General features: G+C 70.2%; 78 protein-coding genes and 1 pseudogene (2 of these 79 running past the window's edge). 42 read left to right on the forward strand and 37 right to left on the reverse strand.

All coding sequences use genetic code 11. The annotated features are described in order from the left end of the window. Positions 1-1020 carry the 3' portion of a sigma 54-interacting transcriptional regulator gene (locus WMF45_RS23195; protein ID WP_437719028.1) on the forward strand. 351 nt of this gene lie to the left of the window's left edge, so the window shows 1020 of its 1371 coding nt (coding positions 352-1371); the start codon falls outside the window, past its left edge; the stop codon is at positions 1018-1020. A gap of 29 nt (positions 1021-1049) precedes the next feature. Here WMF45_RS23195 and WMF45_RS23200 read toward each other — a convergent pair whose 3' ends face one another. After that, complete coding sequence (locus WMF45_RS23200) at positions 1050-3587, reverse strand: peroxidase family protein (RefSeq protein ID WP_437719029.1); 2538 nt, start codon at positions 3585-3587, stop codon at positions 1050-1052. A gap of 134 nt (positions 3588-3721) precedes the next feature. Beyond that, positions 3722-5098 carry a hypothetical protein gene (locus tag WMF45_RS23205; protein ID WP_437719030.1) on the reverse strand — a complete coding sequence of 459 codons (1377 nt, stop codon included), beginning with the start codon at positions 5096-5098 and terminating at the stop codon, positions 3722-3724. Positions 5099-5354: 256 nt separating this feature from the next. On the opposite strand from WMF45_RS23205, the gene WMF45_RS23210 reads away from it, so the two are divergent. Then, entirely contained in the window at positions 5355-6608 is a 1254-nt protein-coding gene (locus WMF45_RS23210; protein WP_437719031.1) for a GNAT family N-acetyltransferase, read from the forward strand. Positions 6609-6707: 99 nt separating this feature from the next. On the opposite strand, the gene WMF45_RS23215 is transcribed toward WMF45_RS23210, so the two are convergent. After that, positions 6708-7604, reverse strand: a complete 897-nt coding sequence (locus WMF45_RS23215) for a LysR family transcriptional regulator (protein ID WP_437719032.1) — start codon at positions 7602-7604, stop codon at positions 6708-6710. Between the two features lie 290 nt (positions 7605-7894). Between WMF45_RS23215 and WMF45_RS23220 the strand changes: the two genes are divergently transcribed. The 3 genes from WMF45_RS23220 (at position 7895) to WMF45_RS23230 (ending at position 11180) form a co-directional block, all read left to right on the forward strand. Beyond that, on the forward strand, positions 7895-9148 hold the full coding sequence (locus tag WMF45_RS23220) for an acyl-CoA dehydrogenase family protein (protein ID WP_437719033.1): 1254 nt from the start codon (positions 7895-7897) through the stop codon (positions 9146-9148). 369 nt (positions 9149-9517) lie between these two features. Beyond that, positions 9518-10096: a superoxide dismutase gene (locus tag WMF45_RS23225; RefSeq protein WP_437719034.1), complete on the forward strand. Its 579-nt coding sequence runs from the start codon at positions 9518-9520 to the stop codon at positions 10094-10096. Positions 10097-10367: 271 nt separating this feature from the next. After that, a complete protein-coding gene (locus WMF45_RS23230) occupies positions 10368-11180 on the forward strand; it encodes a phytanoyl-CoA dioxygenase family protein (RefSeq protein ID WP_437719035.1) in 813 nt (270 codons plus the stop codon). A gap of 34 nt (positions 11181-11214) precedes the next feature. On the opposite strand, the gene WMF45_RS23235 is transcribed toward WMF45_RS23230, so the two are convergent. From WMF45_RS23235 to WMF45_RS23250, 4 genes are all read right to left on the reverse strand, one after another. Further along, entirely contained in the window at positions 11215-11712 is a 498-nt protein-coding gene (locus tag WMF45_RS23235) for an SRPBCC family protein (protein WP_437719036.1), read from the reverse strand. Continuing rightward, positions 11709-12074: an ArsR/SmtB family transcription factor gene (locus WMF45_RS23240; RefSeq protein WP_437719037.1), complete on the reverse strand. Its 366-nt coding sequence runs from the start codon at positions 12072-12074 to the stop codon at positions 11709-11711. Before WMF45_RS23240 ends, WMF45_RS23235 begins: the two co-directional genes overlap by 4 nt. Before the next feature lie 171 nt (positions 12075-12245). Beyond that, positions 12246-12950, reverse strand: a complete 705-nt coding sequence (locus WMF45_RS23245) for a hypothetical protein (RefSeq protein ID WP_437719038.1) — start codon at positions 12948-12950, stop codon at positions 12246-12248. 56 nt (positions 12951-13006) lie between these two features. After that, positions 13007-13807 carry a C-type lectin domain-containing protein gene (locus tag WMF45_RS23250; RefSeq protein WP_437719039.1) on the reverse strand — a complete coding sequence of 267 codons (801 nt, stop codon included), beginning with the start codon at positions 13805-13807 and terminating at the stop codon, positions 13007-13009. A 530-nt stretch (positions 13808-14337) separates the two neighbouring features. Here WMF45_RS23250 and WMF45_RS23255 point away from each other — a divergent pair. Together WMF45_RS23255 and WMF45_RS23260 are read left to right on the forward strand one after the other, a co-directional pair. Next, positions 14338-15003 (forward strand): dihydrofolate reductase family protein, encoded by a 666-nt coding sequence (locus WMF45_RS23255; RefSeq protein ID WP_437719040.1) that lies wholly within the window; start codon positions 14338-14340, stop codon positions 15001-15003. Positions 15004-15090: 87 nt separating this feature from the next. Next, positions 15091-15888, forward strand: a complete 798-nt coding sequence (locus tag WMF45_RS23260) for a hypothetical protein (RefSeq protein ID WP_437719041.1) — start codon at positions 15091-15093, stop codon at positions 15886-15888. A gap of 55 nt (positions 15889-15943) precedes the next feature. Here WMF45_RS23260 and WMF45_RS23265 read toward each other — a convergent pair whose 3' ends face one another. The 3 genes from WMF45_RS23265 to WMF45_RS23275 form a co-directional block, all read right to left on the reverse strand. Then, positions 15944-17323 (reverse strand): serine/threonine-protein kinase, encoded by a 1380-nt coding sequence (locus tag WMF45_RS23265; protein WP_437719042.1) that lies wholly within the window; start codon positions 17321-17323, stop codon positions 15944-15946. A gap of 116 nt (positions 17324-17439) precedes the next feature. Beyond that, entirely contained in the window at positions 17440-18765 is a 1326-nt protein-coding gene (locus WMF45_RS23270) for a hypothetical protein (RefSeq protein WP_437719043.1), read from the reverse strand. Positions 18766-18989: 224 nt separating this feature from the next. Beyond that, positions 18990-23078, reverse strand: coding sequence for a protein kinase domain-containing protein (locus tag WMF45_RS23275; protein WP_437719044.1), 4089 nt, complete (start codon positions 23076-23078; stop codon positions 18990-18992). A 209-nt stretch (positions 23079-23287) separates the two neighbouring features. Between WMF45_RS23275 and rph the strand changes: the two genes are divergently transcribed. Together rph and WMF45_RS23285 are read left to right on the forward strand one after the other, a co-directional pair. Then, a complete protein-coding gene (gene rph, locus WMF45_RS23280; protein WP_437719045.1) occupies positions 23288-25897 on the forward strand; it encodes a rifamycin-inactivating phosphotransferase in 2610 nt (869 codons plus the stop codon). Between the two features lie 351 nt (positions 25898-26248). Further along, complete coding sequence (locus WMF45_RS23285) at positions 26249-27322, forward strand: alpha/beta hydrolase (RefSeq protein WP_437719046.1); 1074 nt, start codon at positions 26249-26251, stop codon at positions 27320-27322. 458 nt (positions 27323-27780) lie between these two features. On the opposite strand, the gene WMF45_RS23290 is transcribed toward WMF45_RS23285, so the two are convergent. The 3 genes from WMF45_RS23290 to WMF45_RS23300 are packed head-to-tail and all read right to left on the reverse strand — an operon-like array spanning position 27781 to position 31098. Further along, positions 27781-28581, reverse strand: coding sequence for a hypothetical protein (locus tag WMF45_RS23290; RefSeq protein ID WP_437719047.1), 801 nt, complete (start codon positions 28579-28581; stop codon positions 27781-27783). Then, the gene (locus tag WMF45_RS23295; RefSeq protein ID WP_437719048.1) at positions 28581-29546 is read right to left on the reverse strand and encodes a hypothetical protein; all 966 of its coding nucleotides are present in this window, start codon (positions 29544-29546) and stop codon (positions 28581-28583) included. Before WMF45_RS23295 ends, WMF45_RS23290 begins: the two co-directional genes overlap by 1 nt. A gap of 25 nt (positions 29547-29571) precedes the next feature. After that, complete coding sequence (locus WMF45_RS23300) at positions 29572-31098, reverse strand: protein kinase domain-containing protein (protein WP_437719049.1); 1527 nt, start codon at positions 31096-31098, stop codon at positions 29572-29574. A 372-nt stretch (positions 31099-31470) separates the two neighbouring features. Between WMF45_RS23300 and WMF45_RS23305 the strand changes: the two genes are divergently transcribed. The 12 genes and pseudogenes from WMF45_RS23305 to WMF45_RS23360 all read left to right on the forward strand — a co-directional run bounded on the left by WMF45_RS23305 (position 31471) and on the right by WMF45_RS23360 (position 50159). Further along, on the forward strand, positions 31471-32778 hold the full coding sequence (locus tag WMF45_RS23305) for an extracellular catalytic domain type 1 short-chain-length polyhydroxyalkanoate depolymerase (protein ID WP_437719050.1): 1308 nt from the start codon (positions 31471-31473) through the stop codon (positions 32776-32778). 322 nt (positions 32779-33100) lie between these two features. Then, on the forward strand, positions 33101-33814 hold the full coding sequence (locus WMF45_RS23310; protein ID WP_437719051.1) for a hypothetical protein: 714 nt from the start codon (positions 33101-33103) through the stop codon (positions 33812-33814). A 10-nt stretch (positions 33815-33824) separates the two neighbouring features. After that, positions 33825-36035, forward strand: coding sequence for a type VI secretion system Vgr family protein (locus WMF45_RS23315; protein ID WP_437719052.1), 2211 nt, complete (start codon positions 33825-33827; stop codon positions 36033-36035). Positions 36036-36061: 26 nt separating this feature from the next. Further along, positions 36062-36349, forward strand: a pseudogene (locus WMF45_RS23320) (PAAR domain-containing protein); the annotation flags it as partial. 106 nt (positions 36350-36455) lie between these two features. Continuing rightward, entirely contained in the window at positions 36456-37364 is a 909-nt protein-coding gene (locus WMF45_RS23325; RefSeq protein WP_437719053.1) for a DUF4123 domain-containing protein, read from the forward strand. After that, positions 37361-38149, forward strand: coding sequence for a hypothetical protein (locus tag WMF45_RS23330; protein ID WP_437719054.1), 789 nt, complete (start codon positions 37361-37363; stop codon positions 38147-38149). The genes WMF45_RS23325 and WMF45_RS23330 overlap by 4 nt, the downstream gene beginning before the upstream one ends. A 916-nt stretch (positions 38150-39065) precedes the next feature. Then, the gene (locus WMF45_RS23335; protein WP_437719055.1) at positions 39066-39758 is read left to right on the forward strand and encodes a hypothetical protein; all 693 of its coding nucleotides are present in this window, start codon (positions 39066-39068) and stop codon (positions 39756-39758) included. 39 nt (positions 39759-39797) lie between these two features. Beyond that, on the forward strand, positions 39798-44762 hold the full coding sequence (locus WMF45_RS23340; protein WP_437719056.1) for a type VI secretion system Vgr family protein: 4965 nt from the start codon (positions 39798-39800) through the stop codon (positions 44760-44762). 20 nt (positions 44763-44782) lie between these two features. Continuing rightward, positions 44783-45673, forward strand: a complete 891-nt coding sequence (locus tag WMF45_RS23345; RefSeq protein WP_437719057.1) for a hypothetical protein — start codon at positions 44783-44785, stop codon at positions 45671-45673. A gap of 224 nt (positions 45674-45897) precedes the next feature. After that, a complete protein-coding gene (locus WMF45_RS23350; protein ID WP_437719058.1) occupies positions 45898-46725 on the forward strand; it encodes a hypothetical protein in 828 nt (275 codons plus the stop codon). Between the two features lie 186 nt (positions 46726-46911). Further along, positions 46912-49338: a DUF2169 family type VI secretion system accessory protein gene (locus WMF45_RS23355; RefSeq protein WP_437719059.1), complete on the forward strand. Its 2427-nt coding sequence runs from the start codon at positions 46912-46914 to the stop codon at positions 49336-49338. Positions 49339-49361: 23 nt separating this feature from the next. Continuing rightward, the gene (locus WMF45_RS23360; protein WP_437719060.1) at positions 49362-50159 is read left to right on the forward strand and encodes a hypothetical protein; all 798 of its coding nucleotides are present in this window, start codon (positions 49362-49364) and stop codon (positions 50157-50159) included. A gap of 474 nt (positions 50160-50633) precedes the next feature. Here the strand turns inward: WMF45_RS23360 and WMF45_RS23365 are convergent, their stop codons facing one another. Then, complete coding sequence (locus WMF45_RS23365; RefSeq protein WP_437719061.1) at positions 50634-51101, reverse strand: hypothetical protein; 468 nt, start codon at positions 51099-51101, stop codon at positions 50634-50636. Between WMF45_RS23365 and WMF45_RS23370 the strand changes: the two genes are divergently transcribed. Then, the gene (locus WMF45_RS23370) at positions 51100-51864 is read left to right on the forward strand and encodes a CAP domain-containing protein (RefSeq protein WP_437719062.1); all 765 of its coding nucleotides are present in this window, start codon (positions 51100-51102) and stop codon (positions 51862-51864) included. The two genes, WMF45_RS23365 and WMF45_RS23370, sit on opposite strands and share 2 nt — an antisense overlap. 35 nt (positions 51865-51899) lie before the next feature. Here WMF45_RS23370 and WMF45_RS23375 read toward each other — a convergent pair whose 3' ends face one another. After that, on the reverse strand, positions 51900-52460 hold the full coding sequence (locus WMF45_RS23375; RefSeq protein WP_437719063.1) for a hypothetical protein: 561 nt from the start codon (positions 52458-52460) through the stop codon (positions 51900-51902). Between the two features lie 309 nt (positions 52461-52769). Here WMF45_RS23375 and WMF45_RS23380 point away from each other — a divergent pair, with 309 nt between their 5' ends. Then, a complete protein-coding gene (locus WMF45_RS23380) occupies positions 52770-53789 on the forward strand; it encodes a lactonase family protein (RefSeq protein WP_437719064.1) in 1020 nt (339 codons plus the stop codon). Positions 53790-54042: 253 nt separating this feature from the next. Beyond that, positions 54043-54597 (forward strand): hypothetical protein, encoded by a 555-nt coding sequence (locus tag WMF45_RS23385; protein WP_437719065.1) that lies wholly within the window; start codon positions 54043-54045, stop codon positions 54595-54597. A 50-nt stretch (positions 54598-54647) separates the two neighbouring features. Here the strand turns inward: WMF45_RS23385 and WMF45_RS23390 are convergent, their stop codons facing one another. Both WMF45_RS23390 and WMF45_RS23395 read right to left on the reverse strand, forming a co-directional pair. Further along, on the reverse strand, positions 54648-58730 hold the full coding sequence (locus tag WMF45_RS23390; RefSeq protein WP_437719066.1) for a chemotaxis protein CheB: 4083 nt from the start codon (positions 58728-58730) through the stop codon (positions 54648-54650). Positions 58731-58916: 186 nt separating this feature from the next. Then, positions 58917-60104: a lysylphosphatidylglycerol synthase domain-containing protein gene (locus WMF45_RS23395; RefSeq protein WP_437719067.1), complete on the reverse strand. Its 1188-nt coding sequence runs from the start codon at positions 60102-60104 to the stop codon at positions 58917-58919. Positions 60105-60419: 315 nt separating this feature from the next. Here WMF45_RS23395 and WMF45_RS23400 point away from each other — a divergent pair, with 315 nt between their 5' ends. Continuing rightward, positions 60420-61712, forward strand: a complete 1293-nt coding sequence (locus WMF45_RS23400) for a PAS domain S-box protein (RefSeq protein WP_437719068.1) — start codon at positions 60420-60422, stop codon at positions 61710-61712. A gap of 59 nt (positions 61713-61771) precedes the next feature. On the opposite strand, the gene WMF45_RS23405 is transcribed toward WMF45_RS23400, so the two are convergent. Further along, positions 61772-62308, reverse strand: coding sequence for a hypothetical protein (locus WMF45_RS23405; RefSeq protein ID WP_437719069.1), 537 nt, complete (start codon positions 62306-62308; stop codon positions 61772-61774). Between the two features lie 129 nt (positions 62309-62437). Between WMF45_RS23405 and WMF45_RS23410 the strand changes: the two genes are divergently transcribed. The 3 genes from WMF45_RS23410 to tnpC (WMF45_RS23420) all read left to right on the forward strand — a co-directional run bounded on the left by WMF45_RS23410 (position 62438) and on the right by tnpC (WMF45_RS23420) (position 65491). Next, positions 62438-62851 (forward strand): helix-turn-helix domain-containing protein, encoded by a 414-nt coding sequence (locus WMF45_RS23410; RefSeq protein WP_129572567.1) that lies wholly within the window; start codon positions 62438-62440, stop codon positions 62849-62851. Then, positions 62848-63192, forward strand: a complete 345-nt coding sequence (tnpB, locus tag WMF45_RS23415) for an IS66 family insertion sequence element accessory protein TnpB (protein WP_165373740.1) — start codon at positions 62848-62850, stop codon at positions 63190-63192. The genes WMF45_RS23410 and tnpB (WMF45_RS23415) overlap by 4 nt, the downstream gene beginning before the upstream one ends. Positions 63193-63448: 256 nt before the next feature. Next, complete coding sequence (tnpC, locus tag WMF45_RS23420; protein WP_437709634.1) at positions 63449-65491, forward strand: IS66 family transposase; 2043 nt, start codon at positions 63449-63451, stop codon at positions 65489-65491. 881 nt (positions 65492-66372) lie between these two features. On the opposite strand, the gene tnpC (WMF45_RS23425) is transcribed toward tnpC (WMF45_RS23420), so the two are convergent. From tnpC (WMF45_RS23425) to tnpA (WMF45_RS23450), 6 genes are all read right to left on the reverse strand, one after another. Beyond that, a complete protein-coding gene (tnpC, locus tag WMF45_RS23425; RefSeq protein WP_437709625.1) occupies positions 66373-68055 on the reverse strand; it encodes an IS66 family transposase in 1683 nt (560 codons plus the stop codon). A 42-nt stretch (positions 68056-68097) separates the two neighbouring features. Next, positions 68098-68469, reverse strand: coding sequence for an IS66 family insertion sequence element accessory protein TnpB (gene tnpB, locus WMF45_RS23430; RefSeq protein ID WP_437709627.1), 372 nt, complete (start codon positions 68467-68469; stop codon positions 68098-68100). A gap of 447 nt (positions 68470-68916) precedes the next feature. Then, positions 68917-70599: an IS66 family transposase gene (gene tnpC / locus WMF45_RS23435; RefSeq protein WP_437709625.1), complete on the reverse strand. Its 1683-nt coding sequence runs from the start codon at positions 70597-70599 to the stop codon at positions 68917-68919. 42 nt (positions 70600-70641) lie between these two features. Then, the gene (tnpB, locus tag WMF45_RS23440; RefSeq protein ID WP_437709627.1) at positions 70642-71013 is read right to left on the reverse strand and encodes an IS66 family insertion sequence element accessory protein TnpB; all 372 of its coding nucleotides are present in this window, start codon (positions 71011-71013) and stop codon (positions 70642-70644) included. Continuing rightward, the gene (gene tnpA, locus WMF45_RS23445) at positions 71010-71351 is read right to left on the reverse strand and encodes an IS66 family insertion sequence element accessory protein TnpA (protein ID WP_437709629.1); all 342 of its coding nucleotides are present in this window, start codon (positions 71349-71351) and stop codon (positions 71010-71012) included. The genes tnpB (WMF45_RS23440) and tnpA (WMF45_RS23445) overlap by 4 nt, the downstream gene beginning before the upstream one ends. Continuing rightward, a complete protein-coding gene (gene tnpA, locus WMF45_RS23450; protein ID WP_437719570.1) occupies positions 71315-71680 on the reverse strand; it encodes an IS66 family insertion sequence element accessory protein TnpA in 366 nt (121 codons plus the stop codon). Before tnpA (WMF45_RS23450) ends, tnpA (WMF45_RS23445) begins: the two co-directional genes overlap by 37 nt. A 49-nt stretch (positions 71681-71729) precedes the next feature. On the opposite strand from tnpA (WMF45_RS23450), the gene WMF45_RS23455 reads away from it, so the two are divergent. Beyond that, positions 71730-72329 (forward strand): hypothetical protein, encoded by a 600-nt coding sequence (locus tag WMF45_RS23455; RefSeq protein ID WP_437719070.1) that lies wholly within the window; start codon positions 71730-71732, stop codon positions 72327-72329. On the opposite strand, the gene WMF45_RS23460 is transcribed toward WMF45_RS23455, so the two are convergent. The 6 genes from WMF45_RS23460 to WMF45_RS23485 form a co-directional block, all read right to left on the reverse strand. Next, positions 72326-73144 (reverse strand): HugZ family protein, encoded by an 819-nt coding sequence (locus WMF45_RS23460; protein ID WP_437719071.1) that lies wholly within the window; start codon positions 73142-73144, stop codon positions 72326-72328. The genes WMF45_RS23455 and WMF45_RS23460 overlap by 4 nt on opposite strands. A gap of 582 nt (positions 73145-73726) precedes the next feature. Continuing rightward, entirely contained in the window at positions 73727-75403 is a 1677-nt protein-coding gene (locus WMF45_RS23465) for a DUF262 domain-containing protein (protein WP_437719072.1), read from the reverse strand. A gap of 14 nt (positions 75404-75417) precedes the next feature. Further along, a complete protein-coding gene (locus WMF45_RS23470) occupies positions 75418-76377 on the reverse strand; it encodes a hypothetical protein (RefSeq protein WP_437719073.1) in 960 nt (319 codons plus the stop codon). Next, the gene (locus tag WMF45_RS23475) at positions 76374-77675 is read right to left on the reverse strand and encodes an AAA family ATPase (protein ID WP_437719074.1); all 1302 of its coding nucleotides are present in this window, start codon (positions 77673-77675) and stop codon (positions 76374-76376) included. Before WMF45_RS23475 ends, WMF45_RS23470 begins: the two co-directional genes overlap by 4 nt. Before the next feature lie 264 nt (positions 77676-77939). Next, positions 77940-79769, reverse strand: coding sequence for a radical SAM protein (locus WMF45_RS23480; protein ID WP_437719075.1), 1830 nt, complete (start codon positions 79767-79769; stop codon positions 77940-77942). A 26-nt stretch (positions 79770-79795) separates the two neighbouring features. Next, positions 79796-81079, reverse strand: a complete 1284-nt coding sequence (locus WMF45_RS23485) for a glycoside hydrolase family 1 protein (protein ID WP_437719076.1) — start codon at positions 81077-81079, stop codon at positions 79796-79798. Here WMF45_RS23485 and WMF45_RS23490 point away from each other — a divergent pair. Together WMF45_RS23490 and WMF45_RS23495 are read left to right on the forward strand one after the other, a co-directional pair. Beyond that, on the forward strand, positions 81078-81902 hold the full coding sequence (locus WMF45_RS23490) for a tetratricopeptide repeat protein (protein WP_437719077.1): 825 nt from the start codon (positions 81078-81080) through the stop codon (positions 81900-81902). The genes WMF45_RS23485 and WMF45_RS23490 overlap by 2 nt on opposite strands. Before the next feature lie 417 nt (positions 81903-82319). Continuing rightward, positions 82320-83570, forward strand: coding sequence for a zinc-dependent alcohol dehydrogenase (locus WMF45_RS23495; RefSeq protein WP_437719078.1), 1251 nt, complete (start codon positions 82320-82322; stop codon positions 83568-83570). A gap of 41 nt (positions 83571-83611) precedes the next feature. Here WMF45_RS23495 and WMF45_RS23500 read toward each other — a convergent pair whose 3' ends face one another. Both WMF45_RS23500 and WMF45_RS23505 read right to left on the reverse strand, forming a co-directional pair. Beyond that, complete coding sequence (locus tag WMF45_RS23500) at positions 83612-84511, reverse strand: STAS domain-containing protein (protein WP_437719079.1); 900 nt, start codon at positions 84509-84511, stop codon at positions 83612-83614. Between the two features lie 28 nt (positions 84512-84539). Then, positions 84540-85049 carry a hypothetical protein gene (locus tag WMF45_RS23505; protein ID WP_437719080.1) on the reverse strand — a complete coding sequence of 170 codons (510 nt, stop codon included), beginning with the start codon at positions 85047-85049 and terminating at the stop codon, positions 84540-84542. A 507-nt stretch (positions 85050-85556) separates the two neighbouring features. On the opposite strand from WMF45_RS23505, the gene WMF45_RS23510 reads away from it, so the two are divergent. Next, positions 85557-86609, forward strand: coding sequence for a cation diffusion facilitator family transporter (locus tag WMF45_RS23510; RefSeq protein WP_437719081.1), 1053 nt, complete (start codon positions 85557-85559; stop codon positions 86607-86609). Between the two features lie 19 nt (positions 86610-86628). On the opposite strand, the gene WMF45_RS23515 is transcribed toward WMF45_RS23510, so the two are convergent. From WMF45_RS23515 to WMF45_RS23525, 3 genes are all read right to left on the reverse strand, one after another. After that, positions 86629-92394 carry a sensor histidine kinase gene (locus WMF45_RS23515; protein ID WP_437719082.1) on the reverse strand — a complete coding sequence of 1922 codons (5766 nt, stop codon included), beginning with the start codon at positions 92392-92394 and terminating at the stop codon, positions 86629-86631. Between the two features lie 12 nt (positions 92395-92406). Beyond that, a complete protein-coding gene (locus WMF45_RS23520) occupies positions 92407-94293 on the reverse strand; it encodes a phosphoenolpyruvate carboxykinase (GTP) (RefSeq protein ID WP_437719571.1) in 1887 nt (628 codons plus the stop codon). A gap of 357 nt (positions 94294-94650) precedes the next feature. Then, positions 94651-94830 carry a hypothetical protein gene (locus tag WMF45_RS23525; protein ID WP_437719083.1) on the reverse strand — a complete coding sequence of 60 codons (180 nt, stop codon included), beginning with the start codon at positions 94828-94830 and terminating at the stop codon, positions 94651-94653. A gap of 150 nt (positions 94831-94980) precedes the next feature. Here WMF45_RS23525 and WMF45_RS23530 point away from each other — a divergent pair, with 150 nt between their 5' ends. Then, positions 94981-97716, forward strand: a complete 2736-nt coding sequence (locus WMF45_RS23530) for a protein kinase domain-containing protein (protein WP_437719084.1) — start codon at positions 94981-94983, stop codon at positions 97714-97716. Between the two features lie 155 nt (positions 97717-97871). Here the strand turns inward: WMF45_RS23530 and WMF45_RS23535 are convergent, their stop codons facing one another. After that, positions 97872-99842 carry a DUF6345 domain-containing protein gene (locus WMF45_RS23535; RefSeq protein WP_437719085.1) on the reverse strand — a complete coding sequence of 657 codons (1971 nt, stop codon included), beginning with the start codon at positions 99840-99842 and terminating at the stop codon, positions 97872-97874. Between the two features lie 220 nt (positions 99843-100062). On the opposite strand from WMF45_RS23535, the gene WMF45_RS23540 reads away from it, so the two are divergent. The 8 genes from WMF45_RS23540 (at position 100063) to WMF45_RS23575 (ending at position 112778) form a co-directional block, all read left to right on the forward strand. Next, entirely contained in the window at positions 100063-101175 is a 1113-nt protein-coding gene (locus WMF45_RS23540) for a polyprenyl synthetase family protein (RefSeq protein ID WP_437719086.1), read from the forward strand. After that, positions 101172-102215 (forward strand): mevalonate kinase, encoded by a 1044-nt coding sequence (mvk, locus tag WMF45_RS23545; RefSeq protein WP_437719087.1) that lies wholly within the window; start codon positions 101172-101174, stop codon positions 102213-102215. The genes WMF45_RS23540 and mvk overlap by 4 nt, the downstream gene beginning before the upstream one ends. Then, positions 102212-103225 (forward strand): diphosphomevalonate decarboxylase, encoded by a 1014-nt coding sequence (gene mvaD / locus WMF45_RS23550; RefSeq protein ID WP_437719088.1) that lies wholly within the window; start codon positions 102212-102214, stop codon positions 103223-103225. Before mvk ends, mvaD begins: the two co-directional genes overlap by 4 nt. Continuing rightward, positions 103222-104223 (forward strand): hypothetical protein, encoded by a 1002-nt coding sequence (locus WMF45_RS23555; protein ID WP_437719089.1) that lies wholly within the window; start codon positions 103222-103224, stop codon positions 104221-104223. The genes mvaD and WMF45_RS23555 overlap by 4 nt, the downstream gene beginning before the upstream one ends. A gap of 520 nt (positions 104224-104743) precedes the next feature. Next, complete coding sequence (locus WMF45_RS23560; protein ID WP_437719090.1) at positions 104744-105631, forward strand: hypothetical protein; 888 nt, start codon at positions 104744-104746, stop codon at positions 105629-105631. A gap of 127 nt (positions 105632-105758) precedes the next feature. Then, entirely contained in the window at positions 105759-109673 is a 3915-nt protein-coding gene (locus tag WMF45_RS23565) for an RHS repeat-associated core domain-containing protein (protein ID WP_437719091.1), read from the forward strand. A 293-nt stretch (positions 109674-109966) separates the two neighbouring features. Continuing rightward, the gene (locus tag WMF45_RS23570; protein ID WP_437719092.1) at positions 109967-111709 is read left to right on the forward strand and encodes a hypothetical protein; all 1743 of its coding nucleotides are present in this window, start codon (positions 109967-109969) and stop codon (positions 111707-111709) included. A gap of 301 nt (positions 111710-112010) precedes the next feature. Further along, positions 112011-112778 (forward strand): phosphoenolpyruvate--protein phosphotransferase, encoded by a 768-nt coding sequence (locus tag WMF45_RS23575; protein ID WP_437719093.1) that lies wholly within the window; start codon positions 112011-112013, stop codon positions 112776-112778. Between the two features lie 88 nt (positions 112779-112866). Here WMF45_RS23575 and WMF45_RS23580 read toward each other — a convergent pair whose 3' ends face one another. Next, a complete protein-coding gene (locus WMF45_RS23580) occupies positions 112867-113955 on the reverse strand; it encodes a hypothetical protein (protein WP_437719094.1) in 1089 nt (362 codons plus the stop codon). A 236-nt stretch (positions 113956-114191) separates the two neighbouring features. On the opposite strand from WMF45_RS23580, the gene WMF45_RS23585 reads away from it, so the two are divergent. Next, on the forward strand, positions 114192-115343 hold the 5' portion of the coding sequence (locus WMF45_RS23585; RefSeq protein WP_437719095.1) for a PAAR-like domain-containing protein. It continues 3000 nt past the right edge of the window; the window shows 1152 of its 4152 coding nt (coding positions 1-1152); it begins with the start codon at positions 114192-114194; the stop codon falls past the right edge of the window.

Here is a 115343-nt window from a genome sequence, read left to right on the forward strand (position 1 = left end):
GGGAAGACGGTCGCCCGCTTCGAGTTCGGCACGGAGCACAACCGCCTGCCGCTCTGGGAGGAGGAGCGGTTCGGCGCGCTCTCGGGCGCGTCGGCGGCGATGCGGGCGGTGTTCGCGCTCCTCTCGCGGTCCGCCGAGCGCGACGTCACCGTGCTGCTCGAGGGCGAGACCGGCACCGGAAAGAGCCAGGCGGCCCGCTCGATCCACGAGCGGAGCGCGCGGCGGGACAGGCCGTTCGTGGTCGTCGACTGCGGCGCGATCCATGGGAACCTCATCGAGAGCGAGCTCTTCGGCCACGCGAAGGGCGCGTTCACCGGCGCGGGCGAGCAGCGGATCGGCGCCTTCGAGGAGGCGTCGGGCGGGACCATCTTCCTCGACGAGATCGGCGAGCTGCCGCTCGACCTCCAGCCGAAGCTCCTGCGGGCGCTCGAGGCGCGCGAGATCCGCCGCCTCGGGACGAACACGCCGAGGTCGGTCGACGTGCGCGTCATCGCGGCCACGCACCGGGACCTGCGCGCCGAGGTGAACGCGGGCCGCTTCCGCGCCGATCTCTATTTCCGGATCGCGGTCGTGCGGATCCCGATGCCGCCCCTCCGGCAGCGCCCCGAGGACATCCCGGCGCTGCTCGACGATCTCCTCGCCTCGCTCCACGCGACGCCGGACGAGGCGGCGACGCTGCGGGACCCGAGGGTGATCGCCCGCATGACGCGCGCCGCGTGGCCGGGCAACGTGCGCGAGCTCAGGAACTACGTCGAGCAGTACCTCGTGTTCCGCGCGCCGCCGCCCGTGAGCGAGCTCGCGCCGGTGAGCGCGCCCCCGCCGGTCGACGCGAGCGTGCCGTACGCCGAGGCGCGCGACCGGGTCCTCTCGGACTTCGAGCGCCGCTACTTCGAGGCGCTGCTCCGCGCCCACGACGGCAAGGTCTCGCGGGCCGCGGCCGCGGCGGGGCTGGATCGGCGGTACCTGTACCGCCTGCTCCACCGGCACGGGCTGGGGCCGGAGCGCGAGCCGGAGGGGTAGCGCCGCGCCGCGGCTCCTGCGCGTCCGCGTCAGCGCGGCGTCAACGCGTCGACGGAGGTCCAGGGCGCGAACGCATTGTCGTGGTGGCGCAGGAGCGGACCGAGCGCGGGATGGTGGCGGAGCAGGATGGTCTTCATCGTGTTCTCGTTGATCCAATCCAGCCCGGCTTGCGAGTAGACGTCGGCGTTGAACTCGCTGGCCAAGAACCGGTCGCTCTTCAGCCGCCGCGACGCCATCAGGATGAAGATCCGGAACGCGGTATCGCTGAAGCCGAAGCCGCGCGGCGGCGTCTCGGAGTACAGGCCGACCATCAGATCCAGATGCTCGACGTTGTCCTTTCCGCCCGTCGTGCCGTAGACCTCCCGCAGCTCCTCGGCCAACCCTGGGTGCAGCGGGTTCTTCAGATCATCGAAGGACGTGATGGCCGGCAGGTGCATGAGCCTCCGGAACTGGTTGTACCGCGGCACCCCACGCTCGCGATCGCGCAAGATATCGACCGACGCCAGGTCGATGACCTCGCCGTCGTACCTCGTCAGGGTCCGCAGGAACCTCGGATAATTATGGAGCGTGATCGCCCCCGGGTGCGAGGTGCCGAACGAGTAGAGCATGTCCTCGATCGTCACGCCGTCCTTCGCCAGCATCTGGAGCAACCGCTCCGGTCCGACCATGCCCTCGGGGAACGAGTAGGATTTGATCGGCCGCCCGGTCCTGTGGGACCGCACCGTGATCTCGTCGGGCACGAGCGTGTGCATCCGATAGACCGCGACGAACTCCTCGGTGAGACAGTAGTCGGCGCCGTGGTGGTCGACGTCCGAGCCCGGGATGCCGCCGAACACCTCGTTCTCGCTGATGCGGCCAAGCAACTTCCGCACGCGCTCGGTCTGGAGTCCCCACCAGTTCGCGTTCATGCTGATGCGGAGCGCCGGGTGACCCAGGATCGCCGGTGTCCACTCGACCGTATGGATCTTCGCCATCAGGGCGATGTTGGTCATCCGGGCGACGGTGAAGATGCGGTCACCGTCCCACTCCGGATACGCGCTGCGCAGCCGATCGCAGATGGCGTTGTGCTCGCGCGCGAACAGCGTGTGCATCAAGCTCAGCCCGACCCACCAGTTGTCCGACAGCCCGGTGAGCGCCTCGTCGGGGCGCGTCGCGGGGCCGAGCGGCAGGCGGCCCTCGATGAGGAAGAGCTTGCCGTCCTCCACGGGCTCTCCCGTGCGCTGGTCGGTGCGGATCTGCCGCATGATCTCCGGATCATTGCTGTAGATCTGCGACGCGTCCCACCAGTGGGAGCCGGCGTTGGCGTAGGTGGGCGGCGCCGGAGCGCGCCCCTCGGCTCTTGCCTCGCGCGCCTCGCGCTCGTAGTCGCGGGTCGGGTCGGGCCGGGTGCGCCGGACGCGCATCGGGCACTGGTGCCACTTGTCCCCCTTCGGCAGCGGGACATCGTGCTCGTCGCCGCGAGGCGGCTCTCCGTGGTTGAACCAGTCGTGCGTCTGGAACTGGATCCACGCCGCCGCCAGCAGGTTGAGCGTCGGCGCCGGGATGAACTCGCGCCGGGCGAGCAGCCTCAGGCTGATCTCGCGCGGGCTCGGGCTCATCAGCTGGGCGGCGTCGGGGTAGGCGTGCGCGAGGGGTACGTTCCGCCCGAAGCGCGCCCCCGGATGGCTGTGGGTGAAGCGGATGTCGTCGTGGGACGCGTCGTCTGCATAGCTCGAGCGTCCCATCGTCGGCTTCTCGAGATCGTTGTGAGATCCGGTGTTCGAGCGCTCGAGGACGTACGCCGGCGTGAAGGGCTCGAGCGGCGCGAGGCCCTCCTTCCGCGTCACAGGGATGTGCGAGGTGTTGTGGAGGTTGCCCCTGCGCAGCACCTCGCGGAGGGCTCCCAGGTTCAGGACAGCGAGCCACGTCGGGAGCCGATGCCACGGGACGACGCGGTTGATGGCCTGGAACGTCGCGACGTAAACCCTGTCGACGAAGGAGTTCCGATCGAACTCGCGGAGGGCGATGCGCGCGGCGATGCTCGTCAGCGTCGTGATCACAAGGAGGATCCCGAGCGCCCGGACGAGCCCCTGCCCCTGGGGGATCGCCGCGACGACCCACGCCGCGAACAGGGCCACGTTGAGCGTCGCGCGCTGCACGTGGATGGTCCGCGACGTGCTCGTCGCCGTCCAGGCGATGAGCACGTCCGCGCCCCACCAGAGCGTCAAGGCGAGATCGAGCCAGGGCGCGCTCACGAGGTCGGGGCGCCGGAACACCTCCGCGACGTCGCCTCCCATCATCCCCGCAATCGCCCAGTAGATATGCGCAAGGTGCGCGGCATACGCGAGCGTCCAGAGCGCCCTCCAGGCGCCCGAGGGGGCCATCCGACGCTGGAGGACGAACAGGGGGAGCGCCGGGATGAGCAGGATCAGCGTCAAGGCAGCCAGGTAAAACACCCGGTAGTGATCCAGACCGCTCACGGGCGGAGGTCCGACCTGCTTTGCGGCGTAGGCCGCCGCCGCCATGGCGACGCCGACGAGCCCGGCGCCCACGGCGATGGTCGACGCGAAACGTAATGCTCTGTTCATGACGCTCCCTCCCTGCCTTTGCTGCTCGGTCCTGCGGCCGAGCGGATCATCGCGAGATCGGGGGGAATCTCGACTGGATGCGCTTCTGTGACCGCCGCGCGCCGCCGTCCAGCGGGGGCGCCGGCGCTAAGGTCTCATAGGTCTTTGCGGTGGCCGTGCCATGAGGTCATATGGCTTGCCTGCGTCTCCGAGTAGCCGTCGCGGAAGTTCTCATCGTAGTAATCCAGGTCCAGGTGATGGGCCTGGAGCCAGATGCCGGGAACGTAGATCGCGTCGACGTGGGCCGGGAATCGGCCATGGGTCCTCACGACGTACCTGCAGATATCCTTCGTGCACGCGACCACATCCGCGGCGTAGTGAGGCACCTCGGCGATGTAGCGATCTCCGCGCTGCTCCTTGAAGATCTTCCGGAAGAACTCGCTGTCCGTGTAGGCGCCGCGCGACGCGTCGAACTTCGCGGCGACAACGGCATCCACGGCGTCCGCCATGTCGGTGTAGTACGGCGGGGACATGCACCGGATGAGCGGGACGCCGTCCTTCTCCAGCCCTACCGGGTGCGCCCGGAGCTTCGGTATGAACGTGTGCCACCTGATCATGTCCAGCACGTACCGCTGGAGGACGCCGCGCGGGGGGGTGTACCACCGGAACGCGAGGCCTCGGTTCTTGTCGGTCATGTGGGGATTGCCGAGGAGGTACGGCGGCGCGACGGAGGCGTGGATCCAGCCGCCGAGCCCCATCGCCTGAAGCGCCAGCATCAGGTTCTGCAGGAGCAGCTCGGCCTCCACGTGGGTGCGCATGGTCCCGAGCGCGCCGAGCGGCAGCGGGATCTTCGGGTTGAGGAAGCCCTTCAGGACCCATCGCGTCACGCCCGCCGGCATGTAGAAGTTCCTGTCGTCGACGAGGGTCGGGCGCTGGCCTTGCTCCTCGGTCAAGAGGTACATCAGCGCGTTGATGTACTGCGTGGTCATGTCGACGACCGGCACGAGGAGGGTGCTCCCTGGCAGGTTGGACAGGAAGCGGTTCGAGTCGAGGTAATAAGGGAACCGGCGCGGGAACTCGATCCGGCTGTCCGAGAGCTGAACCTTCGCCTCGCGCGCTCTCTGGATCAGCGACTCCTCGGTCAGGGGCGCGCCAGCGGCGGGCGGCGCCGTCCGCCTGAGGAAGTAGGTTCCGGCGTCGTTGATGAGGAAGAAGTACGTCGCCTGCGCGTTGTCGGTGCTCCCGGCCGCGCGGCCGATGAAGCTCAGGTTGGGTGCGCCGAGGATCGGTTTCCCTTCTTCGTCCTGGAAGGGACGATCGGGCAGGGTCACGCCCGTGGTCCCGGTCGCCGCGATGAGCAACGCCTCCTCCAGCTCGCTGAGAGGCTCCGGCTCCTTGCGCGACCGGTACGTCAGGCTCCCTGCGTGAACAGCCTTGACACCGGTCATGATGCGGCGCGAACGCCGGTGGAAGATCGCGTCGAACAGGGGATACTCGAGCGCGCGCAGAAACCCATCTTTCTCTTCCCGCATGGCGGCATCTCCTCGACTCGATCTGCCAGTGAGGCTGCTTGAGCGTGGCGGCGGGCGACGCGAGCAAGCGCTCGGCTCCCATGCAGGAAGGGCGCCCCTGCCGCCCGGTGCAGCAATGTTGCACCAGGTCTCCGCGCTCGATGCTTCCTGGAAGTTCCTGGAGTCGGCCGCTCCTCCTCCGTCAGAAATTCTCCGTCAGAAATTTGGCCAGGGTTGGCGGGGTCCGGATAGGAGGGACCATGCTCGATCGCACGCCGTGGGCGAACCGCTCCTACCGATGGCGGGCACGCTCCTGAAAACTCCGTCCCTCACCGTCCGCTCCCCTGCTCCGGTCGCCGACGCGACGGCGGTGATCGAGATCGCGGCGCGCACCTTTGGCAATTACGCGAGCTTCCGCGCCGACTGCGCCGCCTGGTACGTGAACCACAGCCACTACGACTGGGACGCCTCGGTCATCGGATTCCTCGGTGATGTGATGGTCACCCACTGGGGCGTGTGGGGTTACCGGATGCGGATCGGTCGGGCGGAGGTGCGCTGCGGCGGCATCGGCGCGGTGGCCACCGAGGCGGCCCACCGGGGGAAAGGGCTCATGGCCCGCACGGCTCCGCACAGCCTCGACCGCATGCGCGCCCGCGGCTATCACCTCTCGATCCTGTTCGGGATCGACGACTTCTACCACCGGTTCGGCTATGTGCCGGCCTGGCCCGAGTCGCGGTGGCGCGTGAAGCTCCCCGACCTCCCGGCCACGCTGCCTCGGCTGCGCGGGCTGCGCCGGATCCCCGCGGTGCCCACGCAGGCGCTGGTGCGGCTGCACAACCGGTGGAACGCCGGCCTCACCGGCACGGCGGTGCGGCCGACCTTTCTGCGCTCGTGGAGCGGCATGCGCAAGGACGTCGAGGCCTGGTGCTGGGGCGCGGATCGAGAGCGCCCCGAGGGGCATGTCGTCGTCCAGGCGGGCAGGAGCCGGCTCGTGTGCGCCGAGGCGACCGGCGCACCGGACGCGGCGCTCTCGGCGCTAGGGGCCCTCTGCCGGCGGAAGGCGCTCCCCGAGATCCGCTTCGACACGCTCCCCTACCGCTCGGCGCTCGCCGCGCGGCTCCGGACGCTGAACAGCCGCCACGAGCAGCGCTATGCCGAGAGCGGCGCCGCGATGGTCCGGGTCGTCGACCTCCCGGGATGCCTCGCGGCGATGGCGCCGGAGCTCTCGGCCCGGCTCGCCGCGTCCGAGCTCGCGGGCTACCGCGGCGCGCTCACGCTCGCCAGCCCCGAGGAGACGGCGACGCTCCGCCTCGACCGCGGCCGCGTCGAGGTCGCCCGCGGGCGGAGCGCCGCGGGGGCGCGCAGCGCTATCCGCGGCGGCTGGGCGGTGGCGCGGCTCCTCCTCGGCTCGGACGCGCCGCTGGAGGTGTGCGACGCGGGGAAGCTCCGGCTTGCCGGAGACGCCACCCGGCTCGTCCCGGTGCTCTTCCCGGCGCAGCACCCGCAGCTCACGCTGGCAGATAGGTTCTGAAGGCCGCCGGTCGTTCCCCCTCACCCCACCTGATAAAAAGGCGGTGTACCCACATCGCATGTCGCATCAGAGGGGGGTACCAGCCGCGCCCGGGCAGGATCACGACGGCGCGGCATCGGCCTCGATGGGTCGGCTGGCCAGGAGGTCGTCCAGCAAGGCGCGCAGCGCCACCGATTGGCTGGCGGCCCGGGTATACAGGGCGGTCGCTTGAATCATCGGCAGATCGAGGTCGGGGAGCAGGCGTACCAGCGACCCGCGTTCCAGGTCAGGCAACGCAAGGAACTCGGGTACGAAAGCGATGCCCAGCCCCGCCCTCGCGGCATCCCGCGTGACGATCATGTTGCCGGTGCTCATGCGCCAGGGGACGCGCACGGTCTCCCCGCCGACTTTCCAATGAACGAGCTCGGGCCGCGTGACGATGGCGGCATGCTGGGCGAGGTCAGCGGGCCTCTGGGGCATGTCGTGCTGCTCCAGCCAGTTCGGCGAGGCGACGATGACCATGGTGATATCGGCCAGCTTGTGGCTGATCAGCTCGCTGTCCTCGATCGCCCCCATGCGGACGGCCAGGTCGTAGCCGCCGTTGACGAGGTTGACGCGCCCGTCATGGAGATGCAGATCGATGCGGACCGCCGGATAACGCCTCATGAAGGAGAGCAGGCGGGGCGCGATCGCCGCCTGGCCATAGGCGACGGGCGCGGTGATGCGCAGCAGCCCGGAAGGAGCCGCATGGAGGATCTTGACCTCGGCGGTCGCCTGCTGCGCCTCTCGAACGATGGGCTGGACCTTGTCGAAGAAGCGCCTGCCCGTATCCGTCAGGCTGAGCGCGCGCGTGGAGCGGATCAGCAGCGGCGCGCCGAGCCGCTTCTCCAGGAGCGCGAGGTTGCGGCTGAGGGTCGCCTTGGGCAGCCCGAGCGCCCGGCCGGCCGCGCTGAGCGAGCCTTCCTCGACGATGCGCACGAACATCGACAGACCGGACAGATCATCGGGCTCCCTCAACGTTCCACTCCTCGAACGCGGCCGTTCCAGGGCGCCCTCTGGCGCCGTCGCGGGCATCTTCGCATACTCGGGACGTGATCCTAAGCGTGGCGGCGCCGGCGCGGCGTCCCGCCTCGCGGCGATCCGCGCCAATGCGCGGGCCGCTGCCGGCGATGCGGTCTCCCGGAGGCCCCTGAAGGCCCAGCGCGCTTGGCGACGAGGCGACCTGCATCTGCGGCTCCGCTTCGCTCTGCAGCGCCTGGACGCGCCGTCGCGCAGCCAGCGAATTTTCGCCACGCGAGGGATGATCCATGAATCTCGAACAGTCCTCGGTCAGAGCTGCGGTCATGAAGGCCCCCGGTCGGATCAGCCCCGCCGCCGACGCGCCGCCCCTCGAGAGTCTGGTCTCCACTGCGCGCGAGCTCATCCCTCGCCTCCGCGAGCAAGCCCAGCAAACGGAGATCGAGCGCCGCGTCTCGGAGGAGACGAACCAGCTCTTCCATCGCGCCGGCTTCTTTCGGCTGATGCAGCCGGCCCGTTACGGCGGCTACGAGTACGGCTTCACCGCGCTCCTCGACGTGATCAGCGAGATCGGGCGAGGCTGCACCTCGTCCGCCTGGGCATGCTCGCTCGGGGCGATCCACCAGTGGCTGCTCGGATTGTTCCCGGCGCAGGCGCAGGACGACGTGTGGAGGGAGAATCCCCGGGCCATCCTGTGCGGCTCCTACTCGCCCATCACCGCGGCGCACGCGGTGGATGGCGGGTACCTGATCCAGGGCAAGTGGCGCTTCGCGTCCAACGTCGACAACTCGCAGTGGGCCGTGCTGGGCGTCCAGCTTCCGAAGGAGAACGACGCCACCTCCAACGCCGGCTTCTTGCTCGTGCCCCGCTCCGACTGGTCGATCGAGGACGACTGGCACGTCGCGGGCCAAGCTGGCACCGGGTCCAAGACCGTGGTGCTCAACAAGCCGACCTTCGTGCCGGGTCATCGGAAGCTCACCTTCGCGGAGGCCGCGTCCGGCGCGCCTCCTGGGGCCACGGTGAACCCCAACCGTATCTACAGCATCTCCTTCCTCTCGGCGATCCCGGTCTGCCTCGTGGCCCCGCTCCTGGGCACCGCCCAAGGCGCCATCGATGCCTTCCTCGATCTCTGCGAGAGCCGCGTCACGCGCGGCGGCATCGGCGGCGCGGGAGCGCGCCTCTGCCAGTTCGCTCACGTGCAGTCGCGCCTTGCCGACGCGGCGGCCGCCGTGGACGCGGCGAGGCTCGTCCTCGACCGCGACATCACCGAGGTGGAGCTGACAGCAGCCCAGGGGCGGTCCGTGAGCGTCGAGAAGCGCATCCGCAACCGGCGAGGCCACGCCTACGCGGCGAAGCTGTCGCACTCCGCCATCGAGGCGTTGTTCTCGTGCGTCGGAGGCAGCAGCCTGGCGCTCGGTCAACCCATCCAGCGCATGTGGCGGGACGGCAACGCGATCGCCCAGCACATCACCCTCAACTGGGACGCCGTGTCCACGATGGTCGGCCAGCACATGCTGGGCCTCGAGCCGAAGGGGGCGTACTGAGAGCGACGTCGCCCGCGCCCCCGAGCTCGGGTCGCCCGCGCCCTCGAGCTCGGGTCGCTCGCGCTGGAGCTCTCGGAGACGCGCCGGCCGCGCCGCGCGCCGTCGGGCCTGGCCGGTTTGCGGAGCCGCTGGCCGGGAGGCCGTCTCTCCAAATGGATGGAAAACTGCCAACTCATTGGCAAGGCGTGACGCGCGCCCACCGGGGTTGCTAGGCTGCCGCCGGACCCGGCGACGCGGAGCGGCCGTCTGGCCGCGACGCGCGGACGTTCGATCCGTGGCTGGAGCGCCACCCGAAGGTCTTCGCCGAGCGACTCACAACGGGCTGCGACGAGCGCGCAGCCGCCGACACGGAACACGAGGAACAGAACCATGACCTTCCAGCTTCCCCAGCTCCCCTACTCCAGAGACGCGCTCGTCCCCCACATCTCGGCCGAGACGCTCGATTTCCACCACGGCAAGCACCACAACGCGTACGTCACGAAGCTGAACGAGCTCGTGGCGGCGAACCCGGAGCTCGCGGGCAAGAGCCTCGAGGATCTCGTCCGCACGACGTCCGGCCCGGTCTTCAACCAGGCAGCTCAGGTGTGGAACCACACGTTCTACTGGCACAGCATGAAGCCGCAGGGCGGCGGTGAGCCTGCCGGCGCGCTCCGTGCGGCGATCGAGGAGGCGTTCGGCAGCGTGTCGACGTTCAAGGAGAAGTTCAGCGCCGCGGCCGTCGGTCAGTTCGGCTCGGGCTGGGCCTGGCTGGTGAAGAATGGCTCAGGCAAGCTCGAAATCGTGCAGACGGGCAACGCCGGGTGCCCGCTCACGGAGGGCAAGACGCCGCTGCTCACGTGCGACGTGTGGGAGCACGCGTATTACATCGACTACCGCAATGCCCGGCCGAAGTACGTCGAGGCATGGTGGAACCTGGTGAACTGGGACCACGCCGCCTCGAAGCTGTGACCCGCACGCTCCCGTGAAGGGGGCGTCGAGGCCGCTCTGCATCCAGGCATGAGAGCGACCAGCCTGAGCTGATGCAGAGCGGGGCCGCGCGGGCGTCGGCCTCGTCAGGCTGAGGTCACTTGCCCGTCCCGCGCGCGTGGGCCTGGCGCCTGGAGCGCCGCATTCTCCTCCAAAGACGATGATTCCGGCGGCGGTGGGACGGGAATGAACCGCCGGAGAGCGAGCGCCGAGCTTGACGACTCCGCTCGATCCACCAAGCTCGGCCCGAGCCATGAGCCATGCCCGCCACACGAGCGCCGATATGGATGAGCTTGCCCGCGCAGCGCAGCGGGATGGGTTCTGCCTGATAAAGAACCTCATTCCGAAGAGCCTGCTGCGCTCGTGGCGTGAGGCCTTCGCGCCGCTCCTCGACGCCCACATCGCGCGTGAGGGGCACCTCAAGAACCGGGGGCCCGGTCGCTATTACGTGACGCTCCCGTTCAAGGCCCCCTTCGCGGAGCCGCGCATCTACGAGGACGAGACGATCCTGGGCGTGGTGGAGCGCCTCGTCGGGGCCGACATGACCATGGTCCAGCTCGCGACAGACACCCCGCTCCTCGGGTCCGACTACCAGGACGTCCACCGCGACACGCCGCCGCTCTTCCCCGAGACCGGGAGAGAGACGCCCGCGTTCCAGCTCGCCGTCAACTTCCCGCTGGTCGACGTCACCGCCGAGAACGGCCCGATCGAGATCGCCCGCGGCACGCACATGCTGTCCAAGGCCGAGGGGATGCGGCGCCTCGAGCAGGGCGAGGTCGCGCTCGAGCCGATCGCCATGGAGCTCGGCGACGTCATGGTCCGTGACGTTCGCGGCCTCCACCGCGGGACCCCGAACCGCTCGCGCGAGCCGCGGCCGATGGTCGTCATCGGCTACAGCCGCCGCTGGCTCTTCCGCCCTGAGGTCTCGATCCGGGTGCCCCGCGAGAGCCTCTCCCACCTGTCGGAGCGGGCGAAGCGCATGCTCCGCTTCAATCCCATCGTCGAATCGCTCGACGCGCGCGAGGAGACGGAGGAGACCGAGGTCTACCAGGCCTTCGCGTACTGACGCGCGACGCCGCTCGCCCAGGCGCGGCAGCTCCTCACGCCGCCCCGAACCTCTCGTCCAGCTTGGTGAGCTGGCTGGTGAAGCCCTCCTTCTGCATCTCGGTGAACTCGGGGCTATGCAGCGTGTCGAGCAGCACCACCATCTTCACGCGGTCGCCGAGCTCCGTGAGCTCGACATCGATGTCGTTCTCGTAGGGCGGTACGCCGGGCAGGAAGTCGATCACGTTGCGGAGCACGAGCCGTGTCATGGGCGTGAGCTCGGCAAAGGTGGAGGTGACGGCGTGCGAGGGAGGCCGGCCGACCTCCGCCATGGCGCGGACCATCTCGGGCGTGGCGGCGATCATCTCGTAGCGCAGGGCGCCGCCCGGCCTCGCGTCGAGCTCCGCCACGGCGGCCCGGAAGTCTCGCGGCCCCCACCAGGACTCGAAGCCCTCTCGCGTGGTCCAGAGGTCCCAGACCTCCTGCAACGTGGCACGATAGGTACGCTCGACTCTGACCTTGGATCGGGCCTGGGCTTTGACTGCGCTGTTCATGATGGCTTCCTCGTGGTTGGGCCGTCTTGAACGGCCGGGTTGTTCTGAGCTGACGCGCGCTTCTTCTCGAGCGCGGCACCGAAACGATCGAGGCGCTCCTCCCAGAGCTGCCGGTAGCGGCCGAGCCAGTCCTCGAGCTCGCGGAACGGCTCGGGACGAAGGGAGTAGAGGCGCCGCTGCCCGTCGGGTCGCATCGAGACGAAACCTGACTCCGAGAGGATGCGCAGGTGCCGCGACACGCCCGACTGGTGGATGCCGGCCTTCTCCACGACCTCCGCCACCTGTTGCTCGCCAGAGAGGAGAGCCTCGACGATGCGGCGGCGCGTGGGATCGGCCAGGACCTCGAAGACGTCCAGTTGCATGTCGACACATATACACCACGGTGCATACATCCGTCAAGCGCTACCGCGCGCAGGGCTGCACGCGCGGCCAAACCTTGCCGCCCGCGTGGAGCACGGCTCAGCGCGGCTCAGCGCGGCGCAGCTCCGCGGCGGCTCACCTGGGTGTCAGGCGCGAGGGCTCACGGAGGGCGGTCATGGCACGAGGCCTCCCTCGGCCCGCGCTTCGAGCTCCGGCTCGGCGAGCGCGGCCTCGACCCACAGGGCGGCGAGCTCTTCGCGCTCCCGCGGCGAAAGGTGAGCGACCAGCGCGGGATCGCGGATGTCCGCCCAGCCGTTCGCTTCGCGCGCCGCGGCCGTGATGGGGCCCTGTTCGTCTCGCAGCGGCCGGCCGAACGAGTTGAAGACCCTGCCGCTGTAGATCGGAACCTTGAGGGTCAAGACCCACGACACTTCGACGCCGTGGGCCGGGAGCCCGTGATCGGAGCCGCTCATCGGGATCGTCACGCGCAGACCCGTCCCCAGCACGGCGGCCGAGGCGAAGACGCCCGTGTGCAGAGCGAACGTCGACGTGTGGAGATCGCTGCGGGTCAGACCCGCGAAGCCGAGCTCTCCACCGACGACGTTTCCGAGCTGAAACCCGAACGCCAGCCGCCCATAGTCGCCGGCATAGGTCTGCGCCTGGAAGAAACCACCGTAACCGATCGAGCCCGGGTCTCCCTTCGGAAACACCATGCCGCTGATTTCCGTGCCGACCCCGACCGGGCATTCGCCGCTGCCGACGGACAGCAAGAAGCCGGGGTTGAACGACCCCTCGGACCGCGCCAGGGCCTGCGCCGGCACCAGGAACGCGACCGCACCGACGGCCTCGATCGCGACGAGCTTGAGCCTGCGTCTCATGTGCGTTGAACCTTCAGATCGCCATTCGCTCGCCTCGTCAGTACGCGTTCGCCTCGTCAGTATTGCCACGCCACGGTGCCAGAACACGCTGTGTTATTGACGCATCCCGCATGAATCACGTAGACGCCAGGTGTCGCGGCCGCGATCGACAGAGATCCATAGCGGCAGAGAGAGCCCTCGTCGTTGCTGCCCACGTCGACGCCGTCACGCTTGATCCGGATCCACGTGCTGCCGGACGCGACCGCCCCGCCCGCGAGCCCACAGGTGCCGGCGGACAGGATCTGACCTGCCGATAGCGTGACAGCCAAGGTCTCGGTGTTGGTGTGCGCGTTGTCCGTGCTGGCGCGACTGAACCAAAAAGTACCCTTGCTGCTGCTCGCCGGGGCGTCCCGCTCACAGATGAAGGAAGCTGGCCGGTCACAAGGCCGCGCGCCCCAGGTACCAGCGCCGTCCCGCATATCGACCGCGCAGTGGCCGAACGTGCTCGGTTGCCCCGGCGCCCAGTTCGTGTACGTCGAGCTCCCGTTCGCCCACGTCCACGCGCCCGGCGTGACCTCATCGCTGTAGCCAATCCACCATGGGCTCTGCTTGGCGTAGATCTCGAACCTGTTGAGAAATTGCTCCTCGACAGGGTCATTGACAGTAACCAGGTGATAACCACCCCCACCCGCAAGGTCGTAGTTCGCGCAGGACGCTTGCGCCGCGTGCCAGGTCGCCGGGCTACGCACGAACGCGTAGTCATGGCCGCCCTGGGCGACCTGCGGTGCCACGACGACCGGCAACACAGGGTGCACCACATCCGCGTCGTCCTCGACACATGCGCTGAGCAGCGCCGGCAACAGCAGGACTGAGATCATCCGAAAGCCACATACAGACTCGCTGCAGGCATTCACGTGCGGCATAAACGCTCTCCTCGTCCAGGGATGCAGTGCCGGGCAGAGTCCGGCGCATCATCGCAACCCTCAGCCTGGCGATCGGTGCCCGACCTACATTTCGGGGCACATGGGAAAAGCACACTCGTAGCTCGCATGTTATACGACTGGCTGCTCGATCATCAAGCTTCGGTCTATTCCGCGCCGACGTCGCTGCGCTGGAGCGCCTTGCCCGCTGGCTGGGCGTTCCGGCGCCACGGCGCTGGCGCACGGAGGGGGAGCGCAAGGCGAAGCTCGTCGAGGCCATCGAGCGCCACGAGAAGCGGCTCCAGCGGCGGTCCGCCCGCCCGGGACCTCCTAAACATTTGAATTAACAGCGCTTTCATGTGACGCTCGGCCAGCGAGTAAAAAAATTCGCCGGCGTGTCGATCCGGCCCCGGCTCGTTCGTCGCCACTTCGGACGAACGGTCGTCAGAAGGGCCGCAGGCGACGCCTGCGCCGAAGGAGTTGCGCGCATGTCGAGGCTTCGGGTACACGCGTTCGGGATCTCGATCGACGGCCATGGCGCCGGTCCCGGCCAGGATCTGGCCAATCCGATGGGCGTCGGAGGGATGGCGCTGCACAAGTGGGTCCTCGGCACGAAGACGTTCCAGAGAATGTCCGCCGACTACGCTGCCTCGCTCATCGGCGACACGGTCGGCCGGGCAGGCCTCGACGACGACTTCGCCGCGCGCGGCTTCGAGAACCTCGGCGCCTGGATCATGGGCCGCAACATGTTCGGGCCGCAGCGGGGCCCCTGGCCCGACGACGGCTGGCAGGGATGGTGGGGCAAGAACCCGCCCTACCACGTGCCCGTCTTCGTGCTCACGCACCATCCTCGTGAGTCCTTCACCATGGAGGGCGGAACGACCTTCCACTTCGTGACCGAGGGCATCCACGCCGCGCTGGAGCGCGCGAAGGAGGCGGCCCAGGGCAAGGATATCCGGCTCGGCGGCGGCGTCGCCACCGTTCGGCAGTACCTCGCCGCGGGGCTCATCGACGAACTCCACCTCGTGATCTCCCCCGTGCTCCTCGGCCGGGGCGAGCACCTCCTCGCCGGCATCGATACGGTGAGCCTCGGCTACCGATGCACGGAGCACGCCTCCACGGAACACGCCACCCACGTCGTCCTGACGAAGTAGCAGGCGCGCGCCGGCCCGCCGCGCGGCGCGCATTCGCGTTGACGCCATATCCGTGGGACGCTATCGCACCGCCCCATGAATGGAACCATGTCAAAGGCATTGACGGCGATCCTGCTCCTCTCGTGCGCGGCGCCGCTCGGCTGCGGCGCGTTCATCCCGTCGCTCGCCCCCGAGGAGAAGGCTCAGCTCGACGAGTTCGCGAAGAGGTACAACGACACGGCCGCCGCGTCGAAGAAGAGCCTCGACACGAATGAGGCGTATTTCAACGCGATCGTCGTGGCCGCGAGCTGTGCGGACAAGACCAAGCTGGCGGTGGGCAACGAGTGGATGACCGAGACCGTGGATGGGAAGATGTACGTGGAGCAGGCGCGTGACAAATGCGCCGAGATGCTGACGGCGCTCCGCAAGAAGGACTCGGGAGAGCAGGGCTGCGGCTTTGCCTCGCTCCGCGTGGAAGGCGGAAAGCAGCGCCCCGGGATGGACTGGACCACCTCCGTGAGCGGCGCCCTGAACTTCGATACGGTCGAGCGGACGAACCTCCGCGCCCAGGACGACGGCTCGCGCGAGCTCACGGCGTGCGACAAGGTGCCGGAGAAGGGCACGACGCCTGCTCCCATCTGGAAGCCGGAGCTCGTCAAGGAGGCCGAAAGGATGTGCGGGGAGGGCGCGATCATCCTCTACACGGGCACGGACTGGAAGACGAACGAGGCATCGTCGACCGACGGGGACCACTACCTGACACGCTACCTCGACGCGGAGTGCTGGTACCCGAAGGGGACGGTCGGCAAGGACTACAAGGTGCCGGCGGAGTGCGAATCTGGCGATACGCCGCCCGAGCCCAACAGATCGTGTATCACGCCGGCCGGGAAGCTCGTCTTGAAGTGAAGTCGCCCTCCCGGGGTCGGGTGGTGTCCGAAGTCGACCGTCCCGGCCCAGGGAGCTAGCCCTCGTCGATCCCCGCGCGCGCCGCGGGCGTGATCACGAGGCCGCCCCGGGAATGCCCCGTCGTCCACTCGTCGAGGCGCAGGAGCGCGCCGCCCGCGAACCGCTGCTGGCCCGGCGCGCCCTCGACCCGCGCGGGCGCGGCGTGCAGCACCAGCACGACCTCTACCGCGGGGCTCGGCCCCGGCCTCGACGCGATCGTCGTCTCCAGCGCGCGCACGACGTCGACAAGCCGGGCCCGGGCGGCGCGGCTTCCCTCCGGATCGGCCGGGAGCGCCGTCGCCCCGACCAGCACCCCGCCGCCGTCGACGATCGTGACGAGCCCCGCGTCCGCCGCGGCGCGCCGGACCGTCGCGAGGACCTCCTCGGCGTCGTCGAACGCCGCCTCGTCGATCTCGCCCTCCCCCTCGATCTGCACGCTGGCGTGCAGCGCCGCCGCCGGGCGGACGCGCGCCTCGTCCCTCGCCGCGAGCGGCGCCGCGCGGAGATCCGCCAGCAGCCCGGCGACGCTCGGGTAGCGCGCGTCCGGCGACTTCTCGAGGCAGCGCGCGATCGCGGCGTCGAAGGCCGGCGGCACGGCCACGAGGTCGCCCGCCCGCGGCGGCGGCGCGAAGAGCTGGAGCTCCTCGAGCTCGACGAGGTTGTCGGCGTGGAACGCGGGCTGCCCCGTGAGCAGCTCGTACAGGAGGAGGCCGAGCGCGTACACGTCGGTGCGCGCGTCGACGGGGCGGCCGGCGATCTGCTCGGGCGCCATGCTGCCCGGCGTCCCGAGCACGCTGGCCTGCGTGAAGATGGGCCCGCGGCCGAGCCGCTCGGGCTCGAGCAGCTTGGCGATCCCGAAGTCGAGCAGCCGCGTCGTGAACCACCCGCCGCGCGGGATCGCCATGATGTTCTGCGCCTTGACGTCGCGGTGGACGATCCCGAGCGCGTGCGCGGCGGAGAGGGCGCCGCCGACCTCCTCGACGACGGCGAGCGCCTCCGCGGCGGAGAGCGCGCCGCGGGCGCGGAGCTCCTGCCGGAGCGTCCGGCCCTCGATCCACTCCATGACGAGGTAGGGCCGGCCGTCGTGCAGGTCCCCCGCGCCGAGGATCTCGACGATGTGCGGGTGGGCGAGGCGCCGGAGGGCCGCGGCCTCCTGCTGGAATCTCTCGAGGATCCGCGTACTTGCAGCCAGCCGGCGCCGGAGGACCTTGAGCGCCGCCGCGCGCCCCGTCCCGAGCTGCGTGGCCAGGTAGACAACGGCGAAGCCGCCGTGGCTCCGCGCCTCCTCGACAAGGTACTCCCCGGCCAGGGTGCCGGGGGCGAGGTCGTCGGCGGCGTCCAGCGCGTCGTCGACCAGGGTGCCGGTCGGGTCGTGAGGCCTCGTGGGCGCCGCCATGCTGCAGTGAGATCGCCCGAGCGGGCGCCGGAATGCAAGCGCGCCATGGAGCGGGCGGGCCCCGCGATCCAGGGTTCCGAGGGCTTCAGCCCCTGGCAGGCGCCGGGCCAGGCCGGCTAGAAGGAGCCGGGGGCATACGAGACGTCCGCGGTGATCGGCTGCGAGAACGGGGGGAGCTCCGAGAACGGCTTGTCCACGATCGAGCACGACTCCGGAAAGAGGACGCATCGGTCCTCGATGGGCACGCCAGAGAACGGCAGGTCCCCGATCTCCGGGACCCAATTTTCCGCGTACTCACAGACGGCCGGGTTGATGATGCACTCCTTCTCCAGGAACACGGTGATGGGGTTCTGCCACACGCGGCCGTCAACGAGGCAGTCGTCGTAGACACGCCGGCCGGTCACGGGGTCGACCGGCTCCTGCTCGCATACGTTCGGCGGCCCCATCCTGCCTTCCTTGCCGGTCGCGAACCCACGGCATGCGCCGACGTGCCTGGCCAGGCAGCCGGGCGCGACGTCCCCGTAGGCATCGACACAGGCGCGTTCGCTCGCGTAAGGGAGCGGGAACACGGCGGAGTGATCGGCCGGGTGACAGACAAATGCGCTCTTGTAGACGAGGTCCACCTCGTCGAGCGAGGGCCGCCCGATCACGTACGCGCTGACGCCCTTCTTGAGGTACACCTCCGCCGCCTCATTCAGCTGCTCGGGGTCCAGCAGGTTGCCGAAGAACGCGCCCTCCCGCATCCGGAAGACCGCGGCCTCCTCCAGCGCTTCCGGCGTCGATGCGACGGCATCCCAGGAATCCTCCGGTGTGAGCGCGTCCCATTCCATGGAGATGTCGACGGTCACGCCAAACGCGTTGTTCCTCGCGAACAGGCACGCAGAGACGAGCTCCTGGCACGCCGCTGACGGCGCGGCGGTGTGCCAGTCCGGGCAGAGCCCGACGTGGCCGTGCCACACGAGGGGGTCCTTGCTCGACTTGAACGTCCCCGCGAGCGGCGCCCAGAAGGACCGGCCCTTCAAGCCCCCCCGGTCGCTCGTCGCCTGCGTGAGGGCCGTGCGCTCCTCCGGCGTCGGAGCCCACGAGACGCTCTGGTCGCTCGCGAGCGCGCACTCCACGAGGGCCTGCATCACCTCGCGCGCGTTCGGGTCGAGCAGCGCCTCGTGGAGCGTGCCCTGGGCGAACGCGTTGGTCGACAGCGGGCTCGCGGTGAGCGCCCTGAGGCTCTCCCGGCTCGTGGTGAGCAGGTTGCCGCCCAGGACCTCGAGCTGAAGGTGGTTGCCGATCACCATCGTCCGCCGCGTCGCCGGGCTGCTCACGAGCGACCCACCGGCGAGGCCGAGGTCGGAGGCGCTGGCGTCGTAGCCCGCGTTCGCGAGGCTCGCCGCGAGGGAGAGGGCGGAGAAGGCAGAGAGGGCGAGACCAGCAGTTCGTCGGTTCATCGTTGCGCCTTTCACAAGTTCACAAGGAGGAGCGGGGGCGGTTGCACGCCTCTCGCGGTTGGCAGTCGGCAATTTCGGCAATTGCACGCGTCGCGCCAGCCTCATCCAGCCGGGATCGCGCGCCATCCCGGGCCCCGCCGCGACGCGCTGTCACCTCGGCGGCGACAGCGGGAGGGGCGCTGTCGCTCCGGAGACCCCAGGCCGCCCGGCCTCCGGCGCGGCGCTCAGGGCGGCGCGGCGTCGACCTGCGCCGAGAGGTGGGCGAGGCGGCCCTGCCAGAAACGCTTGCCCCAGGGGCTCTGCGCCGCCTCGGCGAGCCACCGGCGGGCCTCCTCGCGCCTGCCTCGGTGGAGCGCGTCGGCCGCCGCGAAGCAGAGGATCTCGATGAGCTCGCTGAGCAGCGCCGCGCTCCGCGCCTCGGCGACGAGCGCCGCCCACGCCCCGCCCTCGGCTCCCCCGCCCTGCGTCAGCTGCGCGCAGAGCCGGAGCAGCACCCGCGTGACCGGCGGCGCCGCGCCGAGGTCGCACTGCGCCCGCGCCCAGTCGAGGTGGCGCGCGGCCTCCGCGAGCTCTCCGCGGGCGGCGTGGATCCGCGCCACCAGCAACGCGTAGTCGGGCACCGGGGTCGCCTGGAAGAACCGCCGCTGGAGCTCGAAGGCGCGGACCGCGAGCGGCAGCGCCTCGGAGAGCTCGCCGCTCCAGTAGAGCAGCTCGGCCAGGTTGTGGGCAGGACCGCGCTCCAGGTAAGCGTTGCCGAGCTCGCGGGCCAGGGTGACGGCGGTCCGCAGGTCGCTCTGCGCGCCCTCCGGATCCTCGCGCGCCAGGCGGAGCGTGAGGCGGTTCATGAGGGCGATGCCGAGGTGCAGCCGGTCGCCCACGCGCTCGCAGCGCGAGACGACCTCGTGGAACCGCGCCTCCGCCTCGTCGAGGCGGCCGGCGTAGACGAGCGCGGGGGCGAGCAGGAGCAGGGCGATGACGTGGCCCTCGTGATCCCCCAGCGCGCCGGCGTCCCGGGCCGCGGGCCCGAGGCGCGCGATGGCGTCCTCGAGCCGCTGGCAACGGAAGTGCGCGCGCCCCACCGCGACCTCGCAGCGCGCCCGCTGCGCGGCGTCCCCGAGCCGCTCCACGAGCGGCGCCGCCCGGTCGACGAGCGCCTGCGAGCCCGCGTAGTCGTCGCACCAGTCGAGGACCGTGGCCTCCTCGAGGAGCAGGTCCGCGACGGCCGGGAGATCGCCCTCCGCATCGGCGATCGCCCGCGCAGCCCGGAGGTCGGCGGCCGCGTCGTCGAAGCGCTGGATCCGGTAGCGGACCTTGCCGCGGCCCGCCAGCACGGCGCGGCGGCTCACCGCGATGCCCGGCGCGGGGGCCGCCGCCGCAAGCGCCGCCAGCGCCGCGGAGTAGTGCCGCTCCGCATCGACGTAGAGGTGCCGCCGCCGCGCCTCCTCCGCGAGCTCGAAGCAGGCCGCGGCCGCCTCGGCGTGCGCGCCTGCCGCCGCGGCGTGGCGCGTGATCCGCCCGAGGTGGGCGCCCCGCTCCGCGGGCGACGCGAGCAGGCGGCGGAGCTCGATCCCGTGCAGCCGCCGCCGCAGCGCCAGCGGCGCCTCCGCCTCGATCGCCGCGCGAAGGAGCGGGTGCGCGAACGCGAGGCGGCCCGCGCCGGCGGCGTCCACGACCCGCAGCAGGCCCCGGCGCACGAGGCGCGACAGGCCGACGCCGGGATCCAGGTCCCGGCACGCGCTGACGGCCTGGGCGCGCGCCGCCTCGTCGAGCAGGCCCTCGAGATCGTCGATCGCGAGCTCGTCGCCCGCCACGGCGCACACCTGCGCGAGCTCGGCGAGCGGCGGCGGCAGGCCGGCGAGGGCGCGGCGCGCGAGGCGGTCCATGACCTGTGCCGCCTCTCCCCGCGCGCTCGCGTCGGCGGCGAGGTACCACCCTGGCCCGCCGCGGACCTTCCGGATGGCGCCCGCCTGCCAGAGCGCGGCCGCGAGCTCGACAAGAAAGAGCGGGACCCCCTGCGCCGCCTCGAGCAGGCCCGCGACGACCGGCTCGGGCACGAACTCGACAGGGCGCAGCCGATCGAGGAGCGCCGCGCGCGCGGCGCCCGGGTCGAGCGGCGGGAGCGCCCGCTGGGCCGAGCGCGCCGCCCGCTCTCCGTGGAGCGGGCGCACAGCGGCCAGCGTGGGGTGCGCCGCCACGAGGATCGCGAGCGGCGCGCGGGCCCCCGAGAGGGTCGCGCTCTCGATCGCGTCGAGGCCGGCCTGATCACCCCACTGCGCGTCGTCGACGACCAGCGCGAGCGGGCGCCCCTCCAGCGTGCACGCGCGCCGGAGCGCCTCTCCGGCGGCCCGGGCCAGCGTCTGGCGGAGCGCGCCGGGCGCGGCGAGCACCGCGGCGACAGCGGGCTCGGTCTCCGGCAGGGCGTCGAGCGCGAACGCGACCGCCGGCCACGACGCGAGGCCGAGCTCGGGGCCGAGCCGGGCGACGCACGCCGCGCGGATCGCGCCGGCGCGCGCGCCCTCGCCGAGGGCCAGGGCGGCGCGGAGCAGCGCGCGGACGAGCCCGGCCGGCTCTGCGACGTCGGGCGGCCTCGCCGCGAGCGCGATCACCCGCGCGCCGGGCTCGGCCGAGAGCGCCGCGGCGACCGCCTCCCAGAGGCGCGTCTTGCCGTGCCCCACCTCGCCGAGCAGCGTGAGCAGGAGCGGCGTGCTGTCGCGCCACGCGGCGCGCACCTGCGCGACGATCTCGCCGAGCAGCTCGTCTCGCCCGCGGAGCGGCAGCTCGGACGACGGGGCCGCCGCCGGGGGGGCGCCTGCGCTCGCGCCGTCATCGCCGGCCGGTCCGCTCGGCTCCTTGATGAGCGCGGTCGCTCCGGTCGGCTCCTCGAGGAAGGCAGCCGCCTCCGGGGTGATCGCGATCGGCTCGGGCGCGCCGGGGCGCCAGAAGCTCGCGGGCTGCGCGAGCGCGGGCCCTGCGAAGGCCGTCCCGGCGGCGCCCTCGCGCACCTGGAGCTCGGCGACATGCACCGCCGCCGAGGTGGCGTTGCCCAGCGCGCGCACGAGCCGCCGGGCCGCCTGGAGGGCCGCGCGAGCGCCCTGGCGGGCCCCGCCGGGAAAGGCGATGACGTAGAGCCCGTCCTGCACCCTGGCGAGCCGCCCGCCGAGCGACGCCGCGATGCCGGCGACCTGGTCGACCGGCGCGCCGCCGCGGACCGCGAGGAGCGCCACAGGGCTTCGCCGGGACGGACCGGGCGTGGCCGGCGCGACGTCGGGGGTCGGTCGGCCGGCCAGCTGGGGCACCTGGCCGGCCCGCTGAGACGGTTCATCGCCCCCCTCGGGCGGTTCACCGGCCCTCCGGGCTGGCGGGCCCGCCACGGCGCCCTCGAGCGCGACCCGCAGCGCCTCGGAGAAGGCACGCGCTGACCCGAATCGCTCTTCTCGCGCCTTGGCCAGGGCGCGCAGCAGGACCTCGTCCGCGCCGAGGGGGACCGGCGCGATCTCCGACGGCCGCGGCGGGCGCCGGGAGACGTGCGCGCGGACGACGGCCGAGGGCTCTCCCACGAAGGGTGGCCGCCCGGTGAGCAGCTCGAAGGCGACGACCCCGAGCGCATACAGGTCCGCGCGGCCGTCGACGTCGCGCGCGTCGAGGCACTGCTCCGGGGCCATGTACAGCGCGCTGCCGAGCCGGAGCCCCGTGTGCGTGACCTCGCTCCCGTCCTCCGCCGCGCCGCTCCCCTCCCCCGGCCGCGCGAGCCCGAGATCGAGGAGGGCGACCTCCGGCGCCGGCCCTCCCATCCGCCGCAGCATCACGTTCTCCGGCTTCAGATCCCGGTGCACGACGCCGGCCGCGTGCACCCTGTCGACCGCGGCGCCGATCGCATCGACGAGCCGCATGGCTTCCACCGGTGCCGCGGCGCCCGCCCCGGGGAGCGCCTCCATCCATCGCGCCAGCGTCTCGCCGTCGACGAGCTCGAGGACGAGGTAAGGAAAGCCTCCTTCCATCTCGCCTTCGCCGAGCAGCCGCGGCACCGCGGGCGGACCGATCCGTCGAAGCGCCGCCGCCTCGCGCGAGAACCGCCGATCGCCGCGGTGGCGCGCGATCTTGAGCGCCACCGCGAGGCCGTCCTCGCGCCGCGAGGCCGCGAACACGCGGGCGAAGCCGCCCTCGTCGAGGAGGCGGAGCCCATCGAACCCTGGGACCCGGGGCGCGACCTCCACCGCCCCGGCCTCTTCCTTCGCGGCGCTCGCGGCCGCGCCGCCGTGCAGCGGGCAACCCGCGACGACACCGATCCTGCGGTGACAGAGGGTGCAGCGCATCCGCGGGAGTCGCCTCCGGAGCGATGCTACTGCGCGCGTCGAGCCGCCGGAAGCATGGATGCCTCGCGTCGGCCTGACGAGGTCGCCATCCCGGGGTTTCGTTCGGTAGAGCTCATCCTGGTCCGCGTTATAGTGGCGCCCTTCGACGAGGGGGGCGTGACGATCCGTCGACGCGAACGAGCTGCAGACGCCCTGATGGAGGTGAACGGATGCGGACCTATGTGCTTGCTCTCCAGGAGGTCGATCGAACGAAGGCCAACGTGGTCGGGGGGAAGGGCGCGAACCTGGGAGAGCTCTCCAGGATCGAGGGCATCCGCGTGCCCGCCGGCTTCTGCGTCACGACCGAGGCCTTCCAGCGGATCATGGGAGAAGCGCCGTCGATCGGCGGGCTGCTCGATCGGCTGTCGTCGCTCGCGGCGGAGGACCGGGACGGGATCCGGGAGCTCAGCGCCGAGCTGCGCCGGATCATCGAAGGGACGGCCATCCCCGAGGACTTGCGAGAGGCGCTCACCCAGGCTCTCTCCACGCTTGGCGCAGGCGACGCCTACGCCGTACGGTCCAGCGCGACGGCGGAGGATCTGCCGGGGGCTTCCTTCGCGGGCCAGCAGGATACGTACCTGAACGTCGTCGGGACGCAGGCGATCCTGCAGCACGTCCGCCGGTGCTGGGCGTCGCTCTTCACCGAGCGGGCGGTGACCTACCGGATCCAGCGCGGCTTCGATCACCGCAAGGTCCGCATGGCGGTGGTGGTCCAGAAGATGGTCTTCGCGCAGGCCGCCGGGATCGTCTTCACGGCCGATCCCGTCACGTCGAACCGGAAGGTGTCGTCGATCGAGGCTGGCTTCGGCCTGGGGGAGGCCCTGGTCGCCGGCCTGGCGAGCGCCGATCGCTACAAGGTGCGGAACGGCCAGGTCATCGAGAAGGCGATCGCCAGAAAGACGCTGGCCACGCGTGCCCTGGAGGAGGGCGGCACCGAGGAACGGGCGATCGAACCCGAGCGGCAGGACGGGCAGGTGCTGACCGACGCGCAGATCCTGCGGATCGAGCGCCTGGGCCGGCAGATCGAAGCGCATTTCGGCCATCCCCAGGACATCGAGTGGTGCCTTGTCGAGGAGGAGCTCCACATCGTCCAGAGCCGGCCTATCACGACCCTGTACCCCATCCCCGAAGCCGGTGATCGAGGCAACCACGTCTACATCTCCGTCGGCCATCAACAGATGATGACCGACGCGATGAAGCCCCTCGGGCTGTCCTTGTTCCAGCTGACGTCGGGTGGCCGCATGCTCGCGGCGGGCGGCAGGTTGTTCGTCGATCCCACGAAGCAGCTGGCCGCACCGGCCAGCCGGGACGCCCTCCTGGGACTCCTTGGGCGCTCCCATCCGCCCCTCAGGGACGCCCTCTCGGCGATCCTCTCGCGGGGAGACTTCATCGAGCCCTCGCCCGACGATCCGGCGGCCTCCCCCGGCCAGGGCAAGCAGGCGCCGGGGCGCTTCGACGCGCCGGTCGAGGACGACCCGGCGATCGTCGCGGAGCTGATCGAGCGCACCCAGGCCGCGCTCACGGAGCTGAAGCGCGACATCCGGACGAGGACCGGAACGGCCCTGTTCGACTTCATCCGGGAGGACATCCAGGCGCTGAGCAAGTCGATGTTCGGTCCGCGGAGCATGGGCGCGATCATGGCGGGCATGAACGCTTCCTCGTGGATCAACGAGAAGATGCTGGCGTGGCTCGGCGAGAAGAGCGTCGCCGATACGCTCTCCCAGTCCGTATCGAACAACATCACGTCGGAGATGGGCCTGGCGTTGCTGGACGTCGCCGACGTGATCCGTCCTTATCCGGACGTTGTCGCTCATCTGCAGAACGTGAAGCACGATGGCTTCCTGGAGGAGCTGGCCGCGCTCGACGGTGGCAAGGAAGCCCGGGACGCCATCCAAGCTTACCTCGACAGATACGGGATGCGATGCGTGGGGGAGATCGACATCACGAGGGCCCGCTGGAGCGAGAAGCCGGCGACCCTGGTCCCCTTGATCCTGAGCAACATCAAGAACTTCGAGCCTGGTGCCGGCGAGCGGAGGTTCGAGCAGGGGCGGCAGGAGGCCTCGCGGCGGGCGCGAGCGCTGCTCGACCGGTTGAGGCAGCTGCCGGACGGGGAGCAGAAGGCCAGCGAGGCCCAGCGGATGATCGACCGGCTCCGGGGCTTCATCGGCTATCGCGAGTATCCGAAGTACGGCCTCGTCAATCGCTACTTCATTTACAAGCAGGCGTTGCTGCAAGAAGCCGAGCGGCTCGTGCAGGCCGGCGTGATCCACGACGCCAAGGACATCTACTACCTCACGTTCGACGAGCTCCGCGAGGTCGTGCGCACCCATCGGCTGGACGACCGGATCGTCGGCCAGCGGAGAGCCGAACACGAGCTCAACAAGAAGCTGTCGCCGCCGCTCGTCATCACGTCCGACGGGGAGATCGTGGCAGGTGCGCACAAGCGAGCCGATCTCCCCGCCGGAGCCCTCGTCGGCCTGGCGGTCTCCTCGGGCGTTGTCGAGGGGCGAGCCCGCGTCCTCGTGGACATGGCCGACGCGGCGCTGGAGGCGGGGGACATCCTGGTCACCACCTTCACCGATCCCAGCTGGACGCCCTTGTTCGTGTCCATCAAGGGCCTTGTGACCGAGGTGGGGGGCCTGATGACCCATGGCGCGGTGATCGCCCGGGAATACGGCTTGCCGGCGGTCGTCGGCGTGGACAACGCGACAAGGCGGATCCGGGATGGGCAACGCATCCGCGTGCATGGAACGGACGGGTATGTCGAGATCCTGACCTGAATCCGCGGCGCTCGCGCTCCTCGACGGGGCCGCGCTGGGCCGCTGCGCACCCATCGGATCATCGAGGATCGCCGCGCGGCGGTTTTTGATTGACGCCGGCGATGTGAACGCTCACATTTGCTTTCTGGAGTTTCTTCCGCTTAACCCTGGATAGACCGTCATGCGCATCGGGCCCTTCTTCTTCATGCGCGTTAACCCTGACGGTCGGCTCTCGCTCCAGATGAGCAGCATGCAGGGGAGCGTTGCAACGGTTCCAAGGCGGAACGCCTGGCAACCACCTGTCTGCCAACTTCGTCATCGTCGGCCTGAAGCAGGCGCTTGACGCTGGCGTGACGTAACCAGAGAGGCCTCATGTACAACAAAAAGAAAGCCGTCAGGCGCTTCAATGTCTTCTGCTTGCTCTCGAGCGTCGCGCTGCTGGCGTGCGGCGAAGACAACGGGGGCGCGGCACAAGCAACCGGTGCGGGCAGTTCGAGCGTGTCAGCCACCACCAGCGGGGCGTCGACCGGCGCAACCGCTGGGTCGGGTGGCGCGGCCAGTAGCGGTGCCGACACCAGCGCCAGTGGAATGGGCGGAGCAGGCGCGGGCGGAGCAGGCGCGGGCGGAGCAGGCGCGGGCGGAGCAGGTGACGGCGGCGCTGGAGCCGGCGGCGCTGGAGCCGGCGGAGCCGGTGGTTCGGCGCTCCCACCCATCACGGATTACTCTGCCAAGGGTCCGTTCGCGACGACCATGGAGCGGAACGTGGGGCCGAACGGAGCCTATACGGTGTTCAGGCCCGAACCCTTGGGTGTGGACGGCTTCCTGCACGCTCCGATCGTTTTCGGCCCCGGCATCGGCCAGCAGGTGGCGGTGCACACGAACATGCTGACGAACTTTGCTTCTCACGGTTTCGTGGTCGTCGGGTGCCCCGTCCTCAGCGGCGGCCCCGGCGACGCAGGCAATCTCAAGAAGATGGAGGATGGTCTCAACTGGATCCTGGAGCAGAACGACGCGCCAGGCAAATACCAGGGCAAGCTCTACGTCGATCACGCGGTCTCGATGGGCTTCTCGGTCGGCGGCACCTCGGCCGTGCAACTCGGCGGTCACGAGGCGGTGGCCACTGTCGTCTCGATCCACGGCCACAGGGCCTCGGCCGACCTCCACGGCACGATGCTGCAGACGACTGGCACCCGGGATACTGTCGGCATGCCCCTCCAGCAGGCCACCTACGACATGTCCGAAGTGCCCACATTCCTGGCAACGCTGACGGGCGCGCCTCACGCATACATCGAGAGCGACGGCGGCGGCGAAGAGCGGCCCGCGATCGTCGCATGGATGCGCTACTGGATCTACAACGACATGGGCGCGCGGGACCATTTCTTCGGCGATAATTGCTTGTTGTGCAAGGCGCCTTGGGAGAATCCCCAGCGCAAGAACTGGAAATAACCTGAGGAACGTCAGGCGGCGCGCCACGGCTCGGACGAGGATGCCTTGAGCAAACCGAAGGATCCGCCGCGGCTGCTCAATGCGTCCTTGGGCACGACCGACGCCGTGCGCGCCGTCCTGCGCGCGGGTCAGCGCGAGCTCCCGTAACGAACCTCGAGGGCCTCGAGAACGTCAAGATCGACGAGGAGCTCTCCGTCTCCGACAACGCCGATCTCCTGAGCATCGCCCTCGATGGCGGGACGCCGCTCGTCGCCTTCCCGTCGTCAGCAACGTTTACGTTTACGTGGTCGTCAACGATAGGCCGTAAACGACCACGACCACGACCACGACCACGTTTACGACCACGACCGCGTAAACGTTCGGAGGTAGGAGAACGCGGAGCGAAGCTTGGTTAACGTTATGGCCACGCCCCCGACATGGCTCACGATCATGGTCGTGACCGAGGGGGCCGGGCTTCGTCACGGGACGAACGCGATGTCGTCCACGAGCATGTCGAACACGGTCGACTTCGCCGTGTGGAACTCGATCGAGTAGGCGTGCGCAGCGTCGAACGCCGGGGGCGCGGGCACGCCCCAGCCGTCCGTGCTGAGGAGTTCGAACATGACCGTGTACTGCGCCCACTCGGTCGTGATGTCGATCCCCTCGCCGAAGTGGTCGCCGCAGCCGGTGCCTTCACACACGCCGCCCTCGCGATCGGTGTTGCGGTCGGGGAAGTTCACGTAGATGTGCGTCGGCGCCGCCGCCTTGGCCCAGAACGTCAGGCCCGAGTAGCCAGAAGCGTCGTAGGTGAGCTTCGCGCCCCCCGGGGCGAAGTTCAGGTCGAACCCCATGCCGGCCCCCCTCGAGACGAAGCCGCTCCCCGCGACGTGAGCGGCGTACTCGCTCGGGTCGTGCCCGGGCGAGACCGGTACGAACGGGCGGCCGGGCAGAGGGGTCTGCGCGCCGCCCCGGGTGCCGTCGTTGTACGTGTACCAGCTGCCGACACGGTCCTTGCACCGGAAGATCGCGCCGTCGCCGTCCTCCAGGTCGTCGAGGAGCGCGGTGCAGGCAGGGAGCTCGGGCTCCGCGTCCGAGCCGCCCGAGCCGCCCGAGCCGCCGGCGCCGCCCGCCCCCTCGTCCGGGCCGCCGGCTCCCCCGGCGCCGTCCTCGAGGTCAAACGGATCCGGGTCGTATTCGCCGGGCGAGATGCCGAGGACGAGGCCACATCCGCTCAGCGACACCGACGCGCAGAGGGCGATTGTGAGCACCTGGAAGCGCATCAGAAGCTGCCTTGCACGAGCGCGCCGCCCAGCGCGGGCGAGATCGCCAGCGACGCGCCCTGGGTCGAGCTCTTCGCGGTGAGCCACAGCACGCCGCCGCCGGCGATGGCCGCGAGGCCGACGCCGAAGACCACGGTCGCGACGTTCGCGCGCGCCACGGCGCTGCCGCGGATGTCCATGCCGCGCCGATCGCAGCGGTCGCCGTTGCAGAACGGGCGCGACTCGTCGAACCTCGACTTCGCCGCGAAGCCGAGCCCCGCCCCGACGCCGACGGCGACGACCCCCGCGCCTGCCGTGACGAGCGCGATCGTGCGGCGGCCACCCCCCGCGTCGCCCGCGTCGCTCGACGCGGGGTCGTCCTCCAGCGCGCGCACGACGAGGGTCGAGGTCACGCCGCCCGGCTTCACCTCGACCTGCGCCGTCCACGCCCGCTTGCCCGGCGCGCTCGCCTGGACCACGTGGATCCCCGCGTCGACCGGCATGGGCACGCCCCACTGGCCGGGGCCGACCGGCGTGCCGTCGCGCTTCACCTCGAGGCCCGGCGTGCTCGCGGCCTCGACGACCACCGAGAGACGCGAGACCTTCGGCTGGACGGCCGCCGCGCGCTCGCGCGCCTTCGCCTCCTTCACCCGGTCGCCGCTCGCGTGCACCCGCGCGGCGACCTCGAGGAAGTGCGCCCACGCGGAGGCCATCTTGCCGATGCGCTCGTAGCAATCGGCGAGGAAATAGCGGGTGTTGACGCTGTCGTAGAGGCGCAGGCTCTCCTCGTACTTGGGGCAGGCGCGCGGCGCCTGGCCAGCGTCGACGAGCGCCCCCGCCTCCCGGAACAGCGCCACGGCGCCCGCCTTGTCCTCGGCCCTCGCCGCGCGCCCGCCCGCGATCGCCGCGGCCAGGCCGATGCCGATCGCGCAGAGACGCGCGGCGCGCCCGCGCTTCGGTCGGCTCTTCGTCTGCGGCGGCGTCATCGTGGCGGCGAAGGTACCAAAGGTATCAGAAGACATCGCGCGAGAACGGGTCGGCGCTGGAGGGCCGCTTCCCCTGCGGCGCCCCGCGCTTCGCCGGCTGCGCCGAGCCGCCCGGCCTCGCGGGCTTCTGCGCGGCGGGGGCGCCCGTGGCGGGGGCGCGCGCCTCGGGCGGCGGCCCCTCGGCCGACGCGCCGGGAGCGGCGCCGGACGGCGGCACGGCGCTGGCGGCCGGCTCGACGGCCGCGTCCGGCGCGGCGCTGGGCTGCGCGGGGCGCGGCTCCGGCCCGGCGCTCGGCTGTGCGGGGCGCGGCTCCGGCCCGGCGCTCGGTTGCGCGGGGCGCGGCTCCGGGACCGCGCCCTGAGGGCCCGCCGACGACGCCGACTCGCGCTCGATGCCGGGCGGGGCCCGGTCCGACAGGCGCCAGAGGAGCAGGCCCCCGCTCGCGAGCGCAAGGCCGAGCCCGATCGCGGCGGCGCGCTTCTCGCGCGACGCTGGCTTGCGGTTCGTCGTACCGAGCGGCGCCATGGTGAGCGCTCCCCCGCCGAGGGGCACGGTCGACGCGGGGAGCGTCGCCCCGGCCGCAGTGACCGCCGCGGCGGTGCGAGCAGCGCCGGGCGGCAGGGCCCCGGCCGGGAGCGCGCCGCGCAGCGCGCCGAACAGGCGCTCGGCCGCCGCGCGCGCGTGCGGCGGAGCGAACGGCACCAGCGCGAGCGCGAGATCCGCGACGGTCGGGAACCGGCGATCGCGATCGCGCGCGATCGCGGCGAGGATCACCTGCTCCAGCGGCTCCGGGAGGTCCGGGCGGAGGGCGCGCGGCCGCTGCGGCTCCCCCTGCGTGACCAGGTAGACGAGCTGCGCGAGCTCGTGCGCGAAGAACGGCGTTCGCCCCGTGAGCAGCTCGAAGAGGACGACGCCCAGCGAATAGATGTCCGCGCGGCCGTCGACGTCGCTCGAGGAGCGGAGCTGCTCGGGGGACATGTAGAGAGGCGAGCCGAGCACTCCCCCCACCCGCGTCAACGCGTGGTCCTCCGCGTGCGTCATCTTGGAGATCCCGAAGTCGAGCACCTTGACGCACGGCGAACCGTCCGCGTTCCGCGTGACGAACAGGTTGCTCGGCTTCACGTCCCGGTGGACGATGCCTTGCGCGTGCGCCTCCGCGAGCGCCTCGCAGACCTGGAGCACCAGCTCGACGGCCACGGGCACCGCGAGGCGCCCGCTCTCCGCGAGCACGGCGGCGAGGTCCCTCCCCTCGAGGTGATCCATCACCATGTACGGCGCGCCGCTCTCGAGCGTGCCGACGTCGGCGACGCGCACGACGTGCTGGCTGCGGACGCGCACGGCGGCGCGCCCCTCCCTCAGAAAGCGCTGGAGGATCTCCGGATCCCGCACGTACTTCGGCAACAGCACCTTGATCGCGACGCGCTCGTCGAGGGCGAGGTGGCGCGCGGCGACGACGAGCCCCATGGCGCCCCGTCCGAGGACGCTCTCCACGCGATACTTGCCGAGGAGGACATCCCCGGGGGCAATCGTGGTCTCGTCAGGGCTCGACATGGCAGGCCAGGGCGGAAGAAGAGCATCCACTATGCCACGTCACGGTCAGAGGCTCATGCAATTTTCCGCTGCGCCGGCCTCAGCCGGGCAGCGCTGCCATGGATTGGCCTATCCTGCCCTGCCGCGACCGCTCCTACCCGACGAGTCGCGACCCGTCGGGAGCAGAGCGACGACGACCGAATCTTCCGCGATGGCCGCGGCGCTGGCGGGCCCTTCCATTCCTTCCATCGATTGTTACGAAATGACACACTCCCACCGATTGTTACGAAACGACACACCTCCTCGCCCAGCGATCAAGCTTGTCTCGACTACACGACTCGATTTCTGTTCGACCTCTCGACTGTTATTGATATAGCGATAGCGAGGTAGCCAATGACCACCACCCTTCGATTCGTCGCTCCCGCCGCCGCTTCCCTCGCAACCGTGTTGCTCGCGATTTCGCCGTCATTGGCGGCTTCGTGGCAGACACGGGTCAACTACGGCGGGAACACGCCCATGGACCTCTACGTCCCGGACAAGGTCGACGCTTCGCCGGGGATCGTGGTCTCGCTGCACTACTGCAGCGGGAACGCAGGAAACGCTCATGGCTGGTTCCAGGGTCTGGCCGATCAGCACGGCTTCCTCATCATCACCCCGCAAGCAGGCGGCAACTGCTTTGACGCGACGCCCGCGCGCAGCGGTGAGCGAGAGGCCATCACCAAGATGGTCCTGTACGCCATCACGCAGCACCACGCCGATCCGACCCGCGTCTTCGCTGCGGGGGCGTCCTCCGGTGCTTGCATGACGAATGCGCTCCTCGCCGCCTACCCCGACGTGTTCGCCGGGGGTTCGGTGCTGGCGGGTGTCCCCGCCGGCGCCTGGACGGGAGGCAACGCCTATGGCTGGACGACCCCTGCCAACAGGACCGCTGCCCAGTGGGGTGACATCGTGCGCAAGGCGAGCCCGAACTTCACGGGCGCGCGGCCTCGGGTTCAGCTCTGGCACGGAACGGCTGACACCACCCTCAACTACGAGCCGAACTTCGCTGCCGAGATCGCGCAGTGGACGAACGTCCTGGGTCTGAGTCAGTCCGACAGCAAGACGAGCAGCTTCAGGGGTTCCTCGGATACCTGGAGTCGGGCCTCTTACACGAATGCCGCGGGGACGCTCGTCCTGGAGACGAACTCCGCGCAAGGCGCGCCGCACGATCTCTCGGGGCGAGGCTTGTGGGCCGACGCGGTGCGCTTCTTCGGGCTGGATATGGACCCTCCGCCCACTGGAGAAGGCGCGGGCGGCGGTGATGGAACCGGAGGCAGCGACGCGTCAGGCGGAGGCAGCAGCGCCTCCGGCGCAGGCGGCGAAGGTGGCAGCGCGAGCGGCGCCACGTCGGGCACGGGTGGCGGCGCGAGCAGCAGCACGGGTGGCGGCGCGAGCGGCAGCACGGGGAGCGGAGCGACCACCGGAGGCGCGGCGCAAGGCACCAGCGGAGCCACCACGGGCGGCTCGACGAGCAACGCGGGAGGAAGCACCGCTTCCGGAGACAGCGATCCGACCCCGACAGGCGGCGACAGCGCGTCGGACGACGGTGGGTGCAGCTTCAGCGCGGCCTCCAGGGGTCAGCTGCCCGGCGGCGCGCTCGCCGGATTGCTCGTGGCAGGGCTTGGTGCGGTGGTCCGCCGCCGTCGCCGATCGACTGTGTGAGCGTGACGCGCGAGCACGTACGCGAGGTTTCGCGGCGTCGAGGGACCTGCACGAAGCCCGCCCTCGCCTGCGAGGCGTAGCACGAGGACGAGGCGTCGCTCGGCGCTTGGTCCCTGGGCTCCAACACTCGTGCCATCTGCAGCGCGTCGAGCCTGCGTCGGCGAGGTCGCGCACCGGGCCCAGCCGAATCAGGGCGGCTCAGGCTGTAGTGGGCACCCGTATGGAAGGTCACCACCACGATGGACAAGCGCCTGGCCGGTAGGTTACGCTGCTGCCCGACTGCTGCGCCCTGCTCGGACGCGGTCGGGAGGAGGGGGACGCTGTGAGCACCAGGGAGGACGTGGAGAGGGGGGTGCTCGTCTACACCTGCAACTGCGGCTGGCTGGACACGGGCCACGCCGACTCGCGGTCGCGGCGCCCCCACGTGGGCGCCGCCAGCCTGTGGCGCCAGATCACCACCGAGAGCGGGCTTGCTTCACGAAGGCCCGGAGCGAGCGGGTTCAAGGTCACCTACACGCAAGACATGCGGTGGCGGGGCCTGACAGCCGCCGAGACGCGCATCTACTTCGTGAGGCGGGGATTGAGCCCCGCGCAGAAGGAGTCCGTGGCGCTGTCCATCTTCATGGAGGTCTCGTACGCGTTCGAGGAGATGCAGGGGAGCTTCCCCTTCTCGCTCACGAGGGCCAATGACAGCAGCTTCAGTGAGGAAGATCTGGTGAGCGACCTCATCGGCTTCTATGTGGCCGTGCGGCCCGGGATCAGGCCGCTCGATCTGTGCCGGGGTGTCTCGAGACGGGCGTCGCTCGCCGTATGGGATACGTACGGCTCGGTCGGCAGCCACAAGAACCGCTCCTTCTCGCCGGTCTTCCACCCGTGCGACGAGTGCCGTGGGCCGAGCAGGTTCCCGCCGACGTTCCAGCAGATCGTCCCTGCCGCGAAGGGGGACCTGTTTCGCGACTGGATCGTGCGTCCGACCATCGGACTATCCGACGACGAGGCGGACGAGCTGTTCGTCCCTGTCATGCGTCCTATTTAGAGGTGGCCTCATGTCGCTGATCCAGCTCGCGTTCGAATCCGGGGAGACCTCGCTCGACGTGCGTCGCTTCGATGTCCAGGAGAGCGTCTCGGGTCTCTTCTCTCTGTCGGTGCGGGCGGTCTCGCCGAACGCGGACATCGACCTCGAGTCGATCGTCGGCAAGGAGGCCTCCCTCCGCATCGCCAATGGAATCGCCTTCGCTCGCCTCGGCACACGTTACTGGACGGGCATCTGCAGCCACATCGAGCAGCTGCAGGCCGAGACGACCGGCGTCTCCACGTACCATCTCCGGATCATGCCGACGCTGTGGCTCCTCACCCAGCGGCGAAACCACCGCATCTACCAGCACCTCTCGATCCCCGACATCGCCGACGAGATCTTCGCCGAGTGGGGCATCACGGGGGCGTGGCGAATCGACCGCGGCAAGTACCCCAGGCTCGAGTACAGGTGCCAGTACGGGGAGAGCGACTACACCTTCCTGTCTCGCCTGCTGGAGGAAGCGGGGATCGCTTTCATCTACGAGACCGACGAGGCCAGCGGCTCGGTGCTGACGCTGAGCGACAAGCTTCACCTCGGCGCGCCCCGCCCCCCACCGGCGCTCCCGTTCGTCGATTCGCCCAACCTGGTCGCCGGGGAGGAGTTCGTCACCGAGGTGGCGCTCGCGTACGAGGTCCGGCCGGGGGCGGCGACGATCCGCGACTACGATTTCCGGAACCCGTCCTTCTCCTTGACCGGCGAGGCGCCCAAGGCGCCTGCGCCCGAGGACAGGTACGAGCAGCACCACTACGAGCCGGGCGCCTTCCTGATCGAGGGCCAGCAGGGCGGCGACACGCCGGCGGCGGACGACAAGGGGGTTGCGCGCCACGTTCAGAGGTTCGGCGCGGGGCTCGCCGAGCGGGTGCTCGCGGGGCATCGTGTCTCCAGGCGGACGGTCACGTTCGAGACCAACGCCCTGGATCTCGCGCCCGGCACGGTCTTCTCCGTCGGCCACCACCCTCACGCGGCGCTCGCCCCCGACAAGAAGCTCCTCGTGACGGAGGTCCAGATCCACGGCGCCGTCGGGACCGAGTGGACGCAATCCGCGCATGCGGTGTTCGCGGACGTGCCCTATCAGCCGCTGAGGAGGACGCCGAAGCCGGACGTCACCGGGGTGCAGAGCGCCGTCGTCGTCGGGCCTGCCGGGCAGGAGATCTACACGGACGAGTTCGGGCGGGTCCGCGTCCAGTTCCCCTGGGATCGGGAGGGGACGAACGACGCCGGGAGCTCCTGCTGGATCCGCGTGAGCCAGGGGTGGGCGGGCACGGGGTTCGGGATGATCGCGATCCCCCGGATCGGGCAGGAGGTGCTGGTCGGCTTCCTCGGAGGAGATCCGGATCAGCCGGTGATCGTCGGGCGCGTGTTCAACAACAACAACCGTGTCCCTTACAAGCTGCCGGAGAACAAGACGCGGAGCACGTGGAAGAGCAACAGCTCCCTCGGCGGCGGCGGATTCAACGAGATCATGTTCGAGGACCTCGCTGGCCAGGAGCTCGTGTTCATGCAGGCGCAGAAGAACCAGCGCCGGCTGGTCAAGAACGACGAGACGATCACCGTTGGCCACGACCGGCAGAAGCTGGTGAAGGGGAACGAGACCGAGGTGACGGGCGGCAACCGCTCCGAGTTCACCCACGGCAGCCGCGTCGAGCTCACCGAGGGCGACCGCACGACCGTCATCAAGGGCGCGCTCCGCAAGCGGGTCGAGGGGGACGAGGTCGAGCGCACCGAGGGCGATCACCTGCTCTTCATCGGCGGCGAGCAGCACGTGATCGTCAAGCAGGAGAAGCGCGAGCTGATCGAGAAGGACAGCCACCTCACGGTCAAAGGGAGCCGCAACGAGGCGATCGGCGGGACGGCCTCGCTCTCGGTGGGCGGCGACCAGCAGGGCAAGGTGGGGAAGAACTACGCCGTCGAGGCCGGCGAGGAGATCCACCTGAAGGCCGGGACCGATCTGGTGCTGGAGGCCGTCTCCGATCTGACCATCAAGGGCCCGGGCGGATTCATCCGCATCGACGCGGGCGGGGTCACGATCAAGGGCAGCCTGGTCAAGATCAACAGCGGTGGTTCTCCCGGATCCGGCGCCGGCGCGAGCCCCGCCGGGCCCAAGGCCCCGCGCGAAGCCACGGTGGCCGAGCCGGCCAAGCCCCAGCCCGATGACGTCAGCAAGACGGGGATCGGCCAGTAACCGGTCGTCGAGGAGCGGAGGGACCGATGCCGCCTGCAGCGCGTGTGACCGACATGCACGTTTGCCCGAAGGTCGAGCCGGGGCCGGTGCCCCACGTGGGCGGCCCCATCCTGCCCGCCGGAGAGCCCACGGTGATCATCGGCTTCATGCCGGCGGCGCGCGAGGGCGACATGGCCGTGTGCGTGGGCCCGCCCGACAAGATCTCCAAGGGCGAGTCGTCCGTGCTCATCGGCAACAAGCCGGCGGCGCGCCTCGGCGACTCGATGGAGCACGGCGGGGTCATCGTCCTCGGGTGCCCGACGGTGCTCATCGGATCGTCGGCGCAGGGGGTGGCGATCGCCGCGGCCAGCGCCAAGCCGTTCTGCGAGGAGTGCGAGAAGGCGAAGCAAGAGGCCGGAGGCTCGCCGTGAGGGGGGCGCGATGAGCGGCGGGCGGCGCGCCATCGTGGAGGTCCGCTGGGCGAAGGCCCCGGTCCGCAAGGTCGTGATCGAGCCGGGGGCGACGCTCCGCATCGGCAGGACCGAGCGGGCCGACCTCGTCGTGCCGGACGATCGGAGCATGTCCGCGGTCCACTGCGAGCTGCGCTGGGACGGCGCTACGTGCCGGATCGCCGACAGATCGCGGGAGGGCACGCTCCTCAACGGCGAGCCCGTGCAGGAGGGCGAGGTCAAGAGCGGCGGCTGGATCCGCGCGGGGGGCACGGTGTTCTCGGTGTACATCGAGGGGGCGACGCCTCCCCGGGCGGAGAGCGGGCTCAAGGGCGACGGCACCGACCGGCTCAGCCCTGCGCAGCAGGAGGTGCTCGCGGCGCTCCAGGCGGAGCCGGCGCCGCTGTTCGCCGTGCTCGATGCGGCCCGCACGCTGCGCGTGATCGAGGTGCTGCGCGAGTCGGTGGAGGAGTACCGCTCGCTCTACGAGGGCATCAAGGGCGAGGCGCTGGCGATGCAGGCGCCCTACCTCGTGCGGTTGCCGAGCGGGGCGCGGCTCCTGGAGCAGCTCGTGCTGGAGGGGTGGGACAAGCGGTGGGGCATTTACCTGACGAGCCGGCGGCCCTTCGACGAGGTGAGGAGGCAGCTCCGGCGCATCACTATGGTGCACAACGACCAGACCGGGGAGCGGATGTACTTCCGGTTCTATGATCCGCGGATGCTGCGGCTGTTCTTGCCGACGTGCGGGGTGCGGCAGAAGGAGCAGATCTTCGGCGAAATCGAGGCGTTTCTGGTGGCCGGGAGAGACGGCGAGCTGCTGCGGCTCACGGCGCGCGAGGCGCCGGCGGCGCTCACGCGTGCACCCGCGCCGGAGCCCGCGGGCCTGGAGCTCGACGCATGATCCGGGTCCACGAGAGACAGCTTGACGAGGTCGGCCGGACCCTGGTGCTCGAGCAGTTCGAGGACGAGATGGTCGTCCACCTGCACGAGTTCTCGGCGCGGCACGCGGAGATCATCGGCGACGACTGGCTGCGTCGCGCCATCCGGCTAGGGATCGAGCGGGCGGCCGTCTACGGCGTGATCAACCCGGGGCTCCTCAAGTCGTATGTCGAGCTGATGATGATGTTCGGCTCCGCGTTTGACGTGGATCCGCTGTACCCGTGGGCGGCCGAGATCCTGCGCGATCCGGGCCCGCCCGACGAGGTGGTCCGGATGAAGCGCCTTTACGAGGCGACGCTCCGCTACCTCCACGCTGTGAGCGCCCCCCAAAAACAGGCGGGGATACAGGCGCTGCGCAACCTGGTGCAATTCCTTGGCGAGGGCGTCCCTCCGGCGGCCCTGCGCGACGAGCAGACGGCCATCGACACGCTGGCGCGGATCTACCCGCAGCGCTGCGCCCACCTGGGCGAGGCGCGGCTCCGGCAGTTCGTCCGCCTGGGCCCGGACGCGGCGGCGCGATATGACGTGGCGACGGACCAGGGGATCGCCGTCGTCACCGGGCTGATGTTCGGGATCGGGTGGGGGGTCGCGGAGGATCCGCTGTGGCCCTGGGTCGGGGCCACGCTGCGCGATCCGGCCAACAAGAGCCCGGAGCGGCGCGCTGAGCGCTTGCAGAAGCGGACGCAGATCTACCTGGAGCGGGCGCTCCGGCACCTCGAAGGGAAGCGCGCCGATGTCGTGCTGTGACAACAAGCCGCCGACACCGCCGGCGCCCACGCCGCCGCCGCAGCCGGTGCAGGCCTGCACCACGCTCACCATCACCTCCCAGACCGTAGTCACCTCCCCGACGAACCGTGGTCGGACACGTATCGGAGTCGGCGAGGAGGTGACGCTCACCGCGACCCCTCCGCCGGCGACGTGGGCGATCACGAGTGGGACCGGGAGCTTGAGCCCGAACACGGGCAGCCACGCGACCGTCACCTTTACCGCTGATGACAACGCTGGGAGCGTGACGATCACGGCTACGGGCTCGGGTTGCAGTTCCACGATCACCTTTACAGTCGTCCAGCCGTCGAACTGGACGATGAGACGCAGCGCCGGAAGCGTCCTGAAGCACACGGCCGGGCGTCCAGACTGTGGCTGGCTGGGGAGCCCTTTCATCCACCCGGATGACGTGAACTTCTACAGGATCGAGATCCGTGAAAAGGATTCTCAAGCGGTTGCGCACGGTTGCTTCAGCCCGACCTTTGATGGACTCTGGCATGGGAATTATCCCCCACCGGATCGGGTGAGCGGCTGGGTTCCGGTTATCAGCCACACCTCCGCGCATGGATCCGTGGTCGGTGCGACCGACCAAATTTACGCCTCTGCTCCCGCATCGGCTGGGACGGCACCTCCGTTCACAGTGGGGGACGTCTATGTGCCTATCGCCTGGCAATGGCATGTCGTAGGGAACGCGACGGCCCACGATTTTCCTGTTACGCGCCAGGAGCACGAAATTTTTGCGACTGGACGGGCTGAAGCGCGAAAAGGGGGGAACACGGAGCACTGCATGTACAACGATCCACCGGGGACACCCTTCTGAGCCGATATGTACGACTTCGCGGGACAATGCCACGGGCGGACCGGACTGTACCGGTCTTCCGCTGCGATGGTGCTTGGGATGCTCTATGCGACCGCCATCCTGTTCGGGATTGGGTGCAGGAGAAGCGAGCAACCTGACGTGGCGGGCGTCATGAGCAGCCGACCAGAGGCCGGACGAACGATTAGTCCATCAGAGACCAGCACAATGACGAGCAACCAAAAATATCTGGATGAAGCTCAGGCTCATATGAAGGAGTTCGATGCCCAGCTGGAACCGGAGCGGCTCCGCGAGGCATACATGGCGCTTGAAAATGTGAGCTTGTCGGCGGAGCGAGATCCGGCGACCCGCTCCTTGGTGCGAGCGAGCTGCCTGTCTTCGTGGCTGCGTCTGCTCCAGGTGGTGGATCACTTCCTCGATCCCAAGTTTGACGTTAACGATGTCCCCTTCCTGCTCGTCCAGCCGCCCCCGACCTCGACAGGCGTCGTATATCCCCCCGGTGCCGACCCCGCCCTGATAGACGATCCCGTGGCGCGCGCCCAGTACGAGAATGCTGTCGCCGCCAATCGGGAAAAGCTCGAAAAGTATCGCATGCAGGTTCAACTCCACCGTGTGAGCGAGCGTCTAACGCCCCGCGCAGAGGCGTTCATTCGTGATTCGTACACGTCCGATCCCAGTGACCAGGCAGAGCTGAGGGCGGCCATCGACCAGCTCATCACCAACCCGGCGCGGAAGGCTGTGCTGTCGAAGCTTCTCTCGCCCTTGATGCCTTAACGTCGCCTTCAGCGCTGGAGCTCCTCGAGAGATCACTCGATGCCCAACCTGGACCTCATCTTCGCCTCCGGCGAGACCTCCCTCTCGGTGAGCCGCTTCGCCGTCCAGGAGGGCATCTCCAGCCTTTTCACCGTCACCGTCTGGGCCCTCTCCGACGACCCCAGCATCGACCTCGACACCATCGTCGGCAAGGCGGCCTCCTTCCGCGCGGCGAGCGGCGCCTCCTTCGCCCCCCTCGGCGGAGAGCGCCACTGGGCGGGCGTCTGCGAGCACGTGGCGCTCGTCCGGGCCGAGCCGACGGGCACGTCGATGTACCAGATCCGCATCGTACCCACGATGTGGCTCCTCACCCAAAGGCGCAATCACCGCATCTTCCAGCGCCTCTCCACCCCGGAGATCGTCGACAAGGTCCTCACCGAGTGGAGCATCGAGCCCGCGTGGAAGCTCGATCGCACCCGCTATCCCAAGCTCGAGTACAAGGTCCAGTACGGGGAGAGCGACCACGACTTCGTCTGCCGCCTGCTCGAGGAGGCGGGTATCGCCTTCACCTTCCCCGAGGACGCCGCCGACGTCTCCAGGCTCACCTTCGACGACAAGCTCCATACCGGCGAGCCACGCTCCGCGCCACCGCTCCACGCAACCACCAGCGACATCGGGATCACCGACCGGGAGATAGCCCGGCAGATCCACCTCGGCCACGACGTCCGGCCGGGAGCCCGCGTCGTCCGCGATCACGACTTTCGCAACCCGAGCTTCGCCTTGCTCGGCAACGCCGAGAAGGCGGCGGCGCCGGAGGACCGGTACGAGCAGTTCGATTACCAGCCGGGCGGGTTCCGGATAGCATCCAGGGGATCCGGCGACACGCCGCTCGCCGACGACAAGGGGGCGTATCGGCACGACCAGGCCTACGGCGACGCGCTCGCCCAGCGCAGCCTGGAGGGCGAGCGGGTCCAGAAGCGCGCCGTCGCCTTCGAGACCAACACCGTCGATCTCTGGCCGGGCGCCGTCTTCTCCATCGAGAACCACCCGCACTCCGAGCTCGCCGGCGGGCGACCCCTGCTGGTCACCGGCTTCTTCCTGGAAGGCGAGGTCGGGCGGGAGTGGCACATGGCGGGGACGGCGGTCTTCACCGCCTCGCCCTATCGCCCGCGGGCCACGGTTCACAAGCCTCGCCTCCACAGCGTGCAGAGTGCCACCGTCGTGGGGCCGCCAGGGCAGGAGATCCACACCGACGAGTTCGGCCGGGTGCGCGTCCAGTTCCCGTGGGATCGCGAGGGGAACAAGGACGACAAGAGCTCGATCTGGATGCGGGTCCGCCAGGAGTGGGCGGGGACCGGCTTCGGGATGATCACCATCCCGCGGATCGGACAGGAGGTGCTGGTCGCCTTCCTCGACGGGGATCCCGATCAGCCGATCGTCGTCGGCCGGCTCTTCAACATGACCCACCCCGTGCCGCACACGCTGCCAGAGAACAAGACCAGGAGCGACTGGAAGAGCAACACCTCGCCCGGCTCCGCCGGGTGGAACGAGATCATGCTCGAAGATCTGGCGGGGAACGAGCTGGTCTATCAGCAGGCGCAGAAGAACCTGCGCCGCCTGGTCAAGAACGACGAGACCATCACCGTGGGGCACGACCGGGACAAGGGCGTCTCGTCGGACGAGACCGACACCACGGTGGGCCAGCGCGTCGAGGAGACCGACAAGGACCGGATCGAGCAGATCGCCGGCGACCGCACGACCGCGGCGAAGAAGCTCTTCGCCGCGCACGTGAAGGGCGACGAGATCGAGCGGACGCTCGGCACGCGGCTCGTCCTGACGAGCAAGGACGAGCACATCCTCGTCAAGAAGACCAAGCGGGAGATCGACCACATCGACCTCCACCTGCACGTGAAGGGAAGCCACAGCGAATCTGCCGGCGGGTACTCGCTTTCCACCTCGTCGCAGCAGGAGAAGGTGGGCAAGAAGAACGCGCTGGAGACGGGGCTCACCCTCCACGAGAAGGCCGGGACGGTGCTGGTGGCCGAGGGCAGCTCGTCGGTGACGATCAAGGGCCCCGGCGGCTTCATCACCATCGGCCCGGGGGGCGTCGACATCGTCGGCACGCTGGTGATGATCAACGAGGGAGGGGCGCCGGGCTCGGCGCCGGACGCGCAGCCGGCACGCTCGGAAAAGCCGAAGGAGGGAAACGTCGATGCGCCGCCAATGAAGCTCGCGCCGACTCCGCCACCTCCGCCCCCTGCTCCTCCTCCGCCTGCTCGAGAACAACCTCCGTCCCCTGCTCCTCCTCCGCCTGCTCGAGAACAATCTCCGCCGCCGCCGGAGCGTGTCAACCCGCTGCTTACGCCGAAGAAGCTGGTAGTGGTGGTGCGCAAAGTTGCCCAAAAACCCGGAGGGGGGGCGATAGAGCCTTACACCAGCCCTACCCGGCACGCGCTTCAGCTCAAGACCGACGCGCCGTTCGATGGGACCGGCACGTTCACCTGTCCCGGGGGCAAGGTGAAGTTCTTCTCGGCGGCGAAGGGTGGAACCGAGATCAAGCTCGACGGAACCGACAACGTCTTCAAGCCGGGCGCCGCCCCGGCGTGGGCGGGCGCCGCCACGCTGAACGGAGGAGTGACGGTCTTCGTCGAGGGCGTGAGCCCCAGTGCGGCGCTGGACGACATCACCGCCGAGCTCGCGCTCTCGGGCGGCTCTAAGCCAGTGGGGCCGCCGGCCAAGGCGACGATCACGAGCGTCGAGGTGACGCTCGACATTTGCAATCCGCGGCCCGCTGCGCGCGCGGAACCGTCGCCCCTGTCGCAGGACGACAAGGTGTGGCTCGGCCGCAACCTACTCGTGCAGGACGCGATCAACCAGTTCGAGCGGGCGCAGCTCGTCATCCAGCAGGTCAAGCCCACCGCGTTCAAGGGCGAGCTCGTCCTCACGGCGAAGAACGACCACGTCGCCGTGTTCCGCGACGAGAAGCCTCCCGCCGCGTCGGGTGAGGCGTCCCTCCTGCCGTACACCATCGCGACCGATAAGATACCGGCCGGCGGCGACAAGCTCTGGGCGCAGGGCGCCAAGCCGAGCGCGGACATGCGCGACACCGGGTTCCTGCTCAGCATCAAGGGCGTGGACGACGAGGGAGACGAGGTCGCGGCGACGGCGGTGCAGATCACGCTCGATCTGTGCCAGAGCCGGACGGCGATCGGCGGCGATCCCGCGCCGCTCTCGGCCGACGACAAGATCAAGGTCGGCCGCTTCATGCATGAGCAGGACACGGGCAATCACCACGGGCGCGCGCTGCTCATCGTTCGCAAGGTCTTGCCGGACAAGTTCGACGGCACGCTCGTCCTCGAGAGCCTGAGCGCGACCACCGAGCTCTTCCCCAACGAGGTCCCCACCGCGGGCGAGGCCGCGACGGCTGTTCCGCACGAAATCGACTACAAGACAGAGAAGAACGAGGACAAGAGGCTCTGGGTTCAAGGCAAGACGGTGAGCGGCGCGCTGTGCGACGCGGGGTACTTCCTCCACCTGAAGGGAGACAATAAGACCAACGCCGACAACGTTCGTGTCACCGTGTGCAAGTTGACCGACCTCAAGGCTGATATCCCCTCGACGCCAGCCAACACGGTCCGCAACCGCGCGACCGGCGGAACCAGCAACTCGCCGGTCCCGCGGCACACGCTCGTCCTGGCCGCAGGCGGCGCCGCGGCTGCCTCGGACTACGATCCCGACTACACCGCCAACGTGCCGCTCGTCTTGATCGAGAAGTCCGTCCGCGACACGGACAAGATCAAGCTCAGCGTCGTCGTCCAGCCGGCAACGGCAAAGCCGTTTGTGCGCTGGAGCATCGCGCGCGACCGCCGCACGGACGCGCCCCAGGGCGATCACGCGGACATTGTCGCCCTCCCTGGCAACAGCGACGACCCGGGCCTCACCCCGGACGCGGCGAACAAGCTCGAGGCCGCGCTCACCGCCAACGCGGTGGGGAGCTTTCACATCCTGCCCTTCATCGATAACAACGGCAATGGCACCAACGAGTTCGACGACGCGAGCGGCAAGCGCATCGATCGCGAGCCCTATATCTGCATGAACCTGGTGCTGGTGCGGGTGCAGGGGGTGAGCAATCTCTGCGTGACCAACAACGCCGCCGGCTCTCGTGACATTATCACCAGGTCGAACGACTATTTCGGAACGGGGGCGCTGACCGTGCCGATCGGGGTCAGGACGGGCGACTTCGCGGGGACCGGAAATGACGCCATTACCATGAAGGTCATCGCCCGCGTGATCGGCGGCGGACAGGACGGCAAGCGCGGGCTGGATCAGGTCTTCGCGGGCTGGAACAACAACGAGCTCGACAGCCCCTCGAGCCCCGGCCCCGGCGGGCACGGCGAGGACGTGACGCACACCTTTCAGAAGCGTCTCCCTCCGCCGAACCCCCCGGCGCGCACGCGCTGCTTCTGGAGGATGGACGGCGCCGAGATCGCGGGGCCCATCCTCGACGCCGGCGCCTTCTCGCGTCCCAACCGGGGCACGGGTGGCAACACCTGCACGTCGACGAACGGGTCCCCCGGCATGCCCATCGTCAAGAACGACGATCGATCGCGCATCGGCCAGAGGTGGGAGGTCACGAACCCCGACAGCCCGGGCGGGCCCATCCGCCTCGAGCACCCAGCCGACGTCAACGTGATGCCGGCGACAGCGCGAAGGACGTTGCGCAATTTCAAGTTCAACCTCGACTGGCAGTGCGCCCTCCTCTTCTGGACGAATCGGAACGGAGTGCCGGGAGCGGCCGACCAACCCGCATGCCGCCTGTACTCGACTGTCTCGACCAACACCTGGCGCGTCCGGCTCGAGAGCAGCTTCGACGACAACTTCGTGGAAACGCGCATTGTGCGCAAGACCGTAACCATGATCAAGGACGCCGACCCGACACGCCGGGCAACGCCCGTCGACGGCTCCGGGCTCGAGACGCGGGCGCCCGGCGGGGTCGACCAACTCGTCGCTGACGTTCCATTCTGAGCAAGCAAAGGAGATGATCGATGATCCCGTACCGGCCCGACTCACGGTCGGAGATCCTGCGCGCAGCGCGGATCCTATGCGTGCGGATCGACTCGGCCCTGGCCGACCTGTTCCACCCCGTGGCGCCGAACCTCCAGGAGCGTAAGGTGGCGCTCGCCCTCACGCTCCTCGCCGTGAGCAAGGGAGAGGTGGCGGAGGCGCCGGGAGACAAGATCTCGATCCGCGTTACCCAGGCCGAGAATCTCGGGAGCCGCTTCACGGCCGTGCCCGGCGTCTGGTCGCGCATTGACCTCTCGCCCGGGTCCGAGTTCGTCGCTTTCACGGGGCCGGACGGGGCGAGCGCCGCGGAGGCGCTGGCAGATCCCGTGTGCTTCCGGCTGGCTCCCGCGGATCCCGCGGCGGGCGACGTGGCCGACGTCGACATGGCCGGCTGTCCGGAACTCCGCCTCGCCGGCCTGCTCGATCGCCTTTGCGGCAGCGAGGCGCGCTTCGGCCCCTTCTTCGCCCGCTACCTTGCCGACCGGCTACCCGATGCGTTCCCGGACCGCCGCGCGGATCTCGACGCCGTCCTCCGCGTGCTCGAAGCGCCCGCGCTTGGCACCTCGTCGCGCTTCGTCCTCTGTGACGGCGCAGTGGGAAACTTCATCCTGTGGAGCCCGCTGTCGAGGGAGCTGATGCCACCGTTCGTGCTGAGCTTGTTCCGCCTCCTCCTGCTCCCGGAGGCGGCCGACCTCCACGAGAACCTCACGAGCACGTGGATCCCGAATCTCGTGGGCATCGAGGGGGGGATGGAGCGGCTCGTCGCGGACGACGTCTTCGCTGGCGACCCGCTCCGCGCGCAGGCCGCGGGCGCGCTCGCACAGGCAAACCTCCCTGGGGCCGGTCCACTGCTCGCCTGGGTTCAATCATGAGCGGCATGACGACTCTGGCTGCCCTGATCGTCGCGCTCTTGGCCGGCGCCTGTCGCGCGTCGGGCGCCGGGAGTCCTTCCTCCGAGGGCAGGCCAGCGGATGCAGCGGCCGGCACACCGACGAACGCTTTCACGGGCGCCCGACCAGAGATGGCTGTAGCGAGAGTCGTTTCCGGTTCTCCTTCCGTCATCCTGCGCGCAGTGCACATCGCGGTGCTCACTGTCGTGAAAATCGACGAGGGCCCATGGGAGCTCGGACCGCTGCGCAGCGAGGTCCAGGAGTTCCATCTCGAGGTCATCCTCGCCGACGCGCTCAAGGGCGCGATCGCCGCGAAGGCGGGCGACCCGATCCACATCTCCGGCCACCGATCGCGCCCCGGACCGCGCGAAGCTAGCGTGCCGCCGGGGGTGTGGTCATCGGTCGACCTCGCTGTCGGCGCGCGGCTTGTCGCCTTCAGCAGTGCCTCGTCGCCCCACGCCGCGCTGGTCTTCGCCGAGCCCGCGCTGCTCCGCATGCTCCCGTCGGCTCCGGCCGAGGACGAGGTCCGCCGCGCGCTCACCCTCGAGCGCGCTGGAGGGCCGCTCTCGGCCCGGATCCAGACCGTCACTGAGCCGCCCGCGCTGTCACCGCTGTTCGGGGAGTACGTCGTGGCGCGCCTCGCCGAGGACACGCTGTACCGCGACGCGGTGGGCTTCGACCAGGTGATGGCCTGGCTCGAGGATCCAGGGCGTTCACCGTCCTTGCAGATGTTCGTAATCCAGTCCCTCGTCGGCAAAGTCCTCTTGACCGAGCCGAACCCACCCGGCTTCACCGAGCGGCTCGCGCTCGCGACATGGCGCGTCTTGAGTTCAACCCAGGACGAAGCGCTCGCCACACAGATCGTTGACACCTACCTGCCGAACCTGCTCGGTCTCGAAGGGGCGGCGCCCTTCAAGAGCGTGCAGACAGTCTTCCATGGCGACGAGGGGGCGAGGACCCTCGGGCGCGAGGCCCTGCTGCGTCGGCCTGCGGGTGGGGCGCGCGATCGGCTCCTCGGCTGGATAGGCCGCTGAAGAGCGGTCCACAAATACCGCGGCGTGACGACCGCGACCGTGCGGGCGCTCGCGATCCGGTGACCTCAACTCCCGTCGACGGATTTCTCCTGCATCGCTCGGATTGGTTCGCGTGAAGACGCACCTCGACGCCGTCCCCAAGCGTGTAGATAGTAACGCGCCACGAGTCGCTGTATGAGCAAGCACATGGCTGGCGAAGTCTCCGTCCTCGGGTTGTCCGACATACCGGTCGGCTGGCTGACCTGGCAGCGCCCGCCGGCCAAGCCGGTGCTCACAGTCGTCTGCCGGGCGACCTTCGTCCTCCGTCCCGGCGAGGCGGTGCTCGCCGAGGAGCAGCAGCCGCTGGCCGCCGCCGAGCGGCCCTACCCCGACGGCGCCAGCCTCGGGCTCTACGCGCCCGCTGACCTTGTCCCGATGAAGCCGCGCGCGGACGTGCTCCTCGTCGGGCACGCGTTCGCTCCTGGGCGGCAGCCGGTGCGCTCGCTCATCGCCCGGCTCGCGGTCGGCGAGGTGGACAAGCGCGTCGAGGTCTTCTGCGATCGGCAGTTCGACCTCCAGGGGGCGCTCCGTGAGGGCCCGCCGTTCGCCCGCATGCCGCTCGTGTACGAGCGCGCCGCGGGGGGACCGCAGACCCCGAACCCGATCGGCGTGCGCCCCGACATGCGCGACATCTACGGGCGCCTCGCGCTGCCCAACCTCCAGCCGCCGGGTCTCGAGATCGCGTCAGCGAGCGATCCGATCGCGCCCATCGGCTTCGGTCCGATCGCGAACGGCTGGCTCTCGCGCCGCGCGTTGCTCGGCCCCGCCGCGGCCGCGCGGCTGCCGGACACCTGGCACGATCAGGTCCTGCCCAGCGACCTCGATCCTGAGCATTTCCAGGCGGCGCCCCGCGATCAACAGGTGCAGACGCTCCGCCCCGACGAGCGGCTCACCCTCGAGAACCTGCACTACGAGCACCCGCGGCTCGTCACGCGGCTCCCAGGGATCGGCCCTCGAGCGTTCGTCGAGGGCCTGGGCGCGCCGAAAGCGGTGGCGATGCGGGCCGACACGCTCTGGATCGATGCTTCTTGCGGGCTCTGCACGATGACGTGGCGCGGCCAGGTCCGCCTCGAGCACGCGACGCAGCCCGTGCAGGTCTTCGTGGCCATGGAGGAGCCCGGGCGCGAGCTCGCGTGGGAGGATGTCAAGGAGCTCCGGGACGCGAGGGCCAGCGCCGAGGACGGCACCTCCACGGTGCTGCAATCGAGGGGCACGGTCCTGGCGCCCCTGGAGCTGACACCGGCGCGAGGCTCGCCTCTGCCCTTCTCCGCTCCGCAGACCCCACAGGCACCCCGCGAGACCGCAGACGATTCGGTCGGGCTGCCGTTCCAGCCTCCGGGCGCGCCACGTCCGCAGCGGCTGCCCACCCCGCCGCCGCCGTCGGACAGCGAGACCAGGACCATGGACATTTCCTCCGCCCAGGCGGCGCCTGCCATGGTCGCGCCGGCGCCGCCGCTCGAAAGCCCGTGGGCCGAGAGCCCGTGGGCTCGAGGCGCCGCAGCGCCCGGCGCCGCTCCGCCCGGCGCCGCTCCGCCCCCAGGAAAGCTCCCCGCCGCGCCGATAGCGCCGCTCACCGCGCTCGCATCCGCGACCGCCTCTCCGCTCCCCGTGGCGCCCCCGCTGATCACCCCACCTGCGGTCGTCGCCCCTCCCCTCCCCGTGGCGCCCCCGCCGATCACCGCATTTGCGGTAACCGCCTCTCCGCTCCCCGTAGCGCCCCCGCCGGTCGCCGCCCCCGCGAAGAGCGCCCCGCGCTCACCGCCCGCATGGTCGCCGCTGCGCGCCGCCACGCCCGAGGCGCTCAACCTTGTCTGGTTTCACCCTCCGTGCCTGCCGCGCCTCCGCAAGGACCCCCGCTTCGCACCGGTGCTCGACGCGCTCGACGAGCAGCCGCTCGATCGCGATCTCGATGATCCGGCGCACGCCGAGACCACGGCGGACATCGAGGACTGGCGCGAAGCGTTCGAGATCCTCGCGCGCGGCGCGGTCAGCTCGGAAGGCGTCGCGGCCGCGCTCGCCGGGGCCACGCTGGCCGACGGGCGGCTCGTGCAGCCGCTCGTCCTCGTGGCAGGAGAGCTCGTCTTCGCATTCGATGAGCTCGAGTCGCTCAAGGCGATGATCTCCGCAGCCGCGCCCCAGGCCAGCGCAGATCCCGAGGCCAAGGGGATCCTCGATCTGGCCAAGGAGTTCCTGGGCACGCCGGGGATACCCGGCGCGCCGGTCGTCGCCGAGGGCCTCGAGGCGCGCATCCGCGAGACCTTCGAGAAGCGCGACCTCGTGCCGCCAGGCCAGCTCGACGCGCTCGCGGAGCGCGCGCTGCTCGGCGGCCACCATTTCCAGCGCCGGGCCGTCTTTGGCGCGCCTCACGTGCGCGCGCTCCTCCACGGCCTGCCCGATGGGCCGATCCCCACGTACCTGGGCGAGGCGGTCGCGGCGAAGCTGCCCGCAGCGCAGCGCCTGCGTGTCCGACTGCTCGCCCACGTGCACCCCGCGGCGGATCAGCAGGAGACGCACCCGGCGGCGCTGCGCGCGGCGGCGCTCGGCGTCGTGAGCCCATCCATGGTGCGCCGCTGAGCCAACCAGGAGCATAATGCGCCATGCCCGAGACGCTGGAGCTTGTCTGGATCGATCCCAAGAGCGCGGCGCGCATCCGCAAGCGACCGCCCTGGCAGCGCCTCGTCGACGACGCGCAGCGGGATCCACGCGCCACGGAGCCCGGCGAGCCCGAGCTCCCCAGCCAGACCGTCCCGCCGGAGGACCGCCGCGACGTGTTCTTGATCCTCGCGCGCGCCACCGCGACGGACAGCAGCGGCGTGACCGCGGCGCTCTCGGAGGCAGTCCGCGAAGACGGCAAGTTCGCGCCGCCGCTCGTGTTCGTCACGGGAGAGCTGCGCTTCCCCTTCGACGAGCTCGAGATGCTGAAAGCCGCCGTGACCACGGCCACGCCCTTCACCGGCGGTGACGAGTCGCTGGAGACGGCACTCTCTTCCGCGAACGATTTCCTGAGCACCCCAGGCCTGCTCACCGCGCCCGCCGTCGTCGACGGGCTCACGGACCGCATCCGCCAGGCTTTCGGGCGAGTGCGGCGCGCCGTGCCCTCAGGCTACCTCGATGCGCAGATCGAGCGGGCGCTCCTCGAGCACCGCCGTTATCAGAAGCGCCTCTTCGACGGAGCGCCCCACCTCCGCGCGCTGCTCCACGGACCCGGCGACAAGGCGCCGATGCTCGTGTACTTCCCGGCCGATGTGGCCACGAAGCTCCCGCTGTACCAGCGTTTTCCCGCTCGCCTCATCGCCGCCGCGCACCTCTCCATGGATCAGTTCGAACCGCACCCCTTCGCGCTCCAGGCCCTCGCGCTTGCGCGTCAGATCCCGCGGGCAACGCCGCACCGGTGAGAGTCCCGCGCTCGACATCTTGCCCCTATGCCCCGTCTATGTTGCGCTGCGCTCCACGTCACGCAGCCCCCTCGAGTGGGCCAGCTTTCATAAGGTCGTCAGCCGCGCTATGCGGTCAAGCTTCCGCTGCTGGGCGCAGGCGGTAGTGCCGAGATCACCTGCGACGCGCGGGTGTTGATCGATCTGAGCTGTTCGAGACCACAGGTTCACAGCTGAACATTCGCCTGCACGATACGCGCGCGACCTTCATCACCATCAAGCTTGCGCTCGGTCGCACGAAGACGAGGATCTCGGATCGCACCTGCCTCAGCTCGAGCGACCATGCAACGCCCATGACATGTCACGCCCTCACCGTGACATGTCTTGCCAGGCGCCCCGGCGGTAGGCGGAAGCACCAATGAAGGGAACCGCCGCCTCGCAGGCTCTGGAGCCAATGCGGCCTCTCCAATGCATGAATAAGTCGTTGATACAGCATCACCTTCTGAGGAGGCAGATCGCGTCAAAAAAAATATTCTGTCCACCCGCGCAGATCCCGCAATTGGGGCTTGACGTTTCCGGAGCGTTTCGATCTCCTTCCACCATGAAGACGGCTTTCTCTCGCTTTCGACTCGTCGCATCGACGGTGCTCCTCGTCGCGGCCGCCGCGTCCTGCAGCAGCGAAGATGCCGATCCTGGCACGTCAGGTTCGTCGGGCGGCTCGCCGCCGGCCGGCGGGACGGGTGGAACAGCCGCGAGCAGCGGCGGCGCGGGTTCAGGCTCGGGCGCCTCGAGCGCCGGAGGATCTGACGGCAGCTCCACGGGAGGTTCGTCCGCGGTCGGCACCGGAGCAGGCGGCGGCTCGGCAGGCACGGCATCCGGGGGTTCGGGAGGGTCGACACCCGAGACGGGCGATCGCTCGCCGGAAGGCACCTGCGCGCGCTTCAACGCCGACACCGCCGACATGAGCGAAGGCACGTGGAGCGGCTCGCTGGATCCCGAGTGCGACCCGGGAGACATCTCTCCCGAGGGTCGAGCGAACGCGCTCCGGCTCTTCAATCTGTACCGCTGGCTGGCGGACTTGCCCCCGGTCGTGACCGAGCCCACCCGCGACGCGCAGGCCCAGGCCTGCGCGCTCATGATGGACGCGAACAATTCGCTCTCGCACGAGCCGCCGGAGAGCTGGAAGTGCTACTCGAAGACAGGCGCGGACGGCGCGAGGACGAGCAACATCTCGAGTGGCCCCGGCGTCGCGAGCGTTCAGGGCTATCTGATCGACCCCGGGAACGAGACGACCTTCGGCCACCGGCGCATCATCCTCGCGAACGATCTCGGCCCGATCGGCCTCGGCTCTACCGGCAAGAACGGCGCCTCCTGCATGCAGAACATCGGAGGGACGGGGCGCGCCGGCAAGGAGTGGACGGCCTGGCCTCCACCCGGGGTGTTCCCGATCCAGGCGTACGGCGACCGCTGGAGCTCACTCAGCGACACCGGCTGGTCGATCCAGAGCGAGGACATCGAGCTCGAGGACGCCGACGTCACGATCACGAGCGGCGGTGCCCCTCTGGCCGTCGACGTGGAGCCGCTCCAGGGGCGCTACGGCTCCACGAACGCCATCCGCATCGTGCCGAACGGCTGGGACCCTGAAGCCGGCAACACCTACTCCGTGAGCGTCTCCGGGATCTCGGCGACCATCGCCTACGACGTCGTGTTCGTCGACTGCGAGTAGAGGATTCTCGTTCCCCTTCAGCTCCGGCAAGAACATCATTTCGGGACCTTGACGTCGAGCTTGCCGAGGCGCGCGAGCAGCGGGCCCCGATCCTCCATCGCCACGCCGACGAGCCTCCGCGCAGACGCGTCGTCGAGCTTCGGGACGGATCGCGCTGCGAATCGCGCCTCCTCCGCGGCGGGGACCTGGAAGATCAGGTGGTAAACGCCGCTGTTCGAGACCGCGAGCACGCGCTGCGTCTCCCCCAGGCCGAGCAATCGACAGAGCGCCGCGGCAAGGAATCCCGCGGCGGCGCGAGCGAGAGCGCCGCCGCGAAGCGAGAGCGAGACGTGGTGCTCTCGTCCGGCCTCGCCGGCCTCGGCGACGGTATAGACCACGGCGATGTCGGCGGACGTGATGAACGCATTGCCCTCGGCGAACGGGTCCGCGGGCGGGCCCCCCCCGGGGGGCTTGAGCGCGGTGTCCCTGGCGCGGCCGAGCCCGCGCGAGAGCTCGATCAGGTGGTCCGGCGAGAACAGCCGATCGTAACGCGGCCGCTTCATCGCGAACCGGTAGACAAGGAACACCACGAGCCCGACGAGCAGCCATTTCAGCATCGGACCTTGCACCTCCGCGCCCAACCACCGAGACAGACCATCACGCCCGCGGCGAGCGGCCCATCGCCGCAGCATGCGCCTTCTTTCGTCCCATGGCGAGGCATCGTGCCGGTCCCCGCGCGATTCGTCCACGGGGTTTCACCTCTGCCGTCGCCTCTCGCGCAGCCGCGCCTCACGCCCTTGCGGCTCGGCTTGCCTGATGGCGCGCGTCGCTGCGACGTGGGCAGGCGCGACGCCCGGCGCGGGAGCTGTGGCGTGACGCCGGCCCGATGGTGGATACTGGCGCTGGCCTCCAGCCTCTTCGCCGCGATGACCCAAGCCGCCACCTACGTCTACGTCTCCAACGCCGAGAGCTCCGAGATCTCGGTGCTGCACCTGGACCCCGCCGGCGGGTCGCTGGCGCCCGTACAGACCGTCGGCATCGACGGCCAGGCCGGGCCGCTGGCGGTCTCGCCGGACCGGCGCTTCCTCTACGTCGCGCTGCGCACCGAGCCCCACGCGGTGCAGAGCTTCGCGCTCGACGCGGCGAGCGGGCGGCTCACGCCGCTGTCGGCGGCGCCGCTGCCCGACAGGATGTCGCACCTCATCACCGATCGCAGCGGGCGCCATCTCTTCGGCGCCTCCTACGGCGGCCACAAGACAAGCATCAGCCCGATCGGCCACGACGGCACGGTGGGCGCGCCTGCCGCGGTGTTGCTCACCGGCCGCCATGCGCATGCCACGCTGGTGGATCCGTCGAACCGCTACGTCTTCGTCAGCGCCCTCGGCTCGGATGTGGTCGTGCAGTGGCGCTTCGACGCGGCCACTGGCCAGCTCACCCCCAACGATCCGCCGGCGCTGCCGGTGCGTCCGCAGGCCGGCCCGCGCCACCTCGCGTTCGCTCCCGACGGGCGCTTCGTCTACCTGCTCAACGAGCTGGACGCGCGCGTCGACGTCCTGGCCTTCGACGCCGAGCGCGGGACGCTGGCGCCGGTGCAGAGCCTCTCCACGCTGCCCGAGGGCTTCTCTGGCAAGCCCTGGGCGGCCGACCTGCACCTCACGCCCGAGGGCCGCTTCCTCTACACGTCGGAGCGCACCTCCAGCACGCTGGCCGGGTTCAGCGTCGATGCCCAGACCGGCCGCCTGAGCCTGGTCTCGCATGCGCCCACGGAACAGCAGCCGCGCGGCTTCCAGATCGACCCCGGCGGCCGCTGGCTCGTCGCCGCCGGGCAGCTCTCGCATGCGGTGCGTGTGCACGCGATCGACCGCGAGAGCGGCCGGCTCACCTCCTCGACGTCGACCCCGGTGGGCCGCGGTCCCCACTGGGTGGAGATCCTGAGCTTCCCCTGATCGGAGCGCCGCGCGCGACGGCCCCCGGCTGGCGAAACTGGCGGTGCGCGTGGCGGCCGCCAGGTCCCGGAGCGCGGAGAGGGCCCAAAGATCCGGCAAAAAGGCCGCGGCACACCGCTCGCAATAAGTGCCCACCAGAACGCCGCGAGGTCCGACCTCGCGCTGGTCCCCGCCGTTGCGGGACAGCGCGAAGCCCGGAAGCGGCGTGTTAGCCCGAGCCGGCGCCACGCGCCGCGCTCGGATGGAGGCACCCATGTCGGTTCGTCATGCCATGTCCATGAGTCTCCCTGTCCTCGCGCTCGCCTGCTCCACCGCGCAAGGCGCCACCCCGGAGCCCCCGGAGAGCACCCCACCGCAGCACGACGACGCTGCGGCGCCGGCCGGCTCGACGAGCGCGAAGAGCTTCGTCGACGCCGCGTCGTATTTCACGAGCCCGGACGAGATCGACGCCTGGTACGAGCTGCTTCGCGCGCTGAACGACGACTTCGACGTCGTGTGCGGCGACACGTTCTGCGAAGGCGATTTCAGCAACTACGAGCCGCTTCGATTCCGTTGCTCCGTCGAGGAGCACGCCGGGACGATAGGCAGCTGTGTGTGGATCCTCGCCGCGAGCATGGAGGAGATCGTGCCTTCCACGGGGGATGTGGAGGTAGACGCGAGGATCTTCCTCTGCGAGATGCCCGTCGCCCCGGGGACCGCCGTGACCGACCTCGTCGAGGCGCTCGCGGCGCCGGCAGGTCGGGCGATCGACGCCGCGCTCCCCGGAACGGACAGATCGCTCTACGACGGCCTCGTCGAGTGCCTCTGACAGCCCGCCGGCGTCGATGAGCTTGCTCGCTCGGTGAGGAGGCGTGGCGCTCAGGAAGAGCCCGTCGGGCGAGCGCTTCCGGCGCCGCTCTCGCCCCTCACCGGCTCGCCTTCGGCGAGCAGCCGCTTGAGCGTGCCGAGATCGACGGGCTTCACGAGGTGCTCGTCAAACCCGGCCTCGCGCGCCCTCTCGCGGTCGCCCTGCTGCCCGTAGCCGGTGAGCGCGATCAGGTAGACGTTCTTGTGCTGGGGTTTCTCCCGGACGCGGCGCGCGAACTCGAGGCCGTCGATCCCCGGCAGCCCGATGTCCACGATGGCCACGTGCGGGAGCACCTCGTCCATGAGCTCGATCCCCGAGATCCCGTGAGACGCCGAATGACACTCGAACCCGGCGCGCGCCAGGAGCGCGCAGAGCGCCTCGCGGCCGTCGTCGTTGTCCTCCACGACGACGACCCGCGATCTCCTGGGGAAGTTCGCGAGGAGAGCGCCGCGCGTCGCCTCCTGCTCGGATGACGGCTCGGAGATCGGCAGCCGCACCTCGAACTCGCACCCTTTGCCCTCCCCGTCGCTCCGCGCGCTCACGGTGCCGCCGTGCTTTTCAACGAGGCCCCGGACGAGGGTGAGCCCCACGCCGAGCCCTCCCGCCGATCGGTCCAGGGTGCGGCTCGATTGCACGAAGAGCTCGAACACCGTGTCGAGCATGTCCTTCGGGATCCCGACGCCGTCGTCCTTCACGCGGACCACCGCGTGTCCGTCCAGGCGCTTGGCCTCCAGGGTGACGTGCCCCCCTCGCGACGTGTACTTCGCGGCGTTGTTGAGCAGGTTCACGTGAACCTGCTGGAGCCGCGCAGGGTCGCCCTCGACCCAGATCGGCTCTTGATCGACCACGACCGAGAAATCGACGCCGCGGGTGTCCATGAGGTTCTTCACCGCGTCGGCGGCGTCCTTCACCACCGTGCCGAGGTCGAGCACGCGCTTTCGAAGCTCGATCTTGTTCTGCGTGACGCGGCTCGCCTCCAGCAGATCGTCGAGCAGGCGCGCCATCTGCGCGGACTGACGCTCGAGGATCTGGACGACCTTCTCGTCGAGCCCGGACGCGCCGGAAGGCGCGGAGCAGTCTTCCTTGAGCAGCGCCGTGGCGTGGACGATCGCGCCAAGGGGGTTGCGGAGCTCGTGCGACAGCATGGCGAGGAACTCGTCGCGCCTGCGTACAGCGTCCTTGATCTGTTCCTCGGATCGCTTCTGCGCGGTGACGCTCCGGAAGATCCCGATGATACCGACGATGTGGCGCGCCGCATCGATGAGCGGGAGCCGCGTTACGAGGTCCCACTCCACGAAGCCATCCTGCCGCACGCGCTGCTCCAGCTTGTAATGCTGCGCCTCACCGGTCCGCAGCACCACCTCGTCCTCCTGGTGAACGGCGAGCGCCGCCTCGTACCCAGGCAGCTCGAAGCCGGTCTTCCCCGCCGCCTCGCCTGGATCGGAGAGGCCGAGGCGCTCGGCCATGGCGTGGTTCGTGCGAATGAACCGGCCGCGCGCGTCCTTGAAATAGATCGCGTCGGGCACGCTGCGGAGCAGGCTGTTCAGGAGATAGCGCTCGTGGAAGAGCGCGTCCTCCGCCGCTTTCAGGCCGCTCACGTCGATGAGCGTGAGCACGACCCCCGCGATGGTGCCCTTGGCGCGGTAGGGGAGGACGCGAAGGAAGAACGAGCGACCATGCCGGTCGCGCAGCTCGCGCTCCACGCGCTCCCCCGTCGCGAGCACGCGCTTGAGATCCGCGGTGAGCTCCGGGTGGTCGACCGCATACGTGAACGTCTCGATCGGCCTGCCGACGTCCTGCAAGAGCAGGTTGAAGCTCTCCGCGATCTGCGGCGTGAATTTCCTGATCTTGAGCTCCCTGTCGAGGAAGATGGTGCCAATGTCCGTGCTCGACAGGAGGTTCTCCATGTCGTTTCCGAGCTCGGTGAGATCGGCGATCTTCCGCTGGTACTCCGCGTTCACCGAGTAGAGCTCCTCGTTGACGCTCTGCAGCTCCTCGTTCGTGCTCTGCAGCTCCTCGTTGGAAGCGAGGAGCTCCTCGTTCGCCGCCTGCAGCTCCTCGTTGCTCGCCTCGAGCTGCTCTGTCATCGCCTGCAAGGTCTGCTTCGTGTGACCGAGCTCCGCCTCGAGCGCGCCGAGCTGCTCGCGCGATACGTCGTCCAGGTCGATCTCGATCTCCGGCACCGCCGCCCGCCGCGGCGCCCCGTCGATCGCCTCGAAGGTGATGAGGACGTGGGGCAAGGTGCCTCGTCGGCTCTCGACCCGGCGCATCGTGATCTTGTAGGTGCCGCCCTCCGCTTGAACCCCCTTGAACACGATCGCCGTGCGCTCCTTGATGACGCGCCGGAGGCCCCCCGTGAGCACCATCTTGAGGTCGCAGTCCAGCATCTCGAAGGCGTCGAGCCCCTGTCTGCCGTCCTTGACCTTGAGGAACCGGCTCGCGCCGCCGAACGCGTGGACGAGCTCCCCTGTGTCATTGACGAGGAGGCTCGGAGGCATGAACTCGTCGAGCAGCGCGTCGTAGGTCCCGAGCAGGTGCGACGCCGGGTGTCGCGCGACGGGCGCGGTGATCCCCGAGCGCGGGGCGCTCCGGGGCTTCGGCGATACCGGCTGGAAGCGGGGCTCGACCTGCATCCGCCGGTCGCTGTACTTCCGGTAGATCCGCCATTGCTTGTCGACGATCTCGAAGTCGTGCGCGAGGTGCCCCGGCGTCTCGCTGGGCCCGAGGAAGACAACGCCCCCGCGGTTGAGCGCGAAGTGAAAGAGGCTCAGGACCTTCTGCTGCACCGGCGGCTGAAGGTAGATGAGCATGTTGCGGCAGCTGATGAAGTCGACGCGCGTGAACGGCGCGTCCTTGATCACGTTGTGGTGCGCGAAGACCACCACCTGGCGGAGATCCGGGACCACCTGGTAGCTGCGTCCGCGCCGGATGAAATGCCGCTCGAGCCGCTCTGGCGAGACGTTCATCACCGCCTCTTCCTCGTAGAGCCCGCGCGTCGCGATCTCGAGCGATCCATGGTGCACGTCGGTCGCGAAGACCTTGAACGGGCGGTGGCCGGTCCGGGATGTGAGCTCGTGGAGGAGGATGGCGAGCGAATAGACCTCTTCGCCCGTCGCGCAGCCGGCGACCCACACGCGGAACGGGGCGTCCCGCGGTCCCGCGCGCAGGAGATCCGGGAGCACCGAGCGCTCGAGGATGCCGAACGCCTCCTCGTTCCGGAAGAAGCGCGTCACGCCGATCAGGAGATCACGGTAGAGCACGTCGAGCTCGCTCGACTTGCTCTTCAGGCGCTTGACGTACTGTTCGACATCGTCCGTATGCGCGAGCTGGATCCGTCGCTCGATGCGCCGTGTGACGGTGCTCGGTTTGTAGTGCGTGAAATCGATGCCGAACTGCTCCTCGAGCATCCTGTAGACCGCGCTCATCCCCTGATCGACACTGGCCGCGTCCCGCTCCGGCCGGTGCCCCTTGGACCTCACGTGCTCGAGGAGGACGCGCGGCATGTCCTGGGGTGGCAGGACGCAGTCGGCCACACCGGCGTCTCTCGCGGTCTTCGGCATCCCGTCGAACTGCGCGCTGTCGACGTCCTGCACGACGACCAGCCCGCCCGCGTCGTGGACCGCGCGGATCCCCCGTGAGCCATCGCTGCCGCCCCCGGAGAGGACCACGGCGATCGCCCGCGGGCCGCAGTCCTGCGCGAGGGATCGAAAGAACACGTCGATGGGCAGCGCGAGCTCCTGGTCGCGATCCCGCTCGCTGAGGAGGAGGCGGTCGCCGGAGATGATCATCTCCTTCTTCGGCGGGATCAGGTAGACGTGGTCGGGCTCGACCAGCATGCCGTTCTCGACGAGGTGAATGGGCAGCTCGGTGCGGCGCCCGAGGATCTCGTCCATCAGGCTCTTGAAGTCCGGCGACAGATGCTGGACCACGACGAAGGCCATCCCGCTCTCCTTCGGGATGTTCTCGAAGAAGTGCTCGAGCGCCTCGAGCCCCCCCGCCGAAGCGCCGATTCCTACGACGTAAGGCGCCACCTCTGGCCGGACTGTGCGGGTTCTTGTCTTCGGGGCGTCGCGCACCTCGCGCTCGGTCGACATGACCGACCTCGACGGCAGCAAGCGTGCCCAGGCTGGGGCCGCTGGCGAGCGCCTGCCCAGGGGCCAAAATCCCCGGAATTTCAGCGGTGGGCGGACGTCAGATGTGTGGCAAATTGCCTCACTGCGCGCCCCATGTGGTGCTCTTGCGGCGCAGCGACGGCCTCGTCACCTCGTCACCACACCGTCTCATCCTCTCGTCGCATCGCTCCCCGTCATGGGGGCGGGCGCCGGGCAGAATGCCGCCCGGCCGCCGAAGAACACGAGAAGGCCGAGCGCTATCCACACGAGCTCCTTGGCGCGCTTGACGAGGACGAAGGCGGCGCCCACCGTGGCGGCGGCGGGCACGCCGAGGGCGGTCAGGAAGGCGACATAGCCGGCGTCCTGCACGCCGAGCCCGGCAGGCACCATGAAGGCGGCGGCGCGGAGGAGCGCGAGGACGACCTCGAACGAGAGGACCTCGGACAGCGAGACGTCGACCCCGAGGAGCCGGAGGAAGAAGTACGTCTCGGCCCCCTCGGCGAGCCACATCCCGAGCAGCAGCAGCGCCGCCGCCGCGAGCGCCGAGCGACGCTCCCCGAGCGCGGCCGCGTGCCGGTCGGTCGCGGAGAAGGTTGCCTCTCTCGCCTCGATATAGGCCTTCACGCGCTGGCCGGGCAGGCGCTTGAGCCACGCGAAGACCCGCGACGCGACCGTGCCCGAGAGGAGCGCGCCCCCGAGCGCGAGCGCCACGGCGAGCAGGCCGAGCCCCGAGAGGACCACGAGCCACGGGAGCCCCGGCCCGCCGATCAGGGGTCGCGAGGCGCGCTCCAGGTGGCCAGAGCCGAGCGCGAGGGCGATCGCGACATACGCCGCGTTCGCGAGGACGATCAGCGCCCTGCGCGCCGCGATGCCGGCGACGGCCTGCGGCCCCGGGATCCCGCACCACCGGTGCAGCAGATAGAACGTGACCGACTCGGAGAGGGCGGCGCCGGCGGGGACGCTCATGGTGAGCGCCTCGGTCGACAGCGTGAGCGCGAGATACCGGGAGAACGGCGCGTGGCGGCCGGACGCGGGGTTGCGCGTGCGCGTGCGCGTGCGCGTACCAAAGACGCGCCGGCTCGCCTCGGCCTGGAAGAGCCGCGCGACGAGGTTGGGGACGAGGGCGAGCGCCATCATCGGAGCTCCCACGGAGGCGATGAGCGCCGCGACGCTCGGGAGATCCGCGCCGCGCAGCGTGCTCCAGAGCGCCGCCGCCGCGACGGCGACCCCGAGCCACCTCAGCGCGACGGCGCCCGCGCCCGGACGGGATCGCGCCCCGGGGAGAGGCTCATCGTGGGCGTCAGGGGCAGCGTCAAGGGCAGCGTCAGGGGCAGCGTCAGGGGCAAGAGGAGTCATCGCACGATCGCGCTCCGGCGCCGGCCGAGGGCCTGAGGTCGAGGGCGAGTGCTCGTATCGCGCAGGCGCGTCCCGCGCTGATGTCATGGGCGCAACGCCGCGGCGACACGTCGTGGCACGCCGTGAACCGCGCGGAAGTGCGTCGAGCTCGTCCGCTCCGGTCGAGCGCGCCCGACGCGCCCGGGCAGCCGACGAGCGCGCGGCGTGACGCCGGGATCGGCTATCTTCCTTGTTCGTTGGAGACGCGCGGGAGGGGCGAGCGGCTCCTCCGCGGGGTGGGAGGGGGCGGCCGGCAGGATGGAAGGAAGAGCGAACGTGGAGACGGATCAGGACGGCATCGAGCGGCTCCGGGTGGAGAACGCCGGATTGCGCAAGGAGATCGACAGGCTCCATGAGCAGCTGCGGCGCCAGGAGGAACGGACGCGGCTGATCCTGCAGGCGGCCGGCGAGGGGTTCCACGTCGTCGGGATGAACGGCGAGATCCTCGACTGCAATCCATCCTTCGCCGGCATCGTGGGTTACGACCGGAGCGAGCTCCTGACGATGAACATCGGCGAGATCGACCCGCGGCCGACGCACGAGGTCGTCATGGTCATCGAGGAGATCAAGGCCAGGGGGTCGCTCCGCTTCCTCGCGAGGCACCGTCACAAGGACGGCCACCTGATCGACGTCGAGGTGAGCTCTCACCTCGTCCAGAGCGGTGATGAGCAGTTCTTCTCGGCCTTCTCGCGCCCCCTCACGGAGCAGCTGAAGCGCGAGCAGGCGCTGCGCGAGAGCGAGCAGAAGTTCCGGGCGATCTTCGACGAGACGTCGATGTTCATCGGCCTGCTCACCCCGCACGGGGACCTGATCGAGTGCAACCGGACGATGGCCGATTTCACCGGGGCGCGGCCGGGCGAAGCGCGCGGCGGGCCGCTCTGGCAGGCGCCGTTCTGGGTCGGCGGAGCGAGCGCTGGGGAGCGGATCAGGGAGTGCGTCCGCCGGGCAGCTTCGGGCGAGCCGTCGTCGTGCGAGGTGAAGATCCACGGGCCCGGCGGGCGCGTGGCGACGCTCGACCTCAAGATGAAGCCGATCCTCGACACGCTGGGCCAGAGCGTCCTCCTGATCGCCGAGGGCTACGACGTGACCGAGCTCCGGCGGGCCGAGGCGGAGCGCGCGGCGCTTCAAGCGCAGATGATCGACGCGCAGGAGGCGACCATCCGGGAGCTCTCGACGCCGCTCATCCCGCTCGACGCGGGGATCCTGGTGATGCCCCTCGTCGGGCGGCTCGACCGGGTGCGCATCGAGCAGCTGCTGGAGCGCTTGCTGCAGGGGGTGGTGGCGCAGCGCGCGGCCACGGTCATCCTCGACGTCACCGGCGTGGCGGTGGTCGACGCCGAGATCGCGGACTCGCTGATCAGGGCGGCCCAGGCGGTCAAGCTGCTCGGCGCGGAGGTCATCCTCACCGGCGTCGGCCCCGAGGTGGCGCAGACGATGGTGGGCATCGGCATCGACCTCCGGGAGATCGTCACGCTGAGCTCGCTCCAGAGCGGGCTCCACCACGCGCTGGGGCGCTCACGCCGCGGCGGCGGGAGGAGAGCGAGCGGCCCGCGGCGCCGCGACGGGTGACGGGCTGCGGGCGACGGATCTCCTCCCGGAGCGGCGTCGCCGTCAGGATCGCGCTCGGGTCAGCGGCGGATCGGCTCGGCGAGCCAGCGGACCAGCGCATCGGTGTCGAGATCGAGCAAGGCGTCCTCGACCTCGCCCGGCCCCATCGCCTGTGCGCGCTCGACGATCGAGCGCTCCTCCTCGGCGGTCGGCTGGCGCCCGACTCGCCGCGCGAAGAGGCGGCCGAGGAGCTCGGCGATGGCCTTCTGCGCCCCGGCCTGCGCCCCCGCCCGCGCGGCCTCCTGCGCGGCCACCTTGGCGCCCTCCTGTTCGGCCTCGGCGAGCATTTCTTCGATGATCGGTATGGTCCGGAGCAGCTTCTTCTCCGTCTCCCTGTCCTCCATCAGCATGACGAGCTCCTTCCGCAAGTTGTGCCCCCAGGGGTCGATGGCGGCCATGACCAGGAGCGCTGTGTATAGCTCGATCCGTTCCTCGACGGTCGCCGCCCGCGCGGAGATCTCCGCGACGACCTCACGCATCGCGGCGGCGGTGGCGTCCCTGGTAAGCGGGGCGAACACGAGCCAGAACACGCTGCCTCGCGCCCGGAGCTCGGCCATCGTGCGCTGGTAGACCGCGTCGACACGTAGCCGCTCCGCAGACCGCGTCTTTCCCCTGGCCAGATTCGGTTACACGCTACGCGACGCCAGATGAGGGCCGTGCCCTCGCCGAGCGAAGAGGAGCGAGCGATGCCAGGAAGCAGGGAGCTGGTACAGCTGCGTGCAGAGCTGTCGAGGTATCGAGAGCAGAAGAGCCGTGGGAAATTCCCGAGCGAGCTGCGGGAGCGAGCCGAGGCCTACGCCAAGGCGCGCTCCCGCTCGGGGGCAACACCGACCGAGATCGCCACGGAGCTCGGTGTCCACAAGATGACTGCCGACCGATGGGTGGCTGACGGTGAGCGCGCAGACGAGGGGGCGTCGCCAAGAGCCCCCAAGGCGGCTCAGCAGATTCCGTTCCTACCCGTCGTGGTGCGCCCCGAGCGCCGCGAGGCGCCGCCTTTGCGGCTCAACGTCGCGTTTGCCGACGGGACGCGGATGCAGGTATGTGGGATAGGCGCGCGCGAGCTCGTGGAAGCGCTCGAAGCGTTGCGGAGGGGACGGTGACCCCCGCGACGATAGCCGTCTATCTGGCGGTCGGTCCAGTGGACTTGCGTGGTGCGTTCGACCGGCTCGCCGCGATCACCCGGCAAGTGCTGTGCCTGGACCCGGCCAGCGGCGCGCTGTTCTTGTTCCTCAACAGGAGGCGTAACCGGCTCAAAGCCCTTTGGTGGGATCGCAATGGATACACGATCTTGTATAAGCGTCTCTCGAAGGGTGCATTTGCTCTGCCTTCGTTCACCGAGGCCGACGGCAGGTGTATCGAGCTGTCAGCACAGGACTTCGCGCAGCTGCTCGCCGGTCTGCCTGTAGAAGAGCTGGCAAGCCGCCGCCGGCTGGTCCACTGAGGCGTCTGCGCCGGCGCTCGTTCACCGCGCTGCCGGCGCCAGCGCGGCCCGATGGCGGCCGGCGCAGCCGGATGCGGAGATGGAGCAGGGCGCGCGCTGCATCGCGCCCGAAGACCTCGCGAGCGCGCGCCGCCGATGGCGCACCATGGCGGTCCTGCATTCCCGCCTTCGACGAGAAATTCTCATCGAAAACAGCGAATTTTCTCTGCATAAGGTACTTGTCAAGAGCAAGCGCAGGGGGCATCCATGGCGCGCCTTGACCTCGACGACACGCCCCGGTGAGACCGCGCTGCCGCAGTCGACGGAGGCAGAGCGCCTTGACGGCGCGGCGCTCGTGCTCGGCTATCTCCAGGCCAGGGGACAAGGACAGGGGAGCCCCGCCGGCCCCGCGTCGGTGGTCGACGCGCTGCTCCGGCGGGTGCAGGAGCTCGAGGCGAGGCTGGCCGAGCTCTCGACGGCGGAGCAGCAGGCCCAAGAGCTCGCTCGCACCGTCGCGTCGCTCAAGGCGTACAATCAACAGCTGCAGGAGACGATTCGGACCCTGGAGATCGGATTCCGGCGCCACGTCTCCGAGCAGGTCTCGCCTGACCAGCTGCGGCTTTCGCTGGCCGGAGAGCCAGATGCCTGTCCGGCTCCGACTTCGTCGCAGGCCGAGAGCGTCGACGCCGCGCCCGAAGTGGACCCGGGCGAGGCCAGCGGCCCGCCGCCGGGCTCTGCGAGCCCACCGGAGCACTCGGGGACGGCAGAATCCTCCTCCGGCTCCGATCCCGGAGGTGGCAAGCCAGTCAAGCGCCACGAGCACGGGCGCCGCCGCATCGGTGTCATTCCGAGGGTGATCATCGAGTCGCTGCCGCAGGAGGTGCTGCTCAAAGGCCTCGAGCGCTTCGAGCGTGTGGGCGCCGAAGACAGCTCGAGCATCGGCTACCGGCGTGGCGGCCTCCTCGAGCTCGTCACGCGTCGCCTCAAGTACGTGGCCAAGGCGGAGGCGCCGGCGGCGAGCAGCGCAGCTGAAGAGGCGCCGGCTCCTTCGCCAGCCGCCGGGCCGGCCTTGAATCACGAGCGCGGCGAGCCGCTCGTCGTGCGGGAGCACGAGCTCCTGGGGATCCCCGCGGACACGTCCTTCAAGCAAAGCCCCTTCGTCGACGGCGTCCTTGTACGCTACACGCCCGAGTCGGACGCTGCGGAGGACAGCGGACCGGTGAAGATCGCGTCGCTGCCGGAGCGCCCGATCGACAGGTGCCTTGCCGATCCGAGCCTCTTGGCCCACCTGTTCGTCCACAAGCTCGACTACCACACGCCCTACTACCGGCAAGAGGTGGAGTCGGATCGCCACGGCTTCCGCATCGGCCGCGGCAACATGACCCGCTGGCAGTACGATTGTGGTGGCATCGCGATGCGCATCGCCGATGCTATCTGGAGCGACGCGCTCTCGAGGTCGTGGTTCGCCATGGATGCGACGGGCACCGCCATCCGGGCCAAGGACAAGCACCGCTATGGGCATGTCTTCGTCCTGGTCGCGCCGGGCGATGGGGTGCTGTTCCGCTATACGCCGACGTACGACGGGCCCACCGTCGCGAAGCTCTTCGGCGGCTACCAGGGGACGCTCGTCGCCGATGCCTCGGCCAACCACAACGTGCTGTTCGGGCCGGGCAAGGCGCGTGAGGCCGGCTGCTGGAGCCATGCACGAAGGCGCTTCTTCAAGGCGTTCAAGGCCGGGGCGGGCAAGGAGGCGGCGTTCGCGCTCCAGACCCTCCAGGCGCTCTTCCGCGTCGAGGAGGAATGCGCCCTGTGCAGCCCGGACGAGCGCCTCGAGATCCGGCAGCGCAAGTCCGCACCGCTGATTGAGAAGCTCTTCGCCTGGGTCGAGGCGCAGCGGCAGGTCGTCCCGGAGCATTCGCCGTTGCGCGAAGGGCTGGTCTATCTGCACAACCAGAGGGAGGCGCTCTGCGAGTTCCTCTCCAACGGGGAGATCCCCATCCACAACAATGCCTCCGAGAGGGCACTGCGCCGCGTCGTCAAGGGACGGCGCAACTGGCTCTTCCACGGCAGCGACGAGCACGCTGTCCGGTCTTGTGCCATCTCGTCGCTCATCGCGACCTGCCAGATGCACGGGCTCGACCCCGAGCTCTACTTGCAGGAGATCCTGACCGTGGCTCCGAGCTATCCGCTCAGTCGCATCCTCGACCTGAGTCCCAAGAACTGGGTCGCGACGCGACAACGCCTCATCGCCGAGGGGCGGCTCAAGTACCTGGACCTGGCTCGGATCACCGGCTCGCGGCTCGCCTTCCGCGACCGCTGATCGCGCCGCGTCGCCCGCTTCCGTCGCGCCCACAGCGCTCGTCGCGTCCGGAGCGGCCGAGACCGGCGCGCGTCCTTTCCGCGCCGAGGTGCGTCGGCTCGTCGAGCCGGTGCTGTCGTCGCTTCGCCCGGCCGCCGTCGAGCTCGTCCTGGCGGGGCCCCTTCGGGTCGCATCGCTTCGGCGCTGCTTGTCCGCGTCTCGCGTCGGCCGCCGTCCGCTCACCTCCTCTGCGGACGGCTGGGCGGCGCTCTTGCGGCGCCGCACGCCGGCGGCCTCCGTCGCTCCCGAGCGCTCCTGCTGCCCGGCCGCGCGACGCGGGCGCCCGGTCGCGCGGCCGGGGGCGTCCTCGCGGCCTGGCCACGCGACGTGCGGCGCAGACAGCTTCAGCACCGCCGTCGTCAGGCTCGGCACTTCGACGCCTGCGTCCCCGCTCCGTCGCTCCGTCATCGCACCGCGACTCTACGCACGGGGCCGCCTTCCACAAGCACGCTTCGGAACGCGCTCTGCGGAGCGGCTACGTCGGTATGCGTTCTGTAGACCCCATCCTCGCGTGGTGCGCGCCGTCGCCGTAGATTCGCGGCGCGATGCGAGAGCAAGAGCGGCCTGCGAGGAAGGGTGGCTGGACCCAGCAGCGAGCGGAGGAAGCGGCGGTCGACGCCGAGGTCGCCGCCCGCGTGCACGTCGCCCGCAAGCGCGCCGCGGCGAAGCCACGTGCCACCGATGCCTCGGCCGAGTCGTCGACAAGGCGCCGGAAGCCACGCGTCGACCGCGCGAGCATCGACGAGGCGTCGCCAGCGCGCCAAAGCCGGCGAGCGGCGCGCCCGGCGGGCGGCAAGGTGGCGTCCGTGCCCGCCACATCGGACGGCGACGCTGAGCTGCGATCAGCTGGGCGCCGCGGCCGGCGCCCGGGGCCACGGACTGGCCGCGAGCCGCTGCCGAGCGTCGGCGTTCTCGAGGGTCTGCTTCCAGGACTTGGGAGCGAGCTCGATGATCCGCTCAGGCGGCCAGGTGGGCAGCAGGATCAGCACGTCGCGCAAGTAGGCCCAGGGCTCGATACCGTGCAGCGCACAGGAGGCGATGAGCGACACGATGGTGGCGTTCCACTCGGCACCGTCCTTGCTGCCCACGAAGATCCAGTTCTTCCTGCCCACGGCCTCACGGCGGAGCTCAAGCTCGCTCCGGTTGTTGTCCAGGCGGAGCCGACCATCCTCGAGGAAGCGATTGAGCGCGGTCCATTGGTTGAGCGCATAGCCGATGGCGCCAGCGATGGGGCTCCTCGGCAGGACGAGCAGGTCCTCTGTCTCAAGCCACACGCGGAAGGCCACGAGCACGGGCTCGGCATCCGTTCGGCGCTGCTCGGTTCGACGGCTCGGAGGCAGCTCCTTCGTCGCCTTGTCGATCGCGTAGAGCTTGCGAATGAAGCCGATGGCTACCGTCGCGCGCTCCCGGTCGGAGGTCATCGCCTCGAAGAACTTCCGCCGGCAATGCGCCCAGCAACCGACCTCGGTCACCTGCTCGGTGCGGAAGAGCTGCTCGTAGACATTCGAGGCGTCGGCCTGGACATAGCCCTTGTAGCCGCGAAGGAACTCCTTCGGGCCATCCTGGTTGTGGTGCGGCGTGAATCGGAACAGGACGTGCTCTCGGTCCGCCACCAAGACCCAGAAGTGGCCCCGCCGGCACTTGTCCTTTGCTTGCACGAGCACGCCGGTGGCATCGATGGCGATACAGTGCGCGTTCAGGGCGTCCTTGGCCATCGCCCCGACAAGGATCGCGAGCTTGTTGGCGCACGATTCGACCCAGCCGCACAGCGTCGAGCGCGAGAGGTGAAGGCCCCAGCGCTCGAACATCTTCTCCAGCCGGTGAAGCGGCAAGTGATCCGCGTACTTGCTCACCAGCACGTGCGCGAGCAAACCCGGACCGGCGAGGCTGCGCGGAACAGGGCTGTCGGGGACGTCGGCGATCGTGATGCCTTGCTCGGGCTCACCTTTGACCGCGAACTTCGGCCTCACGATCTGCAGCCGCACGAAGCTCGCGGGCCGCCACTCGAGCGTCTCCGATACCTCCTCGCCGATGCGGACAAGCGCGGTTGCGCGCTCGTCCTGCGCCTCCGGCGGCAACAGCTCGATCCGCTCGACCGGCAGATGCTCGGGCAGGCGTTGCCGCCCGTGCGGGCGGGCTTGACGCCCCTTGTCCCCGCTTCCGGAGGAGCCGTTCGGCGCCGCGCCATCGCGCCCGTCTGGCGAGCCGGTCGCGCCCGCGTCCGGCTGCGCACCGGCGCCCGCGAGCATCTGCAAGATCGCGTCGAAGGCGAGCTGCATCTGCGCTGGGTCGACGTGCTCGGCCTTCTGGCCGAAGATGTGCCGGCGAAACCGCTCCAGCTCGATGCTGGCGAGCTCGTAGAGCTTGCGGTACTCGTCCCGCTCGTGGGCAGCGCGTGCGAGCTTGTCCTTGAGCTCGCGAATCTGCTCTTCGACCGGCTTGCTCACGGCGCTGTAAGTACTCGTGAGCTCCTGCTTTTTGAAGGGGCTTGTTGAGGAAAATTTCCGCCGCTCGATGCAATGCAACCGTGGGTGCTACCCGGGAGCGTGCGAAGCTGTCAGGTGGGATCAGAGCGCCGGAGGCGATGCGGTCTCGGCGAACGGGACCGCTCTCCGCAACTTCGAAGGCGCAAGGGCGATGCCTTCAAGGATCTTCGCGAGCTCGGCGGCGTCGATGATGACGCTCGTGGCTCCCGGAGTGACGGCACGCGGGGCTCGGAATGCCCCGCGCTCAAGCCTTTTGTAAAGTAGACAGTACCCGCTGCGGTCCCACCAAAGGGCCTTGCAGCGGTCGGCCGCCCGGTTGAAAAAGAGGAACAGGGCTCCGGAGAGCGGGTCCTGTCGCAGCACCTCGCGCACGACGGCAGCGAGACCATCGAACGAGCGCCGCAGATCGAGCGGCTCGGTGGCAACGTAGATCGAGACGCGGCCAGGGATCATCGCGCCCCCCCGAGCGCACGAACAACGCGCGCCAGCGTAACCTCGTCGAACGACGGCGGGACGCGGACGACCGCGCCGTCGGGCAGGAGTATGCGTTCTGTAGACCCCATCCTCGCGTGGTGCGCGCCGTCGCCGTAGATTCGCGGCGCGATGCGAGAGCAAGAGCGGCCTGCGAGGAAGGGTGGCTGGACCCAGCAGCGAGCGGAGGAAGCGGCGGTCGACGCCGAGGTCGCCGCCCGCGTGCACGTCGCCCGCAAGCGCGCCGCGGCGAAGCCACGTGCCACCGATGCCTCGGCCGAGTCGTCGACAAGGCGCCGGAAGCCACGCGTCGACCGCGCGAGCATCGACGAGGCGTCGCCAGCGCGCCAAAGCCGGCGAGCGGCGCGCCCGGCGGGCGGCAAGGTGGCGTCCGTGCCCGCCACATCGGACGGCGACGCTGAGCTGCGATCAGCTGGGCGCCGCGGCCGGCGCCCGGGGCCACGGACTGGCCGCGAGCCGCTGCCGAGCGTCGGCGTTCTCGAGGGTCTGCTTCCAGGACTTGGGAGCGAGCTCGATGATCCGCTCAGGCGGCCAGGTGGGCAGCAGGATCAGCACGTCGCGCAAGTAGGCCCAGGGCTCGATACCGTGCAGCGCACAGGAGGCGATGAGCGACACGATGGTGGCGTTCCACTCGGCACCGTCCTTGCTGCCCACGAAGATCCAGTTCTTCCTGCCCACGGCCTCACGGCGGAGCTCAAGCTCGCTCCGGTTGTTGTCCAGGCGGAGCCGACCATCCTCGAGGAAGCGATTGAGCGCGGTCCATTGGTTGAGCGCATAGCCGATGGCGCCAGCGATGGGGCTCCTCGGCAGGACGAGCAGGTCCTCTGTCTCAAGCCACACGCGGAAGGCCACGAGCACGGGCTCGGCATCCGTTCGGCGCTGCTCGGTTCGACGGCTCGGAGGCAGCTCCTTCGTCGCCTTGTCGATCGCGTAGAGCTTGCGAATGAAGCCGATGGCTACCGTCGCGCGCTCCCGGTCGGAGGTCATCGCCTCGAAGAACTTCCGCCGGCAATGCGCCCAGCAACCGACCTCGGTCACCTGCTCGGTGCGGAAGAGCTGCTCGTAGACATTCGAGGCGTCGGCCTGGACATAGCCCTTGTAGCCGCGAAGGAACTCCTTCGGGCCATCCTGGTTGTGGTGCGGCGTGAATCGGAACAGGACGTGCTCTCGGTCCGCCACCAAGACCCAGAAGTGGCCCCGCCGGCACTTGTCCTTTGCTTGCACGAGCACGCCGGTGGCATCGATGGCGATACAGTGCGCGTTCAGGGCGTCCTTGGCCATCGCCCCGACAAGGATCGCGAGCTTGTTGGCGCACGATTCGACCCAGCCGCACAGCGTCGAGCGCGAGAGGTGAAGGCCCCAGCGCTCGAACATCTTCTCCAGCCGGTGAAGCGGCAAGTGATCCGCGTACTTGCTCACCAGCACGTGCGCGAGCAAACCCGGACCGGCGAGGCTGCGCGGAACAGGGCTGTCGGGGACGTCGGCGATCGTGATGCCTTGCTCGGGCTCACCTTTGACCGCGAACTTCGGCCTCACGATCTGCAGCCGCACGAAGCTCGCGGGCCGCCACTCGAGCGTCTCCGATACCTCCTCGCCGATGCGGACAAGCGCGGTTGCGCGCTCGTCCTGCGCCTCCGGCGGCAACAGCTCGATCCGCTCGACCGGCAGATGCTCGGGCAGGCGTTGCCGCCCGTGCGGGCGGGCTTGACGCCCCTTGTCCCCGCTTCCGGAGGAGCCGTTCGGCGCCGCGCCATCGCGCCCGTCTGGCGAGCCGGTCGCGCCCGCGTCCGGCTGCGCACCGGCGCCCGCGAGCATCTGCAAGATCGCGTCGAAGGCGAGCTGCATCTGCGCTGGGTCGACGTGCTCGGCCTTCTGGCCGAAGATGTGCCGGCGAAACCGCTCCAGCTCGATGCTGGCGAGCTCGTAGAGCTTGCGGTACTCGTCCCGCTCGTGGGCAGCGCGTGCGAGCTTGTCCTTGAGCTCGCGAATCTGCTCTTCGACCGGCTTGCTCACGGCGCTGTAAGTACTCGTGAGCTCCTGCTTTTTGAAGGGGCTTGTTGAGGAAAATTTCCGCCGCTCGATGCAATGCAACCGTGGGTGCTACCCGGGAGCGTGCGAAGCTGTCAGGTGGGATCAGAGCGCCGGAGGCGATGCGGTCTCGGCGAACGGGACCGCTCTCCGCAACTTCGAAGGCGCAAGGGCGATGCCTTCAAGGATCTTCGCGAGCTCGGCGGCGTCGATGATGACGCTCGTGGCTCCCGGAGTGACGGCACGCGGGGCTCGGAATGCCCCGCGCTCAAGCCTTTTGTAAAGTAGACAGTACCCGCTGCGGTCCCACCAAAGGGCCTTGCAGCGGTCGGCCGCCCGGTTGAAAAAGAGGAACAGGGCTCCGGAGAGCGGGTCCTGTCGCAGCACCTCGCGCACGACGGCAGCGAGACCATCGAACGAGCGCCGCAGATCGAGCGGCTCGGTGGCAACGTAGATCGAGACGCGGCCAGGGATCATCGCGCCCCCCCGAGCGCACGAACAACGCGCGCCAGCGTAACCTCGTCGAACGACGGCGGGACGCGGACGACCGCGCCGTCGGGCAGGACGACCTCAAGCGGTGCGCCCGAGGAGAGCGCCGTCGCCTCCGGGGAGGCTACCACCACCGGGAGGAATGAAGGCAGCTTCGCCGCGTCTGGGCGCTGCCGGCACTCGCTCCGCTTCATCCCCAGTCGGCGGCTCCAGGAGTAGAGCGTCCCGGCGTTGACGCCCTCCTGCTCCGCGAACACGCGGGCTGAGTGCCCGCTCTTGTGCCAGCGCGTCACTCGATCGCGCCAGGTGCTTCTGCTTTCGTCCATCGACACCTCCGGCGCAGGGTTTTACGCAGCGTTTGGGCCTCAGGACAGCATGCAGGTCGCCGAACGGATACGGGCAGGACGACCTCAAGCGGTGCGCCCGAGGAGAGCGCCGTCGCCTCCGGGGAGGCTACCACCACCGGGAGGAATGAAGGCAGCTTCGCCGCGTCTGGGCGCTGCCGGCACTCGCTCCGCTTCATCCCCAGTCGGCGGCTCCAGGAGTAGAGCGTCCCGGCGTTGACGCCCTCCTGCTCCGCGAACACGCGGGCTGAGTGCCCGCTCTTGTGCCAGCGCGTCACTCGATCGCGCCAGGTGCTTCTGCTTTCGTCCATCGACACCTCCGGCGCAGGGTTTTACGCAGCGTTTGGGCCTCAGGACAGCATGCAGGTCGCCGAACGGATACGCTACGTCGACACGAAAGTGCGTGCCGCTGAACCGCCGCCCCCGCCAGGACGTACGGCGCTTCCCTGTCGCGGGCAGACGCCGCCTGCGACCCGAGAGGACCACGGCGACGCTCTCGATCGGCGGCACCGGCGCCCCGGGAGCCTCGCGCCGGAGCGCGGAGAAGAGGAAGCCGAGGTACTCGAACATCTGGTCGGGCACGTCGTCGCGCAACGCGAAGCAGAACTCGACATGCAGCACGCGCAGCTCGGCGCCGACGCGCAGGCGCAGCGCCTTGTCGAGGCGTCGCTCGAGCTTCGTGACCTGGGTGTCGATCCAGCCGAGTACCTCGACCGACCTGTCCTCGGGGACAAAGACGCACGCCAGATCGTCAGGAAACCGTCGGGCGATGTGGCGCAACGTGATGTCGGCGTCTCCCATGCGGCGCGATCTCGGCAGATCGCGTGCCATGGGCCGGAGCGGCGGAATCAGCGTCGTCTTGGCAGAGAGGAGCGCGCTTCGGGGCTGGCGCCGCCATGGCGGACGGCGGCCTCACCCGCGCCGGCTGCGGCAGGGCGCGCCCGCGCGGCGCGCCGCTAGGCGGTATGGCCGCGCGCCTCGCGGACCAGCGCCACCATCGCCTTCCGCACCTCGTCGGTCGTCGAGACCGGCGCGTCGAACGGGAGGCGCGTCGCCTTCGGCCCCGCCGGCGTGATGACGTCGAGCTCGAAGCCGTAACGATCGACCGACGTCATCGTGGCGCCGGTGGCGTCCTTGATGCCGGCGAGGACCTTGGCGTACGCGAGGACGGCATCGGCGTGATCGGTGTTCATGTGCTCGAGGATGCCCGCGGCGTCGGCCGCGAGCGGATCCGGCTCGGCGGCCGCGTACGCGTCGGCCTCGACCCAGGACATGCGGCCGAAGCCGCCGACGTAGCGGATCGACACCGGGTCGAGCCGGTAGAAAGAAAAGTCCGTGAAATCGACGTAGTACGACGCACGCGGGTGCGTCGCGAGGAAGCTCGTCCGGGCGGCGGCCGCCTCCGCGCCTTCGAGGGGGCGGCACGGGCCGATCAGGGTCATCCGGCCGAGCGCGAGCGGGTCGGCCAGGCGCTCGGCGGGCTCGGCGAGGAGCAGCGACGCCTCGGCGCGGACCTTGAGGTTGCCTGTGTGCTCGGCGAGCGCCGAGAGCAGCAGCAGCGGGCGCCCGTGCGCGTCCACGGTGACGGCGACGAGCGAGCCGTACGGATAGCCGGCGGGATCCCGCGCCAGCGTGCACAGCGTGGCGGCGCGGGCCCGCTGCGCCAGCGTGCGGCAGCGCTCGGCGTGGCTCGGCGCCTTCGCGCCCTGGAGAGGCGGGTCCGCCGCCGGATCCGGACCGGCGCCGGGGCGGCCGTGGTCTGTGCTCGTCGACATGAAAGGGCGGGTAGCACGCCGGGAGGGCCGGAGGAACCGGGGTGGAGCGTACCTCACGCCTGCCCGACGGACTCAACCGCAACGCGCGGTCCCGCGGCCTGAGCCGTGCGCAGCAAAGAAAACATGACGTCCGCAACGTAGCCCCTGCGCGCCCGGATGCCAAATGACAACTCGGCTGCTTGGGCCTGAGTACAAATTTCGACACTGCTCATATTAGTTAAGCGAGAGCAGCAACCGACAAGCTCAATGAACCCGTCACGCATACTCAAACATTCTCACCCCAACGATTGGGAGCTCAGCCCTCCGGCGGCTCTTCGCGACTTAGCCATCCTCGCGCCGCGAGGGATTCACGCTGCCATCTAAAACAATGGCAGCCTCACACAAACAACAATCGCTCATCACAAGTAACACACAAACATTATTCGTCGATTCACTCTCGCACATCTCTATCAAAGCAAAGCAAAGCACAGCTCGCTCGCAGCACACAAATCCGTATTCCCAATACAGAGCACCACAAAGCGCCTAGACCACCTCAGCCAACCGAACAGCGACGCAGTGATACTTAAGATAATGCAATCGCGTTTACCCGATTTGAGCCCACGAAAGCCCCAGATTCTCCACGAACGAGCGTTCAACCCCCAGCAGGCGGTCGCGTCGGATGATAAGCAAATCCTCCAGGGACCCAGTGTCGTTCGCCTCTACGCCGAGTCGTTCTAGCAATTCGCGATCACCAGGTTCCGGGTTCTCACCGCGATCGCGGCGCCTGAGTGCATCTCGGATTTGCGACACGCTCTGCTCCGGAGTTACGATAGTGAGATGCCAGAACCGCGACCGCTTCCCACGAGGCAGGAGAAGTTGCATAGATTCGACGCCCTTCGTCAACGCTTGATGAGCAGGACCATCCAGTCGCCAGGCATCTTGAATACGAGCCATTGATAGGGCGCATGCCTTGGAGCGGGCGGTGCGAAAATCAAAACCATCCAATGGGCGCACTTGACGGGAGACATCGCGCTCCATCCTGGTCCACGGTTTCCCGCCGAGCATATCGCTCAAGGCACTAAGGCTTCGATCGACTACAGCCGAATTCACCCCGGCAAATACCTCTCCATAGGTGGTGAGCCAGAACCACCGCTCTGCTGCGGGAGCGAACGCTTCATCAAATGAGGAGGGCGCCTCATGCGCGCTGGCCCGCCCGAGGTGCACGGCTAGAGTGATCAACTGCCAGGTGTACGGAAGCGACTCGGGACCCAGCACCCCGCAGCGACGAAGGAGCTGCGTTGCCCCAGCAACTGCCTGAAAGGCGCGCTCGATCAATCCTCGGTCCTTTCGAAGGCGATCGGCCAATTCGGCAACCTCAATCTGCGCGGGGTTCTTCTTCTCATCAATCCCGGCAGCGACACGAAGCACGTCGGTGTCGGACACACCGGTCCAGCCGATTGGGGCCAGGTACTCAGCGCGTGCTTCGGCGAACTGCTGCTGCGGATCGTGCCTCTCATCAAATGCCAGGGCTGCAACCATGTGGAAGTCGCTCATCGGCGTGCCGCTGGAATTAATCCGCTTAAAACTTTCTGTCGCCTCTTTGAGCGAATCTGCAGCGAGAACAGCCACCGGCATGGAGTACTCGCGCAATCGATCACGAAGACGGTCTGCTTCTAGACTCTGCTCTTCATTGAGACGCTGCGGATCGGCCATTAACCCACCCCGAATCCAACGATTCAATGTTGTTCGATCCAAAACAATGTTGAGGGGCACCTGGGTCGGCTTCGGTTGTTGGTCCGACTTGAGCAGCACAAAGCGCTCGCGGCTATTGTCAGATTTATCCTCAGCATCTAAATCAAATACCCATCGCTCCGCGGCACCTGCCGGCTCGTCGCTATCGGGCGGCGCCGTGCCAACCTGCGCCCCCTCGCTCGCGAGATCAGCAACTAACCCAGGTCCGAGTATCTGAACGAGGGTGGAGAGGCGTTGATGCCCGTCTAGCAAGAGCCGTCGCACACCGCGAGGATCCTGCAGTCGCGGCACCCGGAATCCACCAACGACGTCGTGCGTCGGAATCGCCGTAGTAGTGGACCAGAGCAGAATCGTCCCCACCGGAAAGCCACGGTAAAGGCTATCCAACAAATCACCGCGCTGCTCGGGTCGCCATGTTGTCAGGGTCCCTGGGCGTTGAAAGCGTGGGATCCGGATGTCGCCCCGCATCACCTCTTTGACGATCTGGTGAAGAGCCTGGATGTACGGTTGACGCTCATAGAACGGCACGGTGGATCTCCGGGTTAGATGGCTGCAGCGATTTTCTCGGCAAGCAGGGTCATCTCAGGCCACGAGCCGTCGCGCTGAAACCATTCTTCGCGCCAGGCAAGCGGCTCGTTGAAAGCGTTCTTAAACCCAGCGAATTTGGGTAAGGAGTCAAAATGCCGGCGCTCTCCTTTCGCCATGTGGGCAGCAATCTCCATCATAAGCTTATCCCGGTCGCCGTCATTGCTCACCCGCTGCTGCACGATTTCCTCCAGCGCTTCCCGCGGCAAGTAGTGCTCTTGGTCGCGGCGGTGTAACCGATGGCTACGATCCGTGAGGCCGGCGTCTCGACAAGCTCGCTCGACACGACCAGATTCACTACCGGGGTAGTCGGCAGCTATTCCATCGTGATCGTACACAATGACATGCACCAGGCGCCATAGCTCGCTCGGGAGCCCGAACGCCTGTCGGGCATTGTCATTATTCCCATGAAACTCAATGATCACACGCATCATCGAGTTCCCTCCTCCGTTCTCATACCGGAGCAGTCCGGCGCGTTCCCACGTATCCAGGCGTTCTCGCCAGGCTGGATGCATTGCACGCCGCAGGAAGGCGCGATCGTTGATCGCATTCTCCACGAGCACATACGTCGGTAAGACGACCGCACGGACCGCCTCTTCCATTGTGACCCAACAGCCGTAGATGCCCGTCAAAGGTGCGCGTCCCGAAACCAGGAGGCGCTCTGCGCCCCGTGCAGTCGCGTTACCCGACACGAGTTCGAGCCGCAGGCATAGGATCTCCACCTCGCGGCGAAGCCGCTCTGGCAGTCCATTCTTCCAGCTATCAAATCCCGGTGATATCCGATCAGCTCGTAGGTCCGTCGGTTCACTCGAAATAATCAACGTGTGACGCCGAATTGCGGCACCACGGAGCAACGCGAGACGATCCACATCGCGCGCTCCCTCTTGAAAGAGGCGATCATCAACCCAGATGATCACGTCGCCTCCTGACGCTTCCAGCGGAGGTCCAGAATTTGATGCGCGAGTTCCTGCTCCTTCTCAAATGCGAGCGGCCGCCATCCCGAAAGCGTTGCGTCGGTGCGGATTTCAACCGGCGTCACGGACGCGGCACCGTCGTCGTCCTGCCCAACCCAGTGAAGCCCGACCTGCGTGGGATCCAGCTGCCCTTGGAGCACAGCTATCTGCATCGCGCGAAGCACATACACGGAATGGGTCTCGAGCACCACCGGCACACCTGCACGGACGGTGGCGAGGAGGCGCTCGAAGAGAGCGACTTGCAGGTGCGGGTGAAGATGCGCCTCCGGCTCCTCGATTGCGAGTAGAGACGGTGCGTTGGAATCCCTATCGCGATGCCCGCGCTCTGCCCAGCAGGCGTAGAGCAAGATGGGCAGTAAGGCGCGCATTCCCTCTCCGGCCAGATAGAGAGGCAGCCGCTCCCTGCCAGGGAAGCCGAGAATGAAGCGCGGCCGACCCGTGCTATCAACGTCCAGCGCGACTTCACTACCAAGTTCGGGATGCGCTGCGATCCAGGCCGATGCTTCTTCTAGGACAGCTCGATATCGAGGTTCGCTGAGCCTGGCGGCCAAGTCGGAACCGTCCGCCTGACCGCCGTACCTTTGCCTCGCATCTTGAGCGCCATCCGCAAGACGATTCGCATGGAGCCACTGGGTTCGGATGATCGGCTGAAGCGCCGCGTCCACTTCGCGCGCAATCTCCGCCGCCTCCTCCGGGAGACCTTCTGGGAGCAACCTTGAGAATGATAGGATGCCGCTCCACTCTGCGCCGCGATATTTGCCTGCGTAACGCGCGCTCGTGCGCCCAGGCTCGCGGCGGACATCGCTATCCAGAGACACGACAAATTTGTCACCATCGCCACGGATCAATTGCACCTGATTGACAACCATACCTCCGTCATCGGCATACTGAAGAACAAGTGTCGGGGCCGGCGTGGTCGCTGACGCAAGAACCTTGAGCCATGGGCTGAAGGCAGGGGCGCGGCCCATCCAGCCGAGTTCCTTAAAGCTGGCGCCGCGGAGCGAAGGGCTCTGGAGGTCCAGAGCCGGCGTGCCAGGATGAAGGGAGTCCGCGATCAAGCTGATCAGTCGAAGCAGTGAGCTCTTGCCGGCCTGATTATGACCATACAGCAAGGTCAACGGACGCAGATTGAACGACGCCTCATCGCGAAAGGCACGGAATGACCGCACCTTCACCGCGAGCAGAAGAGCACGGGCATTCGGCGCAACGTCGGAGCTCGGCAGGGCATCGCTCGGGAGCATCGGTAGACAAGTACCCGATCTTGGCCACCGCGTCACGTCCGCGCCGCCGCTGAGTTCGTCGCGAGACTCGTTCCCCAAAGGCCACGCACCAAGTCTCCCGCTTCGGGAAGATAGAGGTGGAACGGGTACGGCGACTCGCGCGAAAATCCGCTCTTCCGAGTCGGTTCCGAGCGGGCGATGAGAGGCCGTCGGAGCGAGGAGCCTTGTGAACGCCGAGGCAGCAGTCTCAACAGCCATCAGCCGACGACACCGCGCCGCCCCGCCCTACGACGGCAGCACCCGGAGCCGCCCGCGCTGCGCCGCTGCGTCGCGGGCGGCGGCCTCGGCCGCGCGCGGCGGCGCCGGCCGCGCCACGGCCTGCGGCCACACGGCGAAGTCCTCCGGGAGCGGCCCCGGGAGCGCCGGCTGCGCCGTCCGCTCCAGGAGCTGGAAGTCGCAGCGCGCCACGAGATCGAGCGGGAGCCCCTTGCCCGGCCCGCCCTTCGCGAACCACGCGCGCGCCGCCTGCACGTTGCGGATGAGCACGGCGTGCTGCGGATCGCGCTTCGCGGCCGCCGTGAAGTGGTCCTGCATCGCCTGCCAGTCGCGCCGGCCCGCCGCGACGCACGCGAGCGCGTTGAGCGCGAGCCCCGGCAGCGGGTGGCCGAGCTCCAGCGCGCGCGCGGCGTGCCGCTCCGCGAGGTCGAGCTGCCCCGCGTCGAGGTAGGCGACGCCGAGCTCCAGGTGCGCCGCGTGGTGATCGCCGAGGAGCTCGAGGATCGCCCTGCGCTCCCCCACCCCCTCGCGGTAGAGCTCGCGCAGCCCCTTGTTCTGCTCGAACCAGGCGCTCATCAGCGCCGTGTCCTCCTCCGAGGCGTCGAACGGCGTCTTGAGCTCCTGGAAGTCGCCGCGGAAATAGACGTCGCGCTGGAGCCAGCCGGCCGCCTCGGCGTCGTCGAAGTCGCGCGTGCCGGGGTAGATGGACAGGCACGAGAAGATGTACTGGTGCGGCCTCGCCGCCTCCAGGAACGCGAGCGTCTCCCGGAACGTCTCCGCCGTCTCGCCGCGGTTGCCCAGCATCATGTAGTAGCGGACCTGGATCCCGTACTTCTTCGCGAGCTCTGTCGACTCGATGATCTTCTTGACCGTGATCTTCTTGTCGATGTTCTTCAGGATGGACGGCGAGCCCGACTCGACGCCGAGGCTCAGGCGCTGGCAGCCGGCGAGGCGCATCTCGCGGAGCAGCTCCTCGCCGAGCACGTCGACGCGCGTGTCGCAGCTCCACAGGAAAGAGATCTTCCGATCGCGGATGCCGCGGCAGATCTCGATGACGCGCTTGCGGTTCGTCGTGAAGGTGTCGTCCTTGATCTGGACCATCTTCACCGGCAGCTTCGCCACGGCGGCCTCGATGGAGTCGAGCACGTAGGGCACCGACTGGCCCCGGAAGCCGCGGCCCCAGGTCGCCTCGGCGCCGCAGAACGTGCACGCCCAGGCGCAGCCGCGCGAGGTCATCACGATGTGCGTGGCGAAGTGGTCGTGCGGCGACGCGAGCGCGTCGAGCTCCTCGATCGCGGGCCGGTGCGGGCCGAGCTCGACCCGGCCGTCGACGCGGTAGGCCGTGCCGGGGACGCCGAGCGCTGGCCGGCCGGCCTCGAGGCGCTCGAGGAGCTCGAGGAACGAGTGCTCGCTCTCGCCGAGCGTCACCGTGTCGATCTCGGGGTGGTGCCGCAGCATCTCGGCCGCGAGCGGGGTCGCGTGCGGCCCGCCGACGACGATGTGCGCCCCGGGGTGGAGCCGCCGGATGCACCGGGCGGTGAGCGCCACGCCGCGCCGGTTGGCGGTCCAGCACGACAGGCCGAACACGTCCGCGCCGAGCTCGCGCACGACCCGCTCGACCTGCGAGAACGGGTACGACGAGAGGTTCAGCACCTTCACCTGGTGGCCCGCGCGGAGGGCCTGCGCGCCCAGCGAGAAGAGCCCGTACGGGGTCTGGTGGAAGTCCGGGTCGAGGTCGCCCTCGCGGTACTCGGCCGGCGGGCCGTCGCCGCTCGTGTCGAGCGCCTCCCCGGGCGCGGGGATCTTCCAGGGCGGTGGGTAGAGCAGCGCGATGCGCATCGATCCTGCCTTTCCGGTGCCGCCCGTCACGCGGGCGCGGCGACGCGAGAGCGAAGCGCGCCGCCCGGGCCGTCTGCCTCGATGCTGCGCGCGCGCGCGATCCGGGCGTAGAGCTCGGCGCTGGGCCGCGGGCTGCGCTCCTGGGTCACGCGGTCGACCTCGACAAGCCCGAAGCGCGGGCCGTACCCCTCGGCCCACTCGAAGCCGTCGAGCAGCGACCAGTGCATGTACCCGCGCACGTCGACGCCGCGCTCGATGGCCCGCGCGACCTCCGCGAGGTGCCGCACGAGGAACCGCGGGCGCTGGTCGTCGTCGGCGTCGGCGATGCCGTTCTCCGTGATGTAGATCGGGACCCGGGCGCGGGGCCACCAGGCGTCGAGCACGTAGCCGAGCCCCTCCGGGTAGATCTCCCAGCCGAGATCGCTGACCTCCGCCCCCTCGGGGACGAGCCGCCGGAGGAACCCCGCGCGCGCGTGCGCCGCCGAGAAGCGGACAAGGTCGCGGCTGTAGTAGTTCACGCCGAAGAAGTCGTGCAGGCCGCTGTCGCAGACGGCGCGCGCGAACGCGTCGTTGAACAGCCGCTCGAAGAGGGCCGCCCACATGCGATCGGCGAGCCGCCCGAACCGCTCCGGCTCGATGACGCGCAGGTGGTGCGCGACGCCGACCGAGATGGAGTGCCCGCGCCGGCCCGCGGCCTCGTGCATGGCGCGGTACATGGCGGCGTGGGCGCGGAGGAGGTTCTGGTGGGCGCGCACCGCCTCGACGGGCGAGCTCCGCGCCGGCGGCCAGACGCCGAGCAGGTGGGCCTGCAGGGCGAGCATGTTGGGCTCGTTGATGGTGACCCAGAGCTGGCACAGGTCGCCGAGCGCCTCGACGGCGCGCTCGGCGAAGCGCGAGAGGAGCGCCGGCAGCTCCAGCGAGAGCAGGCCGCCCCGCTGCGCGACCCAGCGCGGCAGGGTGACGTGATGGACGGTGACCATCGGGGTGATCCCGGCGTCCCGGTGCGCGCCGAGCACGTCCCGGTAGTGGTCCCACGTGGCCGGATCGAACTCGCCCGGCTCCCGCTCGACGCGGGCCCACTCGATGGAAAGCCGGTGCGCCCCCATGCAGAGCCGCGCCTGGAGCGCGACGTCCTCGCGGAAGCGGTGCAGCTGGTCGCACGCGTCGTCCGGCGTATCGCCGCCGCGGACGCGCCCCGGCTCACGCGCGAACGCGGCCCAGTCGCTCTGCGCGCAGTGCCCCTCGACCTGTGTGGCGGAGGCGGCAGTGCCGAACAGGAACCCGTCCGGGAAGCGCAGATCCTCACCCATGAGCGCGCATCCTACGCGAACTCGCGCCGGGCGGCTGCCTTCCGGAGCAGCCGTCCGATTGCTCGAGGGGCCGGGCGCCGGTACGCTCGGCCCTGTGTGCGCGGCGCGGTGCGTAGAGGCGGGGGGCGCGCGCCCCCGAAACAGCGCGCGAGCGCGCGCCCTCGCCGCCGCCTCGCTCGCCGCGGCGCTGCTGCACGGGGCCGCGCCGGCCCGGGCGGACGGGGTCGGCTGGGCGACGGCCCAGGCCGCCGAGCTGACGCGCCAGGCCGAGGCCCGCGCCGCGGCCGGCGAGGCCGATGTGGCGCTGCAGCGGTACCTGGAGGCGGTCCGCTTCGACGCGACCTACGGCCCGGCGTACCTCGGGCTGGGCGCGCTGTACGAGCGGGCGGGCGATCCGCGCGAGGCGGAGCGCGCGTACACCGTGGGGCTGGACCACGTGAGCGGCTTCGTCGAGGGCCACCGCGCCCGGGCGGCGCTGCGGTCGCGCGAGGGGCGGCGCGAGGAGGCGATCGCCGACCTGGAAGCGGCGGCGGCGCTCCGCGGCGACGACGGCGAGCTGCTCCAGGAGCTCGCGGCCGCGTACGTGGCGGCGGGCGCGCTGCCGGCGGCGCTCGGCGTCGCGCGGCGGCTCTCGGCGCTCGCCGCGCGGAACGGCGATCGCGCCCTCGCTGCCGCGGCGACGACGCAGGCGCGCGCGCTGTCGGTGCTGGTCGGCGAGGCCGATCCGGTGCGCGCCGGCGGCGCCGACCGCGGCCCGGTCCGGCGCGCGCTCGCGCGGTACGCCGCGGCTGCTGCGCGGGGGAGCGCGGCGGATCGGCGGTGATGCCACGACGGCGGTCCGGCGGCCGTATCGGCCACGGGGAGCGGCCAGCGGCGCGGCTCGCTTGACCTCTTTCCAGGTGGGCCGCCTGCGGCTGAGACCCTCTTTTCACGCCAGCGAGCCCGGATAACCGGGCTCCCCCGCGGCGGGCGGCCCCGGACGGGGCAGATTGTCACGATCGCCCCGCCGCCCGAGGCGCAGCGCGCCGCGGATGCGAGCAGCGCGCCGGAGCCGGATCTCCCGGCGATGTCCCGCTGGCACCCCGGTTGCTGCGCTCCGCGCCGCGGCTGCACGCGCAGGCTGGCACGGGATCGGCACGGACACGCGGCGTCCAGAACCTCGGCCATCTCTGCAGAGCGCGGCGGCCTGTGCCTCTCGGCCGGCCGGCGCGCCGCCCCTCGAGGGAGAAAGCGAGAACCCATGAAGGCGGTAGTGTTTCACGGCGTCGGCGACATCCGGATGGACGACGTCAAGGAGCCGAAGATCAAGGAGCCGACCGACGCGATCGTCCGGATCACGGCGAGCGCCATCTGCGGGACCGATCTCCACTTCGTCCGCGGCACGATGCCGGGGATGGTGCCGGGCACCGTCCTCGGCCACGAGGCGGTCGGCGTCGTCGAGGAGCTCGGCGCCGACGTGCGGAACCTGAAGAAGGGCGATCGCGTCGTCGTGCCCTCGACGATCGCGTGCGGCTACTGCTCGTACTGTCGCGCCGCGTACTACGCCCAGTGCGACAACGCGAACCCGAACGGCAAGCACGCGGGCACGGCGTTCTTCGGCGGCCCCGCCATGTCGGGCCCGTTCGACGGGCTGCAGGCCGAGCTCGCGCGCATCCCCTTCGCGGGCGTCGGCCTCGTCAAGCTGCCGAACGGCGTCAGCGACGACCAGGCCATCCTGCTCTCCGACATCTTCCCGACGGCGTACTTCGGCGCCGAGCTGGCCGAGATCAAGCCCGGCGACACGGTCGCGATCTTCGGCTGCGGCCCCGTCGGCCTGTTCACGATCGCGAGCGCCAAGCTCATGGGCGCGGGGCGCATCCTCGCCGTCGACCGCGTGCCCGACCGGCTCGAGATGGCGCGCGAGCAGGGCGCCGAGACCGTCGACTTCTCCGCCGAGGACCCGATCGAGGCCATCCTGCGCCTCACCGGCGGCATCGGCGTGGACCGGGCGATCGACGCCGTGGGCGTCGACGCCGAGCGCCCGCACGAAGGCCCCGCCCACAAGGAGGCAAAGCAGCAGGCCAAGGCGTTCGACCTCGAGGTCAAGCAGATCGCCCCCAACGCGCGGACGACCGGCGACGCCTTCCGCGCCGGCGACGGGCCGTCGCAGGTGCTGCAGTGGGCCGTCCGGTGCGTCGCCAAGGCGGGGACCATCGCCGTCATCGGCGTCTATCCGCAGACGTCGCGCACGTTCCCCATCGGAGAGGCCATGAACAAGAACCTCACCCTCCAGATGGGCAACTGCAATCACAGGAAGTACATCCCGAAGCTCGTGGACCTCGTGCAGACCGGCCAGGTGGATCCCACCACGATCCTCACCAAGAAAGCGCCCCTGGAGTCGGCGATCGACGCCTACAAGGCCTTCGATCGGCGAGACGCCGGGTGGGTGAAGGTCGAGCTCCGCCCGTCGCGGGCCGGGGCGCCTGCCCACCTGGACCGCGCCGTCGCGTAGCGCGGCGCCGCCTCCGCGACGCGGAGCCTCGGCCGCGGCGATCAGGCGGGCTTCGCTGCGCGTCGCGCCGCGGCCGGGGCACGCTGCCGGTCGGCGATCGCGGCCTTCAGGCCCGCGCGCAGGTCGCGGAAGGTCTCCACGCCGGACCAGTCGAGCCCGAGCCGCGTGAGCGCCTGCGCCATGGCCGGCGAGATGCCCACGAACGAGCACGCCGCGCCGAGCAGCCGCGCCGCGCGGACGGCCTTGAGCAGGTAGCCCGAGACGACCTCGTCCGCGACCGACACGCCCGTCACGTCGAGGATCACGCGGTCCGACGAGGTCTCCACGACGCTGCCGAGCAGGCTCTCCAGGATGAGCGACGATCGCCGGTGGTCGATGGCGCCGACGAGCGGCAGGACGAGCACGCCTTCCCAGACCTGGATCACCGGCGTGGAGAGCTCGAGCAGCGCCCGCTCCTGCTCCTCGACGAGGCGCATCTTCCTCCGCAGCTCCTCGGTGCGCACGAGGACCGCGCCCTCGGCCTGCCGCTTGCTCTCGAGGAGCGCCCGCTCGGCCTGCTTCTCCCGCGTCACATCGCGCAGCTCGACGAGGATCAGCTCCTCGCCCGCGGCGCTCACCTTGCGCGCGAGCACCTCGAGGTCGACCGCGCGGCCGTCCTCGCGCGCGGCGCGGCAGGTGAACCGCTTGCGCGCGCCGCCGAGCACGTCCGGCCACGCCCGCCCGAGCGGCTCGAGTGGGTGCCCGCTCGCCAGCGCCCCCCCGCGCATCGCCAGCGCCTCCGGCCCGCCGAGGCCGTCCCCGAGCAGCTCCCGGATCCTCGCGTTCGCGAACGCGACATCGCCCGTTCCCCTGTAGACGAGGACGCCGTCGCGGATCGCGTCGAGCACGCCCCGCAAGGCCTCGAGCGCCGCGCCCTCCCGCGGCGTGTCGCGCTCGGTCATGCCGGTGCCTCGCGCGCGGGCTCCGCGCTCACGCCGCCCCCGGCGGGTGGGCCCTGCGCAGCCAGGCCAGCGCCTCCTCCTCGGAGAAGAACGCGGCGATGTGCGCGTCGTCCTCCGCGAACCGGCTGGCCGCGAACTCGTGGTTCTCGACGACCTGCTCCGCGCCTTCCGCGGCCTCCCTGGGCAGGAGCGTCGCGACCCGCTTCAGCCCGGCCGCGTAGGCCTTCGGCATGATCTCGTCTCGCTGCCAGTCGTTGATGCCGTCCCAGCTCGCCTTGCAGTCGCGTATGTCGATGAGGCAGAGCGGGCCCCCGCACTCCAGGAAGACATCGTAGAAATGACCGCCGATGATCTCCTTCATCTCCTCGTCGAGCGGCGTGCCATACCAGCGCGCCACGAAGACCCCGGGGATGCGGCCAGGCTTCTCGATGCGGTGGATGCGCTCACCAACGACGTTGAACGTCTCCACGACGTCGCCGTCCTGCACGACGCGGATGCCGGTCCGGGTCTCGATGGGTCTCTTGAGTGTCTTGCTCATCGGATCTCCCCCACTCCCCCTGCCACCCAGGTCCCCCGGAGCGCCGCAGGGGGCGTCTCGGCATACCTATCGAGAGCGACCTCTCCGTCGCAAGCGCCTTCGGGCCCGCGCGCGCGAGCTGCCGGTGTCCTTGTGAGACAGCCCATGAGCGAGGCAGCCGATGAGCTCGTTCAGCAGCTTGTACTCCGCCGACTCGGCCAGGGCCGTCCCGTGGTTGATCGGAGACCTGCGGTTCGCCGGGGGACGCAAAGGGAGCTCCACGATGAACGCTTCCTCTGCACTCCGGATTTCTTGATCTCGGACGGTGATCCATGCCGAGGCAGCCTGCTTGAGCACGCCCACGTGAATACGTGAATGGGCGGACGCATGCGGCCGCCGAGGGCTGCGGGGCCATCCGTTCGACGATCTCGCGGTCGGGGCGCGTGCGACGTGGCGGAGCCCCCGCTCGGGTGATCCTGACCGCCACGCGCATGACGGGCAAGGGCGTGGCGGGGTAGCCTCCCTGCCATGAGCGGACCACGTCCTGCCGCCCGCGCCGCCCGCCCCGACCCGGCAGCCCGCCCCGACCCGGCAGCCCGCCCCGACCTGGCCGCCCGCCCTGACCCCGGCGTTGCGCCCGCCGCCCGCGCCGTCGACCGCGGCGCCGCTCCCTCCGCCGAGCGCCGCCTCGACCCTGGCGACCGCGCCCGCGCCGCGCTGCGCGCCGGGCGCATCGCGGCGCTGACCGCCGGCGGCCTCGCCCTCGGCAAGCTCGTCGCCGGCCAGCTCGGCCAGTCGATGGCCGTGACCGCGAGCGCCGTCGACTCGCTCACGGACCTCTTCGCCTCCTCGGCGAACGCCCTCGCCATCCAGCTGGCCCACGCCGCGCCCGACCGCTCGCACCCGTTCGGCCACGCGAAGATCGAGACCCTCGCGACCGCCGGTCAGGGCCTGCTCATCGGCGGCTCGGGGGTCTACCTGCTCATCGAGGGGATCCGGCGGCTGCTCGCGCCCGAGCCGCTCCGCCTCGCCTCCGTCACGCTCGGCGCGATGGCCGCCGCCGCCCTCATCACCGCGGCGCTCGTGGCTTACCTCGGCCGCGTCGCCGCGCGCACCGGATCGAGCGCCATCCAGGCCGACGCCGTCCACTACCGCACCGACATCGCCGCGAACCTCGCGGTCCTCTCCGGCGTCGCCCTCACGTACGCGACGGGCTTCTCCCGCATCGACGGCGTCCTCTCGGTCGCGGTCGCCGTCTACGTCCTCACGTCCGCGGGGACCCTCCTCCGGCTCGGCGTGCGCGACCTCATCGACACGAGCGCCCCGGAGGAGCGCGTCGACGCCATCGCGGACGCGCTCGACGCCATGCGCGCGCGCGGCGAGCTCCTCGGCCACCACAGGCTGCGCACGCGGATCGCCGGGCGCACGCTGTTCGTGGAGGTCCACATCGAGCTCTCGGGCGACCTCCCCCTCGCGCGCGCGCACGCGACCAGCGACCGCGCGCGCGACGCCATCCTCGCCATCGAGCCCGACGCAGAGGTGCTCGTGCACATCGACCCCGAGCGGGACGAGCCGGCGTGAGGGCCCCCGGCAGCGCCGCTCAGCCCGGCTGGGCGCGCGGCGCTGCCCCGGGCGGCGGACCGGTCCGCGGCAGCTCGACGACGAACGTCGCCCCGGCTCCGAGCGCGCTCTCGACGCGGATCGAGCCGCCGTGCGCCTCCGCGATCCTGCGGCTGATGTACAGGCCGAGCCCCAGCCCGCCGTAGTGCCTGTCCGACACCGCGCGCTCGAACCGCTCGAAGATCTGCCCCTGGCGCGCCGGGTCGATCCCGATCCCGTGATCCCGCACCGAGAGCCGCGCCGTCCCCGCCTCCTCGCCGAGGGAGATCTCCACGGGGTTGCCAGCCCCGAACTTGATCGCGTTGGCGAGCAGGTTCGAGACGATCTGGTCCACGCGAGAACCATCCCAGAGGCCCACGACCCGGCCGCACTCCCGCAGCGACACCGAACACCCGGCGCGCGCCAGATCCAGCTTGAACCGCGCGAGCACGTCGCGGACGATCTCCCCGAGGTCGACCTCCGCCACATCGAGCCTCAGCCGAGCCGCGTTGATCCGCGAGACGTCGAGCAGCTCGCTGTTCAGTCGGGTCAGGCGCGCCGCCTGCCGCAACGCGCGGTCGACTTGCCGGCCCATGGCCTGCGGGTCCCAGGAGCGGCCCGATCGGAGGGCCCGATCCATGGCCTCCAGCGTGAGCGTGAGCGATGTCATCGGCGTGTTGAGCTCGTGCGTCGCGACCGTCAGGAACTCGTCGCGCATCCGCACCGCCTCGTTCGCAGCGCTGTAGAGCCGCGCGTTGTCGATCGCGATCGCGGCCCGGCGCGCCACCTCCTGCACGAGCGCGAGATCGGCGTCCCCGTAGCGGCGCTCCGGCTCGGAGGAGACGACGGTCAGCATCCCGATCGCCTGCCCCCGCGCCACGAGCGGCACGATGACGGAGCTTCGCGTCCCGAGCTCGCGGATGAGCCTCGCGTGCCCGTCGTCCGCGGCGTGTCTCTGGATGATTTCGTCGGAGATCTCGGGGAGCAGGAGGGGCCCACCGTCCCGCCAGGCACGGGCCGACGGGTGAGGCGAGTGCCGGTCAGGAGGGTATCGCCGTCGCAGCTCCTCGAGCAAAGGCTCCTTCGCTGGGTCCTTGTGGGCCCAGAAAGCTCGCCGGGCCTCCCCGCCTTCTGCAAAGTCGATGACGCACCAGTCGCAGAACGATCGCACCGACAGCCGCGCGAGGCGCGACAGCACCTGTCCGTGATCGAGCGACGCGGAGATGATCTCCCCGGCCTCCGCCAGGAAGGCCGCGCGCCGCTCCGCTGCCTCGGCCGTGGTCCGCGCGGACTGCTCCTTGGCGAGCAGCCGCGCGTTCTCCAGCGAGATCGCCGCCTGTGTGGCGAGGAGCGAGAGGGCGGTGAACCTGTCCTGCGTGAACGCGCCCGCGAGGAGGTTGTTCTCGAGATAGAGCAAGCCCGCGACCCCGGCCTGCCTCAGGATGGGCACGCACAGGACCGATCGGCACCGATACCGCGTGAAGTAGTCGTCCCCGGAGAATTTGCCCGCATCCGCGGCCGCGTCGTGCAGGATGACGCGCTCCTTCGTCCGTTGCACATAATGAACGAGCGAGCCGGGGACTCGCTGCCACGAAGCGTCGTCCAGCGAGGGCGCGAGGAGGATCGTCGCCGCGCCTTTCCCTTCGAGGGTCGCCTCCGCCTCCATGGTGACGCGCTCGTCCTGGCACAGGAACAGGCAAGCCCTCTGCGCGCCGCCCTGCTCGAGGACGACCGTGAGCAGCGTCCGCAGGAGCTGGTTGAGCACGATCTCGCTCGAGATGGTCTGCGACGCCTTGATGACCGAGAGCAGCTCGAGCTCGTCGGAGCGCGCCGCGAACGACGCGCTCGGGGCGAGCGGCCTCCGGTCCGAGAGCCGCGGGTTCTGCTGGTCGATCTGCCTGACCTTCCCGTCCGCGCCCCATCGAGCGTAACAGGCGCGGGCCTCGCGGAGATACGTGTCCGCGATCAGATCGAACCCTCGTGTCCGGTAGAACCTCGACGCGACCTCGTACGCCAGCGCCTCGATGTGGACAAAGCCGCTCTCGCGCGCGGCGCGGATCGCCTGCTCGTACAGCTGCGCCGCCTTGTCCCATTCGCCGCCGACGCGCGCGATCTCGGCGCCGACCAGCGCGGCCCGGGCGCCGAAGTTCTCGGGGCAGTTCTCGGCCCAGACCTCGAGTTGCTCGCGGTGGGCGGCGAGCGCCACGAGGAGCGGGGGCCGCTCGTCGACGGGCGCGGGCGCAGCGTCATGGCGGCCCGCCAGCGCGAGCGCGCCATAGAAATGGTACTCGGCGACCACGAGATACGGCCGCGACGTCCAGAGGAGCGCCCGCGCTCGCTCTGCGGCATCGACGGCAGAGGCATGATCGCCGGCGAAGAGGCGCGCTTCCAGCTTGCCGATCCAGTACCAGCACGTCGCCACCGAGAGGCCTCGATCGCCCTCGAGGCGCCGCTCGAACCGCCCCTCGTCGAGGTGGTCGTCGTCGGCGACGAGCGCCGGCGTCGAGCCCCGGAGCGCCCGGATGACCATCAGCTGCGCGGCGATGAGGTCGACGATGAGACTGAACTTCGCCTTCCGCGCGAACGCGAGCGAGCTCTCGGCTTCTCGACTCGCTTCGCCGAGCGGAGCTCCCCCCGTGAGCAGAAGCAAGAGCACGCCGTTGAGGACATAGGACGCAAAGGCGAGATCGCCGGTCTCCTGCGCCGCGTGGAAGGCGCGCCGCAGCGGATCGACGCTGGTGCGCATGTGCCTGTTCCAGGGGTTGATGAGGTACCAGAAGACAAAATCGACGCGGGCCTTGAAGCGGGGCGGCCCGGGCTTCTCGGTCAGATCCAGGCCGAGCTTGCCGAAGCGAAACCCAGCGCGGTAATCGCCGAAGTACGCACCAAGGGCCATCCCGACCCAGGCGTAGGCCATGCATGCCCCGTCGCTGTTGCCATGTTCGAGGCTGAGGTTCGCGATGCGACCGATCATGAGGCAGAACAGGTTCGCGTCGGTGAGAGACGCCGACGGCTCTCCCGACATGAGGACGTCGATGAGCGCGCGGCAGTCCGGGTCGGTCATCGGTGGCAAGTCGACGAGCGCCTCGATCGGGCGCCTCCCGAGCGTCCGCCACATCCGCTCGTATTCCTGCCGGACCTCCTCGTCCGTCGGGTGCGGCGACCACGCGATGCCGACGCGCCGCAGGAAATCGAGGCAGATGTCGACGGCGAGCTCGCCTCGATCCAGTATCGTGTAGAGCTCCACGCGCGCGCACGTGACGGCGGCGATGTCGACGAAGCTGCTGGCGCGGCCCGCGAGGTCCGAGAGCCGCTCGTCCGCCGCCCCGAGCTCGCCCGTCACGAACTCGCACCCGGCCCGGTGGAACGCGAGCGCAAAGGCGAGGTCGTACCGCCGCTCCCAGCTGTCCTCTTCCAGTTCCAGGAACGCCGCCCCGGCCGCGAGGTACTTGAGAGCCGACGCGTAGGCCGTCGACCCCTTGGCGCGCTCGCCCGCGATGAGGTTGAGCTCAGCCGCCCGCTCGCGCTCCTCGCGCGCCGTGATCAGCGCGGCCCCCCGATCGAGCTGGTTGACGATCTCGAAGATCTTCTCCTCGAGCTCCTCCGGCGCCGTGCGCTTCGCGAGCAGCCTGCCTATCCCGAGGTGCGCCGCCGCGCGCTCGCTCTCGGGGATCAGCGAATAGGCCGCCTCCTGGACCCGGTCGTGGAGGAACTTGTACGCGCCGTCCTGGCGGAAGACGAGCCCCTCGTGCGCTGCGTCCCGGAGATCCGAGTGTACGTCCTCCTCCGAGCCGCCCTGAACGATGGCCAGGAGGGCGACCTCCGCACTGTTTCCCAGACACGCAAGCTGCTTCAGCGCTCTCTGGGTGCTCGGAGGGAGCCGCGCCAGCTTGCCGACCATCAGATCGACGACGTTGTCGGTGAACCCCTTCTCGCGGATCTTCGCGACATCCCATCGGAAGGCCTCGGCGCGCTCATCGAACGCGATCAGCCGCTTCTCGTGCAGCGCGGCGAGGAACTGGATGGCAAAGAAGGGGTTGCCGCCCGTCTTCTCGTGGACGAGGTCCGAGAGCGGCGCGGCGGCCTCGCGGCTGCAGCGAAGCGCGTCGCTGACGAGCGCGGCGAGGTGCTCTCGGGAGAGCGGGCCGAGCGCGATGTCGGAGATGCGCGCGCCCTCCTTCCGGACCTCTTCGATCGCCAGCAGGAGCGGGTGCGAGGGGGTCACCTCGTTGTCGCGGTATGCGCCGATGACGAGGAGATGGCGCGTCTCGGGGTGCGTCACCAGCTCGCGAAGGAGCCCGAGGCTCGCCAGATCGGCCCACTGGAGATCGTCGACGAAGAGCGCGAGGGGGTGCTCCTGCCGGGCGAACACCCCGATGAAGTGCCGGAACACGACCCGGAACCGGCTCTGCGCCTCGATCGGCGGAAGCTCGGGAACCGGCCGCTGCCGCCCGAGGATGAGCTCGATCTGGGGGATCACGTCCACGATGAGCTGCCCGTTGCTCCCGAGCGCGCCGAGCAGCCGCCGCCGGCAGGCAGCGATCCGGTCCTCGCTCTCGGCGAGGATCTCGAGCACGAGCTCCCGGAACGCCTGGACCAGCGTGGAATAAGGGATGTCACGCCTGTGCTGGTCGAACTTCCCCGAGAGGAAGAGCGCTCGCTCCCGGACGATCGGCCTGTAGAGCTCTTGGACCAGAGAAGACTTGCCGATGCCGGAATAGCCAGAGATCAGCACGAGCTCGGGGGAGCCCGTGGCCACCACGCGGTCGAACGCGCAGCGCAGCGCGGCCACGTCGCCCTCGCGGCCATAGAGCTTCCGGGGGATCTCGAAGCGACCGGAGACGTCGCGCTCGCCCAGGGAAAAAGGCTCGATCCTGCCGGTGGCCCGCAGCTGCGAGAGGCACCGCTCCAGGTCGTGCTTGAGGCCGCGGGCGGTCTGGTAGCGATCCTCGGGCATCTTGGCCAGGAGCTTCAGGACGAGCGCCGAGAGCACCTCGGGCAGCTCGGGCACCAGCGCCGAGGGCGCCGGCGGGAGGCGCGCGACGTGGCAATGCACCCACTCCAGCGGATCCTGCGCCTCGAACGGCAGCCGCCCGGTGAGCATCTCGTGGAACGTCACGCCGAGCGCATAGAGGTCGGCGCGGCCGTCGATCCCCCGGTTCATTCGCCCCGTCTGCTCAGGAGACAGGTACGGCAATGACCCCTCGATGAGCCGCGGGGGCCCCGCCGGCGGCAGCTCGCGGGAGAAGCGGGACGCGAGGCCGAAGTCGGCGAGCTTGACCTGGCCGGTGGCCGCGTTGACGAGGATGTTCTGCGGCTTGAGATCCTTGTGCAGGATGTCCCGCACGTGGATCGCCGCCACGCAGGCCGCGATGCGGACCGCGAGCTCGAGGAACCTCTCGGCGGCCATGGGCGCGCCGATGAGGTGGTCGAGCGGCTCGCCGCCGAAGTCCTCCAGGACCAGCGCCGGCAGCCCCTCGTGCGTCTCGAGGGCGAGCGGCGCCACGATGGCGTCGTGGTCGAGCAGCTTGCCGATCGCGTATTCGTTCCTCAGCCGCTCGATGTCCTGCGGGCGGCTGCGCCTCGGGTCGAGGACCTTCAGGATCACCGGGCGGCCATCGGCGGTCCGGACCGCGCGCAGGAGGCTGACCCGCTGGCCCTCGTGAAGGGTCTCGGTGACCAGGTAAGAGGGAGCGCTCACGTCCATGGGGAGCCCCGCGCCGACGCGGGCGAGCGCCCGCGCCATGTGCCGCGCGGGCGCCCTCACCCGGGGAGGCCTCTACGCCCCGGGCTCGTCGTCGTCGTCTTCGTGCTCCTCGAGGTAGCGCTCGGGCGCGAGCTCCCACCGCTCCGGCGAGCGCCAGAGCTGCGACAGGAGCAGCTCGCGCATCAGCAGGATCTCCTTGGGCAGCCGGTCGTAGAGCCGCTCGAAGAGCTCCCCGTGCGAGCCGAACTCGACCTTCCACGCCTCGCGGTCGACGGCCATCAGCTGGTAGAATTGCTCCTTCGAGAAGCGGTCCATGCCCCGCCACTCGATGTCTTCGTAGCGCGGCATCCAGCCGAGCGGGCTCTCCTCCGCGAAGCCGCGGCCGTGCACGCGGTCGACGATCCACTTGAGGACGCGCATGTTCTCCCCGAAGCCCGGCCAGAGGAAGTTGCCCTGGTCGTCCTTGCGGAACCAGTTGACCGAGAAGATGCGGGGCGGATTGACGATCTGGCGCCCCATCTGCAGCCAGTGATTGAAGTAATCGCCCATGTGGTAGCCGCAGAAGGGCAGCATCGCCATCGGGTCGCGGCGCACCTGGCCGATGTTGCCGGCGGCCGCCGCCGTCATCTCCGAGCCGATCGTCGCTGCCGTGTAGACGCCGAAGCTCCAGTTGAACGACTGCACCACGAGGGGCACCGTCGTCGCGCGCCGCCCGCCGAAGACGATCGCGCTGACGGGCACCCCGTTCGGGTCGTCCCAGCGCGGATCGATCGACGGACACTGCGACGCAGGCGTCGTGAAGCGCGCGTTCGGGTGGGCCGCCTTGCGCCCGCAGTCCGGGGTCCAGTGCTTCCCCTGCCAGTCGATGAGCTCCGGCGGCGGCTCGTCGGTCATCCCTTCCCACCAGACGTCGCCGTCGGGCGTGAGCCCCACGTTGGTGAAGATCGTCCCCTTCCGGATGGTCGCCATCGCGTTCGCGTTCGACTTGTCCGACGTCCCGGGGGCCACGCCGAAATAGCCCGCCTCCGGGTTGATCGCATAGAGCTGCCCGTCCCGCCCGGGCTTCATCCAGGCGATGTCGTCGCCCACCGTCGTGATCTTCCAGCCCGCGAACGCCTTCGGCGGGATGAGCATGGCGAAGTTCGTCTTGCCGCACGCGCTCGGGAAGGCCGCGGCCACATACGTCTTCTCGCCCTTCGGCGACTCGACCCCCAGGATCAGCATGTGCTCCGCGAGCCACCCCTGCTCCCTGCCGAGGACGGAGGCGATGCGCAGCGCGAAGCACTTCTTGCCGAGCAGCGCATTGCCGCCATAGCCGCTCCCGTAGGACCAGATCAGCCGCTCTCCCGGGAAGTGGACGATGTACTTGTGCTCCGCGTTGCACGGCCACGGCACGTCGTCCTGTCCCGGGGCGAGGGGCATGCCGACCGAGTGCAGGCAGGGGACGAAATCGCCGTCTCCGAGCGCCTCGAGCACCTTGCGCCCCATGCGCGTCATGATGCGCATGCTCGCGGCGACGTACGGCGAGTCGCTGAGCTCCACGCCGATGTGCGCGTAAGGCGAGCCGACCGGGCCCATGCTGAACGGGATGACGTAGAGCGTGCGGCCCCGCATCGACCCGGCGAAGAGCCGGCGCAGCGTGCCCTTCATCTCCTGCGGCTCGGCCCAGTTGTTGGTGGGGCCGGCGTCCTGCTTTCGCCGGCTACAGATGAACGTGCGGTCTTCGACCCGCGCGACGTCGCTCGGGTCCGAGCGCGCGAGGTAGCTGTCCGGGCGCTTCTCCGGGTTCAGACGGATGAGCGTGCCCGTCTTGACCATCTGGTCGCACAGCGCGTCGTACTCCTCCTTCGAGCCGTCGCACACGTGCACGTTGTCCGGCTGGCACAGCGCGACGACCTCGGCGATCCACTGCCTGAGCTTCTCGTTCGTGATCTTCGCCCGCAGGCCGGGGATCGACACCGGCGGCGGCGGCTCCGAGTGGAACGAGCTCTGGCTGTTCTGGCTGGCTGCTACGGACACTTGCGTACCCTCCTGGCTCTCTGGGTCGAACGCGCTCTGCAAAGCGCAGGCCCTGCCCGCCCTCGACGGCAATTCTGGCCGAAATGCGGCCGGAAGGCTGCCCTGATTCTTCCTGAGCCCGATCGCTGCAGCAGGGCTACGCGCACCAGGTGCGCCCGCGAGGCGAGCCCTGCGCCGCGCGCTGGGTCGTCGATCCGCCCGAAACCCGCCCGAAATCCGTCCGGCGGTTCGCCCCGAGGGCTGCCTCGCGGGCAGCCGCGCCGCCCGCCCATACCCCCGGTGCCTACGCGCCGGTGCTCACCGTTCCTCCTCGCTGATCGTGAAGTGCGCCGTGCCGATGTCAGACGGATACGTGTGCTTGAGCAGCCGCAGTGGACCGGTGAATATCGACGGCCACGCCGCCCGCATGAACGATACGGCCTGCCACCGGAAGGCGTCGGGCAGCTCGTCTCGATGGTAAATATGCTTCTCCTGCATGGGTCTCTGGGCCCTGGCGCAAGACGCAAGACGCAAGACGCCGGCAGCCCGCCGTGGCCCGGCCCGCGGGGACGTTGACAAGGATAACCGGCTTTGCTCATATACCCAGTCCGCTCGGAGCATCGCGCGCCCCTGAGGACGGCCGGTAACATGGTGGGCACGGGTCAAGACACCTCGGACGCGGAGCCGACCCAGGCGGCGATCATGGGCAAGTACCGGCTGATCGCGAAGCTCGGCCGGGGCGGGATGGGCGACGTGTTCCTGGCGATCGCGCGCGGGCCGGGGTCCTTCAACAAGCTCGTCGTTGTCAAGCGCCATCGCGGCGTGGGCGGAGCGGGCGGGGACGGCGAGAAGGTCGTCGCCATGTTCCTGGACGAGGCGAAGCTGTCCGCCCGCCTCAACCATCCCAACATCGTCCAGACCTACGAGGTCGATCACGACGACGCCGGCTACTTCACCGTGATGGAGTACCTGGAGGGCCAGCCGCTCAGCGCGATCCTGCGGGCGGTGGCCGAGGGGGAGCCGGGCGCGGCGGGCTTCACGCGCGGCGTCTGGGTCAGGATCGTGGCCGACCTCCTGAGCGGCCTGCACTACGCGCACGAGCTCCGCGATTACGACGGCGCGCCGCTCGGCATCGTCCACCGCGACGTCTCCCCGCACAACATCTTCGTCACGTACGACGGCGCGGTGAAGCTGCTCGATTTCGGCATCGCCAAGGCGTCCATCAACACCGACCTCACCGAGACCGGGAAGCTGAAGGGCAAGACGTCGTACATGGCGCCGGAGCAGGCCGTCGGCAGCGGGTCGACCGATCGGCGGGCCGACATCTTCGTCGCGGGGATCGTGCTCTGGGAGCTCCTCACGCGGGAGCGGCTCTTCGGGGGCGACGCCGTGAGCGCGCTCTGGAAGCTGGCGGCCGTGGACGAGATCCCGCGGCCCTCGCTCCTCCGGCCGGACGTGCCCCCGGGCCTCGACGCCATCGTGGTGCGGGCGCTCGACCGCGATCCGGCGAAGCGGTTCGCGACCGCGCAGGAGATGCGTGCGGCGCTCGAGGACTACCTTCGCGCGTCGGGCGAGGACGTCGGGTCCGACGAGATCGGCGCGCTCATGCTGGGGGTATTCGCGGAGCGCCGGGCGAGCATGCAGCGGCAGGTCAAGGCGTACCTCGATCAGAGCGCGCAGGGCGTCGACCGCCCGAGCGTGCCCGTCGAGCCGCGCCTCTCTCGCGTGAGCCAGTTCGAGGGCGCAGAAGGGAGGCGCATTCAGCCCGTGATCGCCCTCGACGAGGAGCTCGGGCAGAGGACGTCGGGGACGCCGGCCCCAGGGCGCTCCGCCTCGGACTCGACGAGCCTGAAGTCGAACCTCCGCACCGCCGCCGCCGGGCCTCAGCAGCGCAGCTACTGGATCGGGGCGCTCGGCGCGGCCGTGCTGGTCGCGGCGGCGGCGTTCTCGACGCGCCGCCCTGGTGGGCAGGCGCCAGCAGCCGGCTCCGCCGCGGCCGTGCTCGTCGAGCCGGACGCCGGCGCTCGCTGCACCGGGGTGCTCCGCGTCCGGATCACGACGGGCGACACGGGGACGGCCACCGACATCTCGCCGCCGTACAACTACGGGGTCTACGACTACCTGCGTCACCTCAACGACAGTCAGGGAGGGCTCCGGGGCTGTCCCATCGACGTCGACATGAAGGACGCGCAGTACGACCCCGCCAGGACGGAGGAGGTCATCGAGGCGTGGCGGCGGCAGCCCGGGTGGAGCGAGGTCTCCACGCTGTTCGTGTTCGGCACCGGGCCGACGACCCGTGTGGCCCCGAGGCTCACGGAGGAGAAGAAGCTCATCATTCCCGGCTCGTACGCCGGCTCGCTCGCCACGCCGGTGCCGATCTCCGCGGACGTGTCCCACGCCGAGTTCAACGCCCTGGGCCAGAGCGCCTCCGCGACAGAGCACAAGACGAGCCCTGGATATCCCTACATCTTCTTTCCGGCCACGGACTACTCGACAGCGATCCGCATCGGCATCAAGGCCGCCTGGAAGATCGCGCCCGGACGCATCGCGATGGTGCACGACACGATAGACAAGTGTCTTTACTGCGTCGATCCGCTCGCCGCGGGCAAGGCCTACGTGGAGGAGCTGCCCGGGATGCTGCTCGGCCAGGATCTCATCGTCCCGCAGACGTCGTCCCTCGAGGACGAGGGGCGCATCGTCGACGCGGTGATCGGCTATGTGAAGCGGGAGATCGAGAAGAAGCGAGCGGATCCGTCGTATGTGCCGGCGAGCTGGTTCTGGGCCGGCAACAGCGTCCTCTCCTCGTCCTTCGTCGGGAAGGGCGCGGCCGCGGCGCAGAAGCTCATCCAGCAGGCGTTCCCGGGGCCCGAGAAGAACCGCTGGCAGCTGCGCGTGATGGCGAACAACTGGGGCATCGGCGAGAGGACCCTGGCGATCTGCGGGGCCGACTGCGCGGGGATCTTCTATGGGCTGTTCCCGGTGCCCGTCTACGGCGACACGCAGCACTCGAGCGGGATGGCGGAGATGCTGCGGATCCACAGGGCCTACCGGGAGAAGGACGGCCACCCGCTGGAGCTGCACCAGGACCAGCCCTACGTCCAGGGCCACGCCGCGGCGCTCATGTGGCGCAAGGCCGTCGAGCGGGCCATCGACGCCGGCCGCACGCACCCGACCGGAGAGGACCTGAAGGCCGCGCTCGAGGGCTTTCAGAACGTGGTGCTCGACGGGATGACGGCAGGGCCGATCTCGTTCAGCGCGACGGACCATCGGCCGCAGGCGAACGAGTCGGTGTACACGATCGGGGCCGCGGACGGGGGCGGAGTCGGGTTTCGGTTCGTCGATCACTGCTCGATCGAGCTCGACGCGAAGTGGCTCGGGTACTGAGCTGAGCCCGCGCCGCGCTGCCGGGAGTGGCAGAGAGGCCCGAGAGAATGGAACCGCCAAGACGCCACAAGACGCCAAGATTTTTCTATGTTTCTTGGCGTCTTGTGGCGTCTTGGCGGTTCCTCTCTTTCTGCGACGAACCTCCCGCAACAGGGCTATGTCGGCCCAGAGATCCGCCAGAACCCGATCCGCGCCGCCCCCGTCAGATCCGGCCCGACCGGCCCCTTCCCCCAGAAATGGTCATCGTAGTTGGGCACCGCCCACCCCTGCCCGTACGCCCCCATCACCGCGTAAATCACCTCGTCGTCCGGCTGGACCTCGATCGCCGTCGTCACCCACGCCTGCCGCACCGGCGCCGGGCTCGCGTCGTCGAGCAGGTAGCGCGCAAACATCGATCCCTCGGTCGTGTCGTCGAACGACTCCGTCGCATAGCCGAGCAAGAGATGCAGCCCATCGAACGCGCCCGCCCACCGGTAGCGCCACGCGCCGCCGTCGTCCTGGAGCGGGCCGCAGGCGGCCACCACCATCCACTCCAGGTTGGCATTGCCCCACCGGGCGTCGCTGAAATGGAGGACCCGGTCGTTCATCGCGCTGCAGAACATGAACCCGACGCCGTTCGCGTGCCCCGTGTAGAACGTGAGATCCACCGAATCCGCGAACGACGCGTCCTGGCCGCCCAGCGCCGGATCCTTGAAATCGACCTCCCACGCGCGCTGATCGCCCCAGTTGAAGCGAGACTCGATTCCCCCCTCCCCGAAGCTCTTCATCAGCCCATCGACGTTCGCCGCCGAGTGATCCAGGCCGCCGCAGAGCCCGACCCACTCGGCGCCGACCACCGCGCGGCCATCGTCGACCGGCGGCGGGATCGGCGGGCGCGCCGCGCCAAGCCCCCCGGACGCGCGGCCGAACGAGAGCCGCTGCGCCGCCGTCGCGACCAGACCGTCGGCGTCCGTGACATAGAGCGAGAGCGTCTCCGTCTCCCCGCGAAGACCAGAGACGCCAGACACCTTCACCCGCGCGCTGCCTTCGCGCGCTTCGCGCGCTTCGCCCACCGCGTCGAGCACGTCGAGCGAGCGCGCCGACGATACCCACCTGTACGTGTATGGAGCAGCACCTCCGGTGACGCTCGCCTCCGCGACCGCGGTCGCGCCGTCCACACGCACCGAGATCTCGGCGCTCGGAGCGTCTATGACGGCCGGCACGATCCTCTTGCGGACGTCCACCACCTCCCCGCCGACCGTCCGCCGTGCGCTGCACACATAATGGGGCAGGATCCTCCGTACCTCGCGGGAGAGCGGCGGCGCGTAATAGACGAGCTCCGGCTCGGCCGCGATCACCGCGCCGCCACCCAGCGCGCCGGCGCACAGCGCGGGGGCCTCGGAGGCCGGGACGATCGCGACGTCCTCCCCTCGCGCGAGCTCGCGCCGCGCGTAGATCAGGTGGGTCACGGCGCCCTCGCCGTCGAACGTCACACGGACCTTGGCCCCGGGGCCGATCAGCCGGATCCCCTCGAGCTCGTCGCGAAAGCTCACCTGCGTGTCGAGCTCGGCCCGAGCCACATAACGGCCCTCCGCGTCGACCGCCTCGAGCAGCGAATGGCCGACGGCAAGCTCGCTCCCGACCGGCAAGCCCGCGGCGTCCAGCGCGGCCCACGCGCGCGCCGCCGCGTCCGGCTCCGGCAGGACGCGCAGCGCCGCGAGCGCCTCGAAATCCAGGGCGTCATCGCCCGCCGACGTCTCGAAGCCACGCTCGTCACGGAACCCAGGCGCGGGCGGCGCGTCGGCCTTCCTCGTGGGCAAGCGCTGGAATCGCGCGCTGTCGAGGTAGCGAATCGCGCCGTCGGCCACGAGCGCGCCGGCGCCTCCCCGCGCGGGATCCTCCGCGAGCCCGAGCGCGCCGGCGAGCGCCGACGCGCGCGCGACGTCGGCGCCGCCGCCGATCACGCGGTACGCGGGCAGGAATCGCGTCTCCCTGCCTGGCGACCCCGCGGCGGGCGACGCCGCGCGGAACACGCCGCGATCGGCGCTCTCCGGGAGATCCTCGCGGGCGTCGCGGCCGCCGCACCCGGCGGCGCCGAGGGTCACGAGGAGAACGACGCCCAACACCCCATCCGGTGATCTCTTCATCAAAGTCCCCCTTTCCCTGCGGCGACGGCGAGGCTCGGCGCGCAACTCCGCACGAGCGATCTCGCAGGGAGCCTCCGCGCGGCGCTCGCGGCCCGCGACGCGAGCACCACGCATTGCACGACCCAAGCCACCTCGGCCGCGCCGCTCCGCGGCGCGAATCCCCTCGCTCTCGGCCGAGATTGACCGCCTCGCGTCCGGCTCCTAGGCTGCCGCGCATTCCATGACAGCGCACACGAAGGACGGAGAGAGCGCGGCCGGCGCCGGCGATCGGACGCTCGAAGGGACAGCGGATCCCGGCGCGCGCCTGTTCCTCGACTTTCTCTCCTCGATCCGCCCCCGCGTCGACGCCGCGCTCGATCAGCGCTGGCGCGACAAGGCGGCCTCCATGCAGCGCTACGGCCGCGAGGTCGAGGCCATGGTCTCCGAGGCGCGGAGCCTCACCCTGCGCGGCGGCAAGCGGTTCCGCGCGGGGCTGCTCGTCGCCGCCTACCAGGGCGTCGCGCCGGACGCGCCGCTCGGCCCCGCGATCGACGCCGGCATCGCGCTCGAGCTGCTCCAGACGTACCTGCTCATCCAGGACGACTGGATCGACGGCGACACCGTCCGGCGCGGAGACCGCACCGTCCACGTCGCGCTGACCGAGACGCTCGGCGATCCGCACCTCGGGGCCTCGTCCGCGATCCTCGCGGGCGACCTCACCTGGAGCTTCGCGCTGAGCACGCTCGCTGGCGCGGACGCACCGCCGGCGACGACGCTCGCGGCCGTCCGGCTGTTCTGCAAGATGCACGAGGACGTCGTGATCGGGCAGCACCTCGACGTCGTCGGCCGGGCCGAGGACGTCGAGCAGATGCACGCGCTCAAGACCGGCAGCTACACGGTGCGCGGCCCGCTCGCGCTGGGCGCCACGCTGGCCGGCGCGCCGGCCGAGACCGTGGCGGCGCTCGAGCGGTTCGCGGCGCCCGTGGGCGTCGCCTTCCAGCTGCGTGACGACCTCCTCGGCACCTTCGGGAGCGCCGCGGCGACCGGCAAGCCGGTCGGCAACGATCTGCGCGCCGGCAAGCGCACCGCGGTGCTGGCCGCGGCCGAGGGGCGCCTCGACGCCGCGGGCCGGAGCGCCGTCGAGCGCGCGCTCGGCCGCAAGGACGCGAGCGACGACGCCGTGGCGGCCGCGACGCTCGCGCTCGAGGCGTGCGGCGCGCGGCGCGCGGTCGAGGAGCGGCTCTCCGCCCTGTGCGGCGAGGCCGAGGTCCTCGCGCGCTCGCTGCCCGTGAGCGCGCCGGCGCGGCAGATCCTGTGCGGGGCCGCGAGCGCGCTCCGGTGGACCGGCGCATGACCGAGGCGCTCGGCGAGGCGTCCGGCAAGGTCATCCTGCTCGGCGAGCACGCCGTCGTGTACGGGGCGCCCGCGCTCGCCGCCGGCATCGAGCGCGGCGCCCGCGCGCGGGCGACCCGCTGCTCCGGCGCGAGCGCCCTCCTCCTCGGCGGGCGCGAGCTCCGCGCGGCGCCGGCCGAGGTGGACGTCGCGCGGGCGTTCGCGGCGCTCCTCGGGGCGCTGCCCGACGTCGGCCCGGTGCGCGTCGAGGCGGAGAGCGATCTGCCGCCCGGCGGCGGCCTGGGCAGCTCGGCCGCGCTCGGGGTCGCGATCGCCCGGTCGGTGGCCGCGCTCGCGCGCGCGCCCGAGGCCGCCGCGCGGACCGCGTCGCGGACCGCGTCCGAAGGCGCAACCGCCGTGCACACCGCGGCCGACGCCGCCGCCGTGACCGACGCCGCCGCCGCCTGGGAGCGCGTCTTCCACGGCAACCCGTCGGGCATCGACACGACGGCCGCGGCCCGCGGCGGCTGCTTCCGCTTCACCCGGGCGCACGGCGCCACCTCCGTCGCCCCGCGCGACGACCTGTGGCTCTGCGTGGGCTCGACCGGGGTGTCGTCGTCCACGCGCAGCATGGTCGAGCTCGTGGCGAGGCTCTTCGAGCGCAAGCCCACGCTGGCCGCGACGTCCATCGCGGGCATCACCGCGCTCGTCGAGAACGCCGCCCTCGCGATCGAGGCGGGCGACGCGGTAGCGCTCGGCCGGCTGATGGACCTGAACCAGATGCTCCTCGCCGGCATGTTCGTCTCGACCGAGGCGATCGAGGCCCTGTGCAAGCTCGCGCGCGAGGCCGGCGCGCTCGGCGCCAAGCTCACCGGCGCCGGCGGCGGCGGCTCGGTCATCGCGCTGCTCCCGCCGCCTCCGCCGGGCGACGGCACCGGGGCGGCGGCGTCGAACAGCGCCGCGGACCGCGTGCTCGCCGCCTGGCGCGACGCGGGCTACAGCGGCTTCGTCACCCGGGTGAAGGCGGGCATGACGAGGACGGAGCCACAGGAGCAAACATGAGCGTCGTGAGCCGGGCGACCGCGATCGCCCATCCGAACATCGCCCTCGCGAAGTACTGGGGCAAGCGGGCCGATGGCCACAACCTGCCCGCCGTCCCGAGCCTCTCGGTGACGCTCGCCGGGATGGAGACCACGACCGAGGTCGCCTTCGACGCGTCGCTCGATCGCGACGAGCTCCACCTCGGCGGCGCGGCCTTGCCGCCGGACGCGGAGGCGACGCGCCGGGTCGCCGGGCTCCTCGACCGGGTCCGCGCCGCCTCGGGGAGGCGCGAGCGCGCCCGCGTTGTCAGCCGGAACGACTTCCCCACCGCGGCGGGCCTCGCCTCGAGCGCGTCGGCGTTCGCCGCGCTCGCGCTCGCCGCGAGCGCCGCCGCGGGCCTGCCCACCGCGCCTGCGCTGGTGAGCGATCTCGCGAGGAAGACCTCGGTCTCGGCCGCGCGGTCCGCGTTCGGCGGCTTCGTCGAGCTCCGCGCCGGCCGCCCCGGGGACGAGGCGCTCGCCGCGACGCCGCTCGCGCCCGAGGACCACTGGCCGCTCGCGGTCGTGATCGCGGTGACGCGCGAGGGTCCGAAGGACGTGGGCTCCAGCGACGGCATGCGGCACACCGCGATGACGAGCCCGTACTTCCCCGCGTGGGTGGACGCGGCGCCGTCGCTCTTCGACGCGGTCCGCGCCGCGGTCCTCGCGCGCGATCTCGCCGCGCTCGGCGCCGCGGCCGAGGCGAGCGCCCTGTGCATGCACGCCTCGAGCATCGCCGCCTCGCCGGGCCTGCTCTACTGGACCGGCGCCACCGTCGAGGTGATCGCCGCGGTGCGGAGGCTCCGCGCCCAGGGGACGCCGGCGTTCTTCACCATCGACGCCGGCCCGCACGTGAAGGTCTTCACGACGCCCGAGGCGCAGGCCGCCGTGGGCGCGGCGCTGCTCGCCGTCCCTGGCGTCCTCCGCACCATCACGGCGGTCCCCGGCGGCGGAGCCCGCCTCGCGTCCTCTTCCGGTTCCGGGGGCGCGTGATCGTCCGGGCGCCTGGCAAGCTTGTCCTCTCGGGCGCCTACGCCGTGCTCGAGGGCGCGCCCGCGCTGGTGGCCGCCGTCGATCGGTACGTCCTCGCCGACCCGGCGCGGCCCGCCGCGCTCGTCACCGAGGAGGTCCAGGCCGCGATCGACGCCGGCGCGCTCGACGCGGCGGCGTGGTTCGACGCGTCGGCGCTCCGCTCGGCGGCGCCGGAGCCGCCTCTGGCCTCGCCGGGCGCGCCGCCCCGCGAGGCGAGCCGCAAGCTGGGCCTCGGATCGAGCGCCGCCATCCTCGTCGCGACGCTCGCCGCGCGCGCCGCGGCGGCCTCGGAGGCGCGGGCGGCGCGCGCGTCCACCGAGGACCGGCGCGCGCCCGCGTGGGACCCGCGCGCGCTCTTCCTCGACGCGCTCGCGGCGCACCGGCGCGCGCAGGGCGGAGGCAGCGGCGTGGACGTCGCGGCGAGCGTCTACGGCGGCGTGCTCTGCTGCCGGCTCGGGCCGGGCGGCGAGCTCGACGTCGCGCCGCACGCCCTGCCGGGCGGGCTCGTGATCGAGGTCTTCGCCAGCGACGCCTCGGCGCGCACGAGCGCCATGCTCGAGCGCGTGCGCGCGCTCGCCGCCCGCGAGCCCGAGGCGCACCGCGCGCTGCTCGGCGCGGCCGCCGAGGGGGCGCGCGCCGCGATCGAGGCCGCGGACGCCCGCGCGCTCGTGGCCGCGCTGGATCGCCAGGTCGACGCGCTCGCCGAGCTCGGCGACCGTTCGGGCGCGCCGATCGTCACCCCCGCGCTCAGGCGCCTCCGCCCCGCCGCGGCCGCCGAAGGCGCAGCGATCGCGCCGAGCGGCGCGGGCGGAGGCGACGTCTCCCTCTTCGTCGGCGGCGCGCCGCCCTCGACGGCATGGCTTGCCGCGGCGCGTGAAGCCGGCCTCGAGCGCGTGCCGATGTCGCTCGGCGCCCCCGGCGTCCACGTGCTGGACGCAGCGCCTCCGCTCCCCGCCTGAGCGCGTCCCCTCGCCGATCGTGCGCCGCGCGGTGCCGGAGCGCTTGGCACGGAGCCCGCTCTGCTCGCTCCCGGATCGACCGCGGCGCTGCGCTCGGGCGACGCACCGCGGTCCTTCATGAGGCCTTCGGGACGCGAACAGCAGGGAAAGCATGGACTTCGTGGAGCCGGCGATGCTGCAGCGCCGCCGTGAAAGCTTGAGTTTTCATGGTGATACCGCCTGGACGGCCGATGAGCGCGGTGGGCGCCCGGTCCTCCAAGGCGGGCTCCGCGGGCAGGAGGCTGCCGGCGCGGGCTCGGCGGGCGTGACCTGCGTTCACAGCGCGCTGATGCATCGGCGCGCGCAGGCGCGCCGGACCGCCGACCGTCGGTCGCGGTTCGGCCGCGGGGGGTGGTGAACGGGGTGAGGTGGCACGAGGACCAGAGGACCAGGTGAGGAGGGGGGCTCCATGACGACGTGCGATCGAGAGCTTTGCCGATTGGAGGATGTGCTTGGCGCCAGCATGGCCGAGTCGAGGGCCATGCTGGCAGCGTTCGGCGTCCAGGTCGCACCGCTGCGGAGGCGCACCGCGAGCACGTACCTGGGGCGGGTGCTGGTCCACCCGTACAACCTGCTCGTCGTGGGGAGCGCGCTCCTCCTGAGCTTCATCGGCTGGAGCCCGCTGCTCCTGCTGCTCGGGCTCGGGGCGGAGCTCGTGATCCTGTGCGTCGTCCCCTGGCGCGGCTTCTTCCGGCGCAGCATCGACGCGCAGCTCGACGAGGTGGATCGAGCGGCCTGGTCGCGGGCGCGCGAGTCGTTGATCCGGCAGATGGACATCCGGCACCAGCAGGAGCTCGCGCGCCTCGATCGGCTGATCGATCGCACCCGCGAGAACATCCGGCGCCGCGGCGGATCGATCCCGCCCCTGCTCGACGAGGGCTTCGGCCTGAGCCGCCTCATCATGAGCTACATCCGCCTCGCGATCGCGCACAAGGCCGGCCAGGAGTCGCTCGCGATGACCAACCATGGCGAGCTCATGGACACGATCCGCTCGCTCGAGGCGGTCCGGAGCACGTCCGCGGGGCGGACCCGCGGGCTGTCCGAGCGGCGCCTCTCGATCGCCTACCGGCGCGCCGAGTGCTGGAGCCAGACCCGCGAAGGGCTGGAGGTCGTGTCGCAGAAGCTCGCCACCATCCTGGAGCTCATCCAGCTCATGCACGAGCAGTCGATGACGCCGGTGGATTCGCCCGCGACGTGCGTGGAGATCGACAGGTTCATGCGCGAGCTCGACGATCTCGACAACGGCGAGAGCACGCAGCGCGAGCTCGCGGAGCTCGACATGGACATGGACAGGGCGTTCGAGCTCGAGGAGCTCGAGACCGAGCACATCCAGCACAGCCGCCCCCCGATGCGCCTCGTCGCGCGCTGAGCGGCGCGGATCGGCGGCGCCGGCGGGCGCGATCGCTCGGCGACGCGGGGGAGCGCGCGCGGCGTCCTGCGTTCGCCGCGTCGCGAACTCCGTTGTACTTTCGCGTCGCGCCGTCGAGCATGGCCGGATGCGAACAGCGCCTGCGCCGAACATCCCCGCGATCCCCGGCATGAACCCGGGTGTCTTCGTCATGGGCGGCGGAGGAGGCGGCGGAGGGGCCGGGGGGAAAGGCGGCGGAGGCTCGACAGGCGCGCGGGGAGCCGACGGGAAGGGCGGCGGCGGCGACGCGAACGGCGGCGGGAAGAGCGCGGGGTCGTGCGGCACCGGCTCGACCGACGGCGGCGGCTGCCCCAACCACCACGGGCCCGGTACGAGCGGCACCATGTCGCGCGGCGATCCGGTCGACGTCGTGACAGGCCGCGTGTTCACGTTGCCCGCCGTCGACCTCTTTCTTCCGAGCCCGCTGCCGCTCCGGATCGAGCGCACGTATTCCAGCACATCGCGCGACCGTGACGTAGGGCTCGGATCGGGGTGGACCTTCTCGCTCGCGTGGCAGGTGCTCGAGCGCCGGAGGTCGGTCCGCGTCATCACGTCCGACGGCGTGGAGCACGATTTCGGCAAGCTCGAACCGGGCGCCGGCGTGCTCGGCCCCCATGGCTGGCTCCTGCACCGAGAGGGCCTCGGGTTCCGGCTCGATCTACCGGACGGTCCGCGCCTCATTTTCGAGGTTCAGGTGCCGTCGGACGACGGCATGACCTACCGCCTCTCGGCGATCGCCGACCGCTGGGGCAACCGCATCGTCTTGGACCACGAGCAAGGCAATCTCGTTCAGGTGACTGACGCCGTCGGACGGGTCGTACGCGTCGTCCGCGGGCGCGATGGCCATATTGCCGCTCTGGAGGCGAAGAACGCGCTCGAACAGGGGCGGTGGGTCCCCTTCGTCCGGTACTCCTACGACGCTCACGGACGGCTGACCGGCGTAGAAGACGCCGATGGGGCGCTCACGACGTACGCGTACGACGAGCGAAACCTGCTGACGTCCACCACGGGCCCGACGGGCCTCACCTTCTTCTTCCGCTACGACGTGGCGAGCCGATGCGTGGAGACCTGGGGAGAGGTTCCAGGCGCCACGGACATCAGCCTCGCGGAGGATGTCCCCGCGGTCCTTGCGGATCATGAGACGAAGGCGCGAGGGGTCCTCCACACGAAGTTCGAGTACGGGGATGACGGTTACTCCGAGGCCGTGGATTCGGTCGGACTGCACCGCTATTTCGGCAACGCGCACGGCCTCGTCGCCAAGGCGGTCACGCCGCTCGGCGTCTTCATGCGCAGCTACGACGACCGCGGCTTCCTCACCTCGTTCACGGACGCGCTCGGGGCGACCACCACCTGGGAGCGCGACCTGTTCGGGCGTGAGACGAGGGTGGTCGATCCGCTCGGGCGCGTGACGACGATCCGCCGCGATCCGGCGGGTGAGATCCTCGAGGTGTTCGGGCCTGACGGCGCCTCGACGCGGGTGCACCGTGCCGGCGACGAGCTGAGCTGGACCGACCCGCTCGGCGCCACCTGCACCGTGCGCTTCGACGCGCGAGGGCAGCCTGTCCGGGCGGAGTGGCCCGACGGCAGGACCATCGTCTTCACGCGGGACGCGCACGGCAACGTGATCGAGCGCGTCGATGAGCTCGGGGCACGCACGCAGGCCAGGTACGACGCGTGGAGCCGGTGCGTCGAGATCCTCGACGCGCGCGGGGGGAGGACGGCGTTCACGTACTCGAACGCCGGCCGCCTGCTCACCGTGCGCTTGCCTGACGGGCCCATCGAGCGGTACGCCCACGATGGCGCCGGTAACATCATTGCAATCACCGACGCCGAGGGTCGCACCACGCGCCTGTCCTATGGCGGCTTCCACAAGCTCTCGCGCGTCGAGAAGCCGAACGGCGAGGTCGTGGAGCTCCGCTACAACCGCGAAGGGTGGCTCTCCTACGTCAAGAACGCCCGCGGCGAGATCTACCGCTTCACGCGGAATCCGGCGGGGCTCGTCGTGGAGGAGCACACGTTCGACGGGCGCGTCACGCGCTACGGTCACGACGCGATGGGCCGCGTCGCGTGGTCGAGGAACGGCCTGGGCGAGCGCACGGAGTACGAGCGCGACGCCGCCGGGCGGCTCGTGCGGCGGGTGTTCGCCGACGGGACGGAGGAGTCGTTCGAGCACGACGAGAACGGAGACATCGTGGCCGCGGCGTGCCCTGCCGGGCTGTTCGTGTTCCAGCGCAACGCGAACGGCTGGATCGTGTGTGAAGAGCAGCACGTCGCGGGCGAGCTCGCCGACGTGCGGATCGACTACCGCCTCACGGGCGAGGTCGCCGGGCGCCGCACGTCGCTCGGGCACGCGGCGCAATGGACCCACGACTTCGCGCGCGGACAGGTGCAGCTCGCGCTCGACGGCGAGGTCGCCTCGGTGTCCCAGAACGACGTCCTCGGCCGCGAGGTCACGCGCGTGCTCCCGGGCGGGACGAGGATCGAGGCCGCGTACGACGCGCTGGGGCGGTTGTCGGAGCGCAGGGTGATCGCGCGCGCGGCGGCGCCCGCAATCGGACCAGGACAGCCCGAATGGGTCGGCCCGGTGCCGCCGGCCACCGTCCGCGCCGAGGCGTTCCGTTACACGAGCGACGGGCTCCTCGCGATGCGCTGGGACCAGCGGCGGGGCACCACGCAGTTCTCCTACGATCCGATCGGCCAGCTCGCGCGTGTCTTGCAGGAGGGCGGAGAGGAGGCCTCGTTCAGGTACGACGAGACAGGCAACGTGCACGACGTCACGCCTGGCGCGCCGGGGCGCCTGTACGGGCCGGGAGACCGGATCGAGCGCTGCGGCGCCGAGCGCTACGTGTGGGACGCGGAAGGGCGTCTCGTCGCGCGACGCGAGCGCCGCTCCTCAGGCGAAGAGACGGTGACGCGCTACCGCTGGTCCGCCGCCGGCCGACTCGACGCCGTGGAGCGGCCGGATGGGACGGTGGTCTCGTTCGAGTACGACCCCTTCGCTCGCCGGGTGGCGAAGCGGCTGTGGCGGCGCGAGGTGGACGGCAGGCGCACGCTCCTCGAGGCGACGCGCTTCGTGTGGGACGGCGGCGCGCTGGTCCACGAGATCAAGCGCAGCGCAGCGGCCGGCGGCGCGCCCGTCGTCGAGGAGCGCACGTACGTCTTCGAGCAAGGCTCGACGATCCCGTTCGCGCACCGCGACGTGCGCACGGAGGGCGGCGTGCGCACGGTGTCGCCGTGGTGGCACTACGTGAACGACGACTCCGGCGCCCCGGAGGCGCTCGTGGGCCCCGACGGCCGGCTCGGCTGCGAGTTCCTGCGCTCCCCGTGGGGCGCGGCCGCCGTGGCCGACGGCGCCTCGACGAGCACGCCCATCCGCTTCCGCGGGCAGTATGCCGACGAGGAGACCGGGCTGTTCTACAACCGCCATCGCTACTACGACCCCAAGCTGGGCCGGTACATCAGCCCCGACCCCATCGGCATCGAGGGCGGGCTCAACCCATTCGCCTACGCCGCCAACTGCCCCACGTCCGCCGTCGACCCCGACGGGCTGATGTACTCCGTCATCAAGGACGCGCGGGGCAACGTCGTTGCCGAAGGGCACAACCAGGATATTCCGGGCGGCGGCGTCGGCGGCAGCGGTGTTAAACCCCACCGTGGGGCGACGAGCGAACGGACTTCATGCGCAGAAATTACGGCGCTCACAAGTCTTGCTCACAAGATGGGGCCCGAAACGAAGAAGGAGGACATCGCGAAGCTGTTCAATGAGGAGGGGTACACCATCGAGACCTATGAAGGGACGAAGGACGACTACAAAACGGGCATCCGCTACGGCGCCAATCCCTGTCCAGCGTGCAAGAAGATGTTCAACGACATGGGGATCACGAAGGGCATCATAGGACATGCGCCGAGGAAGTCCGAGAAAATCAAACCTTGGGACGGCGAAACGACCTACACCCCTGTCTCCAAGGGGGTACTGCAGCAGGCACGAAAGAGACGACGATGAGCGATCGAATGATTGACGGCCCAAAGCCTCCCAGAGGTACTGTGGATCGACTCCGTGGCCCGGACGGTGGGTACGCGCGGTCGCACGCTGGCCTGGCCGAGTTCTGGCGATGCCTCCCTGAAGATGTCCTGGCCCGGTCCGCTTCCGAGCAAGACGCCGATCTCCTCACGGCGCTCGACCGGTGGTTCGCGGAAGGGCCGAGCTGTGCGCTCGTCGTCGGCGCAGATCAGAAGAGGCGCACCGAGGTGCTCGCGCGATGGGCTCTCTCTATGGCGGCACGCGATAGAGCAGAGGTGATCTTTCTCCCGGTGAGCTCGTGCTTCGGAACCGCGGTGGAACGCGAGGCGCTCAAGGTGCTGCTCGGTCTGTTTCGAAGCTCGTGGTCAGCAGCATTCTCTCGACCACGCAGCCCTAATGAGCTCCGGTGGTCGATCGCCGGAGCATTGCGGTGGGATCTGGAGATGGAAGATCCTGTGTTGCTCGTGATCGTCGACGGCCTCGAGCGCGCGGCGGACTGGGAGCCTGAGAAGGGGGTACCGTTTCTGGACGAAGCCGGTTTCAGGGTGCGGTTCCTCGTGTCCGTGGGCGTGGAAGGTCCTTCGGCGCGGAGCTCGGACTGGCGTCAGCATCTCGAATGGACGGAGGAGACCTCCGCGGTGCTGCACCTACCAGGGGAGGCCACCGCCGCAGAAGAGGCGGTGCAGCAGGCGCGAGACACCCTGGCCGGGAGCGGAGATGTCGGGCGCGCGGCGGAACGATGCCTCGACGCCCTGGCGGCGGCGCTCGCGCCGGTATCGGAGGACGACCTGATCGCGGCGTTCGGGCTGTCCAGCGCGTCCATTGAGGCGCTCCACCGCGCGCCGCGTCCGGCGCGTGACCTCGTGGTCCTTGGAGACGACCGGACCTACCGCTTCCGCGACGACGCGACGCGCGCGCGCTGGGCTGCGTCGGCAGATATCGCGTCGATCGAAGACGGCATCGTTGCTCGGGGTCTGGCCAGCCTGCGCGCTGCCGGCACTCCCGAGCGTGCTCCTCTCGCCTGGCCAGCTTACCTCGTCGAATATCTGGGAGCCCACATGACGCGGCGAGCGCCTGCGCTGTCCGCCTTCATGGATCTGGTCTCACCGGCGTGGCTCGCCGCGTGGATGGACAGACCGGGAGGGCTCGTGGGGTTCGTCACGGACGCGCGCCGCGCGCGCACGACGGCAGAAGATGTGCTGTTCAACGCGTCCACCGAACCGGAGCGAGCGGCGGCGTTGAACGCCATCACCCGGTGCGCCGTCGTCGAGGGTGCGCTGTTCGCCAAGGAGGGAAGCCGGCACGGGCCGCGTGACGATCGCGCCCACCCCTACAAGGAGCCGAGCGTGGATCTCGCGAAGCCGACCGGCGCGGCGCGCGCGCGGGCGGTGGCGCTCGTCACGCTGGCAGGCCCCCTCACCGGGGCCGAACGGGAAACGGTGCAGGCATGGGCGGACGAGGCGCGGGTTGCGCTCGGTGAGGCCAGCGAGCTTGTGCCGTGTCCAATCCCCTCGTTCTCCGGTATCCCGACAGAGGCCGATCCGGAGCTCACGCGCCGGTTGCGCGACGCCGCTCCCAACAAGCTCGGGTCTCTTCTCTCCGGTCCTTATCATGAGGCTGCCGCCGCGTGCGCGGGGCTTGAGCCGGAAGAAGCGTTGCGCCTGGCTGGCAGCACGGACGGTGTCCTCCGCGTGACCGCCTTCGCGGCGATCGTGCCGCACCTGCCCGAAGCGCTCCGCGAACGAGCCGTGGCCGAGGTCATGGACGCCTACTGGCAGCACGGGGACGACGACACGCTGCGATCCGTGCTCGCATGTGCGCCGTGGATGGCGCTGGACGACGCATCATGCGTGCTCTGCGATGTGCTGGGGAACCGGTGGCAGAAAGATTTCGAGAACCTCTTGATCGGCTGGGGCGGGCTCACGGATTTCGCGCCGCTGCTGCGCAGGCTCGGCGGCTCTGCGGCGATCGTCGGCGCTGCCTCTGCGATCGCGGAGGTGGGCCGCTGGCTGCCGTAGCGGCGCCTCGGGCCCAGGCCGTGTCGAGGCCGGCGCCTCGTCGCCGACGCCCGCCAGATCACCGCCTCCGCGTCGCCGACGCCCCCCGGGAGACCCGCGCCGCGTCGCCGACGCCCGCCGGGTCACCGCCTTCGCGTCGCCAAGGCCCCCCCGGGAGACCCGCGCCGCGTCGCCGACGCCCGCCGGGTCGCCGTCGCCGCGTCGCCGACGCTCGCCGCCGCCCGCGTCGCAAAGCTGCCTCCCCTGACCGAAATCCTGCTCGCGTCTTCCGCGCCCGCGCGACAGTGATACCCCCGCCATCATGGGAAAAGCCGCGTTTCTCGCCCGCCGGCTCACGCCGAGCGGGTGCATCGTCGCAGGTACAAGGCTCGCCTCTCACCGAGAGGCGCTGAAGTCGAAGAAGATCAAGCTCGCCCCCAAGGTCGACGCAGCGGTCCAGTCCGTCATCGCGCGCACCGAGGCCGTCGAGGCGCTCGGGAGCACCGACGCCACCATGACGGAGATCGATCGCGGCGCCGACCGGTGCATCTCCGCCTTCGGCGCCCAGCTCGACGGCATCGAGCGCTCGTTCGACCACGACGACATCCTGCCGCTGAGCGATGACGAGGCCGCGCGCCGGGCCGACGCCGCGCTTGTGCGGTCGGAGGTGCTGTCGTCCGGCACAGGCTTCGTCAAGCTCGTGTACTCCCAGCAGTGGGTGCGCATGAGCGCGATGATCAAGGCGCTCGACGGCAAGGACGTGAAGGCGGCGCTGCAGCGCCTCGGGCTCGCGGCCGAGGTCGATCGCCTCCGGCGCTGGACCGCGCTCTACGGCCAGAAGCTCGGCGTCACCGAAGCGAAGAGCGCGGACCCGGCGAGCCAGGCGGTGGAGGCGTGGCACGAGGCCTACGGCACGCTCCTGGTCCAGGTCCACGCCGAGTACGACGACGACAAGGACGAGGCGCACGCGCTCCTCCGCGACCACCTCCTGTCGCCGTACGAGGACGCGGCGGAAGAGGAGCGGCGCGCCGAGCGAGCCCGCGCCGCGAGCGCCAGCAGGAAGAAGAACGAGCCCTCCGCTCCCGCCTGATCGAGGCTCGTGGAACGAGCCCACGGCGCCGACCCGGCGCGGGTCGCACGGCGGCGGCTTCCCCGGCGCACCGCCGCACCAGGACGGATCACCGGGACGCTGGCGCCTTCGCGAGGACCTCGGCGTTCTCGACCCACGCCGCGAAGACGGGCAGCTTGCTGCGACGGGCAAGGACGAGGACCAGGAACGGCATGGCGCAGCTGAAGCGCCGCGGGGGTGACATCAGGCCGAAGGAACGCGACGGCGAGGGTGCCTTTGCGCCCCCGTCGTCGAGGCGAAAGCGGATGACCTGCTCGAGAGGGCCCAGCCGAACGCGCCCGAGGGACGGACTCTCGAGCACGCGGTCGGTGAGCTCGTTTGAGCGGGCGGCGCACGCGATGTCGATCACCGGCATGAACAGGCCCTCGTCGGCGGAGAAGCGCGCGCGTGGGTGCGCGTCGTCTTCTTGAAGAAGGGAGAGCGCGCGGCTGATCGTGCGCGCTAGCGTCGGTCCGGCGGGCAACGTGGCCACGATGATCCTGACCTCGGGATCAGCCGCGCGGAGCTCGGCGACGAACTGGTTGTATGCGGCGTCGATCTCCTCGTCCGAGATGCCCACGAGCTCGGCGTCCGTGTAGCGGGGGAAATGCACGAGCGCCTGCGTTGCCCGCGACTGCCAGACGGATTCGGGCTCGTCCGGGCTCGACCACACGCCGAAGCAGGGGACCTGAACGCCGTGATGCGATCGAGGGAATGGAGCGCGGGCCAGCGGAGGATCGAAGCGTGGGTGCATTGAGAAGCCGCTCCACAGGGCGATCCTGTCCAGGTCCGCGCCGGACGGCGCGCCCAGGGGCCAGTCCACGCCGAAGAGGCGGCAGCTCTCCCGCTGGAGCACCTCGGCCGAGCTCTCGGCGAGCGGCCCAGCCCAGGCGGCCCAGTACGCCGGGTCCAGGGTGCTCTCGTCGATCAGGCTCTCGCGCATGGCCTGCGCGAGGGGCGCCGCCGGCTCACCGGTCCCGGCAGGCGCGATCTCGAGGGGAGCCCCTGCCAGCGAGGCGAGCCGCTGCCACGCGATCGCACTCACGCCGGTCCACACGAGGCTCACGCCCGGCCGGTGCTCGACGTCGAGGTGAGGGCAGACGCGCACATGCGCGTGCGGCGCGTCGTTGTGGCAGACGGCGAAGGCGGTGGGCGGCATGGCGACGAGGGCAATTTAATCGCGGACACCTGCCTCGCGCCGAGCGAGCCCGCGCCGCCAGCGCCAGGAAGAAGCACGGGCCCGACGTTCCTGCCTGGTCATCTCCCTCCCCCGCACGTCAGCCGCGCTCCCGGCGAGGCCGTCCGAGCCATGTAGCTTTCCCGGGCTACCGGACGGTGGGCTCGCGATTGCCGCGATTGCACGCGCTCGCGGGACCGTGGGACCATCCTGTCACCATGGGTAAGGTCACCGCCCTCCACATGGACACCATCACCGAGAAATCCGGTCACCAGATGACCGGTATGGCGGTGAGCGTGTGTCTGACCCCGGCCGCGCCCAGCCCGTTGCCGATCCCCTACCCCACCATGGGCACGGTCTCGGAGGGGATCATCGACCCGTGCATGCGCACGAAGATCGAGGGCGCGAAGATCCTCACGGTCGGCGGCTGCATGAAGGCATGCCACGGCAACGAGCCTGGCACGCTCAAGGAGGTCGTCAGCCTCAACACCGGCGGGCCTTGTTTCCCTTGGCTCGGCGCGCCGAACGTCATCATCGAGCTCGGCATGGCCGGCATCACCGGCAGCATGGGCCAGATGAACAAGAGCATCACCGTCGGCGCCGGCGCCAGCGCGAGCGGCGCAGGCGGGGGCGGCGGCGGGGGTGGGGGGGGCGGCGGCGGGGCCGGGGGCCCGGGCGGCGGCGGCCCCCAGGGCGGCGGCAACGGCGGCGGAGGCGGAGGCGGGGGCAACAGCGGCGCCGCGCCGCCGAGCCCGCCTGCGCCGCCGGGCGCCGAGGGCCAGGCGGCCGCGGGCCATCCGATCGATGTCGTGACCGGGACGCTGTTCACGATCCCGGCGGCCGACTTCACGCTGACCGGGTTCCTCTGGGTCCAGTGGATCCGCACCTACAGCACCTCGGCCGTGCGCCACCGCTGCGGCCTCGGGTGGGGCTGGTCGCACAGCCTCGCCTGGCGCGCCGAGCGCAACGGCGATCACCTCGTCCTCGTCGACGACCAGCAGCGCCGCACCGAGATGCGGCTGCCCGCGGCCGGTGAAGCGCTGCTCCTCCCCCACGGCCGGAAGGTGCACGTCGACGGGGACACGATCGTCGTCGACCTCGGCGACGACCTCGTGCGGGTCCTCCGGCCCACCGCGGATCCGCGGGCGTACACGCTCGCCGAGCTGCGCGACGCCTTCGGCAACGCGGCCACGATCGAGTGGGATCAGGACGAGGTCGTGGCGATCACCGACTCGGTCGGCCGCCACGCGGAGGTCGCCCGCGACGGGAACCTGCGCATCTGGTCCGTCGCCGTCGCGGACGAGGCCGGCAAGGAGCACCGCCGGCGCCTCGTGACCTACGAGCTCGACGGGCGCGGAGACCTCGTCCGG

Source organism: Sorangium sp. So ce448 (assembly GCF_051520915.1).
In the GTDB taxonomy this organism is placed as follows: Bacteria; Myxococcota_A; Polyangia; order Polyangiales; family Polyangiaceae; genus Sorangium; species Sorangium cellulosum_B.

What these genes read in the sequence shown, in the direction of transcription:
- WMF45_RS23485 (WP_437719076.1), bottom strand. Translation starts at nt 81,079, where the DNA reads ATGGGTGAGGATCTGCGCTTCCCGGACGGGTTCCTGTTCGGCACTGCC.
- WMF45_RS23395 (WP_437719067.1), bottom strand. Translation starts at nt 60,104, where the DNA reads ATGACTCCTCTTGCCCCTGACGCTGCCCCTGACGCTGCCCTTGACGCT.
- WMF45_RS23305 (WP_437719050.1), top strand. Translation starts at nt 31,471, where the DNA reads ATGACCACCACCCTTCGATTCGTCGCTCCCGCCGCCGCTTCCCTCGCA.
- WMF45_RS23265 (WP_437719042.1), bottom strand. Translation starts at nt 17,323, where the DNA reads ATGGCGGCGCCCACGAGGCCTCACGACCCGACCGGCACCCTGGTCGAC.
- WMF45_RS23230 (WP_437719035.1), top strand. Translation starts at nt 10,368, where the DNA reads ATGAGCCATGCCCGCCACACGAGCGCCGATATGGATGAGCTTGCCCGC.
- WMF45_RS23340 (WP_437719056.1), top strand. Translation starts at nt 39,798, where the DNA reads ATGCCCAACCTGGACCTCATCTTCGCCTCCGGCGAGACCTCCCTCTCG.
- WMF45_RS23270 (WP_437719043.1), bottom strand. Translation starts at nt 18,765, where the DNA reads ATGAACCGACGAACTGCTGGTCTCGCCCTCTCTGCCTTCTCCGCCCTC.
- WMF45_RS23390 (WP_437719066.1), bottom strand. Translation starts at nt 58,730, where the DNA reads ATGTCGACCGAGCGCGAGGTGCGCGACGCCCCGAAGACAAGAACCCGC.
- WMF45_RS23410 (WP_129572567.1), top strand. Translation starts at nt 62,438, where the DNA reads ATGCCAGGAAGCAGGGAGCTGGTACAGCTGCGTGCAGAGCTGTCGAGG.
- WMF45_RS23355 (WP_437719059.1), top strand. Translation starts at nt 46,912, where the DNA reads ATGGCTGGCGAAGTCTCCGTCCTCGGGTTGTCCGACATACCGGTCGGC.
- WMF45_RS23530 (WP_437719084.1), top strand. Translation starts at nt 94,981, where the DNA reads ATGGTGGGCACGGGTCAAGACACCTCGGACGCGGAGCCGACCCAGGCG.
- WMF45_RS23275 (WP_437719044.1), bottom strand. Translation starts at nt 23,078, where the DNA reads ATGCGCTGCACCCTCTGTCACCGCAGGATCGGTGTCGTCGCGGGTTGC.
- WMF45_RS23335 (WP_437719055.1), top strand. Translation starts at nt 39,066, where the DNA reads ATGCTCTATGCGACCGCCATCCTGTTCGGGATTGGGTGCAGGAGAAGC.
- WMF45_RS23255 (WP_437719040.1), top strand. Translation starts at nt 14,338, where the DNA reads ATGTCGAGGCTTCGGGTACACGCGTTCGGGATCTCGATCGACGGCCAT.
- WMF45_RS23370 (WP_437719062.1), top strand. Translation starts at nt 51,100, where the DNA reads ATGAGCGAAGGCACGTGGAGCGGCTCGCTGGATCCCGAGTGCGACCCG.
- WMF45_RS23325 (WP_437719053.1), top strand. Translation starts at nt 36,456, where the DNA reads ATGAGCGGCGGGCGGCGCGCCATCGTGGAGGTCCGCTGGGCGAAGGCC.
- WMF45_RS23375 (WP_437719063.1), bottom strand. Translation starts at nt 52,460, where the DNA reads ATGCTGAAATGGCTGCTCGTCGGGCTCGTGGTGTTCCTTGTCTACCGG.
- WMF45_RS23220 (WP_437719033.1), top strand. Translation starts at nt 7,895, where the DNA reads ATGAATCTCGAACAGTCCTCGGTCAGAGCTGCGGTCATGAAGGCCCCC.
- WMF45_RS23480 (WP_437719075.1), bottom strand. Translation starts at nt 79,769, where the DNA reads ATGCGCATCGCGCTGCTCTACCCACCGCCCTGGAAGATCCCCGCGCCC.
- WMF45_RS23500 (WP_437719079.1), bottom strand. Translation starts at nt 84,511, where the DNA reads ATGACCGAGCGCGACACGCCGCGGGAGGGCGCGGCGCTCGAGGCCTTG.
- WMF45_RS23245 (WP_437719038.1), bottom strand. Translation starts at nt 12,950, where the DNA reads ATGAGACGCAGGCTCAAGCTCGTCGCGATCGAGGCCGTCGGTGCGGTC.
- WMF45_RS23315 (WP_437719052.1), top strand. Translation starts at nt 33,825, where the DNA reads ATGTCGCTGATCCAGCTCGCGTTCGAATCCGGGGAGACCTCGCTCGAC.
- WMF45_RS23205 (WP_437719030.1), bottom strand. Translation starts at nt 5,098, where the DNA reads ATGCGGGAAGAGAAAGATGGGTTTCTGCGCGCGCTCGAGTATCCCCTG.
- WMF45_RS23495 (WP_437719078.1), top strand. Translation starts at nt 82,320, where the DNA reads ATGAAGGCGGTAGTGTTTCACGGCGTCGGCGACATCCGGATGGACGAC.
- WMF45_RS23235 (WP_437719036.1), bottom strand. Translation starts at nt 11,712, where the DNA reads ATGAACAGCGCAGTCAAAGCCCAGGCCCGATCCAAGGTCAGAGTCGAG.
- mvk (WP_437719087.1), top strand. Translation starts at nt 101,172, where the DNA reads ATGACCGAGGCGCTCGGCGAGGCGTCCGGCAAGGTCATCCTGCTCGGC.
- WMF45_RS23250 (WP_437719039.1), bottom strand. Translation starts at nt 13,807, where the DNA reads ATGATCTCAGTCCTGCTGTTGCCGGCGCTGCTCAGCGCATGTGTCGAG.
- mvaD (WP_437719088.1), top strand. Translation starts at nt 102,212, where the DNA reads ATGAGCGTCGTGAGCCGGGCGACCGCGATCGCCCATCCGAACATCGCC.
- WMF45_RS23285 (WP_437719046.1), top strand. Translation starts at nt 26,249, where the DNA reads ATGTACAACAAAAAGAAAGCCGTCAGGCGCTTCAATGTCTTCTGCTTG.
- WMF45_RS23295 (WP_437719048.1), bottom strand. Translation starts at nt 29,546, where the DNA reads ATGACGCCGCCGCAGACGAAGAGCCGACCGAAGCGCGGGCGCGCCGCG.
- WMF45_RS23540 (WP_437719086.1), top strand. Translation starts at nt 100,063, where the DNA reads ATGACAGCGCACACGAAGGACGGAGAGAGCGCGGCCGGCGCCGGCGAT.
- WMF45_RS23225 (WP_437719034.1), top strand. Translation starts at nt 9,518, where the DNA reads ATGACCTTCCAGCTTCCCCAGCTCCCCTACTCCAGAGACGCGCTCGTC.
- tnpA (WP_437709629.1), bottom strand. Translation starts at nt 71,351, where the DNA reads ATGGACGAAAGCAGAAGCACCTGGCGCGATCGAGTGACGCGCTGGCAC.
- WMF45_RS23365 (WP_437719061.1), bottom strand. Translation starts at nt 51,101, where the DNA reads ATGTCGGCGGTGTCGGCGTTGAAGCGCGCGCAGGTGCCTTCCGGCGAG.
- WMF45_RS23475 (WP_437719074.1), bottom strand. Translation starts at nt 77,675, where the DNA reads ATGCTCCCGAGCGATGCCCTGCCGAGCTCCGACGTTGCGCCGAATGCC.
- WMF45_RS23490 (WP_437719077.1), top strand. Translation starts at nt 81,078, where the DNA reads ATGAGCGCGCATCCTACGCGAACTCGCGCCGGGCGGCTGCCTTCCGGA.
- WMF45_RS23460 (WP_437719071.1), bottom strand. Translation starts at nt 73,144, where the DNA reads ATGTCGACGAGCACAGACCACGGCCGCCCCGGCGCCGGTCCGGATCCG.
- WMF45_RS23260 (WP_437719041.1), top strand. Translation starts at nt 15,091, where the DNA reads ATGTCAAAGGCATTGACGGCGATCCTGCTCCTCTCGTGCGCGGCGCCG.
- WMF45_RS23535 (WP_437719085.1), bottom strand. Translation starts at nt 99,842, where the DNA reads ATGAAGAGATCACCGGATGGGGTGTTGGGCGTCGTTCTCCTCGTGACC.
- WMF45_RS23580 (WP_437719094.1), bottom strand. Translation starts at nt 113,955, where the DNA reads ATGCCGCCCACCGCCTTCGCCGTCTGCCACAACGACGCGCCGCACGCG.
- WMF45_RS23560 (WP_437719090.1), top strand. Translation starts at nt 104,744, where the DNA reads ATGCTGGCAGCGTTCGGCGTCCAGGTCGCACCGCTGCGGAGGCGCACC.
- WMF45_RS23510 (WP_437719081.1), top strand. Translation starts at nt 85,557, where the DNA reads ATGAGCGGACCACGTCCTGCCGCCCGCGCCGCCCGCCCCGACCCGGCA.
- WMF45_RS23345 (WP_437719057.1), top strand. Translation starts at nt 44,783, where the DNA reads ATGATCCCGTACCGGCCCGACTCACGGTCGGAGATCCTGCGCGCAGCG.
- WMF45_RS23330 (WP_437719054.1), top strand. Translation starts at nt 37,361, where the DNA reads ATGATCCGGGTCCACGAGAGACAGCTTGACGAGGTCGGCCGGACCCTG.
- WMF45_RS23240 (WP_437719037.1), bottom strand. Translation starts at nt 12,074, where the DNA reads ATGCAACTGGACGTCTTCGAGGTCCTGGCCGATCCCACGCGCCGCCGC.
- WMF45_RS23575 (WP_437719093.1), top strand. Translation starts at nt 112,011, where the DNA reads ATGGGAAAAGCCGCGTTTCTCGCCCGCCGGCTCACGCCGAGCGGGTGC.
- WMF45_RS23385 (WP_437719065.1), top strand. Translation starts at nt 54,043, where the DNA reads ATGTCGGTTCGTCATGCCATGTCCATGAGTCTCCCTGTCCTCGCGCTC.
- WMF45_RS23505 (WP_437719080.1), bottom strand. Translation starts at nt 85,049, where the DNA reads ATGAGCAAGACACTCAAGAGACCCATCGAGACCCGGACCGGCATCCGC.
- WMF45_RS23405 (WP_437719069.1), bottom strand. Translation starts at nt 62,308, where the DNA reads ATGGCCGAGCTCCGGGCGCGAGGCAGCGTGTTCTGGCTCGTGTTCGCC.
- WMF45_RS23300 (WP_437719049.1), bottom strand. Translation starts at nt 31,098, where the DNA reads ATGTCGAGCCCTGACGAGACCACGATTGCCCCCGGGGATGTCCTCCTC.
- WMF45_RS23200 (WP_437719029.1), bottom strand. Translation starts at nt 3,587, where the DNA reads ATGAACAGAGCATTACGTTTCGCGTCGACCATCGCCGTGGGCGCCGGG.
- WMF45_RS23455 (WP_437719070.1), top strand. Translation starts at nt 71,730, where the DNA reads ATGCAGGTCGCCGAACGGATACGCTACGTCGACACGAAAGTGCGTGCC.
- tnpA (WP_437719570.1), bottom strand. Translation starts at nt 71,680, where the DNA reads ATGGACGAAAGCAGAAGCACCTGGCGCGATCGAGTGACGCGCTGGCAC.
- WMF45_RS23360 (WP_437719060.1), top strand. Translation starts at nt 49,362, where the DNA reads ATGCCCGAGACGCTGGAGCTTGTCTGGATCGATCCCAAGAGCGCGGCG.
- rph (WP_437719045.1), top strand. Translation starts at nt 23,288, where the DNA reads ATGCGGACCTATGTGCTTGCTCTCCAGGAGGTCGATCGAACGAAGGCC.
- tnpB (WP_437709627.1), bottom strand. Translation starts at nt 68,469, where the DNA reads ATGATCCCTGGCCGCGTCTCGATCTACGTTGCCACCGAGCCGCTCGAT.
- WMF45_RS23525 (WP_437719083.1), bottom strand. Translation starts at nt 94,830, where the DNA reads ATGCAGGAGAAGCATATTTACCATCGAGACGAGCTGCCCGACGCCTTC.
- WMF45_RS23290 (WP_437719047.1), bottom strand. Translation starts at nt 28,581, where the DNA reads ATGCGCTTCCAGGTGCTCACAATCGCCCTCTGCGCGTCGGTGTCGCTG.
- WMF45_RS23380 (WP_437719064.1), top strand. Translation starts at nt 52,770, where the DNA reads ATGACCCAAGCCGCCACCTACGTCTACGTCTCCAACGCCGAGAGCTCC.
- WMF45_RS23565 (WP_437719091.1), top strand. Translation starts at nt 105,759, where the DNA reads ATGCGAACAGCGCCTGCGCCGAACATCCCCGCGATCCCCGGCATGAAC.
- tnpB (WP_437709627.1), bottom strand. Translation starts at nt 71,013, where the DNA reads ATGATCCCTGGCCGCGTCTCGATCTACGTTGCCACCGAGCCGCTCGAT.